The following is a 115,343-nucleotide window of genomic DNA, read 5'->3' as shown; positions in this document are numbered from 1 at the left end:
CCAAGGTACGCAGTATTTGTATGAAGGACAAATCTTCGACCGCAAAGGCGGCAAAGCCGAATTCTTTGCCTGCGACTGGGAACCGCCGATGGAAGATCTTTCCGAAGAATTCCCGTTGGTACTTTCCACCGTGCGTGAAATGGGACACTATTCCTGCCGTTCTATGACAGGTAACTGTCGCGCCCTCGCCGCCCTTGCCGACGAACCGGGATTCGTTCAAATGAACGACCAAGACGCCAAAGCACTGGGTATTAAAAACAACGACTTGGTTTGGATTGCTTCTTCACGGGGTAAAGTTATTTCCCGCGCCGATGTGAGCACCCGTACCAACAAAGGCGCTTGTTATATGACCTACCAATGGTGGATCGGTAAATGTAACGAACTCACCGCCGAACATTTGAACCCGGGTTCAAGAACGCCGGAATACAAATACAGCGCGGTGCGTATTGATAAAATTGAGGATCAAGCTTGGGCAGAGCACTATGTAGTGGCGGAATATACCAAACTGAAAAACCGCTTAAAACAAACTGCGTTAGTAGCATAAGGGTTGTTTTGATTTAACGAAAATTACAGCCGCACTTTTAAGGGAATCAAAATGATCTATCTCCCCTAAACTTAGGTTGATCTGTCCAAGTTTTGGGGAGTAGATTAAAGTGCGGTCGATTTAAAAAACGTTTTTCAAACCGACCGCACTTTTTACCTCACTAACTCCAATTATTTCTTCAGCACGTCCCGCAATACTGCACCGATGCCTACCAGGCTTCTGACGGTTTTCACGCCGGCCGCTTCGAGGGCGACAAACTTTGCATCGGCGGTGCCTTTGCCGCCGCTGATGATGGCGCCGGCGTGCCCCATGCGTTTGTCTTTCGGGGCAGTAACGCCGGCGATGTAGCTGACTACCGGCTTGGTGACGTGTTGTTTAATGAACTCCGCCGCTTCTTCTTCCGCCGAACCGCCGATTTCGCCGATCATGACAATAGCTTCTGTTTGCGGATCTTCTTGGAATAATTTAAGAATATCCACAAAGTTGGAGCCGGGAATCGGATCGCCGCCGATGCCGACACAAGTGGATTGCCCGAAACCTTCGTCGGTGGTTTGTTTGACCGCTTCATAAGTGAGCGTGCCGGAGCGGGAAACGATGCCGATTTTGCCTTTCTTGTGAATATCGCCCGGCATAATGCCGATTTTGCATTCTTCCGGTGTAATCACGCCCGGGCAGTTCGGGCCGATCATACGTACGCCGGTTTGATTTAAACGCTGTTTGACCACTAACATATCTAGCGTTGGGATCCCTTCGGTAATACACACGATTAACTGAATGCCCGCGTCGATAGCTTCTAAAATGGCGTCTTTGCAGCCCGGTGCAGGGACATAAATCACTGTTGCGGTGGCGCCGGTCGCTTCCACGGCATCCCGCACAGTATTGAACACCGGCAGCCCCAGATGGGTTGTGCCGCCCTTGCCGGGGGACACGCCACCGACTAATTTGGTGCCGTAAGCCAATGCTTGTTGGGAGTGGAATGTGCCTTGTCCTCCGGTGAAACCTTGGCAAATTACTTTGGTGTTATTATCGATTAAAATTGACATCATTCGCTCCTTATAAATTACCATTTGCCGCTTTAATGGATTCCACCGCCGCGTCCGTGAGGGTTTTCGCCGCAATAATATTCAAACCGCTGTTGGCTAAAATTTCCCGTCCTAAAGGCGCGTTGTTGCCTTCCAAACGCACCACTACCGGCACATGTACGCCCACTTGGTTCACCGCCGCCACAATGCCTTCGGCGATCAGATCGCAACGCACAATGCCGCCGAAAATATTCACCAATACGGCTTTGACGTTTTTATCGGAAAGAATGATTTTGAAGGCTTCCGCCACCCGTTCTTTGGTTGTGCCACCGCCCACATCAAGGAAATTTGCAGGCTGCCCGCCGTGCAGTTTCACAATATCCATCGTGCCCATGGCAAGCCCGGCGCCATTGACCATACAGCCGATGTTGCCGTCCAGTGCTACGTAATTCAGCTGGTGCAATTCCGCCAAGGCTTCACGCGCATCGCTTTGGGTAATATCGTGCATAGTGGCTAAATCCAGCTGGCGATATAGTGCATTACTGTCCACCACGATCTTGGCATCCAGACAAGACAGCTTGCCTTCTTTGGTTACTACAAGCGGATTAATTTCCAACAGAGATAAATCCCGCTCTACAAACATTTTCGCCAGTTGGGTGAAAATATGGGTAAATTGGTTGATTTGATCGCCCTTCAACCCCAGTTTAAACGCCAATTCGCGCCCTTGATAAGGCATTCCGCCCACCAGCGGATCCAACGCTACTTTATGCAATAATTCCGGGGTTTTCGCCGCCACCTCTTCAATATCCATACCGCCGGCGGCAGATGCCATAAAGACCACTTTTTGTGAAGCGCGATCGATCACCGCGCCCAAATATAACTCTCGGTCGATATTGACCGTTTCTTCCACATAAATAATGTTAATCGGTTGCCCATTGGCATCGGTTTGAAAGGTCACCAAACGCTGCCCCAGCCATTTATCCACAAAGGCACGCACTTCCGCTTCATTACGCACCAATTTCACGCCACCGGCTTTTCCGCGCCCACCCGCATGCACTTGGCACTTGGTAACCCAAACATCGCCCTTCAGCTGTTTGATCGCCTCTGCCGCTTCGTCTGCGGTTTTACAAGCGATGCCTCGGCATATCGGTAAATCATATTCGGCAAAAACCTGCTTACTTTGGTATTCGTGTAGATTCATACAAAATCCTCTGTTGCGTATAAATATTCTGATAAAAAGTGCGGTTGTAAAAAATATTATTTTTTGACTGTTGGCGTGAGCAAGTAAGCAAACTTACCTGCGAAGAATAAACAACGTTTTTTTCTTAAGGCGTTTTTATAAACCGAAACCGCTTGTCTTGCAAGCAAGAAACAAGCGGTTTTCTTATTAAATTTCAAGTAATAATCTTGTCGGGTCTTCCAGCAGCTCTTTTATCGTCACTAAGAAACCGACGGATTCCCGCCCGTCAATTAAGCGGTGGTCGTAACTCAATGCCAAATACATCATCGGGCGAATCACCACTTGACCGTTTAGCGCCACCGGGCGTTCTTTAATGGCGTGCATACCTAAAATGGCACTTTGCGGCGGGTTGATAATCGGAGTGGACATTAGCGAACCAAACACGCCGCCGTTGGTAATGGTGAAGTTACCGCCGGTTAAATCTTCTACTGTCAATTTGCCGTCACGCCCTTTTTCCGCCAGGGCTTTGATAGATTTTTCAATGTCCGCCATGGAAAGATTATCACAATCGCGCAATACCGGCGTCACTAAACCGCGTGGAGTCGAAACCGCAATGCTCACGTCAAAATAGTTGTGATAAATCACATCGTCGCCGTCAATGGAGGCATTCACTTCCGGATAACGTTTTAAGGCTTCCACCACGGCTTTGATATAAAAAGACATGAAGCCTAAACGCACGCCGTGTTGTTTTTCAAATTTTTCACCGTATTGTTTACGCAGGTTCATGATCGGCTGCATATCCACTTCATTGAACGTAGTCAACATCGCGGTGGTGTTTTTGGCTTCCAACAGACGTTCCGCAATACGTTTGCGTAAACGGGTCATCGGCACGCGTTTTTCACTACGTGCGGCATATGCCACGGTGCTGAGGGTATCTTCCGCCACTTGCGGTTGTGCCGCTGCAGCCGTGCGTTGGGCAAGGATCGCTTCCACATCTTCACGGGTAATTCTGCCGCCCACGCCGGTGCCTTTTACATCGGCAACATCGGAAGGCTGTAAACCGTGCTCGGCTAATAAACGGCGTACCGCAGGTCCTTGCGCATCGGTGACATGCGGTTCATCAGGCACTTCCGTGCGACGATCTTTCGGTGTCGGCTCCGCCGTTTTTTCCGTTGCAATGGCTGCCGCCGTCACCGAATCTTCCAGAGTGCCAAGCAACTGTTTGCTGACTACTGTTGCCCCTTCTTCCTGCAAAATCTGGGCAAGCACGCCGTCCGCCTGTGCCGGCACTTCAAGCACCACTTTGTCGGTCTCGATTTCCACAATCACTTCATCACGTTTCACTGCGTAGCCCGCTTTTTTGTGCCAAGTTGCCACGGTGGCATCGGCTACGGATTCGGGTAAATCGGGGACAAGAATTTCAATCGTCATAATGTTTATTCCTTTTTATGTTCGTTTAGCTAAGTCTTATATTTTGATGAAAAGTGCGGTCGGTTTTCGCCGCGTTTTTTTCGAACAAAAAACGCTGTGAAAAATCACCGCACTTTATCGCCTCATTAACGTGTTAACGCGTCTTCCACCAATTGTTTTTGTTGTTTGGTGTGCAATGATATATAGCCCACCGCTGGAGAGGCAGAGGCCGGGCGACCGGCATAGGTTAATTTCGCCCCTTCCGGAATAACCGCTTCAAAATTGTGTTTGCTGGAATACCACGCGCCTTGGTTCAGCGGTTCTTCCTGACACCACACAAAATCCGTCACATGAGCATAAGGCGCAAGCACCGCTTTCACATCATCGTGCGGGAACGGATAAAGTTGTTCGATACGGATAATCGCGACGTCTGTTTGCTCGTTTTTACGGCGTTGTTCCAACAAATCGTAATACACTTTGCCCGAACACATCACCACGCGCTTAACCTGTTTCGGATCGAGTTCATCAATTTCGCCGATGACGGTTTGGAAAGTACCGTTCACCAGTTCGTCCATCGTGGACACCGCAAGCGGGTGACGCAATAGGGATTTAGGCGAAATACCGATGAGCGGACGACGCATTTTGCGGATCGCTTGACGGCGCAACATGTGATAAACCTGCGCTGGCGTTGACGGGATACACACCTGCATATTTTGTTCCGCGCAGAGTTGCAAATAGCGTTCCAGGCGGGCGGAAGAGTGTTCCGGGCCTTGCCCTTCATAACCGTGCGGCAGCAACATCACCAAGCCGCACATTCTGCCCCATTTTTGTTCACCGGAGCTAATGAATTGGTCAATCACGATTTGCGCACCGTTGGCGAAATCACCGAACTGTGCTTCCCAGATGGTCAACGTTTTCGGATCCGTTGTGGCATAGCCGTATTCAAAGGCAAGCACACCTTCCTCGGTCAGCACGGAATCCCACACTTCAAAGCGCCCTTGGTTGGCGTGTAATTGGGTCAACAGCACATAACCGGTGCCGTCTTTTTGGTTGTGCACGACCGCATGACGATGGAAGAACGTACCGCGTCCCGCATCCTCACCGGACAAACGTACATTAGTGCCTTCATCCAACAAGGTGGCGTACGCCATGGTTTCCGCCATGCCCCAATCCAATAATTTATCGCCTTGTGCCATTTCTTTCCGATCTGCATAGATTTTTTCCACACGCGGATGCGGCTGCACGTAATCAGGATAATGGGAAACCCGTTTCGCCAAGGTTTGGAAACGATCCAACGGGAAATGGCTTTCGTATGGCGCCATCCAGTCATAATTGAGGTATTGCAACCAATCCACTTTCGCCATATCCATAGCCCGCCATTCCGGCACGACGCATTCGCCGTTATCCAGCGCATCGCGATATAAATTGGTAATTTCGGTGGCATCTTCTTCGCTGATGGTGCCTTCCTGAATTAAACGGGCAGCATAGACTTTCGGCGGTGTCGGGTGTTTTTTGATGATACCGTACATCATCGGCTGGGTGGCCAAAGGTTCGTCCGCCTCATTGTGTCCGTGACGACGATAGGAAATTAAATCAATGAAAATATCCCGTTTGAAGGCGTTGCGATATTCCACCGCCATACGCGCGGCGAAAACCACCGCTTCCGGATCGTCACCGTTCACATGAATAATCGGCGCCTGGATCATTTTCGCAATGTCGGTACAAAATTCGGTGGAACGGGTGTCATTTGGGTTGGAGGTGGTAAAACCGATTTGGTTATTAATCACGATACGAATTGTGCCGCCCACTTTGTAACCGCGCGCATTGGACATATTCAGGGTTTCCTGCACGATGCCCTGCCCTGCCACGGCGGAATCCCCATGCACGGTAACGGCAAGCACTTGGTTATGTTCCAAATCCTGTTTGCGGGTTTGTCTGGCGCGTACGGAACCGATAACCACCGGGCTGACGATTTCCAAATGGGACGGGTTAAACGCCAGGGTTAAATGCACCCGTTTGTCATCCACCGCAAAATCGGAAGAAAACCCTTGGTGATACTTCACATCACCGGTACGATTGGTTTCCGCATGTTTGCCGGCAAATTCATCGAATAATTCTGCCGGCTTCTTACCCAACACGTTCACCAACATATTCAAACGCCCTCGGTGCGCCATGCCGATAACAATGTCGTCGATGTCGTTACGTCCGGCATGACGAATGATCTCTTTCATCATCGGAATAAAGGCATCGCTACCCTCTAACGAAAAACGTTTTGCTCCCGGGAATTTTGCCCCTAAATAACGTTCTAAGCCGTCCGCTGCCGTCAGTTCTTTAAGCAAATTCACTTTTTCATCTTTTGTGAAAAGCGGCTGTTGAATCCATTTTTCCTGTTTATTTTGCAACCAGTTACGCTGTTCCATATCGTGAATATGCATAAACTCCAAGCCGATATTGCCGCAATAAGTGGCTTTCAAATCACGGGCTAAGTCGCTGAGTTTAATGGTTTCTTTGCCGTAAACGGCATAGTCAATATTGAAACTTTCGTCCAAATCGGCATCGGTTAAGCCATGTTGATGATAATCTAGCTCTGGAACGGAGGAGGTTTTCCAACGGTAGTAATTGAGAGGGTCAAGGGTGGCTTCAATATAACCACGGGAGCGATAAGCATTGATAAACTGGAGTACTTTGACTAATTTCGCACTCGCTTCGGGGTCGATAACGGCAATACTCTGCGAATGATTCTCTCGGGCTAAACGGCGGAAATAATCACGCACGATTGAATGGGGTTGCTCAAGTGCGGTGGATTTTGGCAGCGTTTTAAAAATCGCCTGCCAGCTGCTATCCACACTGCCCGGATCCTCAAGATAACTTTCATAAAGCTCTTCGATATACGCTTGATTCGCGCCACCCAACGCACTGGAGGCAAGCCATTCCTGTAAAGAATTATGCTGCATAAATACCACCTTAAAAATGAATACACTAACAAACAACGTCATGGCAACGACATAAAAAATACCGTTACATTTGAAAGGCATATTATGCCCGAGAAATTCAATTTATATTGTGATCCAAGTCAGAATTTTTACAAAAATTTAACGTATTCACGCCATAAAGTGCGGTCAAAAAAATCAGCGATTTTCAATTTCAATTTTACTAACTGATACCGCAAGGCGCAGGCAATTCACGCAATGAGGTTTGAATAAAATTCCCAACATTTTTACGGTTAGTGATTTTATTCCTGCTTCACATAAGGATTGGTTTGTTTTTCTATACCGATGGTTGTGTAAGGTCCGTGTCCCGGAACAATAATCATATCATCATCCAACCGATATAATTTTTCCCGAATAGAAGCAATAATCTCGTCATAACTGCCGCCCGGGAAATCCGTGCGCCCGATGCCGCTTTTAAATAACACATCGCCGGTAAACGCCACACGTTTTTGATGTTCGATAAAACCGATATGCCCCGGCGTGTGTCCCGGTAAATGCAGAACTTCAAAGGTAAAATCGCCGATAGTTAAAATTTCGCCTTCTTTATCCAACCAACGATCCGGCTCAAAGGTGGCGACTTCAAACAACATCCCGAATTTTTCCGATTGTTGCGGCAAGCCCTTAAACCAATAATCATCTTTGGAATTTGAACCGAGGATGGGCACATTAAACTGTTGTTTGACTTTTTCCGCCGCGCCCACATGATCCAAATGCCCATGAGTGAGTAAAATCGCCTGTAAATTCAAGCCTAATTCTTCAATTCGTTTGATTAATTTATCCGCTTCGCCGCCGGGATCAATAATTGCCGCATTTTTCTTATCATCCCAAATTAACGAACAATTTTGTTGAAATGCGGTGACGGGAATAATTTCAATATTCATAATGACCAGCCTTATTTACTCAGTAAAAAACCGCACCAAAGTGCGGTTAAAAATAACAACGTTTTTAAGCAACGGGCTAACTTCCTCTCCAGGTACGGACAGGGCCGGTATCCATGTGAATGAAGTTACTACGCGGATAGAAACCGACGCCGCCGTCATTTAACGCTTCCACCGCGTCGCGTAACTTCGCTAACGGAACGCCGTCAATGCGGAAATCAATGGCTTGACCACGGATATGATAACTATTGCTGGCGACACCGCGACTACGACGGTGCATTGCCGCATTGCTGGCAGCGGAACGATAACCGCAGATAATTTGGATTTCGGTGTTGCGTAAACCGAGGTTTTGCTGAACCCGATAAAACTTAGTAAAAAGCTGCGGGTCCATTTTATGTACTTGATTATTGCGCTTATCACGCAGTAAATGATCTAACAGTCGTAATGTCGTATTGGAAAACCCGCGACCAAGCACGAATTCCGCGCTTAATTTCTCTTGGGTATTAATGTTGCGAAAGCTCAACATACGGGGCCTTGGCGTTGAAACCACAGCTAAAACCGTATCAGGCAACAAAGTTGCACCCAATACAATTCCCCCTAAAGATAACCATTTGCGACGACTATGGTTAATATTGCTCATTATATTTTCCTGAATATGTTTAAAATCTGTTGTTTTGACTTACCTTGTGAATGTTAGTTCGAGGCTAAGGCTGAATATATTTTTTCAAAATGTCCCAGTCAATATAGCTCAGATTGGGTGCTTTGTCATAGCCATAAACATCCGGCAAGGTGTGTACTTGCTCTTTATCAACCCATGCAGTGACATAATATAAGAAAACCGGGTTATTGGATTTAACAGTTACAGACGTCGTTTTTCTGCTTTTCAGTACACTTTGTTTTCTTTCCGCCGTCCAACCCGCTTCTTTTAACAGAACTGTTGCCAATTCTTCGGATTTTTCAACACGCACACAACCGGAGCTTAAATCACGTCTTTTATTACCGAATAAGCTACGTTTTGGTGTATCGTGCAAATAAATAGCGTCGGAACTCGGCATATTAAATTTATAGTTGCCCAGTGCGCTATTGTCGCTTGGTACCTGACGCAAACGATATGGGAACTTCTTCGCCGTCATGTTTTCCCAGTCAATGGTATAAGGGTCAATGGTATTGCCTTTGCCGTCGATGATCGTATAACCATTACGATAAATGTAACTTGGATCCCGGCGCACTTTCGGAATAATGTCCTCGTTAATTAAACGGGTTGGCGCATTCCAAGGCGGATTAACCACCACATTGCTCAGACGGCTGAACATAACCGGCGTTTTGCGTTTATCGGTGCCCACAATCACGCGGGAATTCAAAACCAGTTTGCCGTCACGGTAGTAATTCAATTGATAACTCGGAATATTCACGAAAATCCCGTTATCGAATTCAGGCAGAATACGCAAACGCTGTGCGTTAATCGCTAAACGATGCAATTCATTAATACCGTTTTTGTCTAATTTGCCGTTTAGGATTAAATTTACTACCTTGGCTAACGTCTGCTTAAATAATGGATTTTCACCGGATAAGTTATTCACGAAAGCAAAAACATCATTATTTTTGACCGCACTTAGCCAGGAAGCGACTTGATTTTCGTCCGGTTTACCTGCTTTGTAGCTATTTTCCGAATATAACCATTTTTGCGCAAATTTCTTCACATTATTGACATAAAACAGATAATCTAAAAACGCATCGGTCAAGCTCACATCCTGCACAAACGCTTCTTTATCGGCAGACTGGCTTATCGCATTTAAGGCGTTAGCAGAACGCTTGGAAATGCCGCTTGCCACCATTAACGCATAATCACGCAAGAACTGTTGTTTGGCTTCTTCATCCTGCCACAGCGGCATAAAATTATTTTCCGCATAAATTTTTGCGATTAACGGTTTAAATTGCAGTTCCGTTTCACCGATGCGTTCAGCTAAACCTTGCTCCGCCAGTACTTGTTTCTCTGCTGCCAAACGTACCTCTTCGTTTTTTTTCTCGACGGCAAGACGCTCTTCTTCCGCTTTATTTTCTAAAGCCAGTTGCTGCGCCAAACCTAAATCGGTTTGTGCCTGGGCTTGCTCCGTGGCAGCCTCCGAAGGCTTCGTTTCTTCCGCAACCGCATTCCCCACACAGAACGCCATAGCTACCGTCAATGCGGTCAACTTAAAAGATTTCGTATTCATTAATCGCTGTGCCTTAATCTCTAAACTTAGCTAAAAACGACCGCACTTTTAGAAAGTGCGGTCAGAAAATGAAACGTTTACGGCTTTGCAGAGGTATCCGCGTCTTTCAGTCCGGTTTTTTCCGCATCAAATTTTACGACATCTGCAGCAATGAATTCTGCTTCTTTCAGAAAGAAATCCGGGGCTTCGTAATCTTTCGGTAAGTCATTAATGTCTTTTAACGGTTTCTTACCTTCACGTTTAAAGCGCTCATTAATATCTTTCAAACGTTTTTCGTCGTCCTTATCGTTTTCCGTTTTGCGTTTTTGATAATTCAAAGATAAGAACTTACGATCACGACGCTCGTCACGAATCTTTAAATCCTCGTTTAAAGCAATAAATTCCGGATTTTTCGCGATTCTTTCTTTGTGTTTTTTAGTCAACTCGGAAACAAAATCACGCGCCGTCATCACTTCGGAATAATTGACCGACGGAATTTTATCCCAAGGCAAGGCATTATCCTCTTTTTCTTCACCATATTCTTGCGCATCGATCACATCCGGGAATTTAATATCCGGTGCAACGCCTTTTAATTGGGTGCTTCCGCCATTAATACGATAGAATTTTTGAATGGTATATTGAATTAAGCCGAGCGGAGTTTGATCCAAGTCATACACAAAATTGAGTGAACGACTTTGTTGGACCGTGCCTTTTCCATAGGTATTTTGTCCGATAATAATGCCGCGGTTGTAATCCTGAATCGCGGCGGCAAAAATTTCCGACGCGGAAGCACTGAAACGGTTAATCATCACCAATAACGGACCGGTATATTGTTGCATATTGTCCGGATCTTCGTGTACACGAATACGTTGATAGGCGTCTCGCACTTGCACTACAGACCCATCGCTAATGAATAAGCCGCTTAAACCGACCGCTTCGGTCAACGCACCGCCACCGTTTTCCCGTAAATCCACGATTAACGCAGCGGTTTTTTTGTTCTTCATTTCTACCAATAATTTTTTCACGTCTTCCGTTAAACCGAGGTAGAAGCTTGGAATTTTAATCACGGCAACATTGATGCCGTCAACTTTTTCAACGGTTAATTTCGCCGCTTGATCTTCAATACGAATTTTATCGCGAACCAATGTCACAATACGGGATTTTCCGCCTTTTGCCGGTTCCACTTCCAAACGGACTTTAGAGCCTTTTTTCCCTTTGATTTTGTCAACGATGTCTTCCAGACGCCAACCGACAACATCCTCGATTTCGCCTTTCTCCTGACCAACACCGATAATTTTATCACCTGCTTTTAATTTTTTACTGCGTTCGGCAGGCGCTCCCGGAACTAAAGATTTAATACTGGTTTCACCATCCTCGGTTTGCAATGTGGCACCGACCCCTTCTAAAGATAAATTCATGCTTTCATTGAAACTTTTTGCCGTACGTGGGGCTAAATAACTGGTATGTGGATCAATTTCACGGGCAAAAGCGTTTAAATAGGTTTGTACCACATCATCCGCTTTAGTTTGGGTTAAGCGACGAATCGCCAAATTATAACGCTTAACTAATTTATCTTTAATTTCCGACCATTTTTTATCTTTTAATTTCAAGCTGATGATGTCGTTTTTAACGCGCGCTTCCCATAACTTATTCGCTTCTTTTTCGGTTTTCGGCCAGGCTGCTTTTTCACGATCAATTTCAATTTGATCATCATCGTTCAAATGCGGTTCTTTATCCAGCAAAGACAAGGCATAACGATAACGTTCATAACGGCGTTTCATCATTAACTCATACATATTAAAAGCAATATCTAAATTACCTGCATTCAACTCGTCATCAATTTTATTGCCATATTTAGTGAACATTTCATCAATATCGGATTGCAAAAACGTCGTACGGTTAAAATCCAACGCTTTAAGGTAACGATCAAAAATCTTTTTCGAAAATTCATCATCCAGCTGAAATCTACGGTAATGAGACTGAGTTAGGCGGGTTGTCGCACGTTTCGTGGCAAACATGTTGGATTCCGACGGCTGTAAAGAGACCAGATCACTTTGTTTTAATTTCGGTTGTACCGCGTCCGCAATATTGACATTAAGCAAAAAGGAAGTTAATACAAGTGCGGTCAGATAGCTTTTTGTTTTCATAAATTTCATTCAAACTTTCCTAATTAAAATACGGCAATAAACAAAGCTATCTGTGAAAGATAGCTTTGTTAATTAAAAGAATTTAGGCAAATAAACGATCTGCCGTGACAGTAATCACCAAACCGTTTTCCAATTCCACCCTGGCGGCATCGCCGGAAATTTCCAAAATGGTGGCGTTTTTCGCATGGTCAGCTGCTTTGACTTTTACCTGCTGACCGACCTGCAACATCGCCATATCCACGTTATTGAAATTAAAATTAGGTTTACGGGCATGCTTTTCACCTTGCTTCTGATTGCGACGGACAGAGCGTTTTTTCTCATTTTCGCCTTTTGCCGCTTTTTCCGCCGCACGTTTTTGGGCAATTAAGGCTTTAGCTTCCGCTAATTGTTGCGCGGCATGATCAGCATGTTCTTGCTCCAGTTCCCCCACCGGATTACCCTGTAAATCCACGCGCATTGCACCGGCTTTGCAGCCGTGTAGGTAACGCCAGTTTGAAGTATATTGACGCAAGGCGTGGCGGAGTTGGGTTTTGCTTACGCGCTCGTCATCTTTCAGCGCTTCGCTTAAATCCTGAAACAAACCGATTTTTAACGGTTTGGCTTCCCCCTCAATAGAAAAACATAGCGGAAATTTTTCCGCTAAATAAGCAATAATCTCTTTATTATTTGTTAACTTTTGTATTTCTGTCATTGCGAAATCCTGCATAGATTTTAATAAGTAGAAAAACTTACCATAGTTTAGCTTACTTTCAGAAAAAATGACAATTAATAATCTATCTACTGAAAAGAAATAATAAATTCCGCGAAAAATGACCGCACTTTTTCTGTCTAAGCAAGATAAATTCGTACTAAAAACGAAAAATACAGTATAAAATACGCGCTTCTTTAATATTTAGGTAACTTGATTCATGACAGCACATTCCAAGTTAAATTTGGCCGACGCTACTTTTCATCGCCTCGTTCGTTGCGGTGAATGCAATGCCGTGGTTAAAATTTCTGCATTACAACGAGGGCAACGTGCCCTTTGTCCGCGCTGCCAGAATGTGTTATATACCACCAGCCGCTGGAGTTTAAAACGCTGTTCGATTATCGCCATCTCTATTTTAATCCTGATGCCTTTCGCTTTAACTTACCCGCTTTTAAGCATAGATTTATTAGGCGAAAAAATTGACGCCTCGGTCTGGCTGGGCGTGTGGAAAATGGCGACACAAGGTTTTTCTTACACTGCATTTTTAGTGTTTCTTTGCGCCGTGTTTATGCCCATTGCCTTTGCGCTGCTGGTTATTCTGCTGCGGCTGTCACAGATCATGCACATAAAACCACGCAATTTGTTGATTTCCCTCAGTTATATTAAACCCTGGGTGATGTTTGACGTGTATTTGGTGGCATTGGGCGTGAGCATTTTCAAAGTGCAGGAGTACGCCACATTAGAACTGAATATTTACTTAATCGCTTTTATTTTTACCGCACTTTTAACCACGCTCTTGTTTATTAAAATTAACCCCGACGAAGTGTGGAACGATTTTTACCCGCAAAGCAAAGCGGTCAATAATCTCACGCATACGGAAGATTTACGTTATTGTCATTCCTGCCAATATAGCTTTATTAATCCGCTCACCGATCGCAAAGGGCGCGAAATCTGTCCGCGTTGCTATTCGCAAATTGATTTGCCAAACGCCATTAAATTACAACGCACCTGGGCGCTATTAATTGCGGGTATTATCATGCTGTTTCCGGCAAATTTATTGCCGATGTCGGTGATTTATTTAAACGGTGCGCCAAGTACGGACACCTTAATGTCGGGCGTGATCAGTTTTATTGATATGGGCAGTTACTTCATTGCTTTTGTGGTATTTACCGCCAGTATTTTCGTGCCCATTAGCAAAGTGTTGATTATGTTGTACCTGCTCACCTGCATACACTTTAAACTGAAACATTCTATTCGCTGGCAAATGCGTTTGTTGCATATCGTGCATTTCGTCGGACGCTGGTCAATGCTTGATTTATTCGTATTGGCACTGATGATGTCTTTGGTTACCCGAGGGCAGATTATCGACTTTTCTGTAGGTACAGCGGCGCTCTATTTCGGCGCGGCGGTATTTTTGACAATGATTGCAGCGGAGCAATTTGACAGCCGCTTAATTTGGGAAATCTATGACAGACAACAAGCAAAACACGCAACATCAAAATAATGAAACGGAAGTCAACGCGCAGGTGCGTCAAAACCGGCGTATTTCGCCATTTTGGTTGTTACCTTTCATCGCCCTGTGTATCAGTGCCATTTTGTTCTTCCAAATTGTGCAGGAACAGGGTATCAGCGTAAAAATCACTTTTACCAACGGTGACGGTATCGTTGCCGGCAAAACACAAATTCGCTACCAAGGTTTGCAAATCGGGGTAGTAAAGAAGGTGAATTTCACCGATGATCTGCAAAAAGTGGAAGTGGTAGCCAATATTTACCCTGAGGCCAAAACCGTCTTACGGGAAAACACCAAATTCTGGCTGGTGAAACCAAGTGCATCCCTTGCCGGGATTTCAGGCTTAGATGCATTGGTTTCAGGTAATTACATCACCTTACAACCGGGCGGGGGGGACACCGAACATGAATTCATGGCAGAAACGAAAGGCCCTATAGCACAGCTTACTCCGGGTGATTTACTGATTCATTTAATTGCCGATGATTTGGGCTCTATTTCAATCGGTGCATCTATCTATTACAAAAAGATACCCGTGGGTCGAATCTATGATTTCCATTTCACCGAAGACGGCAAAAAAGTGGAAATTGATGTGGTCATCAATAAGCCTTACGCCAAATTTGTCAAAAAAGACAGCCATTTCTGGAATATCAGCGGCATCAGCGCCAGCATTGACGTTTCCGGTTTAAACGTTAACGTAGACAGCCTTAATTCTGTGGTGCAAGGTGCTGCTGCTTTTGATTCGCCAAACAACAGCCCGGCAGCGGAAATGAACGAAAGCTACACACTTTATTCCAACCTGCAAGCGGCAAAACGCGGTATCAACATTAATGTCAACCTTCCGAACACTGTCGGTTTGGTAGCAGGGAAAACCCACGTTTATTACCAAAATACCGAAATCGGCGTGTTATCCGAATTAAGTGCGGTAGAAAATAACGATGAAATGTTAAGTGGTACGTTATTAATTGATCCGAATCTTGCCAATTTGTTCAAAGCCAACAGCAACATTGTATTGCGCGTGAAAAAACCGGGTCTGGCAGATTTAACCGATGTACAAAAACTGCTACGCGGCAAATATTTTGAGGTGTTGCCGGGCGACGGTGAAAACCGAACGGATTTCGATGTGATTAAAGAAAGCGAGTTATTACTGAAACAGCCGAACACCTTAGTGCTGAATTTAACCGCACCGGAAACTTACGGTATCAACGAAGGACAACCGTTGATTTATAACAACATTCAAATCGGCGAAATTGTGTCTCAGCAAATTGATACCGACGGCGTCAAATTCAAAGTCGCAATCGCCGGCGAGTATCGCCATTTAATTCACGGCGATACCCTATTTATCGCCGCCTCCAATTTTGAAGTGAGTTTGGGTGTTGACGGCTTACGTTTTGAAGCCGCCACACCGGAAAAATGGCTGCAAGGCGGCATTCGCGTGGTGGCGGGTAAAAATCAGGGCAAAGCAAAAGAAAGCTATACCCTTTACAGCGATTTAACCAACGCGGAAGCCGGCATTACCGAAAACCGACCGCAACCTACCATCACGCTGACCACGTCCAATTTACCAAGTATTAACAAAGGCTCATTGGTGCTTTACCGCCAATATGAAGTGGGTAAAATTTTGGATATCCGTCCGCAAACCCAACATTTTGCCGTGGATGTGTTTATTTATCCGAAATACCGCTATTTATTGACGGACAAAAGCGTCTTCTGGATGGAAAGTGCGGCGCAAATTGACATTACCCCGAAAGGCATCAGCATTCAGGCAACGCCCGTAGCACGTTCGTTAAAAGGCGCTATCAGCTTTGATAATAGCGGCGGTAAAGGCAACCATACCCTTTATCCGAACGAACTGCGCGCCAAGTCTGCAGAGCAACAAATCACCCTGACTGCCGAGGACGCCACTAACCTCAGCAAAGGCATGGCGTTACGTTATTTAGGCTTAACCATTGGTGAAATCGACAGCATTCAGCTTAATCAAAAGAGCAATAAAATCATCGCTAAAGCATTAATTAACCCGAATTACATGGCGCTAATCGCCAAAGAAGGCTCGCGCTTCAAAGTGATTTCACCGCAAATTTCCGCCGGCGGTATTGAAAATATCGACAGCTTATTGCAACCGTACATTGATGTGGAAGTGGGTTCCGGCAAAAGCAAAACACAATTTGCCTTAAGCCAATCCGTCAACAATAACATTAAATATACCAATGGGTTACCGCTTGTGCTGGAAACCAACGACGCGCTAAATATTACCGCGGGATCGCCGATTATGTATCGTGGCGTGGAAGTGGGAACCATTAAAAACTTAGAGCTGAATTCGTTGGGCGATCGGGTATTTATCAACATTCTTATCGCCCCGAAATATCAGCACCTCGTGCGCCAAAATTCCGAATTCTGGATCGCCTCCGGTTACGATTTCAACCTCGGCTGGTCCGGCGCCCAATTCAACACCGGCAGCGTACAACAGCTGTTAAAAGGCGGCATTTCCTTCTCTACGCCGTCAGGCACGGTGGTGCAAGGGCAGGTAAAAGCAAATCAGCATTTCTTATTGCAAGCCAAACGCCCGGAAAATGCACAGAAATGGAATCAAGGCGCGTTACCGGCAGCCAAAAATTAATGGAAAAAATGACCGCACTTTAAACATAACCTCTTGTGGCTACATAAAGTGCGGTCGTTTTTACAAGCGTTTTTATCATGACGCCTTAGCCGCCAGCTCGACCAGTTTGACAATCACGTTCACCGCGTTTTTCATGCCCTCCAGGGTAATCAATTCGTGTTTGCTGTGAAAATTATAGCCGCCGGTGAAAATGTTCGGGCAAGCCAATCCTTTTTCCGCCAACCAAGCGCCGTCGGTGCCGCCACGAATCAATTTATGGTTGGGGGTAACGCCGCATTGTTGCATCGCCAAATCCGCCAATTCAATGGATTGAGGGACTTTCTTCACCGTTTCGTTCATATTTTTGTAGCTGTCGGAAATCATTAACTCAATGGGTTTCGGTAAACGTTTTTCGCGATTGAATTTTTCCACCAATGCCGTGATGAATTGTTTACGCTGTTCAAAGGTATTCCATTCAAAATCACGAATCAGGTAATGCAATTCCACTTTTTCAATGTCGCCGGTAAAATGATTTAAATGGAAAAAACCTTCGCGCTGTTCGGTATTTTCCGGTGTTTCCGCCGATGAAAACGCATTTTGAAACTCACACGCCAAGGTCAGCGCATTCACCATTTTTTTCTTAGCGGCGCCGGGGTGAATATTGCGCCCGTGAAATGTGATTTTGGCGGAAGCGGCATTAAAGTTTTCGTATTCCAGCTCGCCCACCGCGCCGCCATCAATAGTGTAGGCCCAATCGCAAGGGAAATCTTCAAAAGGGAAAAACTGCATCCCTAAGCCGATTTCTTCATCGGGCGTGAAAGCGACACGGATATTACAATGGGGCAGATTTTCCGTTTTTAGGCGATAAAGTGCGGTCATAATTTCCGCTATTCCTGCTTTGTTATCCGCGCCTAATAAGGTGTTGCCGTCGGTCACAATCAGGGTTTTACCCGTTAATTGGTGCAGGAAGGAATAATACACGGGGCTGATAAACTCTTCGCCGATGCCAAGGGCGATGTCACCGCCGCGATAATTTTCAATCAATTCCGGCTGAACGTTCTTGCCGCTACATTCGGGCGAGGTGTCTAAATGAGAAATCAAACCGATGGTCGGCGAATCAGGATCCACATTGGAGGGCAAAAATGCGGTAAGCACGGCGTGCTTGCTTAATTCAATATTTTGCAAACCCAATGCGATAAGCTCCTGCTGCAAATGTTTGGCTAATGCCAGCTGCCCTGCCGTACTGGGCGAAACTTTGGCGCCGGGCTTGGATTGCGTGTCGTAACTCACATAGTTGAAAAAACGCTCCAATACGGGTTCTTGAGATAATAAATCCTGCATTATTCTTCTCCTGTTTTAAGTATTTTGCTTTCCGAAAAAATTCATTGAAAAATTGCTGTTAGTCTAGCCGTAAAATAATGACAGTTCCTTGATATATAACAAATATCCGACTTTTTATGAAAAATCACTATTAATTGCTTTTCATTATGCCCTGATCGCTATATCATTAGCGTTCATTTTTACAGTCGCCGCCTGCATTTTGTAGGTATTCGTTTCTAATTTATATCGAAAAATTCGGTACATTAGGGAGAAAACCAAAGCTAGTGGAAAATACAGTTCAAAACAAGCCAATTATCGAGCTTCGTTCCATTACTAAATCCTACGGTTCCAACACCATTATTAAAGACTTCAATTTAACCATTAATAACGGTGAATTTTTGACAATTCTCGGCCCCTCCGGCTGCGGCAAAACAACGGTATTGCGTTTGCTTGCAGGCTTGGAAGAATTAGATTCGGGCAACATCATTTTAGACGGTGAAGACATCACCAACGTGCCGGCAGAGAAACGCCACGTTAACACCGTATTCCAAAGCTACGCACTTTTTCCGCACATGACCATCTTTGAAAACGTCGCTTTCGGTTTGCGTATGCAAAAAGTGCCGGAGGCGGAAATTAAACCGCGCGTGTTAGAAGCCCTACGCATGGTGCAATTAGAAGAAATGGCGGATCGTAAGCCGACCCAGCTTTCCGGTGGCCAGCAACAACGTATTGCCATTGCCCGGGCGGTTGTAAATAAACCTAAAGTGTTATTACTCGACGAATCCCTCTCCGCGTTGGACTACAAATTGCGTAAACAAATGCAATACGAACTGAAAGTGTTGCAGCGCCAGTTAGGTATCACATTTATTTTTGTAACCCACGATCAGGAAGAAGCGATTACCATGTCCGACCGTATTGTGTTGTTACGTAAAGGTAAAATCGCACAAGACGGTTCGCCGCGTGAAATTTACGAAGAACCTGCAAACCTGTTCGTCGCACGTTTTATCGGCGAAATTAATGTGTTTGATGCCACTGTGATTGAACGTAAATCGGAAAATGTGGTGTTGGCGAACGTGGAAGGTCGCGTTTGTGATATTTATACGGACATTCCGGTGAAAAAAGATCAGCAGCTTCAAGTGTTGTTTCGTCCCGAAGATATTGTAATTAAAGAACTTGACGAGCATGAACATTCCAAAGCCATTATCGGTCATATTATCGACCGCACTTATAAAGGCATGACCTTAGAATCCACCGTGGAATTTGAACAAAACGGCAAACGCGTGCTGGTCAGCGAATTCTTTAACGAAGATGATCCTCACATGGATCACAGTATTGGTCAACGTGTAGGCATTACATGGCACGAAGGTTGGGAGGTTGTACTCAACGATGAAGATAATCAATAATAAATTCCAGAAAATTACTGTTGCGATTATCTTCAGCTGGCTAATCTTCTTCGTGCTGATCCCAAACTTATTGGTATTAGTCGTAAGTTTTTTAACCCGAGATGGTAGCAACTTTTATACCTTGCCATTTAACTTTGAAAACTACATCAACCTGTTTAATCCGCTTTATGCGCAGGTGGTGTGGAACTCATTGTATATGTCAATCATTGCCACCATTATTTGTTTACTAATCGGTTATCCGTTTGCCTTTATGGTCAGTAAAATTCACCCGAAATATCGACCGCTCTTATTGTTCCTTGTGGTGTTGCCGTTCTGGACAAACTCGCTTATTCGTATTTACGGCATGAAAGTGTTCCTCGGCGTGAAAGGCGTATTGAACACCATGTTATTGGAAATGGGTATTTTGAGTGAACCGATTCGGATTCTGAACACCGAAGTGGCGGTGATTATCGGTTTGGTGTATTTGCTTCTGCCGTTCATGATTCTGCCGCTCTACTCCGCCATTGAAAAGTTAGACGGACGCTTATTGGAAGCGGCAAAAGACTTGGGGGCAAACGCGTTCCAACGATTCTTCCGCGTGATTCTGCCGTTGACCATGCCGGGCATCGTTGCAGGCTGCTTGTTGGTATTATTGCCGGCAATGGGAATGTTTTATGTAGCGGACTTACTCGGCGGCGCGAAAGTGTTGCTTGTGGGTAACGTGATTAAGAGCGAATTCTTAATTTCCCGCAACTGGCCGTTCGGCTCCGCAATCAGTATCGGATTGACCATTTTGATGGCATTACTCATCTTCGTGTATTACCGCGCGAATAAATTATTGAACAAAAAAGTGGAGTTGGAATAATGAGCCGTTTACTACGCAATATTTTTATGTTTGTGGTATACGCTTATTTGTATATCCCGATTGTTATTTTAGTGACGAACTCTTTCAATTCAGACCGCTACGGTTTAAGTTGGAAAGGCTTCAGTTGGAACTGGTACGAGCGTTTATTTAACAACGACACCTTAATTCAGGCGGCGATTCACTCCGTTACCATAGCTTTTTTTGCAGCAACACTTGCGACCATCGTTGGCGGCTTAACGGCTATCGCGCTTTATCGTTATCGTTTCCGTGGCAAACAGGCGGTAAGCGGTATGTTGTTTATCGTGATGATGTCGCCGGATATCGTAATGGCGGTATCCTTACTCGCCTTATTTATGGTGGTGGGGATTTCCTTAGGTTTCTGGTCATTGCTTTTGGCACACGTAACTTTTTGTCTGCCTTACGTTACCGTCACCATTTTCTCCCGCTTAAACGGTTTTGACGCCAGAATGCTGGAAGCGGCGAAAGATTTGGGTGCAAGCGAAATCACCATTTTACGTAAAATCATCCTGCCGCTTGCCTTACCGGCGGTGGTGTCCGGTTGGTTGTTAAGTTTCACCATTTCACTGGATGACGTTGTGGTGTCCTCCTTTGTGAGCGGTGTCAGCTACGAAATCCTGCCGTTGCGTATCTTCTCCTTGGTGAAAACCGGAGTGACGCCGGAAGTGAATGCCCTTGCAACCATCATGATTGTGTTGTCATTATTACTAGTCATTGCCAGTCAATTTATTGGCAAGAAACACAAAGACATCTAGATATAATAATGCTTCACAAATAATTTAATAGCACATACAATACGCCTTGACGCAAAATCAAGGCGTTTTTTTATACCTGCATTTCATGCAGGTGGTTTTTTACCCCCTCTTTTACGGAGAACAAACAAAAATGAAAAAATTTGCCGGTTTATTCACCGCAAGTATGATCGCTGTTGCACTTACCGGTTGTAACGATAAAGACAACAAGCAAGCGCAAGCAACGCCGGAAGCCCCTAAAGCTGAAGCACCCGCAAATGATACCGTGTATCTTTACACTTGGACTGAATATGTACCGGATGGTCTTCTCGATGAATTCACCAAAGAAACCGGTATTAAAGTGATTGTTTCCAGTCTCGAATCCAACGAAACCATGTATGCAAAAATCAAAACCCAAGGTGCTGCCGGCGGTTATGATGTTATTGCGCCTTCCAACTACTTCGTGTCCAAAATGGCGCGCGAAGGCATGTTAAAAGAACTTGATCACAGCAAATTACCCGTCATTAAAGAATTAGACCCTGATTGGCTCGACAAACCTTACGACAAAGGCAACAAATATTCCCTTCCGCAATTATTAGGCGCTCCGGGCATTGCCTTTAACACTAACACTTACAAAGGCAGCGATTTCACCTCCTGGGGCGATTTATGGAAACCTGAATTTGCCAATAAAGTACAATTATTAGACGATGCCCGCGAAGTATTCAATATCGCGTTATTGAAAATCGGCCAGGATCCGAACACACAAGATCCGGCGATTATCAAACAGGCTTATGAAGAATTACTGAAATTACGTCCAAACGTGCTTTCTTTCAATTCCGACAACCCGGCAAACTCTTTCATTTCCGGTGAAGTGGAAGTCGGTCAATTATGGAATGGTTCCGTACGTATTGCGAAAAAAGAACAGGCACCTTTAGACATGGTGTTCCCGAAAGAAGGTCCGGTCCTTTGGGTAGATACCCTCGCGATTCCGGTTACTTCTAAAAACCCGGACGGCGCACACAAATTAATTAACTATATGTTGGGCGCAAAAGCGGCGGAAAAATTAACCTTAGCTATCGGCTATCCAACCGCTAACCTTGAAGCGAAAAAAGCCTTACCGAAAGAAATCACTGAAGATTCGGCGATTTACCCATCTGCCGACGTGCTACAAAAAAGCTACTGGCAAGATGATGTGGGCGACGCGATTCAATACTACGAGCAATATTATCAAGAGCTGAAAGCAGCGAAATAATTAGTTCCAACACAAAAAAGAGAAGCTAAAGTGCGGTTGAAAATTCATGTAAAATTTCGACCGCACTTTTTTATTGTGAAAGTGCTAAGATAAGAAAAATAATACGCAAAAAGGAGATTTTATGTCATCCCACATTTCAGACAAGATTCAAGATGCTTTAGGCAAGATAGAACATTCCGTCTTGGCACAAGATATTTGGCATATTTTGCAAGAACAAAAATACCTCGGATTTCTACCGCACTTTGCCGTGCAACACCTGTGCAACAAACATCAACTCACGCCTAAACAGCTCGTGCTGAAACTCCTGCCTATCGCTGCCTGTTATGCCACCACGCCGATTTCACATTTTAATGTGGGTGCGGTTGTACATGGCATCGGTGGCGATTTTTATTTCGGTGCCAATCAGGAATTTTGCCAAACGGACATTCAACAAACTATTCATGCGGAACAAAGTGCCATTAGCCACGCTTGGATGCGCGGTGAAAAACAACTGACCGATGTCACGGTAAACTACACTCCGTGCGGGCATTGTCGCCAGTTTATGAATGAATTGAACAGTGCGGAAACGCTGCAAATTCACTTGCCGCATAGCCAAAATAATTTGTTGCACCAGTATTTGCCCGATGCGTTCGGTCCGAAAGATTTAAATATTCAGCTGAGTTTGCTGGATCAACACGATAACCAATTATCCCTAAATAACGACAATCCGTTGGTATTGCAAGCGCTCGCCATGGCAAATCAAGCCCATGCGCCCTATTCCAATTCTTTCCACGGCATTGCCATTCAAACCCGAAATCAGCAAATTTATCACGGCAGTTATGCGGAAAATGCCGCCTTCAATCCAAGCCTGCCGGCAATGCAGGTGGCATTAAATCATCTGATTTTAAGCGGTGAGGAGGTTGAGAATATCGTTCGCGTTGTGATGGTGGAAAAATCCAATACGCTCCATTACAAAGCCATGGCGGAAGAATTGCTCGGCACATTGAGCGACGTGAAATTAGACTATTTTGCCGTATAAAGTGCGGTGGATTTTGACGACATTTTTTTAAGGGTGGATAGAAAATGTGGGTGCCAACGCACCCACAAATATTTCAGATTATTTCGCGGATTTGCCAATCACATCCAATCCGCCCATGTAAGGACGCAAGACTTCCGGTACGGTAATGGAACCGTCGGCGTTTTGGTAGTTTTCCAACACCGCCACCAAAGTACGTCCCACAGCCAAACCCGAGCCATTTAAGGTGTGCACCAAACGGGTTTTCTTGTCGCCTTTTGAACGGCAACGGGCTTGCATACGACGGGCTTGGAAATCCCACATATTGGAGCAGGAAGAAATTTCACGATAGGTGTTTTGCGCAGGCACCCACACTTCCAAATCGTAGGTTTTGCAGGAACCGAAGCCCATGTCACCGGTGCAAAGCAACACTTTACGATACGGCAAACCGAGCAATTGCAACACTTTTTCCGCATGACCGGTTAACTCTTCCAACGCCTCCATGGATTTTTCCGGTTCAACGATTTGCACCAATTCCACTTTATCAAATTGGTGCATACGAATTAAGCCGCGCGTATCACGCCCATAAGAGCCCGCCTCGGAACGGAAACACGGCGTATGTGCGGTCATTTTTAACGGTAAATTTTCCGCGTCCAAAATTTCACCACGCACCAAATTGGTCACAGGCACTTCTGCCGTCGGAATTAAGCCGTAAGTGCGTTGTACTTCGTTCGGATCTTGTCCTTCCAACGGTTTAGTGTGGAATAAATCTTCGCCGAATTTCGGCAACTGACCTGTGCCGTAAAGGGTGTCATGGCTGACCAAATAAGGCACGTAGGCTTCAGTGTAACCATGTTGTTCGGTGTGCAAATCCAACATAAATTGCGCAATGGCGCGGTGTAATTTGGCAATTTGCCCTTTCATCACCACAAAACGGGAACCGGTTAATTTCACCGCTGCGGCAAAATCCAAGCCTTGTAGATTTTCACCTAGGGTCACATGATCTTTCACTTCAAAATCGAATTTACGCGGTTCGCCCCAGCGGGACACTTCAAGATTTTCACTATCGTCTTTGCCTAACGGCACTTCATCGGCGGGAATATTCGGAATGTTTAAAGCGATGTCATTTAAAGCGTTTTGTACTTTATCTAATTCAATTTTACCCTGCTCCAATTCTTCCGCCATGTGATCTACTTCCGCCAATAAAGGGGCGATGTCTTCACCACGGGCTTTTGCCGCACCGATGGCTTTGGAACGGGCATTACGCTCCGCCTGTAAATTTTCGGTTTTAACTTGTAACGCTTTGCGTTGTTCTTCTAATTGGGTAATTTTTGCCGTATCCAACACGAAACCGCGTTTAATTTTTAATTTTTCAGCGACGTCCGCCGGATTATTGCGTAATAAATTCGGATCGATCATAAGTTGTAACCTTTATTCTATTGCTAATACCAGTTGAAAACGGTGTTTATTCTATATCGTATTAACAAAATAGACTAGCAAAAACATGGACTAAAGTGCGGTTGTTTTTATCAATGTTTTTCTTCGCCGCTAAAAATTTTTAGCCAAAAAGCTTAAGCGATTTAGTGTGCCAAACGCTGAATTCTTAATGTCAGGAATTTTGATTTATCGCAACAATCTACATAATTCTACTACTTAAGAAGTAGCCTTAATGTTAGACTAATGCCGATTTTTCAATCATAAAATGACATTAATTTCCGGAGTATCTATGGAGTTTTTATCTAACCTCAGAGAAGGCACGCAATTTGCTATTCAGCTTGCCATCGTCTTAATCTGTTTGTTCTACGGCGCGAAAAAAGGCGGTATTGCACTGGGTTTACTGGGCGGTATCGGTCTGATCGTATTGGTCTTCGGCTTTGGCATCGAACCGGGTAAACCGGCAATCGACGTTATGCTTACCATCCTCGCCGTGGTAGTCACATCCGCAACATTACAAGCCAGTGGCGGTTTGGACGTGATGTTGCAAATTGCAGAAAAACTACTGCGTAAAAATCCGAAATATGTGAGTATCCTCGCACCGTTCGTTACCTGTACCCTCACCATTCTTTGCGGTACCGGTCATGTGGTTTATACCATGCTGCCGATTATTTACGACATCGCCATCAAAAATAACATTCGTCCGGAACGTCCGATGGCGGCTAGTTCCATCGCTTCCCAAATGGGGATCATCGCGTCTCCGGTGTCCGTTGCGGTAGTGACCTTAACCGCGTTCTTGGTGAATGCACAAAATCACTTAGCCGGTTTCGACGGGTATTTGGATTTATTAAAAATCACCGTGCCATCTACGCTCTGCGGTGTGTTAGCCATCGGTATTTTCAGCTGGTTCCGTGGCAAAGATTTAGATAAAGACCAAGAGTTCCAAGAGAAGTTAAAAGATCCGGAATTCAAAAAATACGTGTACGGCGACAGCACTTCCCTACTCGACAAAAAATTACCGCAATCCAGCTGGAACGCCATGTGGATCTTCTTCGGTGCCATTCTTATCGTTGCTTTGCTGGGTTACTTTAAAGACTTGCGTCCGTCCTTTGAGAAAAGCGCACCGGCACAAGTGGTTGAAGTGGTTTCCGACAATAAAGCGGTACAAAGTTTCAACGTGAAAGAAGGCAAAATCGTTGCTATTGCAAAAGACAGCAAAGTGGCGCTTGATGTGAAAGACAGCAAAGCCAAAGCGCAAACTGCTTATGACAGTGTTGAAATTTACGACAACAAAGGCGTGTTGACACAAACTTTATCCGCACAAAATAACAATGTGGTTATCACCACCAGCGATAAAACAGACAGCATTGCCAACGCCACTATCGCGTTAAAAGATACCGCGAAGAAAAAAGTGACGTTAGGCATGGTTCACGTTATCCAAATTTTCATGTTGTTAGCCGGTTCATTAATCATCATCTTTACCAAAACCGATGCAAGCAAAATCAGTAAAAATGAAATCTTCCGTTCCGGTATGATTGCATTAGTTGCCGTCTTCGGAATCTCCTGGATGGCAGAAACCATGTTCACCGTCCATACCCCGATGATGAAAGCGGCATTAGGCGACATCGTGAAAGCCCACCCTTGGACTTACGCCGTGATGTTGTTATTAATCTCCAAATTCGTAAACTCACAAGCCGCCGCCTTGGTTGCCTTCGTGCCGTTGGCATTAAACATCGGCGTTGACCCGGCAATCATCCTTGCCTTCGCTGCCGCTTGTTACGGCTACTACATCTTACCGACCTACCCAAGTGACTTAGCAGCAATCCAATTCGACCGCTCTGGCACCACCCACATCGGTAAATTCGTTATCAACCACAGCTTTATCCTACCGGGCTTAATCGGTGTGATTACGTCCTGTATTTTCGGATATATCTTTACGGGAATGTTTGGGTATTTGTAATTGAGGTTGATTTAATCTTGTTGAATGGAAAGGTTATTTCGTTGGGAGTAGCCTTTTTATTTGCTTCGCCGATAAACTGCGGTTAAATTTTGGAGCGCTTTTTTCTGTTTATTGTTGAATTAATATCGCATTTCGCCGATGGCGACCTTCTTTCTTTTGCTTGCCCAAAAGAAAGAAGGCAAAGAAAAAGGCACCCCGGATAAGCCGCTTTTCCCTTTTTTTAAGAATTTTTCTTAACGAAAAGTTAGCAGACTCCGCCTAACGCATCGCTGGCGTAACTTTCCTAAAAAATCCTTAAAAAAATGGGCGTCTTACACGGGGATAAATAATCAACAAAAACCGACTACACTTTTATCATGCCCTAGCGGAGTGCTTTCTTTTGCCTACTTTTCTTTTCACAAGCAAAGACAAAATCCAAGGATTTTGAACGTTGGCTTTGCCAATGGTACGAAGTGCAAGCGCAGCGCAGTAAAAGTAGGTCGATGCCGAAACAAACCTATTTATATCGCTTCTTACCACTTTCCTGATCTAACCCCCGCAGCCATTCCAACTTCTCCTTAATCTTAATTTCCATGCCTCTGGTGGTCGGGAAATAGAATTGGGTGTCTTTCAGTTGTGGCGGGAAGTAGTTTTCGCCGGCAGCGTAGGCGTTAGGTTCATTGTGGGCGTAGCGGTATTCGGCGCCGAAGCCGAGGTCTTTCATGAAGCTGGTCGGGGCGTTGCGGAGATGTTCAGGGACGTCGAAATCGGCGGATTCGGTTGCCAATTTTTTGGCGGCTTTGAAAGCGAGATAAACGGCGTTGCTTTTCGGTGCGACGGCTAAATACACAATGGCTTGCGCAATAGCGCGTTCGCCTTCGGCAGCGCCGACGCGGGTGAAACAATCCCAGGCGGCAAGTGCCACCTGCATGGCGCGCGGGTCGGCGTTGCCCACATCTTCGGAAGCAATTGCCAATAATCGACGTGCCACATAAAGAGGATCCCCGCCGGCAGTGATAATGCGCGCGTACCAGTATAACGCCGCATCAGGGGCGGATCCGCGAATGGATTTGTGCAGTGCGGAAATGAAATCGTAGAAAAGGTCACCTTGTTTATCAAAACGCGCCTGCCGTTCGCCCAACACTTCCGTGAGTAAAGTGCGGTCTAAAATTTTGCCGTTTTCCGATTCGCCCGCCATGTCCACCATCATTTCCAGGCAGTTCAAAGCAAGACGGGCGTCGCCATTGACGTATTCTGCCAACAGGGACAATAAATTCTCTTGTAAATTTAACCGCACTTTACCCAAACCGGTTTCGGGGTCATCTATGGCTTGTTGTAAAACCTGTTCGATTTCCTGCGCGGAAAGCGGTTTTAGAATATAAACCCGCGCGCGGGAAAGCAACGCGTTATTGAGTTCAAAAGAGGGATTTTCCGTGGTAGCGCCGATAAAAATAATGGTGCCGTCTTCAATATGCGGCAGGAAAGCGTCTTGCTGGCTTTTGTTGAAACGATGCACTTCATCTACAAAAAAAATGGTGCGCAAACCTGCCAGTTTGTTTTGTTTGGCTTTGTCGATGGCTTCACGGATTTCTTTAATGCCGCTGGTGACGGCGGAAATGCGCTCTACTTCCACATTAATGCGATGGGCGATAATTTCCGCCAAGGTGGTTTTACCGGTGCCGGGCGGGCCCCAGAAAATCATGGAATGAACATATCCCGCTTCAATAGCTTTGCGCAACGGTTTTCCTTCGCCCAATAAATGAGACTGACCGCAATATTGCGCCAAGGTGGTGGGGCGCATTCTTGCAGCAAGCGGGCGAAAGTCATTTTCGTTGAAATCAAAGCTGAAGTTAGACATGCTCGAACCCGCTTATTTTTTCCGTTGGTCGTCCAATTCGACACCTTTCGGTACGCTGAATTTAAACAATCCGTCGTCTAAATTTTGATTGGTGATATTGCGCAGCACATATTGATTGGACTGCCCGTCTTTTTCAATGGTACTAAAGCCTTTTAATACGCCGTTTGAATCAATGCGAATATCAAATTGTTTGACGTTGCTATTCTTCGCTTTCGGGGTTAACACAAACGTGTCGTCTTTTTGTTGCACGGTATATTGCGACCAATGGCTTTTATCACCGCTGGTCAACAACACGAACGGGGTATTATTCACCGCATCTTTCACCCAGTTGGCGGTGACTTGTTCCACAAAAGGATCGTAGAACCACAGGGTTTGCCCGTCGGCAATGATTTGGGTTTCCTGTGGTGCTTTGGTGTCCATACGGAACAAATTCGGGCGTTTGATTTGCAATTTTCCGTTGCCCTGTTGCACGTTTTTACCGTTCGCCGAACTCACGGTTTGCGCGAAATCCGCACTTAACACATCTACTTTATTTAAGCGGTTTTGCAGCTCAATATCGGCATTCGCCCAAACCACAGAAGAGAGCCCGAGCAAAGAAAGTGCGGTCAGTTTTAGCAGTGTTTTTTTCATAGCGTTACCTGTATTCTATGGGTGCATTCACGTGCGCCCTGCGATTTTTTCATCAATAGACAAACAAACTGTCGTTTAATTCATATCACGGATTAATAATCCGCACTGCGCGCCAACACTTCACGTTTACCGTTTTGCACCGGCGAAACAATGCCCTGCTCTTCCAGCTGATCCATAATATTGGCGGCACGGTTAAAGCCTACTCGGAAACGGCGTTGAATCGCAGAAATAGACGTGGTGCCTGTGCTGACCACAAACTCTACCACTTCATCAAACAACCCGTCGGTTTCGCCGCCACGCTCACTTAAGCGTTCCGCACCGGCATCTTCTTCATCACCCTCTAAAATACCATCAATGTAATTCGGTTTACCGCGTGCTTTCCAATCATCTACCACGCGCACGACTTCGTCATCAGTCATAAAGGCACCGTGAATACGGACTAATTCGGTAGAACCCTGTGGGGAATACAGCATATCACCTTTACCCAATAAGGATTCCGCACCGCCTGCATCAAGAATAGTACGCGAGTCAATTTTAGTCGCCACAGTAAACGCAATTCGACTCGGTACGTTCGCTTTAATCAAACCGGTAATCACATCTACGGAAGGGCGTTGGGTTGCCAAAATTAAGTGAATCCCCACCGCACGGGCTTTTTGCGCCAAACGTGCGATAAGCTCTTCCACCTGTTTGCCTGCCACCATCATCAAATCGGCGAATTCATCCACAATCACCACAATGTAACTCAGTTTTTCTAATGGTGGCGGCAAAGTATCCATGGAATCGCCCGGCTTCCATAACGGGTTCGGAATCGGCATATTTAAGGCCTCATATTCATCAACTTTCTCGTTAAATCCTTCAATATTACGCACCCGCAAAGCAGACAATAATTGATAACGGCGCTCCATTTCGTCTACACACCAGCGCAACGCGTTTGCCGCTTTTTTCATGTCCGTGACCACTTCCGTTAAAAGATGCGGAATATCATTATAAATAGACAATTCCACCACTTTCGGGTCAATCATGATGAATTTCACTTCTTCCGGTTTAACGCGGTAAAGCAGGCTTAAAATCATGGTATTTACGCCGACGGATTTACCGGAACCCGTGGTGCCCGCCACCAATAAATGCGGCATTTTAGCAAGATCCACCACCATTGGTTTGCCGCTAATGTCTTTACCTAACGCCATGGAAAGTAAGGCTTTGGAATTGCGGAATTCATCGCTGTCCAACACATCACGCAATGGTACTATTTGACGGTGATCGTTCGGTGTTTCGATACCAATATAAGGTTTGCCCGGAATCACTTCCGCCACACGAATGGAACGGAACATCAGGGCGCGTGCCAGATCCGTATCCAATCCCGTGACTTTGGAGGCTTTCACACCCGGATCCAATTCCAATTCATAGCGTGTCACCACCGGCCCCACTAAAACATCTTTGACTTTCGCTTTCACATTGAAATTGCGCAATTGTTGTTCAATACGTTGTGAGGTTTCGACAATTTCCGCTTGGGTAATATCCTGTTCGCGGGTCGGACGATGTTCCAATAAATCCAGGCTCGGCAACGGCGTCTTCGGTTTTTCGATGTTCTTTTTATGTTGCTGAAATGCCGGATGAATCAAGGAATCGCCATACGGGCGATAATTAGCTGTCTTAGGTGCGGTTTCCGCCGTTGGTCCCTGCACAATTTGCTGATAGACGTCCTGCACGCCCATGTCTTTCGCGCGCCGTTCCATTTCCCGCAAACGTTGTTGCTCTTGCGCGGCAAATTGGCGGGCAAGTTCGCTTTGTTCAGGATCTTCCTCCGCCACGTTTACTTCCGGTTCAGCCAGTGATACGCTCGGCATGTCTTCTGACGTCGTAAATTTACTGCCAAAATCAACCGCACTTTTCTCTTCACCGAAGACATTTGTCTGTTGCCATACCGGAGTGAAATCATGTTGCGTCGACAATTCTGTCTGACCGCGCTGCATAGAAATACTCACATTCGGCAAGGTTTCCTGTTGCTCAAAATCGTATTTAACGAATTCAGGGTTTTCCGGTGCAAAAGCATTGACCTCGTTCCCATTATTCATCGGCACATAAAACATATCCTGCGCTTTTGACAAGCCGGAAATATTAATGCGATCCGCAGGATTGACCAATTCCGTAAGCTGCTCCACCGCTTCCTGCGCCGGAGTTTTCCCAATCACGATCTCTTCCGGCGGTTCTGCCATGTGCGTTTCCTCACTTTCAGTTTCGTCGGTTTTTTCCGGGTCTTCAGGCGGATTTTGCATGGTCAGCCAGCGGTAGAATTTCATTAATAGACGAATAAAAAACGCGCCCGAACAGAAAATAAAGCCCACCGCCACAAAAATCACAGCCAGTAAGGATACGCCGAATTTGCCTAAACTCGGGTATAAATTCAGGGTTAAACTACCGCCCAGCACGCCTCCCGCAAGGTAAGAGGGCGGGTTATTCAGTGAAAGTGTAGCAAGCACGGTTAAACCGCAAAGCAACAAAATGAAACCGAATGAACGCAATGCGAATTTAGTCCAAGTGAGATTTTCCACCCGCTTGGAACGAATTAAATAAATGGGGATAAAAAATAAAATGAAAGGGATCAGGTTGCCGATATAACCGAAAAATACAAAAAACAAATCCACAAACCACGCACCGAACGCACCCGCTTTGTTGATGGTTTCCGGCGCGAAGCCGGAGGTCGCCCAAGAATTGTCCAGCGGCGTATAGCCCGACCAGGCGATTATCAAATACAAACCGAAAAGTGCGGTCAATCCTAACAGCAAATGTAATAGGTAATACTTCGGCGAAAAATGTTCGGTAATATGTTTAATCATGCGCTATTTTAACTGTAAAAAATTCGTTTGTTTCACTTCTTCCATCACCACATAAGTGCGCGTGTCGTTCACCCCGGGCAGGCGCAGCAAGGTGGTCCCCAGCAATTTACGATACGCCGCCATATCCGCCACCCGTGTTTTCAATAAATAATCGAAATCACCGGAAACCAAATGGCATTCCTGAATTTCATCTAACTGCTGCACCGCCGCGTTAAATTCTTCAAACACATCGGGCTTGCCACGTACCAGCGTAATTTCCACGATCACCAACAACGGCGAATCCAATAATGCGGGATTCAGCAAAGCACGATACCCCATAATCACCCCTTGCTTCTCCAACCGTTTCACCCGTTCCAGGCAAGGTGTCGGCGATAACCCTACTTTCTTGGACAAATCAATATTGGAAATTTTTCCGTTCCGTTGCAATTCATTGAGAATTTTTATGTCAATAGCATCAAGAGCTTTGGGTAGCTTTTTTTCCATGAGGTTTTGAGTTGAGTTTGAAAATTTAGGGGAGGAGATTTTAACGTAATTTGAGGGAAAATTCAGTAATAAAGTGAGGAATGTTGTTTTGGGTCTTTGTATTTCATTGTTAAGATAGGGTTTCGCCGATGGCGAGTTCCTATTTTCGCCAAGGCGACCTTCTTTCTTTTGTTTGCCCAAAAGAAAGAAGGCAAAGAAAAGGGCACCCCGGATAAATTGCTTTTCCTCTCTTAGCATTAATTTTTTTCACGGAAAATTTCTAACTCGCTACGCTCAAACAAAAGAAATTTTCCTAAAAATTAACGCACGTTCGGGCAATTTATACGGGGACCCCGTTGGAGCGTTATTTGAAAAGTGCGGTGTATTTTAGATTTGTTTTTTAAGCTTAAAAACAAGTGGAAAATACACCACACTTTAAGTTTTGCGAAATAAAGAAAGGTTATTCGGAGAAAGAATAATTCCCCCGTTTACGGCGCCTTTCTTTTGGTTCATTCTCTTTGGCGACGCAAAGAAAAGGAACTATCGGCTGAAACCCAATTTAAAACCGATCCAACACCTCAATCGCATCACCTAACTTCCGTACCGTAAACACTTCCATATTCTCCACTTTATGTTTCGGTTTATTGCCAAAAGGCACGATGGCGCGTTTGAAGCCGTGTTTTGCAGCTTCGCTGATACGTTCCTGACCGCTTGGTACGGGGCGGATTTCGCCTGCCAAGCCCACTTCGCCGAAGATCACTAAATCCTGTGGCAGCGGGCGGTTGCGGAAGCTGGAGATGAGTGCGAGGAGTAAGGCTAAATCTGCGCCGGTTTCGGTCACTTTGACGCCGCCGACCACGTTCACGAAGACATCCTGATCCGCCATTTGCAAGCCACCGTGGCGGTGTAATACGGCAAGTAATAAGGCAAGACGGTTTTGTTCCAGCCCCACAGCGACACGGCGCGGGTTAGCGAGCATGGAATGATCCACTAAGGCTTGAATTTCCACCAACAGCGGGCGCGTGCCTTCCCATAACACCATCACGGAACTGCCGGAGGTTTGTTCGTCGCCGCGACTTAAAAAGATCGCCGACGGGTTTTTCACTTCGCGCAGCCCTTGTTCCGTCATGGCGAACACGCCTAATTCGTTCACTGCGCCGAAACGGTTTTTATGGCTGCGTAAGGTGCGAAAGCGCGAGTCCGTTTCTCCTTCCAATAATAAGGAACAGTCAATAGCGTGCTCCAACACTTTTGGCCCGGCAAGAGTACCGTCTTTGGTAACATGCCCAACCATCACAATTGCCACTTGGCGGGTTTTCGCGTAACGGGTTAAAAAAGAAGCACATTCGCGCACTTGTGCCACGCTGCCGGGGGAAGATTGAATATCCGCCAACTGCATAACCTGAATGGAGTCGATGACGATAATCTGCGGTTTGAGCTGATCCGCCAGGTTACAAATTTGCTCTACAGAAGTTTCCGACAGCATATTCAATTTTTCCGGCGGCAGGCCAAGGCGTTTGGCACGCATCGCCACTTGTTGTAAGGATTCTTCGCCGGTGACATAAAGTGCGGTCATTTTTTGCGATAAATTACACATCACCTGCAACAACAGGGTACTTTTCCCCGCCCCCGGGTGACCGCCGATGAGGATCGCACTGCCCGGTACGACACCGCCACCCAACACACGATCCAGCTCAAAAAATCCACTGCTGAAACGCGGTGTTTCCTGCAGGCTGATTTCACTTAAGGTTTGAATTTTCGCACGTGTTTCACCCGCGTAGCCGCTAAATCGATCCGCTTTATTATTTGACGTAGAAACCAACCGCACTTCGGTGATGGTGTTCCAGGCTTTACAGGCGGAACATTGCCCCTGCCAGCGGGAATATTCCGCGCCGCAGTCGTTACATACATAAGCCGTTTTTGCTTTTGCCATAATTACCCGCCGATGGTTAAAGTGATGAGGTGGAGCATACGTTGGGCGTATTGCGGCGTTTGAATCAGTTCAAGCAATTTATTCATCGCCGACGCGTTATCTTTGCTTTCGCTGTGCAGACGAATAATGTCATGAAGTTGCGCCAATATGCGATCATTTTCTTCGGTCAACGCCGTCAATACATCGTCCTGCGCATAATGCCTATTGCCTGCTAATTGCTCGTTCAATGCTGTTTCCAACAGGGATTTATTGTCTTCGTAATAATGATACAAATTGAAAAACGCTCCTACCCGTTCAACGCTTTTGATGAAATCAGAAGCAAAGAAATTTGCCCCTAACGCCAAGGTTTCTTCAATTAAAGGCTGCTCGTAAGCCAAAAGTGCGGTCACAAAATCCAACGGATTTTGAACGTTGGCTTTGCCAACGGCCTCATCAGGGCGAACAATCGAACTTGATTCGATTGTGAGTAATTTTTCCGATGTTTTTTGTGCCCGTTTTTCCGTCTGTAAAACGCCGCGCCAATGTTCGATCCAATCACTTGATTTAGCACATTTGCCCTGCACCAATTGATAACCGCGTTTGGCTTTGCTCACAGAATAAAAATGTACGCTGCCCTCATAACGGGTTAAGAAATCCATGACGAGAAGGCAAAAAATGGTGCCAATTCGCCGGATTTGATTTCAAATTCTATTTCACGGATAGGTTGCCGTTTATCGCCTGCTATCACATTGCCTTGGTCGAACGCCACTTCAATTTGGCAATTGGGCGCATATTGTACCAACCAGCTTTGGCGTTCGAAATCTGTGCTGAAAATAGGATGCAATTCATTTTTTAGATTGCCGAGCTGTAAGCCATGTTCTTCGATTAAGGCATTCAGATCAGGCTTGGCATCGGGCAACGTCACATTATACTCGGGGCGCATGTGCAACCCGCCGGAAACATTGCCGTCGGTTTTTAGCGTTAAGGTGTAATTATCCTGCTGACGGCGAACCCGCAAGCCCATTTTATGTCGGGTAAAAAACTGATCGGAGGTGTCGTAATAGGTATTGGCTAAAAAATCGCATTGTTTTTCAACCACTTTGAAATGATTCAAAATTTTGTCTAATTGTGCTACATCGACAAAATCCACCGCTAACTTTAATTCAATTTCATCCTGCATTATAAAATCCCTTAAAGATCATGAGGTTTTATCTTCTTACCTGATTTATAAGGGATTTATTATCCAATAAATAAGGGGATTTTTCGATTAAAATCGTGAATTTTTCACCAACATAATGTAATATGCGCGTGAATTATTAACCTTCCTTAAAGGAGTCACTTTTTATGGCAATGAATAATATCCTCGGATTATTTGCCCACTCCCCTTTAAAGCCTCTGCAAAAACACTCTAATAAAGTTACCGAATGTTGTGAATTATTAATCCCTTTTTTTGAAGCAACATTTAATACCGACTGGGTAAAAGCGGAGCAAATTCGTTTAGATATTTCTGCACACGAACGTCAGGCTGACGCGTTAAAACGTGAGATTCGTTTAAAATTACCGCGCGGTTTATTCATGCCTATCGATCGTACGGATTTGTTGGAATTAGTGACTCAACAAGATAAATTGGCAAACTACACCAAAGACATTGCCGGCCGTATGATTGGTCGTCAGTTAAGTATTCCGGAGGAAATGAAAAACGAATTTATGAGCTATGTACGTCGCAGTTTGGACGCTACCGAACAAGCCCATAAAGTGATTGAAGAAATGGATCAACTACTGGAAACCGGTTTCAAAGGTCGCGAATTGAATTTCGTCAATCAAATGATTAACGAACTGGATATCATTGAAGACGATACCGACCAAATACAAATTAAATTGCGAAGAATGTTATTTGATATTGAAGATCGCTTTAACCCGATTGATGTAATGTTCTTATACAAAGTCATTGAATGGGTCGGTGTACTTGCCGATCAGGCACAACGTGTCGGAGCACGCATTGAGCTGATGTTAGCACGTTCATAATTTCCATTTATCCGGGATTTTTTCAATGGAATTACTCAATCAATATGGTTCCTTATTAATCATAATTACCGCAATTTTCGGCTTTTTTATGGCCTTTGGTGTGGGAGCTAACGATGTTTCAAATGCTATGGGAACATCTGTTGGTTCAGGGGCAGTCACAGCAAAACAAGCTATTTTTATTGCAATAATTTTTGAAGCCGCCGGTGCTTATTTAGCCGGTGGTGAAGTCACAGAAACTATCAAAAGCGGCATCATCGACACCATGGAATTCGTCAATGAACCGGAAGTTTTAGTTTTCGGGATGATGGCTGCCCTCTTCGCTTCAGGGGCCTGGTTATTAATCGCTTCCAAAATGGGCTGGCCGGTGTCCACCACTCACTCCATCATCGGTGCTGTTATTGGTTTTGCGTGCGTTACGGCAGGTCCTCATTCGGTGGATTGGAGCAATATCCGAAATATTGTCGGCAGTTGGTTTGTTACACCGGTAATTGCCGGAGTGTTGGCTTACGCCATTTTTATCAGCACGCAAAAACTGATTTTTGACACAGAAAACCCGCTTAAAAACGCACAAAAATATGGCCCTTACTATATGGGTATTACTATTTTCATCTTGTGCATTGTTACCCTGACCAAAGGGTTAAAGCATGTAGGGTTAAATTTAAGCAGTCAGGAAAACTTCCTGATTTCTTTTATTATCAGCGCAGTAGCCGTTATTTACTGCTATTTCTACTTTCGTAGTAAAAAATTCAAACAAAGAATGCTCCATGGCGGTACGTTTAGCGGCGTAGAAAAGATCTTCAGTATTTTAATGCTAATGACCGCTTGTGCTATGGCATTTGCCCATGGTTCTAACGATGTTGCGAACGCTATCGGTCCGCTTTCTGCGGTGGTCGCTATTATCAAAAGTGGCGGTCAAATCGCAAACAACACTCCTCTCGCTTGGTGGATTTTACCCCTGGGCGCATCCGGTATCATGGTCGGTTTGATCGTCATGGGTTACAAAGTGATGGCAACTATCGGTACGGGCATTACCGATTTAACGCCAAGTCGTGGCTTCGCCGCCCAATTCGCCACCGCAATGACTGTGGTCGTGGCATCCGGTACAGGCTTGCCGATTTCTACGACACAAACCTTAGTGGGTGCTGTATTAGGCATCGGTTTCGCGCGTGGAATTGCGGCAATTAACCTGACCGTAATTCGCAACATCGTGGTTTCATGGGTTGTTACTCTGCCTGCCGGCGCATTGTTCTCTATTATTATTTACTATTTGCTCAAAGCAATTTTTCATTAATCAGACTAAAAGTGCAGTCATTCCTTACCGCACTTTTAATTCTTATTCACTAACTTAGGGTCTACAGTATGCAAAAAACCATTAAATACCTTCTCACACTAACCTTTCTGGGCTTAGGTATCACTACTGCACAAGCAGAAACCAAATATGTAACAGAAAACCTTTCCACCTACTTACGTAAAGGTGCAGGTGACCAATATAAAATTGCCGGTGCTATTAAATCAGGTGAACCGGTAACCGTATTGGATCAAAAAGATCGATATACTCTAATCCGCGATGGCAAAGATCGCGAGGCCTGGATTTTAAGCAGTGAGCTAAGTAATGAAGCCAGCAGCAAACTGGAAAATCCGAAATTAAAACACCAAATTCAGGAATTAAGCATGAAGCTAGGCCGTATAGACAGCGACTGGCAACAACGTACTATTGAAATGCAACGACGTGCCAAACAAGCGGAACAACAAAGTAGCGAACTCTTAGAACAAAATTCACAGCTAAAACGCGAATTGGAAATCACCAAAAACAAAAACCGCGATTTGGAAGCCATGTTAGATGCGGGCAAACGCGAAATTGCCATTCAATGGTTCATTTATGGCGGTTCCGTGCTTGGGGTCGGCTTATTAATCGGGTTGATTTTACCGTTAATCATGCCGAAACGCCGTCGTCGCGATGGTTGGGCATAATGTCCGAAAATCATTTTCAAATTTATTTGGTTGGCGGGGCTGTGCGCGATCAGCTCCTCAACCTACCTGTTCAAGATCGCGATTGGGTCATTGTAGGTGCGACGCCGGAAGCACTACTCCAACAAGGCTATCATCAAGTGGGAAAAGATTTCCCCGTTTTTTTGCACCCACAAACCAAAGAAGAATACGCACTCGCCCGCACGGAACGTAAATCCGGTGCGGGCTACACCGGCTTTATTTGCGATTTTTCTCCCGATATTAATCTGGAACAGGATTTAATCCGCCGCGATCTCACCATCAACGCCATGGCACAGGATTTGCAGGGCAATCTGTTCGACCCTTATGGCGGCGCACAGGATTTAGCCAACCGTGTGTTACGCCACGTCTCCCCCGCATTCGTTGAAGATCCCTTGCGCGTATTACGCGTGGCGCGCTTTGCCGCCCGTTATCATTATTTAGGATTCAAGATTGCCGAAGAAACCCTGCAATTAATGAAAGATCTCACTGCCCAAGGGGAGCTGCAACATTTAACCGCCGAGCGGGTATGGGCGGAAACGGAAAAAGCGTTAAACGAGAAAAATCCTGAAATTTATTTTGAAACCTTACGCCTGGTGGGCGCACTCAAGGTGTTATTTCCTGAATTGGACGCTCTATATGGCGTGCCGAACCCGGCGAAGTATCATCCGGAAATTGACAGCTTCGTGCACACTATGATGGTGTTACAACAGGCGACGTTGCTTTCTGAGCAAGTGGATTGCCACAAAAGTGCGGTGCGTTTTGCCGCCATTTGCCATGACTTGGGCAAAGCCAAAACGCCTAAACAAAGCTGGCCTCATCATCACGGTCATGAAAAGCTCGGCATGGCGCCGACCCAAAGCCTATGCAAGCGCTTAAAAGTACCCGGTTATTATCAACAACTGGCGGAACTCACCTGTGAATATCACACCCACATTCACAAAATTTTTGAATTACGCCCGGAAACTATCGTCAAACTGTTCAATACCTTTGATGTTTGGCGCAAACCGTTACGTTTCATGGAATTTTTGTTGGTGTGTTTTGCCGATACGCGCGGACGCAAAGGCTTCTCGCACATTGCGTACCCGCAACAGGAATTTACTATCGCCCTATATCGGGCGGCATTAAAAGTGGATATTCAATCCATCATCGCGGCAGGCTTTGAAAATAAAGCCATTCGCGATCAGTTAAACCGCGGACGGATTTTCGCCGTGAAGCAAAAACGCACGGAAATCCTACCGCACTTTAAACCATCGACATCAGATTGCCGCCCTCGTTGCGAACCGTAAAATAACCACCATTTTCTGGGGATAAAAATTGTTTATGAAAAAATTAAAATCCTACGTTTTACTTGTGTTAGCCGTGTTATTTTTAACCGCTTGCGTCACCGATCAGGAACGTCCGACTAACGTAAAATACATCGAAAAAACCGACCGCACTTGGCAGCAGCATTTCACCCAATTAAAACAAATTCAAGGTTATCAGGCGCTTGGGCAGTTAGGTTATATCACCAGCAAAGAACGCTTTTCCACGCGCTTCGACTGGCAATATAACAACCCACGCGATTACACCCTGCAACTGTATTCCACCATCAGCAGCGAAACCCTGCAGATTCAAATGCACGCGCAAGGCATGACCATTTCCGACAACAAAGGGCGCCAACGCTCCGCCGCCGACGCAAAAATGCTGCTACGTGAAATTATCGGCATGGATTTCCCGTTGGAACAATTCGCTTTCTGGCTGAAAGGTCAACCGGAAGATAACGCCGATTATCAAGTGGGAGAAAACCATTTGTTAGCCACCTTCAGTCGCACTATCGACGGTAAACCCTGGACGGCGGACTATTTGTCATACCATGTCAATCGCCGTCCGCCGATGCCGGAAAATATTTTGCTGAAAACGGAAGGACAAACTTTGAAAATCCGTGTAGATGAATGGCTGTTTTAATGAAAACTTATCAATTTTCCACCGCACTTTTCACGCCCGAAACCTTGCAAAGCGAACAGGGTGTACGCTTCCCCTGCCCGGCGAAGCTGAATCTTTTTTTGTACATTAACGGCAAGCGGGCGGACGGTTACCACGAATTACAAACCCTGTTTCAGTTTGTTGATTTCGGCGATTGGCTACACATCAAAGTGCGCCCGGACGGCAAGATTCGTTTAACCTCCGTCATCGCCGATTTAAAAGCAGAAGATAATTTAATTTATCGCGCGGCAAAATTGCTGCAACAGTACACCGGCTGCACGCTGGGCACCGAGTTAACCTTAGATAAAATCCTGCCGATCGGTGGCGGCGTGGGTGGCGGTTCATCCAATGCGGCAACGACATTGGTCGCCTTAAATCATTTATGGAAAACCGGCTTGAGCACCGGGCAACTTGCCGAACTGGGCTTAACCCTTGGCGCGGATGTACCGATTTTCGTGCACGGCAAAGCGGCGTTTGCGGAAGGCATAGGCGAAAAAATCACATACTGCGAACCGCCGGAAAAATGGTATCTGGTGCTCAAGCCGAATGTGTCTATTTCCACTGCCGTTGTGTTCTCTGACCCGCACTTGCCACGTAATACACCGAAAAAATCGCTGGCACAATTATTGGCGGGAAAATACGCAAACGATTGTGAAAAAGTTGTGCGAGATCATTATTCAGAGGTTGAAGAGTCACTGAACTGGTTGGTAAAATATGCACCGGCCAGATTAACCGGGACTGGTGCTTGCGTTTTTGCGGAATTTGATGATAAAAAATCTGCCCAATCAGTTCTCCAAGTCAAACCAAAAAATTGTTTTGGTTTCGTCGCAAAAGGATTAAATCATTCTCCCTTGCATGAAATGTTGAAAAACGTGCCTGATTCAACGAATTAACCAATTTATTTTACAACCTAACTCCTGAGGTCAATTTACGATGCCTGATATTAAACTCTTCGCCGGTAACGCCACACCGGAGCTCGCGAAACGCATTTCCGAAAACCTGTTCACCAAATTAGGTGATGCCACCGTGGGCCGTTTCAGCGATGGTGAAGTACAAGTCCAAATTAACGAAAACGTGCGTGGCAGCGATGTATTCATTATCCAATCCACCTGCGTACCGACTAACGATAATTTAATGGAATTATTAGTGATGGTTGACGCATTGCGCCGCGCTTCCGCCGGGCGTATTACTGCTGTCATCCCTTATTTCGGCTATGCCCGTCAGGATCGTCGGGTACGTTCCGCGCGCGTACCGATTACCGCTAAAGTGGTGGCAGACTTCCTCTCCGGTGTCGGTGTTGACCGTGTATTAACCTGTGATTTGCACGCCGAACAAATTCAAGGCTTCTTTGATGTGCCGGTAGATAATGTATTCGGTTCACCGGTATTACTTGACGATATCCGCAAAAAAACCGACCTTACCAACCCAATTGTGGTTTCCCCGGATATTGGTGGTGTGGTTCGTGCCCGTGCCGTTGCCAAATTATTGAACGACACCGACATGGCGATTATAGACAAACGCCGCCCGCGCGCTAATGTATCCAAAGTCATGCACATTATTGGCGATGTCGCGGATCGTGACTGTATCTTGGTTGACGACATGATCGACACAGGCGGCACCTTATGCAAAGCAGCGGAAGCCCTGAAAGAACGTGGTGCAAGACGGGTATTCGCCTATGCCACCCACGCCGTATTCTCAGGCTCTGCGGCAAAAAATATTGCCAGCGATGCCCTTGACGAAGTAGTCGTCACTGACACCATCCCACTTTCTCCGGAAATCCGCGTATTAGGCAAAGTCCGCACCTTAACCTTATCCGGTATGCTTGCCGAAGCTATTCGTCGCATCAGCAACGAAGAGTCCATTTCCGCAATGTTTAACGAATAATAAAAAAACACCCGTAAAAACCACCGCACTTTAAACTACAAAAGGTTTAGCAAAAACTAAACCTTTTGTTTTTATACGTTATGCCGAACTAACTGCCCGCCACATTGTTGTGCTATAATCGCGCCACATTTAATTTAACAACCCATTTTATTTTAATTTATCAGTAAAGGTGTTCCATGAAAAAATTACTTTTTGTCCTCGCTGGCATTTTAACCATCGCCGCCTGCTCCCAGCCAAAAGACATCTATTTTAACGGTTCCGAAGGTTCCCACTCCGGTTTGAAATACGACAAAAGTACTAAGACTTTTGGTGTTAATAACTAAGAGGTAAAAGTGCAGTAGAAATTTATCTGTTTTTTCTACCGCACTTTCTTTCCGCTATTCATGAATATTCATCTCTTAGAGTGAATCCGGCCTGTTCGGTATCATGCACTTGCATTTTCCGGTCCGGCTAAGTATTGATACCTCCACAGGTAAACTCACTCAAATAATCGTCATAATTTTGTGATCTTCTGCACATTTTACAAAAAATATGTAAGTATCTTGACTAAATTGTTTGCAAAGAAAAATTACTTACATTATTGTTAAATAATAGTTATCAATATGTAATATAAAAAGAGGTAATACCAATGATTATTTCGTCCGCTAACGATTATCGTGAAGCCGCACGTCGCAAAGTTCCACCTTTCATGTTTCATTATGCTGACGGTGGTTCTTATGCAGAACAAACCCTAAAACGTAATGTAAACGATCTGGAAAATATCGCGCTTAGGCAACGTGTATTAAAAGACATGTCACAACTGGACACTCAAATTGAGCTGTTTGGAGAAAAATTATCCATACCTGCAATTCTTGCGCCCGTGGGAGCGCTGGGTATGTATGCGCGCCGCGGTGAAGTACAAGCCGCTAAAGCTGCTGCAAGCAGAAATATTCCATTTACTCTTTCGACAGTTTCAATCTGCTCTATTGAAGAAGTTGCTCCAAAGATTGATCGTCCGATGTGGTTTCAGCTTTATGTGTTGAAAGACAGAGGGTTTATGCGTAATGCTCTTGAGCGGGCAAAAGCCGCCGGTTGTTCAACTTTAGTATTTACTGTTGACATGCCAACTCCCGGTGCACGTTATCGGGATATGCACTCAGGTATGAGTGGTCCTTATAAGGAAATCCGTCGTATCATTCAAGGGATAACCCATCCCTTTTGGGCATGGGATGTCGGAGTTAAAGGTAAACCTCATACATTAGGCAATGTGTCTCACTATATGGGTAAGCAAATTGGTTTAGATGACTACATTGGTTGGCTTACAGAAAACTTTGATCCCTCTATCTCGTGGAAAGATTTGGAGTGGATCCGTGAATTCTGGGATGGTCCGATGATTATTAAGGGGATCTTAGATCCAAAAGACGCTAAAGACGCCGTACTTTTCGGTGCAGATGGTATTGTGGTGTCAAATCACGGTGGTCGTCAATTAGATGGTGTGTTATCCAGTGCACGCGCCCTTCCACCGATTGCAGAAGCTGTAAAAGGTGAAATTAAAATTCTGGCAGATTCGGGTATTCGTAACGGGTTAGATATTGTCAGAATGATTGCGCTGGGGGCAGATGCCTGCATGATCGGACGCTCTTTTGTATATGCACTTGGTGCGGCAGGTCAGTTGGGCGTGGAAAATATGCTGGATATTTTCAAAAAGGAAATGCATGTTGCCATGACACTTACCAGCAATCAAAAAATTAGTGACATTACTAAAGACGCATTAGTAGATTTAAGTAAGCTATAACCTATTAATACGTAAAATATCAAACGGCGTATTTTATATACGCCGCCTTTAATTTGAGTGAAACCATAATAATCAAAAACCAAGAATTCACGCCTAAAAAATAAGCATAAAAAATCACCCTGTTAACCAAGAAAATTAACTTTTGTGGTTAAATCAGGGTTGTCAGTTTTACCATAATTTACACAGCTCATATATTCAGTACATGAGCTATTAATTTAACTAATTTAGCATCGGAGTACTCTATGGCTCTTTTCTTAAGTGTCTTTCCAATAATTCTATTAATTTATTTAATGGTTAACCGCAATGCTTTACCATCTTATATAGCGCTCCCTTGGATTGCTGCCGTGGTATTTATTATCCAACTAGTATTCTTCGGTACCGATATTACTATTGTTAGTGCAAACATCGCTTCAGCATTAGTTGCAGTACAGACACCGGTTACAGTGATCTTTGGTGCAATTTTATTTAACCGCTTTTCAGAAATCTCCGGAGCCACAAATACACTGCGCAAATGGTTAGGAAATATTAATCCTAATCCTGTTGCTCAGATTATGATTATCGGCTGGTCTTTCACTTTCATGATTGAAGGTGCCAGTGGTTTTGGTACACCAGCAGCGATTGCCGCACCTATTTTAGTAGGGCTAGGCTTTCCTGCACTAAAAGTAGCAATGTTAACGCTGGTAATGAATTCCGTACCGGTTTCTTTCGGTGCAGTGGGCACGCCAACATGGTTCGGTTTTGGTCCGTTAAATCTAACAGAAAATCAAATTCTTGAAATTGGTTCTATGTCGGCTCTAATTCATAGTATAGCGGCACTTATTATTCCACTTATTGCATTGCGCTTTATCGTCAGTAGCAAAGAAATCATCAAAAATATTCGATATATTTATCTGTCAATTTTCTCTTGTACCGTACCCTACTTTTTACTGGCGCAAGTTAATTATGAATTTCCGGCACTGGTAGGAGGCGCTATCGGTCTGTTTATTTCAATTTTTCTAGCTAATAGAGGTATTGGTTTGGAAAAAACCGAGAATGCATTAAATGGTCCTGTGGTTAATTTCCCAAATGTAGTTAAAGCGTTATTCCCTACCGGATTATTAATCATAATCTTAATCATAACCCGCCTACAGCAACTTCCATTTAAATCTATAATGAACGACACTACGTCATGGTTCAGTGTTCAGCTGGGTTCATTAGGAACTTTCGACATAAGCAGAGGGTTAATTCTCAGCTTAAAAGATATTTTCTCAACTCAAATCAGCGCAAGCTATAAATTACTCTATGTACCGGCATTACTGCCATTTATTGTCACTGTATTGATTGCAATTCCGATATTTTCTATTACTAAAACCCAAGCTAAAGATATTTTTGCCAGTAGTTTCAAACAAACAAAGAACCCATTCTTTGCGCTTGTCGGGGCATTAATCATGGTAAATCTGATGTTAGTCGGTGGCGATAATTCAATGGTAAAAATCATCGGTAAAAGTTTTGCAGAAGCAACCGGTCAGTATTGGACTATATTTTCTTCATACTTAGGGGCAGTAGGGGCTTTCTTCTCCGGTTCAAATACAGTGTCTAATCTAACTTTCGGTAGCGTACAGCTTTCTACTGCTGAACTGACCGGATTGTCCTCTACTTTGATACTTGCATTACAATCTGTAGGCGGTTCAATGGGTAATATGGTATGCATCAACAACATCGTTGCCGTTAGCTCAGTACTGAACATTAACAATGTAGAAGGCGTAATAATCAAGCGTACCGTGTTACCGATGATCATTTACGGTATTATCGCGGCCATTGTTGCCATTACAATTGTCCCTCTTATCTATTAAGGACTAGCCTAAACTTAAGGTTCCCTTAAAGCTTATAAAAGAAAAAGTGCGGTCAAAATTTACTGTGGATTTTGACCGCACTTTATTAACATTAACACCATTTCACCACAAAAATGGCGAGTTACCTCACCATTCTTTTACCTACCGCCCTACTTTATTTTTTCGCGGATTCCCCATGGGATTTCTGTTGTGACTTCATTTTGCTGCTGATTTCGCGACGTTGTTTAGACAATTCGGCATTGCGGATAACATAGTCGTCCACGCGGTTTTCGTAGTCATCGCGCATATTTTCGATAATCGTGCGCACATCACGAATTGACATATCGTCACGAATGTACTGATCTAAGTTTTGTAACAACAATACGCGTTTCTGGTTATCACGGATTTTACGATTATTATCGTCCATATCGCGCAATAGTTTATTTTTTAAGCGATACATACGCACATACTCCAAAACATCCTGAAAAGATTTATTCACATTGTCCATCAATTTGCTCCCTTGTTATAAAAAATGAATGGCGATAATGTAGCCTTTTTTGTGAATTTCGTCAAAAAATTCGCACTTTTTACAGGGGATTATTTTTCTTTCCCGCAAATTAAAAAAATTTCCGTAAAAATCATTGATTAGAAAACGGCTAGGTGATAAAACGTAACCCTCTTTTTATTTATTTTAAGGAAATAATTATATGGCGAACGTATTTAATTTCAGTGCCGGTCCGGCGATGATGCGGCAAGCGGTGTTAGAACAGGCGCAACAAGAATTACTGAACTGGCAAGGGCAAGGCACTTCGGTGATGGAAGTTAGCCACCGTGGCAAATTGTTCATGGAATTAATCACCCAATCCCAAGCGGATTTTCGTAAGCTCTATAACGTTCCTGAAAACTACCAAATCCTGTTTTTGCAAGGCGGTGCGCGCGGTCAATTCGCCGCCATTCCGATGAATTTATTACGTGAAAACGGCAAAGCCCTGTATTTAAACAGCGGTCACTGGTCTGCCACCGCCGCCAAAGAAGCCCGTTCCTTCGGCGAAATTGACGAAATCAATATTCTGGAACCGGGTGACGAATTAAAAGTAAAACCTTTAGATTTCAGCGACATCGCCGAACAATACGATTATGTGCATTACTGCCCGAACGAAACCATCAGCGGCGTAGAAATTTTTGATGTGCCGAATGTAGGCAACGGCGTGTTGGTAGGCGATTTCTCTTCCACCATTCTCTCCCGCAAAGTGGATGTCAGCAAATTCGGCTTAATTTATGCCGGTGCACAAAAAAACCTCGGTCCGGCAGGGATTACCATCGTGATCGTACGTGACGATCTCATCGGTAAGGCACGTAAAGCCACACCGTCCATTTGGAATTACGAAATTCAGAAAAACAGCGATTCCATGATCAACACCCCGCCGACTTTCGCATGGTATTTATGTGCCTTGGTATTCAAACATTTATCGGCTATCGGCGGCTTGCCGGAAATCGAAAAACGCAACCTGGCAAAAGCGAAACTGCTTTACGATTATTTGGACGGCAGCGATTTCTACCGCAATAATGTGGCGAAAGCCAACCGCTCTTTAATGAATGTCACCTTTACCACCGGCGATGATGAACTGAACGCCAAATTCATCGCCGAAGCCACCGCCGCAGGTTTACAGGCGTTAAAAGGGCACAAAGTGCTTGGCGGTATGCGCGCGTCCATTTATAACGCCATGCCGATTGAAGGCGTACAAGCATTGATTGCCTTCATGCAAAAATTCGCGGAAGAAAACGCGTAACGATCATAAAAGTGCGGTTGAAATTCATGATAAAAATCAACCGCACTTTTCTTTCATCACCACTCGGAGCAACCATGCAATATATCGATCGCGCCAATGAAGGCGTCAAAACCCTTTTGCCTTATCAAGCCGGCAAACCCATTGAAGAATTGGAACGCGAATTAGGCATTGAAAACATCATCAAACTCGCCTCTAACGAAAACCCTTTCGGCTTGCCGCCAAGTGCGAAAAAAGCCATTCAAGCGCAATTAGACAACCTCAACCTTTATCCCGATTCCAACGGATTTTATTTCAAACAGGCGGTTGCCGAGAAATTCGGTTTACAACCGGAGCAAATCACACTCGGCAACGGCTCCAACGATTTAATCGAGCTCATCGCCCACACCTTTGCCTCCGAACAAGATGAAGTGATTTATTCCCAATACGGCTTCATTGTTTACCCGCTGATCAGCCAGGCTTTGAACGCCAAGCGCGTGGAAATTCCGGCGAAAAATTATGGCAATGATTTGAAAGAATTTCTGAACGCCATCACGCCAAAAACCAAATTGATCTACATTGCCAACCCGAATAACCCGACGGGCAGCTTTGCAAATGCGACAGAGATTACCGACTTTTTAGCGCAAGTGCCACCGCAAGTGATTGTGGCATTGGACGAAGCCTATGTGGAATTTACCGAGCCGAGCGAACGGGTGGATTCTTTCGGTTTGTTGGCAAAATACCCGAACCTTATCGTGTGCCGCACCCTTTCTAAAGCCTACGGATTAGCCGGCTTGCGTATCGGTTATGCGGCTTCCTCAGTGGAAATCGCAGGGCTGTTAAATCGCGTACGTCAGCCCTTTAACTGCAACAGTCTGGCACTTGCCGCCGCCACAGCCGCCATTAAAGATGACGAATTTGTGGCAAAAGTTGCCGAAAATAACCGAATCGGTTTGCAATTGCTGCAAAACTTCTTTGACGAAAAAGGACTGCGCTATGTGCCGTCCAAGGGAAATTTCGTCATGTTGGATTTGCAACAGCCTGCCGTCCCCATTTATCAGGCGTTACTGCGTAAAGGCGTGATCGTGCGCCCGCTTGCAGGATATGGTTTGCCGAATCACTTGCGCATCAGCATCGGCTTGCCGGAAGAAAATCAACGTTTTTTAACCGCACTTAGCGAAATTTTAGGCTTATAACGGACGACTTATGCAGCAAGCAATTTCCATTACGCTCAATCCCATTGCCCGCGTTGAAGGTGCCATCAATTTGCCGGGCTCGAAAAGCCTGTCCAACCGCGCCTTATTGTTGGCGGCATTGGCGCACGGCACCACCAAAGTGACCAACCTGCTGGACAGTGACGACATCCGCCATATGCTCAACGCCTTAAAACAGCTCGGTGCGCAATATACGTTGTCTGAAGACAAATCCGTATGCGAAGTACAAGGCTTGGGTGGCGCCTTTCAGTGGCACGACGGCTTGGCATTATTTTTAGGCAATGCCGGCACCGCCATGCGCCCGTTGGCGGCAGCACTTTGTTTGGCGCGTGCAGGCGATTCCGCGCAAAATGAAGTGATTTTAACGGGTGAACCGCGCATGAAAGAACGCCCGATTCGACACTTAGTGGATGCGTTGTTACAAGCGGGCGCCGATATTCGTTATTTAGAAAATGAAGGCTACCCGCCTATCGCCATTCGTAACACGGGATTACGCGGCGGTTTAATTAAAATCGACGGTTCCATTTCATCGCAATTTTTGACCGCACTTTTAATGGCGGCGCCCCTTGCGGAGAGTGACAGCGAAATCGAAATTATCGGTGAATTGGTGTCCAAACCGTACATCGACATCACACTCAACATGATGAAAATCTTCGGCGTGAGCGTGGAAAATCAACATTACCAACGCTTCATCGTAAAAGGCAAACAATCCTATCAATCACCCGGCTCATTTTTAGTGGAAGGTGATGCTTCCTCCGCCTCTTATTTCTTAGCGGCAGGCGCCATTAAGGGCAAGGTGAAAGTGACAGGCATCGGCAAAAACAGCATTCAGGGCGATCGTCTGTTTGCCGACGTCTTAGAAAAAATGGGCGCGCACATCACTTGGGGCGAGGATTTCATTCAGGCGGAACAAGCGCCGTTACATGGCGTGGATATGGATATGAACCACATTCCCGATGCTGCCATGACCATCGCCACCACCGCCCTTTTTGCGGAAGGCGAAACCGTGATTCGTAACATTTACAACTGGCGCGTGAAAGAAACGGATCGTTTAACCGCCATGGCGACGGAACTGCGCAAAGTGGGCGCGGAGGTGGAGGAAGGCGAAGATTTTATTCGCATTCAACCGTTAAAACCGACGGAATTTAAAGCGGCAGAAATCGAAACCTACAACGATCACCGGATGGCAATGTGCTTTGCGCTCATCGCTCTTTCCGACACGCCGGTAACGATTTTGGATCCGAACTGCACGGCAAAAACCTTCCCGACCTTCTTCAAGGAATTTTTAACCATCGCGCAACAACCGACCGGCGAAGCGAACTAGCCGCACAAGGCAAATGAAAAATGCCGTAAAAACAAACCGCACTTTATGCTTCTTCACGGTTCTTTTTTCGGGCGGATTTTATGCTTCCGCTTGGTAACCTTCATCGTTTAACGTCGGGTTCTCTGCGCCCTGCTTTGCCAGTTGATCGCAAATTTCATTTTCACGATGCCCCGCGTGCCCTTTCACCCAGCGCCAATCCACCTTATGACGGGCGATCGCCTGATCTAACGCCATCCACAAATCCTGATTTTTCACCGGTTTGCCGCTACTCGCTTTCCAATGATTTTTCTTCCAGTTAAAAATCCACTGGGTGATGCCGTTTTTCATGTATTGGCTGTCACTGTATAAATGAATGTCGCAGGGCTCTTTTAGGCTGTTTAGGGCTTCCACCACCGCCAATAATTCCATGCGGTTATTAGTGGTCAAAAAAAAGCCTTTGGACAGTTTTTTTTCGTGTTGTTTGTAACGTAACAAAATGCCGATACCGCCCGCACCGGGGTTGCCGAGGCAGGATCCGTCGGTAAAAATTTCGATTTGTTTACGCATATTCACTACTAATTTATTTCAAATGAGGCGATAATACCCGAAATTTTTGCGGATAAAAAGTAGCGTTATGAGTATTCAAATTAACCCGAATCGCCAAATTGTACTGGATACGGAAACCACCGGTATGAACCAGTTAGGCGCCCATTATGAAGGTCACTGCATCATTGAAATCGGTGCGGTGGAAATGATTAACCGCCGTTATACCGGCAATAATTTTCACATTTATATTAAGCCGAATCGTCCGGTGGATCCCGATGCTATTAAGGTACACGGTATCACCGACGAAATGCTGGCGGACAAACCGGATTTCAGCCAGGTTGCCAATCAATTCATCGAATATATCAAAGGCGCCGAGTTGCTTATTCACAACGCGCCCTTCGACGTGGGCTTCATGGATTATGAATTCGCCAAGCTGAACCTGCCGATTAAAACCAACGACATTTGCCTGGTGACCGACACGCTGACCATGGCGCGCCAAATGTATCCCGGCAAGAAAAATAACTTGGATGCGCTCTGTAGCCGTTTGGGGATAGATAACAGTAAACGTACGCTACACGGCGCGTTACTGGATGCGGATATTCTGGCGGATGTATATCTTGCCATGACGGGCGGGCAAACCAGCCTGTTTGATGAAAGTGAACCGGAAATTATTCAGCACGCCGGCGAACAGCAAGTACAAAGTACGGTCGTTTTTTCACACAATTTACGCCTGCTCACCCCGACGGAAGAAGAGCTGCAAGCGCATTTGGAATATCTCAAATTAATCAATAAAAAAAGCAAGGATAATTGCCTTTGGGAGCGTCAAGCCCAGGAAGAAACCTTGCATTAATAAAATCGTTCACCGATTAAACAAGTAACCCCAAAAGAGAAAAAAAAAGTTGACGGAGTGTCCCTGCGCCATTATTATGCACCTCACCTGTGCGGAGTGGTAGTTCAGCTGGTTAGAATACCTGCCTGTCACGCAGGGGGTCGCGGGTTCGAGTCCCGTCCATTCCGCCAATTCTTTTATCTATTCTCATTCGGAGCGGTAGTTCAGCTGGTTAGAATACCTGCCTGTCACGCAGGGGGTCGCGGGTTCGAGTCCCGTCCATTCCGCCAATTCTTTTATCTATTCTCATTCGGAGCGGTAGTTCAGCTGGTTAGAATACCTGCCTGTCACGCAGGGGGTCGCGGGTTCGAGTCCCGTCCGTTCCGCCAATTTCTCTAAACGTTCACATTATTTTATTGCCTAAAATTTTATAATTCACATCCACGCCAACCTTCTTTATTAAAGATTTACTATTATCTATCCGTCCAAATAACGCAAGAATACCTTTAAAAAATTTTTAAAAGTATTATTATAAGACGCCAGAATCAGTAGAAAAGGGGAAACATTATGGCAATACATCAAATTTTGACACAACAAGCCGCAAGCATTACCGATTTAAAACGGGACCCAATGGGCATTGCGTACGCAAGCCAAGATGGTGCCGTAGCCATATTAAACCGTAACCAACCGGCCTTTTATTGCGTCACGCCTGCATTATTTGAATATTTTCAAAATCTGGTAGAAGATGCAGAATTAGGCAGAATCGCTGAAGAGCGTCTGGCGACCCTTGATCCGATTGAGGTAAGCCTTGATGACTTATAAACTCACTTTTGATAAAAGGGCTTTAAAAGAGTGGGAAAAGTTAGGTGACACCATACGCCAACAATTCAAAAATAAACTTGCGGAACGCTTAGAAAATCCGAGAGTACCCGGCGACAAATTAAAAGGTTATCAAAACCTTTATAAAATCAAACTCCGCGCAGCCGGTTATCGCTTAGTTTATGAAGTTAATGATAACCAAATTTATATTCTTGTTTTATCCGTGGGTAAACGGAATAGATTAAATGCATACAAAAATGCAGAATTCAGACAAGCCCGGTAAAACGGGCTTTTTTTAACCAATGTAAAAGGCACATTAAGTGCCTCTCTGCTTACCTCACTATCTCCCCTCTTTCGGGAACACCACCGTCAGGAACATTTTGAAATTTTCCAAGGCATACAGGGAGTGAGGAATATCGGCAGGCAGTATGATACTTTCGCCGGCATTGACTGCGTAGTCGGTTGTGTCGATAGTGATTCTGGCTTTGCCTTCCAATATTGTCACCAAAGCATCACCACGGGATTTATGGGCGCTGATTTCCTCGCCTTTCGGCAGACAAAACATGGTTAAGCCCACGGCAGGGTTTTGTGAAAATGTTTTGCTGATAACTTGTCCGTCTTGATATGCTAGAAGATCATTCAATTTAAGAACGGTGGCTTTTTCAATGTTTTTTAACATATTTTTGCTCCTTTTAAATCGTCAAATCAAACTGCTTGTCGCTCAATAAATAGGCGACAAGCCGATTATACCCCTACAACAAATGCAATTCATTATCATCTGAATATTTATTGGTTTACATCAAAAAAACATCGCCAAAAACCACCGCACTTTAGAGAAAAATACGCTCCCCGTCGCCAAAAGTGCGGTCGTTTTTGCATTTAAAAATAAATCCTTGATCCCGCTCACAATATCACCACAAGATGCTTTTCTTATTTTGAGCGTCTTTTTACAATGAAAGCGTTTTTAAAACATTAAAAACACCATTCACATTTACTTCAGATATCACAAGGGTCTTATTATGAAAATCTTAACTTGGCCTGTGGTTGCAGTTGCTGCACTTGGTATCGTTGCTCCACTTCTAACCTACAATGGCAATCCCGGCAATATGGGCTTCTGCGCAGCCTGTTTCTTGCGCGACACAGCGGGCGCACTCGGTCTGCATCGCGCCACACCGTTACAATATTTACGCCCCGAACTTATCGGTTTGGTATTGGGCGCATTCTCCATGGCACTTTGCGGACTTTGCTTCTCGCTCGGTGGCGGTTGCCCGGGCAAAAAATTGGTGAACATCGGCGAAGGCAATAATGACGCCGCCCTCTTTGTATTAGGAATGGTGTTAGGTGCTACCGCCGCGCATAATTTTGCGCTCGCTGCTTCCCCTGCCGGCGTGACACAATTTACGCCTTATGTATTCGTCATCGGTTTTGTGGTCTGCCTTTATATCGGACTGACGAATAAATCCAAGATTTAACCTTTACCGAAATTTCCACGCCCGCAAACCAAGCGGGCGTTTTGCGTTAAAAAACACCGAAAAAACCCACCGCACTTTTCCTTTACAAAAACCAAAATCCGCCTAAAATAGCCGTCCTTACGATTTGCCTTGGGCAAATTCCTGACTTGAAATCAGACAAAGAGACTTTTATGACAACCCCATTTAAACCTGAATTACTTTCTCCTGCCGGCTCGTTGAAAAATATGCGCTATGCCTTTGCTTACGGTGCAGATGCGGTTTATGCCGGTCAGCCACGTTACAGCCTGCGCGTGCGCAACAACGAGTTCAATCACGCCAATTTAAAAATCGGCATTGATGAAGCTCACGCCCTCGGCAAAAAATTCTATGTGGTGGTGAACATCGCGCCACATAATTCCAAGCTCAAAACCTTTATCAAAGATTTACAACCGGTCATCGACATGGGGCCGGATGCGTTAATTATGTCCGATCCGGGCTTGATCATGCTGGTACGCGAAAACTTCCCCAACATTGACATTCACCTTTCCGTGCAAGCCAACGCGGTAAACTGGGCGACGGTGAAATTCTGGAAACAAATGGGCTTAACCCGCGTGATTTTATCCCGCGAGCTTTCCCTTGATGAAATCGCCGAAATCCGCCAGCACGTGCCGGATATTGAACTTGAAATTTTCGTTCACGGCGCACTTTGCATGGCGTATTCCGGTCGTTGTCTGCTTTCCGGCTATATCAACAAACGCGACCCGAACCAAGGCACCTGTACCAACGCTTGCCGTTGGGAATATAAAATGGAAGAAGGCAAAGTGGATGACGTCGGCAACATCGTGCCGAAAATCGATCCGCGCCAACAAATTGAAGTGAAAAACGTCGCCCCGACGTTGGGCGAAGGCACCGTGACCGACAAAGTGTTCCTTTACACCGAAGCACAAAATCCCGACGAGCAAATGACCGCCTTTGAAGACGAGCACGGTACTTATTTCATGAACTCCAAAGATTTACGCGCCGTGCAACATGTGGAAAAATTGACCGCACTTGGCGTGCATTCCTTAAAAATTGAGGGGCGCACCAAATCCTTCTATTACTGCGCCCGTACTGCGCAAGTTTACCGCAAAGCGATCGACGATGCGGCTGCCGGCAAACCATTCGACGAAAGCCTGATGGATACGTTGGAATCTTTGGCGCACCGTGGCTACACCGAAGGCTTTCTGCGCCGCCACACCCATGATGAATACCAAAACTACGAATACGGCTATTCCATTTCCGAACGTCAACAATTCGTCGGTGAATTCACCGGCAAACGTAACGAACAAGGCATGGCGGAAGTGGCGGTGAAAAATAAATTCCTGCTTGGCGACGAAGTGGAAATAATGACACCGCAAGGCAATATCGTCTTCAAAATCAATAAAATGCTTAATCGCAAAAACGTCGAAGTAGATGCCGCATTAGGCGACGGACATTTTGTCTTCTTAGACGTGCCGCAAGACATCAACTTGGATTACGCGCTGTTAATGCGAAACCTGGTCAACACCAACACACGCAACCCTCACGAAAAGAAAAGTTAATATTTTGTTAAAATCATGTTGCAATATTAATTTGGGTCTATATAATACGCACATACCCTAGAAAAATATAACTCAAAATACATTATTCAGCCCTTCCCCCTTGAAAGGGCTTTTTTTCGTCTTGTAGAAAGTAGAATTGAGTAAAAAATACCTTTAAGTATGCTCACAATTACCTGCTATTTGTATTGCTAACAGAAACCAGCGCAATTTCTTTTTAATAGATTATTCATTCCCCTTGAGATCCTCCCCAATCCGCACTAGACTACCGCCCTCTTTTTTAAACCAAATATTCCATTATGCGTGTTGCCGATTTTTATTTTGATTTACCTGATGAGTTGATTGCCCGTTATCCGAAAACGGAGCGGACAGCCAGCCGATTGTTACAACTGGATGGTGAAAACGGGGAAATTTTTCACCGCACTTTTAGTGATGTGTTGGATCTGATTAACCCCGGCGATTTGATGATCTTCAATAATACCCGTGTGATTCCTGCACGGATGTTCGGGCGTAAAAGCAGTGGCGGGAAAATAGAGGTGTTGGTGGAGCGGGTGTTAAGCGAATCCCGTTTTTTAGCTCATGTTCGCGCCTCCAAAGCACCGAAGGAAGGCGCGGAATTGATCTTAGGCGAGGATAAACTGGGAGAAGGTCACGGCGTAAACGCCGTCATGGTGGGGCGTCAAGGCAGTTTGTTTGAGATCGAAATAGCCGAAAAACAGACCGCACTTTTTGATGTATTGCAGAAAATCGGGCACATGCCGTTGCCGCCGTATATCGATCGCCCCGATGAAGAAGCGGATCAGGAACGCTACCAAACCGTGTATAACAAAGTGCCCGGCGCGGTTGCCGCCCCAACGGCAGGGCTACATTTTGACGATGAATTGTTGACGAAACTCAAAGCCAAAGGGGTAAATTTTACCTTTGTTACGCTACACGTTGGGGCGGGAACATTTCAGCCGGTTCGCGTGGAAAATATTGAAGATCACGTGATGCACGCGGAATATGTGGAAGTGCCGCAAGAAGTGTGTGATGCCATTTTGGCGACCCAAAAAGCCGGTAAACGGGTGATTGCGGTAGGGACAACCTCCGTGCGTTCCATTGAAAGTGCGGCATTGGCAGCGGAAGAGAAGAAAAGTGCGGTGCTTATTGAGCCTTATTTTTCCGATACGTCCATTTTTATTTATCCGGGCAAATCGTTCCGCGTGGTGGATTGCCTGATTACCAATTTCCATTTGCCGGAAAGCACGTTAATTATGTTGGTTTCCGCCTTTGCGGGTTTTTCCTATACGATGAATGCCTATAAAAGTGCGGTAGAAAATCGCTATCGTTTTTTCAGTTACGGCGATGCAATGTTTATCAGTAAAAATCCTGATGTGAAGGGATTGAAATAACGGGTCTCAGAAAAAATAAAGATGGGCTGTCCCACCTTTATTTTTATACCCAACCGTTTTGTCTGAATTCTTTGAGGACTTTAACAAAACGTTGCATTTCTTCCGGCGTTCCTAAGGTTAAACGGCTCCAGCTTTGAATCGGTAAAAATTCACGTCCGACCAAAATGCTATTTTCTTTCATACGCTCCTGGTAGGTTTGGACATCCCCTTTAATTTCATGAAAAATAAAGTTGCCGTTAGACGGTGCAAATTTTAAACCCAGTTCTCGCAATGCGTTTTGCACGATTTTACGGGAGGCTTCGTTGCTTTGTAAGCTCAGTTGGGAGAAAGTTTTGTCTTTCAAGGAAGCAAGCGCGGCAACAGCACCGGCAATGTTGATATTGTCAATGGACATGAATTTATCCACTTCTTCCACCACATCGGAATTCGCCAGCATATACCCCACGCGATAACCTGCCATGGCATAAAATTTAGAGAAAGTGCGGGTGACGGCAACATTTTTAAAACCCTGTTTAATCAGCTTAACGCCACTTTCAAAAGCAGGATCCTGTACATATTCGGCGTAGGCTTCATCCAGTAAAAAGAAATAATTTTCCGGCGCTTTTTTAATCCAACGGAATAACTCTTTTGCCGGCGTAACGGTTGAAGTTGGATTATTCGGGTTACACAAATAGAAAATACTCACGCCACTAAACTGCTCGGCGGTTTCTTGTAATTTTGCCAAATCAAATTGGAAATCTTTAGTCAGCGGCACCTTAACAACCGGCACATTCATGGCTTGCGCATATAATTCGGCATAATTAAACGTCGGATCCGGCACCACCAGCTGAACCGTCTGTTTCGCCTGTCTGGCTTTAAATACCTGTGACTGAATAATTCCACGAATATTTTCAGAGGATCCATTCCCCAAGGAAACGAAATTATCTTCCAGATTATATTTTTCAGCTAATTGACGGATTAATTCACTACGATGCTCATCGGGATAACGGGAACCAATCCCAATGCTATTAATAATCGCCTGTTTTGCTTTTTCCGACATACCCAATGAATTTTCATTGAAATTCAAATGTAGAATACCGGAACCACTACCTCTGCCTTTCTTTTTTGCTATCAACCCCGGCGCAATAGTCATCCCGATAACTGCGGCGCCGGTTAATTTCAGAAGTTTTCTCCGTTGCATAAAGCTCTACCTTTATGAATAATCACATTTAAAATATAAGTATAAATATTAATACGATAAATATCTTTTTCAAGAAAAACCTTGGGCTATGCCAAAAATTGAAACTTATTAAGCGCCGAAAGAAGGCGGTGTTTGACTTATTTTCGGGCAAGTCATAAAATAAAAAACAAGGAATGGCGATAACCATTCCTTGCGGCATCAATTACTATGAGCCAGTGCTACTTTTCAATAACAGGCAAAGTAGAATAATGATGACCAATTTAATAAAAAATTTAATCATATTTTTATCCTTATGATTATAACAAGGATCTACTAATCTAGCCCAACAGCGGCAACTGGCGGACTATCATTAGTAGAGTCCGCCTCTGCTCGTAAGAGCATTGCGAAAAATTATAGCATGAAGCCTGTATATTTAAACAGGCTTTTTTATTAACCAAAAATCTTCGAACTGTTTATTCGTTGAGGAAATTTAATGAAGTATGAATTAGACAAAACCAGCGGCAATGCCCGTCGTGGTCGCTTGGTATTTGAACGCCCGCAAGGCACCTTTACCGTTGAAACGCCGGCATTTATGCCCGTAGGCACTTATGGCACAGTGAAAGGCATGACGCCGGAAGAAGTGCGCACCACCGGTGCGGAAATTTTGCTCGGTAATACCTTCCATTTGTGGTTGCGCCCGGGGCAGGAAGTCATGCGCAAGCACGGTGATTTACACGATTTTATGCAATGGCATCGTCCGATTTTGACGGATTCCGGCGGTTTCCAAGTGTTCAGTTTGGGCAAGTTACGCAAAATCACTGAAGAAGGCGTGAAATTTCAAAACCCGATTAATGGCGAACGTATTTTCTTATCGCCGGAAAAATCCATGGAAATTCAATATGATTTAGGTTCCGACATCGTGATGATTTTCGATGAATGTACGCCCTACCCCGCCACGTTTAATTATGCCAAGCAATCCATGGAAATGTCCCTGCGCTGGGCGCAACGCAGCCGCGCTCGTTTTGACGAATTAGGCAACAAAAACGCGCTGTTCGGCATTATCCAAGGCGGAACCTTTGAAGAATTGCGCAAAGTTTCACTGGAAGGCTTAATCAATATCGGCTTTGACGGCTATGCGGTGGGCGGTTTAGCCGTGGGCGAGCCAAAAGAAGATATGCACCGCATTTTGGAGTACATCTGCCCGCAGATTCCCGCCGACAAACCGCGCTATTTAATGGGTGTAGGAAAACCGGAAGATTTAGTGGAAGGCGTACGTCGCGGCATTGATATGTTCGATTGCGTGATGCCAACCCGCAATGCGCGTAATGGGCATTTATTCGTCACCGACGGCATCGTTAAAATCCGTAATGCCAAATACAAAGACGACACCAGCCCGCCGGATCCGCACTGTGACTGTTACACCTGCAAACACTATACCAAAGCCTATTTGTATCACCTGGACAAATGTGGCGAAATTCTTGGTGCACGCCTTAATACCATCCACAATTTGCGTTATTACCAACGCTTAATGGCAGAAATTCGCCAGGCGATCGAAGCGGATCGTTTTGATGATTTCGTGGTGGAATTTTATGCCAGAATCGGCAAACCTGTTCCGCCGTTGCAATTAGCAGAAGCAAATCAGTAATCCGAAAAGTGCGGTCATTTTAAAAAACGTTTTTTAAATCGACCGCACTTTTCTCAACGACAGAAACAACCACATCTTTTTTCTACCGGATCTGAAGAAGCTTAAAAATCATCAAATCTGCTAAATAAACAAATTTGCTCAATGCACAAAATCGTAGTCTTTTTTCACGGTATGCTTACAATATCATTTTCACATTCCAACAGATTTGTGGTATTTTAGGCGACGGTTTTTTTATCAGTTACGGACGCTTCACGGCGTCTTTATATTTTCATTAACTAAAAGGAAATTGGAATGGAAACGCAACAAGGCAGCCCAATGTCAATGTTATTTATTTTCGTCATATTCGGATTGATTTTCTATTTCATGATTTATCGTCCGCAGGCAAAAAGAAATAAAGAACATAAAAAACTTATGTCTGAATTAGCCAAAGGCACTGAAGTGCTTACCGCCGGCGGTATTATCGGTAAAATCACCAAAATGGTTGAAAACAGTGACAACATTGTTATCGCATTAAACGACAGTACCGAAGTGACCATCAACCGCAATTACATTGCCGCGGTATTACCGAAAGGTACAATCAAAACCCTTTAATCTTACATTCCTCAAGGGAACAGGAAATCTATGTTAAATCGTTACCCTTTATGGAAGAATCTAATGGTGATCTTCGTGGTCGCCATTGGTATTTTATATGCTCTTCCAAATCTTTACGGTGAAGATCCTGCCGTACAAATTTCAGGAACTCGCGGTCAGGAAGCCAATTCTGCTGTACTTAGCGATGTTCAATCCGTGCTTAAAGATAATAATCTGACAACCAAATCCATCGTATTGGAAAGCGGCTCGATTTTAGTGCGTTTTAACAATACGGATACACAATTACTCGCCAAAGACAAAATTACCGAAAAATTAGGCACCAACTATTCCGTCGCGTTAAACCTTGCACCGGCAACCCCGAAATGGCTAAGTAGCATTGGCGGTAACCCGATGAAATGGGGTCTGGACTTACGTGGTGGCGTGCGCTTCCTGATGGAGGTGGACATGAATTCCGCACTGTCCAAACGTCAGGAACAGTTGCAGGATTCTTTGCGTACCGAACTGCGCAAAGAAAAATATCAATACAGCGCCATTAAATCCATTGATAATTTCAGCACCGGCGTAACCTTAACCAATTCTGAACAACTTTCTGACGTACAACGCTACTTACGCAAACAGCACCCGAATCTAGATGTTAGTGTCACATCCGAGAACACCTTGTCCCTAGGCTTATCTGATTCCGTATTGAATGAAGCCCGTGAGAGCGCTATTGAGCAAAACCTGAGTATTTTACGTAAACGTGTTACCGAATTGGGCGTCGCCGAAGCCGTTATTCAGCGTCAAGGGGCGGAACGCATTGTGGTTGAATTACCGGGGGTACAAGACACTGCCCGTGCGAAAGAAATTCTCGGTGCAACGGCTACCCTTGAATTTCGTATAGTTAATGCAAGCGCTAATTTAGAAGCGGCAGCGCGTGGTATGGTGCCTTCCGATTCCGAAGTCAAATACGACAGAAACAATCGTCCTGTAGTGTTATATAAACGCGCAGTACTCGGTGGCGAGCACATTACCAATGCCAGCTCCGGTGTCGATCAAAACACGTCGTTGCCGCAAGTGAGCGTGACCTTGGATAGCGAGGGCGGCGAAATCATGTCACAAACCACCCGTTTAAACCTGAAAAAACCGATGGCGACCTTATATGTAGAATATAAAGACAGCGGTAAAAAAGACGAAAACGGTAAAACCATTTTACAAAAACACGAAGAAGTCATTAACGTCGCGACTATTCAAGGTCGTTTCGGCAGTCAATTCCAAATTACCGGTATCGACTCCCCGGCAGAAGCACAAAACCTTGCCGTGCTACTCCGTTCCGGTGCGTTAATTGCGCCAATTCAAATTGTGGAAGAACGTACCATCGGTCCGTCTCTCGGGGCACAAAATGTAGAACAAGGCTTACAGGCCAGCTTCTGGGGCTTAATGATCGTGGTGGCATTTATTGTTATTTACTACCGTAAATTCGGCATCATCGCCAATATTGCTTTAATCGCCAATATCGTTTTATTGGTCGGTTTAATATCGTTATTGCCAGGCGCCACGCTCACCATGCCGGGCATTGCCGGTATCGTATTGGCAGTAGGGATGTCGGTGGATGCGAACGTATTGATTTTCGAGCGAATTAAAGAAGAAATCCGCAACGGTCGTCCAATCCAGCAAGCCATTAATGAAGGTTATAGCGGCGCATTCAGTTCCATCTTCGATGCCAACTTAACCACGATTTTAACCGCAGTCGCCCTCTACGCGGTGGGTACCGGTCCGATTAAAGGTTTCGCAATCACCCTATCTTTAGGTATTGCCATCTCAATGTTTACCGCAATCACCGGAACACGGGCAATCGTGAATTTCTTATACGGCGGCAAACGAATTGATAAATTATCAATTTAATGGTGAGGAACATATTGTGAATTTAGAAAACAGAAGTCAGTCAATTCGAGAAATTCAAGGCATTAAACTCCCTTTCCGTTTAGTTGAGTTTATGAAATACCGCATGTGGGGTTATCTTGCATCGGTGATCATCATTGCCGTTTCCCTGTTCTTTGTATTTACCAAAAGCTTCAACTGGGGTCTGGATTTTACCGGGGGTGTGGTGGTGGACACCCACTTTTCTCAACCGGCAGATTTGGAAAAAATCCGTTCTACTCTGGTCCAAAACGGGATTGAAAGTCCATTGGTACAAACCACCGGTGGTGTGCGTGATGTGATGATTCGCCTGCCCGCGACGGATAACGCACAAATCGGTGATAATGTTAAGAGAATGCTAAGTACGTTAGATAGCGATATTCAGATTCGCTCTACTGAGTTTGTTGGTCCGAATGTTGGAGAAGAACTGACTCAAGGCGCCATTTATGCCACGTTAACAACTCTTATCATGTTGTTACTTTATGTCGGTATACGTTTTGAATGGCGCTTAGCTGTTGGCGGCGTACTTTCCCTTGCGCACGATGTGATTGTTACCTTAGGTGCTTTCTCCTACTTGCAAATTGAAATGGATTTAACCTTTATCGCAGCGATTCTTTCCGTGGTGGGCTATTCCCTCAATGACAGTATCGTGGTATTCGATCGTGTGCGTGAGAACTTCCGTAAAATCAGACGGATTGCTTCTATCGACATTATTAACATTTCATTAACACAAACTCTCTCCCGAACTATTATGACTTCAGTGACGACGTTAATTGTGGTGATCGCCCTTTTTGTCTTCGGCGGCCCGACAATCCATAGTTTCTCGTTGGCCCTCTTAATAGGTATCGGATTCGGGACATACTCTTCTATCTTCGTTGCGATTGCTATTGCATATGACTTAGGTCTTGACCGTGAACACATGGTGCAACCCAAAGTGAACAAAGATGATATTGATGAGCTGCCTTAGTCAATAACAAAAGTGCGGTTAAAATTCATAGTGAATTTCGACCGCACTTTTTACTTTCAAATTTTTCAATAGAATAAGACGGAGAATCAGGAGTAATATCTAATAAATTCTCAGATGAAAGTGCAGTTATTTCAATTAATTATGTTAATTTTCACAAAGTAATATAACTGCTAATCTAATACCGTCCCTAAAATTATAATTATATTTTAAAGGAGCAGTATGAATTTTAAATTTAAAAAATCTCAAAAAAGTGACAAACGCAACCCTACACTACTCTTTTTGACCACTTTGATCTGCACGTCACAAAGTATCGATGCTGCCCCTCAAACTACGGTTCTACCGGACATAGTAGTTACCGGGCAAAGTAAAACTTCATATGAGGATGAACTGGAAAGCTATCTAAAATCCGGTTCGTACTCATATCTCAATGATACAAAAATTCAACGTTTTCGCGGCTCATCAGTAGGTGATTTTTTAAGCGGAATTCCGGGCGTTATGGTCGGCAACAAACGAAACAGCGGCGCTATAACCCCTATAATTAGAGGTATAGCCAACGAAAACAGAATTCCTGTTTTGATCGATGATTCGCTTCAGTCTATCCCTTCGTGGCAAGGCTATGCAGGTTCAAGTACCCGAACATATCTGGATCCTGATCTTATCTCGCGCGTAGAAATAGAAAAAGGCCCGTCACTCAAAGCAGATGCTACCGGCGCCACAGGTGGTGTAGTGAGAATGAATACCGTAGGCTACAAAGACATAATCCCCGAAAATAAGAACTGGGGACTTCGCTTGCGGTTCGGTACGATGTCTAATACTACAGACAAACCGCCTCTTTATACACGCGGCGGATACCGCACTAAATGGATAGACGAATGTCGTACCAACCGTTCGGGTAAATGTCCGAAGCAAACCTACAACCCCAACGCGAAATACGCATCCAAAAATCCTTTTCAGAATTTAGGCAAAAGCTACAACTACTCGCTCGCATTTTCTAAAAAGTGGGAAAACGCCGACATTGTGTTGGCCTACGCCAAAAAGAAGCAGGGCAATTATTTCGTCGGACGCCATGGCGCCGTACCAGTGATAGAAGATATCGAATATAAAAATGAAGATGATTTTGAAGTACACAGAGACCCTACGAGAAAGGACAGATTCGGCAGACCTCTTGTGACTGAAGAAGATGTTAGGATCGGTAGGCTGAGATTTAAAGAGCAAAACGGTTATACCTACTTTCGTGGTGGCGAGGAAGTACTAAATACCAGCCAGGATAATAAGTCCTATCTGGCTAAGTTTAACACTTACAACGACACGCATGCTTTAAATTTGACCTACCGCGGCTATAGAAGCAAATTCGGCGAGCTGATGCCGTCCATTACGAGCTTTCGTGGAGACGGTGCGCTGCAGGGAGAAGGCACGGAAGTAAAGACCGATAGCTACAGCGCAAAATATATCTTCGATCCGACAAATCCATTTATCAAGCTAACTTTAAGCGGATATTACACTAAAAGTGACACTTCTAGCTTTACACCTTTCATCGAGGATCTGGTTGATTTCAGCTCTCGCCACGCGCACTTTACAATCTCCGAGCAGAAGGGACTAAATTTAAGCAACACCAGTGTAGCGCAAATTTTCGATAGACCACTAACGATAAACTACGGCATAAGTTACTCGCGCGAAAGAATTCATCCGCCTAAAGATATGGCTGCTAGAGTACGCGCAAAAGGCTATCCTGACAATGCTGTAGCACCGTTTTACATCAGAAACGCAAAGCGCAAAGAAAAAAGTGCCTTCATTTCGCTTAACTATCCAATCACGAACTGGCTTAAAATAGATCTAGGTCTGCGACACATCCGCACCGCAATTCATGATTTTCAGCCCAGAGTCGAAGATAAATTCGTACGCAAAAATATGCCCGATCCGAAGAATTCCGTCTGTGAACCGGTGCGCAACAACCCGTTTCAAAAAAGATGCCGGATTTATTCTTGGCCGCAACCTCCAAGCGTTAAGGCCACATCACCAATCGCGATGTTTACCTTCGAACCACATGAGAACGCGCAAATTTACATAAAATATGCCGAGGCTGTACGCTCAGCGAGTTTGTTTCAAGCATCACGCGGATTTAGCACACAAATAGTCGATTATCAAACCTACAAGTTAAAGCCTGAGAGACAAAAGAACTGGGAAATTGGCACAAATCTATTATTTGATGATATAGGCGGTGGAGATAATTTTTTAGGTTTTAAATTTGCTTATTTTAATAACTTCACGAAAGATTATCTCACCAGAACGAGTACGCAAGGCAGACTACAAACCGTCAATATTAGATCTGCCCTTTTTCGTGGGTATGAGACTTCGGCATATTTTGATATGAGAAGCTTCTATACACAGATAGGTATGACACACTATCTAAAAACGAAATTTTGCCGTAGGGACGATCAAGTCGGACGAATAAGAGATACACCGCAGTGCTTTGAGGGCGGTATCAGCGGAAGCAATCTCGCCAATACGTTGCCTCCTAAAACAACGATAACGACTACAGTCGGATTTAGATTCTGGGATGATAAACTTGAACTGGGTGCGCGCCACAATTACTACTCAAAACGCATAGTTTCGATATTTTCGCCAAACAATAATACCGGGGAGACAAATTCTGCCGAATGGAAGCCATATGCAATAGTCGATCTTTTCGCAAATTATAAAATTTCAAAGGATCTAACAATATCTGCAACGCTGGATAATCTAACTAACAGATATTATTTAGACGCGAACAATATGGGATTAAATCCTGCACCGGGCAGAACCTTGAGGTTAAACCTGGATTATAAATTTGGGTCTATATTTGATTAGCCTTAAATGCCACACTAGTGTTATAAGGTTATTAATTAATGCGTTTATGTCCTCAAAGTTAAATCTAAGTTTATATTCTTTCAAAAAATAACGGAAAAGATTTTTTATCGATTCCGTTATATTTCTCAATTTCTTTGGTTTGCAATGCGTTACCTTTATTTTTATATGACCAGCATAACCGCGCCAATCCAATCAACCCCAAATAAATAACGGTAGTCAAAGCAGTTTGTTTTTTGACCCAGATCAAACATTTCAGCTAATCACCAAAAAATGTGATTAAGATCACTTGTGCATACAATATAATTCTAAGTAGTTATATTTTAATTTTTAAACTTTAGGAGAAAACATTATGAGTAATGTTGAAAATGCAGTAAGTCCTGCACAAGCAGAAGTGAATGCTCTGGTTGAAAAAGGTTTGGTTGCGCTGGAAGAATTCCGCCAATTAAACCAAGAGCAGGTGAACTACATTGTGGCGAAAGCCTCTGTGGCGGCGCTGGATCAACATGGTGTGCTGGCAATGCACGCTTATGAAGAAACCGGGCGTGGCGTATTTGAGGATAAAGCGACCAAAAATTTATTCGCCTGTGAATATGTCGTGAACAATATGCGGCATTTAAAAACCGTCGGCGTAATAAGTGAAAATGATGAAACAGGCATCACCGAAATCGCCGATCCTGTGGGCGTCATCTGTGGGATCACCCCGACAACCAACCCGACATCCACCGCCATTTTCAAGTCCCTCATTGCGCTAAAAACCCGTAACCCAATCATTTTTGCCTTCCATCCCTCCGCCCAACAATCTTCCGCGCACGCCGCCCGCATTGTGTATGAAGCTGCTATTGCCGCCGGTGCGCCGAAAAATTGTATTCAATGGATCGAAAAACCATCTATGGAAGGCACATCCGCATTAATGAAACACCCGGGCATCGCCACCATCCTTGCCACCGGCGGGAACGCCATGGTAGAAGCTGCTTATTCCTGCGGCAAACCGGCATTGGGCGTCGGTGCAGGTAACGTGCCGGCTTATGTGGAAAAATCCGCCAACTTAAAACAAGCAGTGCACGACATCGTGATGTCTAAATCCTTCGATAACGGCATGGTGTGCGCCTCCGAACAGGCGGCCATCGTCGATGAAGAAATCTATAACGATTTTGTAAAAGAAATGCTTTCTTACGGCGTTTATATGGTGAACAAGAAAGAAAAAGCCATGCTGGAAGAATTCATGTTCGGCACAAAAGCCAACAGCAAGAACTGTGGCGGCGCGAAACTGAATGCCAATGTGGTGGGTAAACCTGCCGCCTGGATTGCGGAACAGGCGGGCTTCAAAGTGCCACCGCGAACCAATATTCTGCTTGCCGAATGTAAAGAAGTGGGCGAAAAAGAGCCGCTAACCCGTGAAAAACTTTCTCCGGTACTGGCTTTAATTAAATCTACCTCCCGTGAAGACGGTCTTGAAAAAGCGGAACAAATGGTGGAATTCCATGGTTTGGGTCACTCCGCCGCCATTCACACCTCCGATGCGGAGCTTGCCAAAGAATTTGGTAAACGGGTGAAAGCCATTCGCGTTATCTGGAACTCGCCTTCCACCTTCGGCGGTATCGGTGATGTGTATAACGCCTTCCTGCCTTCCCTCACGTTAGGTTGTGGTTCTTATGGTAAAAATTCCGTGGGCAACAACGTAAGTGCGGTCAATTTAATTAACATTAAACGAGTAGGCAGACGGAGAAACAATATGCAATGGTTTAAAGTGCCGTCAAAAATCTATTTTGAACGGGATTCAATTCAATATCTTCAATCCATGGGCGGCATGGAACGCGTGGTCATCGTCACCGACCGTACCATGGTGGACTTAGGTTTCGTAGAAAAAATCGCCCACCAAATTACGGCTCGTGGCAATCACGTAACCTACCAATTATTTGCCGATGTAGAACCGGATCCGTCCATTGAAACCGTACGCCGTGGTACGGAGTTAATCCGTAACTACAAACCGGATACCATTATCGCTCTGGGTGGTGGTTCGGCAATGGATGCGGCAAAAGTGATGTGGTTATTCTATGAACAACCAGAAGTGGATTTCCGCGATTTGGTACAGAAATTCATGGATATACGTAAACGCGCGTTTAAATTCCCGCAACTAGGTCGTAAAGCCAGATTTATCGGTATTCCGACAACATCCGGTACCGGTTCTGAAGTGACACCGTTTGCGGTTATCACCGAAGGTAATAAAAAGTACCCGATTGCCGACTACTCGCTTACCCCGACCGTCGCCATTGTGGATCCGGCATTAGTGATCACTGTACCGGCACATGTCGCCGCCGACACCGGCTTGGACGTATTAACCCACGCCACCGAAGCTTATGTATCCATTCTTGCCAGCGACTTCACCGATGGTCTTGCCTTGCAAGCCATTAAACTGGTGTTTGAGTTCCTGGAAAAATCTGTGACCGAAAAAGATCAGGAAGCGCGCGAAAGAATGCATAACGCCTCCACCATGGCAGGTATGGCATTCGCCAATGCGTTTTTAGGGATGAACCACTCCCTTGCCCACAAAATCGGCGGTCGCTTCCATACACCACACGGACGCACCAACGCGATTTTAATGCCGCACGTGATTCGTTATAACGGTACCTGCCCGGAAAAAACCGCTACGTGGCCGAAATATAATTACTACAAAGCAGATGTAAAATACCAAGACATCGCCCGTATGCTCGGCTTGCCTTGCAGCACACCGGAAGAAGGCGTGCGTTCTTACGCACAAGCCTGCTACGATTTAGCTGTGCGTTGTGGCATTAAGATGTCTTTCAAAGAACAAGGCTTGGATGAAAAAGCGTGGATGGATGCCCGTCGTGATGTGGCACTGCTCGCCTTTGAAGACCAATGTTCCCCGGCAAACCCTCGTTTACCGATGGTTACCGATATGGAAGACATCCTCACCCGCGCTTATTTTGGTTATGATCCAAAGGATTATTAATTCACCGTTGTGAGTTCCACAAAAAAGCCTAGAAATATTTTCTAGGCTTTTCTTTTTTCCAGTAAAAGTGCGGTCAAAAAAATTATCCTTTTTTACGACGTTTTAAGGTATCAAGTAATACGGCGACAACGATAATCGCCCCTTTAACAATTTGTTGCCAATAAGGGTCAACGCCGAGCATATTTAATCCTTTATTGGTTGTACCGATAATCAATGCGCCGATAACGCACATTGGGATCGTACCGAAACCACCACTTAAGGAAACCCCGCCGATAACGGCTGCCACAATGGCATCAAGCTCCCACGCCAAGCCATAAGACGGGTTACCTGCATAAGTACGCGCCGCCAACAATGCGCCGGCTAAACCGGATAGCGCTCCGCCAAGGATATAAACCCAGATTAAAGTTCGATTGGTGTTAATACCACAAATTTTAGCTGCATTTAAGTTTCCGCCAACAGCATAAACATGGCGACCGAATGTTGAACGGCTGAGTAAAATATGGCTGACGATCACAATTAAAATGTATAACAGTACCAATCCCGGCAACCCTAAAATATTGACATCGGCAATCCAGGTAAAGGCTTCGGAAGAAGCGTCAATCGGACGACCATCAGAATAAAGTTGCGCTGCACCACGTGCAATAATCATCATCCCCAATGTGGCGATAAACGGCGGAATGCTGCCAATTGCCGTAAGCCCACCGTTAATTAACCCCAATCCGGCACCAATTAAAATAGACACTGCAAAAGCCAGTAATGCGGCAGAAAAAGTATCGCCGCCCGTTACCACTGACGCGGAAACTACAGCAGTTAATGCGACCACTGAGCCTGATGACAAATCAATACCGGTAGTAATAATGATAAATGTCACCCCAATGGCAATAATACCGAACATAGAGACTTGTTCAACAATACTCCACACTGTTCTTGCTGAGAAAAAACCATCAATTGAAACAGATAAGCCCAAAAAGAGAAGAATTAAAATTAGGACCATTCCATAAGCATTGATAATTTTCTTCAATGTCACGTTTTCCATAATAAACCTCTCATTTTCTAATTAAAAACCGACCCTGATAAATAAAAAAATTAGCCTGAAGCCAATTCAAGAATGCGTTCTTGTGTCAGATCCGTATGAGGAATAATACCCACTTGATATCCTTCATGCATTTCCGATGTGCGCGTCACCGATGAGCTTAAACAATGGACGAAAGGCATGGGCATTCCGCACGTTTATGAAGACTACAAACACATTCTGCAGGATCCTGAAATTGATGCTGTGTTGGTTTGTTCTTCCACCAACACCCACGCACCGATTTCCATTGAAGCCGCTCGTGCCGGCAAACACATTTTCTGTGAAAAACCGGTGGACGCCGATGTGAATCGAATTAAAGAAGTCTTAGCCGAAGTGGAAAAAGCGGGCGTGAAATTCCAGGTAGGATTCAACCGTCGTTTTGACCACAACTTTAAAGCTATCAAGACCCGCGTGGAAAACGGCGACATCGGTGAACCGCACTTAATCCGCGTTACCTCACGCGACCCTGACGCACCGCCGATTGAATACGTTAAAGTATCCGGCGGGATGTTCTTTGACATGACCATTCACGATTTCGACATGATCCGTTATTTATCCGGCAGCGAAGTGGTGGAAGTGTACGCGGCGGGCGGCGTGCTGGTGAATCCTGAAATCGGCAAAGCCGGCGATATTGACATCGCCGTCATCACCTTAAAACTGGCGAATGGCGCAATCGGTGTGATCGACAACAGCCGCAAAGCGGTTTACGGCTACGACCAACGGGCGGAAGTGTTCGGCTCGAAAGGCGTGATACAAACCCGCAATGATACCGATTCCACCGCCGTGTATTCCTGTGAAGCGGGCGTGATTGCCGAAAAACCGAAATATTTCTTCCTAGAACGCTATATGCAATCTTTCGCCGATGAAATGGCGTGCTTTGTGGATTCCGTAGTAAACGACAAACCGACTTTAGTCAACGGCAACGACGGCTTGCAACCTGTGCTGATCGCGTTGGCGGCAAAACGTTCTCTTGATGAAGGACGCCCGGTGAAACTGGCGGAAATCGCCTAAAGCATTTTCTGATGCTAAAAAAGACCTGAAACCGATTCAGGTCTTTTGTTTTTCGGTGATTAGAAAACACTTGAATTTTTGACCGCACTTTTGCCCCTAAAACCTACAACGGGCTTTCCACTTGCAGGCGTTCGCAAATATCGGTAATGGTGAGAATGAGGCTGGAGCGGATAACTTTTTCTTTACGCTGACGTTTAATTTGGTAAAGCAAAGAATCCTGATTTTCGGTTTCAGGCGGAAAATCAAGGAGCTGTTTATCTTCCAATAAATGTAAATGGCGGGCGAAATCCAAAATAATATCATCGGAAAAATCATAGTCTTTTTCGTCGTTATTTAAGGTTTCCTTTAACCCGATAAAATGAAGAATGTCGGCAAACACCGGCTGTTCCACAATGCCTAAACCCAGCAGCACTTTTAAGCGAATGCTTAAATCGGAAAGCGGGCCGGAGGTTTCAAACAGGGAATCCACCACGGATTTCACGACGAAATCCGTTTTACGAAAAACACGGTTAATCAATTCATCTACAGCTTCATCAAAAATCACAACGGAGACGGTGATGAAACCGCGGAGAGACATTGCGCCATTTAATTTTTCATAAGCCTGATCAATCGACATCTGAAAATCCTTTTAAAAACCCATTGTCTTAAATTTCACAAAACAGCGAGGGCGAATATTCATTCGCCCTACTTCGCTTAAATCGCCTGATAAGCCTCTACGATACGTTCAATCACGGCATCGTCCTGCAACTCGGCATATTTACGCACGGTTTCTGCGACGCCGTTTTCGGCAAGCGATTCCGCCAATTCCAAGGCTTGCGGATCCTGTTCGTTGCGATACGCTAAGGCAGCGGCAATGGCATTGACCAAATGCTGATTCGGCAAGCCGTATTCCAATGTGCCGCGCAACGGTTTGATTAAGCGGTCGTTATAGCTTAATTTGCGCAAAGGCTCGCGCCCCACACGATCCACGTCATCCACCAGGAACGGGTTCGCAAAGCGTTTTAAGATTTTTTCAATATACGCCGCGTGCGCCTGCGGAGCAAAACCGTAACGTTTAATCAGCACCGCGCCGCTTTCCTGCATGGTAGCTTTCACGTCCGCTTTAATGGCTTCGTCTTCAATGCTTTCTTTTACGAAGCGATAGCCTTTTAGCTTGCCTAAGTAAGACGTGGTGGCGTGTCCGGTGTTCAGGGTGAACAATTTGCGTTCCACAAATGCCATCAGATTATCGGTTTTTTCCATGCCGCGAATTGCCGGGATTTGCCCTTTAAACTGAGTTTCATCTACGATCCATTCGCTGAATTCTTCCACGGTAACCAATAAAGGATCGCTTTCATCCGCTTGCACCGGCGGCACGATACGATCCACGGCAGAATCCACGAAACCGACCAATTCTTCCGCTTTGGCTTTTTGTTCCGGCGTTAAGTGGGCGAAAACCTGCTCTTTTAAGAAAGTTGTGCCGCGCACCATATTTTCGCAAGCGATAATATTTAACGGCGTGTTGTTACCGGCGGCAAAACGGGCTACCAAGCCTTTTGCAATTGTGCCGGCGATAATTTTCAGCACATTCGGTCCTACGGCGGTGGTGACTAAATCCACCGTTTTGAATAACTCAATCACGGCATTTTCATCTTTAAAATTAATACCGGTAACGTTAGTGACTTCTTCCACCGTATTCACACTGTCGCCGACGATTTTGACATGATAGGACTGTTGCGTTTTCAGCAGGTCAATCACCTTATCATTCACATCGGCAAAAATCACTTCAACACCGCTGTCCGCCAACAATTTTCCGATAAATCCGCGACCGATATTGCCCGCACCGAAATGTAATGCTTTCATGTTATTTATCCTTTAAGTAAGGCGACATACCGCATTGCCTGTCGCCTGTAAAAACACGTTTAAAACCAACCGCACTTTTAGGCTTTGAGTAGCGCCAACACTTTTTCTACGTCATTGGTGGTGGTTAATAATTCAATGGCTTCGTCGCTGTCCAAGGCGTTGGTAATCGCCGATACCACTTGAATATGCTCATTATTTTTCGCCGCAATCCCCACCACTAATTTGGCAATGCCGTCCTCTTCGCCGGTGAAGCGCACGCCTTCCGGATATTGACACACCACGATACCGGTTTTCAGCACCGCATCTTTCGCTTCAATAGTACCATGCGGCACGGCAACGCCTTCGCCAAGATAAGTGGATACCAGTTTTTCACGCTCAAACATGGCATCGACATAACTCGGTTCAACAAAACCCGCTTTGACTAATTGCTCACCGGCAAAACGAATGGCATCTTCTTTGTTATCGGCTTTTAAGCCTAAGAAAATTTGTTCCGGCGTTAACGTGAATTTCGTACCGTTCACTTCCACCACATCTTCTTGCGCCTGTGCCGCTTCCGGTTTCGGTTGCGCCGTTAATTGCTCTTTCAAATCCTGCACCAAGCTGTCGTAGAATTTGTTATCCAGGAAGTTGGTTAAGGATAAGTGCATGGCGTTCGGCACTTGTTTTTTCGCACGCAAGGTTAAATCCTGGTGAGTGATGACCAAACGAGCATCCTCCGGCAAATCGTTAATCGCTACGTTAGTGACATCCAACGGCAAGCCCGCGTCTTTCACTTTTTTGCGTAACATACTCGCGCCCATGGCACTGGAACCCATGCCCGCATCGCAAGACACATAGATTTTGGTTAAGCCTTTATAATCGGTCACTACACCTTGATTGAGGTTACCGGATTTCATGGCTTTAGACGCCGCTTGCATTTCTTCCAAATTGGTAGATTCTTCTTTTTGGATTTTCAGGAAGAAGGCGGACAAGGTGAAGGAAACCGCACAAGCCACTACTACGGAACTGATCACGCCCACTAAGGATGCTTTCGGTGTCATAAGCAACACCGCAATGATGGATCCCGGAGATGCCGGTGACACTAAGCCTGCATTAAATAAAGTCAACGTAAACACGCCGGACATCCCGCCGGCAATGACGGCAAGCAACAAGCGCGGATTCATTAACACATAAGGGAAATAGATTTCGTGAATACCGCCGAGGAAGTGAATCACCGCCGCACCGCCTGCGGTTTGTTTGGCAGATCCTTTACCGAAGAAAATATAGGCTAACAGCACACCCAAGCCCGGGCCCGGATTCGCTTCGATTAAGAAGAAAATAGACTGACCGAATTCTTGTGATTGTTGAATACCCAGCGGTGAGAAAATACCGTGGTTAATGGCGTTGTTTAAGAATAAGATCTTCGCCGGTTCAACGAAAATGGAGGTTAATGGCAACAAGTTGTTATCAACCAACACTTCTACGCCTGCCGCCAACACTTCGGTTAAGGATTTCACCACCGGACCGACCACAAAGAAGAACAAAATCGCCAGAATCATCCCGATAATGCCGGAAGAGAAGTTGTTGACCAACATCTCAAAACCGCTTTTGATTTTACCGTGCGCCCATTTATCAAAGGATTTAATCGCCCAACCGCCTGTCGGACCGGCAATCATCGCCCCCAAGAACATCGGAATATCAGTCCCGATAATCACCCCTGCCGTGGTAATCGCACCGACTACCGCGCCACGATCGCCGCCGATTAATTTACCGCCCGTATAACCGATTAATAACGGCAGTAAATACGTAATCATCGGGCCGACTAGTTTGGCCAAGGTTTCATTTGGCAACCAACCGGTCGGGATAAATAATGCCGTAATAAAACCCCAGGCAATAAACGCGCCGATATTCGGCATCACCATATTAGATAAAAAGCGTCCGAAGCTTTGAATCTTCACTTTTGCATTTGCTGATAACATAATTGTCTCCGTCACAGGTTTAAAGTGCGGTCAAAATAGCACAAGGAAATTTTTGTCAGAAACTTTTTTCGGCGTAAATGTGAACTGCATCACAATATTTTTTAACCAACAATTTTTAAAAATGTGATAAAGATCACAGTTTTTAATTCAAGAAGACAATTATGTGATTTAGATCACATTTTAATCCCAATAAAGCAGGATAAAAAACACCGGGTAAATCCACCGCACTTTTGCACTAAAAAACTACAACAGGCTTTTGGCTTGCAGACGTTAGCAAAGATTGGTAATGCGCTTTCAATTATAAATCCATCATCAAGTCACAGTTTTATACTGTTCTAACCAAATCTATTTTCAATTTAGACTTTTGATGCATTGTGGAAAACCGGAATGTTATATTCTATCTTTTATAATTAACGTTCTCTTAAACTTTTATCAATAGATTCTTCTAATGGGCTAAGTAGATAGCTTATAACGCTTCTCATGCCTGTCTTAATTTCTGCAGTAATTTCCATCCCTGCGGAAAGTGGGATTTCTTTTTCTTCGGCAGAAAGTGTTTTTTTATCCAGTTCAATAATCGTATTAAATACAAGTCCAAGCTTTGGATGTTCAATCGCATCTAAAGTAATATTTTTCACTTTTCCCGTTAAATAACCATAACGGGTATAGGGGAAGGCTTCGACCTTAATTACAACCTCTTGCCCTTCTTTCACAAAACCAATATCTTTATTTTGAATAAGTGCGGTGACTTCAAGGGAATCTTCTTCCGGCACAACTACCATTAATGTTTCAGCCGTAGTAACAACGCCATCTATTGTGTGAACTTTTAATTGTTGTACAGTACCTGATACAGGAGCTCGAATTTCAGAGACTTGCTGGCGTTGATTGTTTTTGTCTAGTTCGAATGTCAATAAATTCACATTATCCGTCGCCTGTTTTAGCTTGTCTAAAATATCATTTTTGAACAATTGTGTGACTAATTCCTGCTCTTCCTTGGCCAATAAAACTTCGTTTTCAACTTGCATTAAACTCGCCTTATATACCTCAAGCTCATTGATTGCATCCTGATATTTATTCTCTTCATCTAAAACTGTATGTTTTGCAATAGCATGTTCCTTATATAAGGCTCTAAAATCATCCAATCGGACTTGCTCTGTATTAATCAGACCTTCATATTTTTTTATTCGTGCCAAATAACTGAGTTTTTCCGCTTCTTTTTTATTAAGATTCAAGGTTTTCTGATGGCGTTGTTTTTGCCAAGTAGAGAATTGTTCTTCAATCAGTAAAGTCACTCTTTTTTGATCGTTTTCCGTCATAAAAGGCAAATCAATTTTAGAAAAATCTAATATTGGTAATTGATCTTTTTCAACAGCTTCCAATAAAGATTTATAACGAAATTCCTCCAGTTTAGCCTGAGAAAGCGATGTCTTCGTTTTTAACGTATCCGCTTCGGCACCAAGTGCGGTCAGTTTTAACAATAGTTCACCCTTTTTCACGTATTCGCCCTCTTTCACAAAAATATCTTTAACCAATGAGTTTTCAATCGGTTTAATTTCTTTGCTTCTCCCGCTTAGTGCGAATTTTCCTGAAGCCGTTGCGATAATTTCCACATTGCTAAAAATAGAAACAATAATCGCTAAAGTTAAAAAGAGCATAATGGAATAAGACACGAATCGTGGTGCATTTGATACAGGTGTTTCAATTAATTCCAAATGCGCGGGCAGAAATTCATTTTCATCTTTTTCTCTAACCGGAGAATCAAGCTGTTTACGAATTTTCCAAGTTTCATTCCACACGTTTTTATAACGGGAAAGCACATCATACAATGCCAAAAGCCAAGTTTTCATTATCGTTCGTTCCTTTAATTTACTTGTAATTGGTGTAAATAAGAGTAAAAACCTTTTTCATCTTTCAGTAATTCTTGATGCTTGCCTTGTTCGATGATTTCACCTTTGTCCATCACAATAATGCGATCAGCATTTTTTACAGTAGAAAGGCGGTGAGCAATGATAAGCACAGTACGATTTTGGCAAATTTTATGCATATTATGCATAATGATATTTTCAGATTCGTAATCAAGTGCACTGGTTGCTTCATCAAAAATCAAAATCCTTGGGTTATTGACTAGTGCCCTTGCTATCGCGATCCGTTGACGTTGTCCTCCGGACAGACCGGCTCCCTGTTCCCCCACAACCGTGTTATAACCTTCTCTTAATTCAGAAATAAAATCATGCGCTCCCGCAAGTTTTGCCGCGGCAATAACCTTTTCCATTGGCATTCCCGGATTGGTTAACGCAATATTCTCTCTGATACTTCGATTAAGCAACACATTATCTTGCAAGACGACACCGACTTGCCGGCGCAACCAGTTTGGATCGGCTAGCGCCAAATCGTGACCGTCAATTAAGACCTGCCCCTGCTCCGGAATATAAAAACGTTGGATGAGTTTAGTAAGCGTACTTTTTCCCGAACCTGAACGACCAACAATACCAATCACTTCTCCCTGGCTGATATCTAAGTTAATATTGTTTAAAATCATAGGGGAATCCGGTTTATAGCGGAACTTAATATTTCTAAAACTAATCTCACCCTGGATTTCTGGTAATGATACTGAGGCGGTATTATTCTCTGTAGGCGAATTAAGCACGTCACCTAAGCGAGTAACAGAAATACCGACCTGTTGGAAATCTTGCCAGATCTGGGCTAAACGAATCACAGGGCTAATAATTTGCCCCGCAAGCATATTAAATGCAATTAGCTGACCAATACTTAAATCACCGGAAATAACTAAATGTGCGCCAAGCCATAGGTTGATCACCATAACGGCTTTCTGGATCAGTTGGATACCTTGCTGTCCGATCGTTGCAAGTACAGTCACTTTAAAACTCGCAGCAACATAACTCGCTAACTGTTTATCCCAAATGTTAGTCATTTGAGGAGAAATAGCCATCGCTTTAATTGTATTAATGGCAGTCACTGATTCAACAAGAAAAGACTGATTGTCGGCATTTCTTGCGAACTTATCATCAAGCCGTCTCCTAAGAATAGGACTAATAAAAACAGACCAAATGACATAACAAGGTAAAGAACCGAGTACAACTAATGTTAATTTTGGGCTGTAATACCACATAACGGCGAAGAAAATAAAAGAGAATAACAAGTCTAAAATAGAGGTAAGTGCCTGCCCTGTTAAGAAATTCCGAATTTGATCTAATTCACGAACACGAGCCACCGTATCCCCAACCCGACGAGCTTCAAAATAAGAAATCGGTAAAGCTAATAAGTGACGAAAAAGTCTTGCTCCCAGTTCGACATCAATACGACTTGTGCTATGAGCAAACACATAGGTTCTCAGCCCCCCCAAGACTATTTCAAATAAGACTACAATAGCAAGAGCCACTGTAATCACATTCAATGTTGAAAATCCACGGTGAACCAAGACCTTATCCATCACGACTTGAAAAAATAGCGGTGTAATCAGTGCAAAAATTTGCAAAAATATAGAAACGATTAACGTTTCTATAAAAATTCTGCGGTATTTAATTACAGCAGGAATAAACCAGGTAAAATCGAATTTTGCTAAATTTCCTACAATAGATGCGCGTGACGCAACTAAAATCACCTTGCTTTGATAACGTTCTTCAAATTCATTTTTGTCTAAAACAATAGGATTTTTTTGCATTAGATCAAAAATGAGGTAACGATCGGTTTCTTGATCTATTTTCAATAAAATAAAGTGGTCACCATCATCACGCCAAGCCAATACCGGTAAATGTAAAAAAGGTAATCTATCAATTGTTTTGTTCGTAGTTCTTACTTTTAATCCAAGTGATCTTGCTGCAAGCAACCATTTAGTTTGGTTCAGCCCATGCCCATCTATATCAAATTTATGTTTTATTTCTTCAGGGTTAATTGAAATATTATGATATTGAGCCAGTACTTCCAATGCCTGAAGGGCAAGATTAGTATTTTTCTGTGAGTCCATTACATATCCTGAAAAACAGTGATTCCACACATACAAATATGCGGAATCACTAAAAAGCCAATAACTCATTAAGCAGTAGTTGCTAACGAATTTGCGTAAGAGTTAAAGTTATTATTGGTCTGCAATGGCGAAGCGGATAACGCTTTACCGGATGAACCAAAACCACTGGTTGCTGAAATCATACGACTAATATCATTTGACAAACCAGACTTTTGTGTAAGCATACTTGACGAACGAGAAGAAGACATAAGGCTACTTGACTTACCTTTATTCTTAATAAGCCCGGCAAGCTCTTGAGGTGAAATTGTCTTTTTATTCCCACTTTTATCAAGAAGATTATCAATGTCTTGCGAAGTAATCCGCTCCCCATCTTTACCGATAATTTCTTCAACTTTATTATTGAGTGATTTGTCGACTTTACCTCGCTGTAACTCAAATTGTCTCTTAAGTCGTGCACGATCCTTTTCAGGTGCGTATTCAAGAAGTTTTCTTTGATACTCATTTAACCCCGCCGACGAATTAGGTTTATTAAACCATCCTTTAAATGTTACTGCTGTTCTATTATTTGTTTTCAATAGTAGATCATTGCCGTTACGTTCAAATGACACCTCTTTGAGGTTGATATTTGCTAATGATAATTTATCTTTATCACCGCTATGTTCCGTAATAGTGTGGTGGCCATATTCCTTACGGTAAACATAAATATCATTTCCTTCTCCACCGGCAAGTTGATCATCACCTTTTCCGCCATCAAGCAAGTCATCTCCTTGGTTTCCAAATAATTTATCATTGCCACTTCCACCTCTTAGAATATCGGAACCATTCCCCCCTTCTAAATGGTCGTCGCCTTCACCACCGTCTAGATAGTTGTTACCATATTCACCAAAGAGCCTGTCATTGCCGGCGCCACCATAAAGTTTGTCGTTGCCTTTTCCTCCATGGATCTCATCATTACCATTATCTCCATATAAGCGGTCATCACCATCATAACCATAAATCACATCATCACCATCGTGACCATGGAAAACATCATTAAATCTAGAACCATAAAAATGATCCCGTAATTTACTGCCGATAATTTCCTCTACTGAGTTTAATTCATCATGAGCTTTAAAGCCCTTATTCGTATAATAGTAATCTAATTTATAGTTACGATATTCAAGTAGATCGGTAACCTTTCCTCGTTTAGTTTCTTGCTTTGATACGGTTTCCTGCAAGACTTGAGTACCGCTAAGATCTCTTTCAACCTTATATTGTCCGGCTTTAGTAGCATTACGACCGTCGATTGTTAATGCACCGGTGCGACCTTTACTATAGTCCACCACATCATAACCGTCTCCAGCATTAACTATTGTTGAACCGGATCCGACAAAAACATAATCATCTTTAGCACCCAAATTAGCAATTAATCTTGCTTCTAGAACTTTATTATCACGTGTAACGGCATGTTGAATTAAGTTAGAAAAATCATATACACCATTAGAATTAGGAACACCTTTTACCTTCCAATCGGTACGTCCTTTTACTTTTAATTCAGTAATAAATTCATATTTACCTGACTGACGTGTTTTCCGTTCTTCCTTACCTGCGGTTAACAACGGATTTAAAAAAGTTAGAGTGGTAGAACCTTTTATACCCGAAAGATCAATATTACCTTTGATTGGATCTAAAATCTGTTTAGTGAATTTATCGCTATGCTTTGCAAGCTCCTCACCCTTTTTCAAATAATCCACATAAGCTTTACCACTTTGAATACGATCTCCATTACGAGTGATACCTGCTAATTCACCAATGCGCTGATCCCAACCTTGTTGAGTGATAGATAATATATTTTCGGTTTTATATTTTTCACGTAACTCATTAAATAATTTTAGTGAATCTTCCAAGAAGGCAGAATGACGGGCATCATAGCCATTTTCAAAGTAATTCTTACCGTACTTATTCTCCCATGCTTTAATTTTATCGGCGAGCTGATTCGCGATATGTTCAAAAACGGCTTGTTTAGAAGCATCAAGAATTCCTGAAATTAAGCTGGTAATCGCACTCACTAACAAACCGATTGGCGCACCAACTAAAGAACCGGCGGAGGCTGCACCAACCCCTGCTGCAATAGCACTTAATACAGTGTTAATCGTTGTAATCGCAGCATCTGCGATCCCTGTATTTTTGTAGAATTGACCAAGTAAACTATCGCCGTTATAACCAAATTTCTTAAAGCGTTTCGAGTATTCCTCAAGCATTCTCGCACGATCAAATTGTTTCGCAATACCTAGGAAAGACAAAGGGCTGATTGCCAAGCTGACCACAGAGGCAATTAACCCTGCGACAGGTCCCGTAGTAGAAAGCCCCGCTGCAGCACGTTGAGCAATCAAGTATTGTGTGATCGCTTTACCGATGTTACCTAGCACTTTATTTGTCAATTCAGCTGCAGCCGCTGCTTTCGTTGCAGTATCAGCATCTTTATTTGCAAGTAATAGAGCCGCTGATATAGCCGACAATACACCGGATAATGCACCTAAACCTTTTCCAAGATTACCTAACTTAGGTAAATTCTTTAATTTATCTCCAAAACTACCAAAATGTTTTACTTGTCCTAGTGCTTCACCTAACTTATTAAGTTGTTTAGAAAAAGTATCTACATTATTTGTAATGCTAGAAATAGTACCAATCAATTCATTAATCAGGTTAAGACTGGCTTTTGCTAGCTGTACATCTGTTACATTTTTACCATTTTGACGGGCTTTAATTAAGGCATCTAAATCCATGCCCGAAAATGCGGTGTTCAAAAACGCTTGTAACGTACCAAGAACACTCTGAACCTTATCTATCGCTTTTGTCAAATTTCCAGTACTACCCACAGAATTACTTAAATGTTTATTACCTTGAATCCATTTATCTAATTCCGGAGCAAATAAAGTTAAACCTCGTTCGGTAAGACCAAGTAATTTTTTCCCAGTATTTAAAATACCATTAGTTAATGCCGGGCCGTCTTTCCCTTCATGATATACTTCAATCCCTAACTTCTGTGCTGCTTTTATAAGCGCAGTAAGACCATTTCCTTTTTTGTAATTCTTAGGGATATATAAAGTTAATTTCTTACCTGTCTTCCCTAATTTATCTAACGCCTTTTGCAATTGTTCTTTTGCAGCATCAATATTTTCCTTAGCTCTATCTGCAACTGAATTTGCAAACTGTGCAGCTTGCTGTTTTGTATTTAGCAGTGTAGTAGTTGCCATAATCTATTCTCCTTAATTAATAGATATAACTTCAGATTTGTTTTTTAATTCATTGATTAACTCAAAATGATATTGTTGAAAGATTTTATTAGCTAATTGTTTATCGACTTTACCTCCATGGAATTCAGTAATTTTGCCCTCTGACGAACCTTTATAAACACGAATTGATCTGAATAAATCATAGGGAAATGATTTACGCATATGTTTATAAAGCACATAATTGTGACCAAATGGCGCAATCCAATCAATAAACCATTTACGATCACCGGAATTCCAATCGTCATAAACAAGAGATGATACATCTTCAAGATATTTTATCTCATTCTCAAGGCTTAAATTTGCCCAGCTACAAAAAGCAATAGGAACCCCATCTCTCATTAATAATGTATATTGCCCATATTGAATTGCAGGCAGTACATTAATAGCAAGTAATGATAAAGACCAATTTCTATGCAAAGGAGAATTTGCCCATAACCAAGCCACATACCCTAACACTTCAAAATTATTATTTTTCTCCATATTAAATCTCCTTGTTAATAATTTATTTTGAATAAGATAACCAAACCACAATATACAAAATAACTTACACGATCGCATGACAGAAAATGCCAAACTCATTACGAAATCAAATAGACTATGATTTAATTATTATTGTTAAACAATAAATAGAAATATAACTTATTTAACCTTATATTACAGGAATATATTCAAGCTTTATTATTTTGCATAATAAACCTATTTAATTTAAATGAGTGATTCGTAGTTGGGTAAAAATAAAGTCGGCTTCAGATTATTTCTTATATATTTTTAAATTTACAATGAAAACCGGGATTTGATCTTCATAGCTATATAGCAGCTAGCCCCATGGCAACGGTAGAAGGGTAATTTTAAATTCAGTTAATCGTCTGCGTAATAAGCAAGAGAGGTAGAGGGGGAAGTATTTACTTTTTTTAGGTTTAGGGCGATGTCTACAATATTGTGTAATCTGTGACAGTATAAGAAGGTTGGTAAAATTAGATTTAAAGTGGATAACTATGGCACTTGCGACAAGTAAAGCACTATTTCTTAAAGTGAGGGAAACTTCTTGTTTAGCTGCTTCACCTTCCAGCATGCCATCATTAAAAGTACTTTGGTATTTCCAAATAGTTTTTTCGCCGAGAATGCCAACGATTTGTGCTAATCTTACCGTTATTTTACTAACCTTTTGTACAAAATTCTGAACAAGTTTCCAGTATTCATAGAGTAAAACTTCATTACTTGGGAACTGAATAAAACGGAGATAAAATGGAGCATATTCTGTACCGGACATACTCGTTTTCCTTTTTCTTAGGGTTAATACTTAAGATAACCTTTGACCGGATAAATTACCTAGTTTTGGTTAATTTTGGAGACTAATTTACTCCGGATTCTTTAATAGTCAATAGAAAAAATTATTTAATTTCATAAAATTATTAGTTTTTTGATAATACTTTATCTATGCAATTCCGTATTGTATTAATACGCAAAAATTAGACTGAGAAAATACTGTTATCAGGTTTTGATCTGTAAGATTTTGACTGACATATTTCTCAAAAAGAAAAAGCGGCAATTTTCATTACCGCTTTGTTTTTTTCATTTGATTAAAATTACGCGTAAACCGGAAGACGTTTACAAATTGCCAAGACTTTGTCTTTGGTGTCGGCAATCACTTGGGCTTCGTTATCTTTGCCGATGGCGTCTAATACGTCACACATCCAGCCGGCAAGTTCTTTCACGTCCGCTTCGTTGAAACCGCGACGGGTGACGGAAGGCGTGCCCACACGGATACCGGAAGTGATGAACGGTTTTTGTGGGTCGTTCGGTACGGAATTTTTATTTACCGTGATGTTGGCTTTGCCTAATGCGGCATCGGCGGCTTTACCGGTTAATCCGTGGCTGACTAAATCCACTAAGAACAAGTGGTTTTCAGTGCCATTGGAAACGACTTTATAACCGCGTTGTTTGAACACTTCCACCATGGCTTTGGCGTTTTTCAACACATTTTGTTGATACACTTTGTATTCCGGCTCCAAGGCTTCTTTGAAGCACACCGCTTTCGCCGCGATAATGTGCACCAACGGACCGCCCTGACCAGCCGGGAAAACGGCGCTGTTGAGTTTTTTATAGACTTCTTCATCACCACAAGAAGAAAGAATCAAACCACCACGCGGACCGCCTAAGGTTTTGTGGGTAGTAGTGGTCACCACATGAGCGTACGGCAATGGATTCGGGTAAATACCCGCAGCGATTAAACCCGCAACGTGCGCCATATCCACGAATAAATACGCGCCCACTTCATCGGCGATTTCACGCATTTTTTTCCAATCCACCACTTGAGAATACGCGGAGAATCCGCCCACGATCATTTTCGGTTTCACGTCATGGGCTTGTTTGCGTAACGCATCATAGTCGATTAACCCTTCGTCGGTAATGCCGTATTGTTCCGCGTGATAAATCTTGCCGGAGAAACTCACGGACGCACCGTGGGTTAAGTGACCGCCGTGCGCTAAGCTCATGCCTAAAATGGTATCGCCCGGATTGAGTAACGCCATATAAACTGCCGCATTGGCTTGCGAGCCGGAGTGCGGTTGCACATTCACATAATCGGCGCCGAATAATTCTTTCGTACGATCAATGGCGAGCTGTTCCACAATGTCCGCGTATTCACAACCGCCATAATAACGCTTGCCCGGGTAGCCTTCCGCATATTTGTTGGTGAATTGGGAACCTTGCGCTTGCATGACGCGCGGGCTGGCATAGTTTTCAGAAGCGATTAATTCGATATGTTCTTCCTGGCGGCGGTTTTCATTTTGAATAGCTTGCCATAACACGGGATCGTAATCGGCGATGTTCATACTTTTTTTAAACATGGTGTTCTCCTCTTAGTAGTGAATTGGAACTGCGGTCTATTGTACTCAATTTCGCAATAAAATCTTAATAACGCCGGATGTGTTTTTTTTCATTCTAATTATGAAAATTTTTCACTCGGCAGTATTTGTCGGTGTTATTGGCGAACGCAAGCTGTGGTGTAGCTTTTTTGTGCTGTTTTTTGCGTTAAAGTCATCATATCTCTGCCAAGCTCCATATCGCGTGTCAGTGAGCTAATCACAAAATTAATCGTGTTCGATTTATTCACGCGCTTACTGTATTTCTTAAACAAATTTTCTTCATAAAGTTTATATCTGGAATCCTTTTTAATGGCGTCCAAAGCCTCTTCCGTATGCCTACGTTGTACCCAATTAGTGGTAAACGTATAGGTCAATTTGTGATCAAGTTCACTTAGCTGCCATGTTCCCGTGCCCGTGATTTCATACACAAAAAATGGCTTATCAATAGGTTCAATAATGGTGCGGTTATTCACCAACGTGCCATCCCGATTTAAGCGCAGATTATTTACGGTTGTTAAATTGTGTTCAGGGTAAATACTGGTACATTGCCATTCCCCGCTCACTTTGCGTTGGGTAATTTTACCATTGTCTATTAAATCCGTGAGCGTACAGCCGCTCAAAAAAGACAGGGTTAATCCGAGTAAAAATAATTTTTTCATTTGCATCTCCTCTAAAAGTGCGGTGCATTTTTTCAGTGTTTTTTTATTCCTAATAGGGAATGTCCAAAATACGACAAGGATTTTTTATTGTAATCCATGTAATACGCTTATTTCTGAGTAAGTGCGGAAAAGAATTTACACCAAGTGCGGTCGTCTTACAAAGCGTTTTTCATTATCAGAAAAGTACCAACCTGTTTGCAGATTCGCGCTTTAATGGAACAAATCTAAATTACATTTTTAGCATTTGAAGGGGCGTGGAAAGACTGAAGAAAATAAAGAAAGCAGCATACCGGGCCATTTAATCAATTCGGCGTGGACCTTATTCATCGTGCCGCAACCGAAAATAATCTGATATTGTCCTGCTACGGCAAACTGCACTTTTACACCCTCAATGTTGTCAATGCCTTGTCAACTTTGCTTTTGTTATTCAGAACAACGCGCCAACGCATGGCGCAGTGGGTAGCTGTCACAATATTTTCTTTGTCGCCAAGTTTTTCAATAACCTGTTGGGCGATTTTAAGAAGATTCATATTATTCGCCGGAAGTGTCTTAAATAATAAGTAGAATTCTAACTAAAAGGCTTCGCTAAGCCAGCGGAATTTCGTGCACACTTAACTCATCTGCGCACTGAATATACCTTAAACTTGTTATTTCTCGCCAGGACGTCATGACTGCCGAAATGTTGATTCAGCCAGTCGGCGTAAGGCAGAAACGCATTTGCCACGATGCGCAGCTCACCGCCCGGTTTCAAATGCCATTTTGCCTGTTTTATCAGTTCGTTAACGGCGGTGTAAGCGGTGTCAATGCCGTCATGAAACGGCGGGTTGGAAATGATCAGATCGAATTTGCCGTCAACATGGGAAAACACATCACTGGCAACCACTGTTCCCTGTAGCCGATTTTCCTGTAAAGTGCGCTTTGCGGAAGCCAACGCCAAGGCATGAATATCTGTCATGATTAATCGGGTGTTCGGGTTGTGCCGTTGAATATAACTGCCGATCACTCCCGCGCCGCAGCCCACGTCCAACACCTCGCCTGCGATGTTTTTTAGCGTAGAAAGCAATAATGCCGTGCCGCCATCCAGTTCGGCGGCGCTGAATACGCCGGGCAACGCATAGATAGTTAAATCGGCAATTTGTGGCGATTGATAGGATTTCCAGAAAGTTTTCAGTTCAAAGTGCGGTGGATTTTTTAACTGAAAATGATACAGACTGCAACGGCGGGCGGAGTCGATTTTGTGAATATCGCCGTAATCGGCAAGCATTTTTTCGGCGGAACGCACACCACTACGATTTTCGCCCACCAGTAAAACTTCCTGCCCGGCGGTGCATTGTGAGAGAAGCTGCATGAGCTGGAAATGGCATTCCTGTTTATTCTTCGTCCAATAAAACAGGATCACATCGGCGCTGCCATGAAATTCAAGGGAAAAATCCACCGCACTTTGTGGCGTTTGGTGTTGTCGGTTGGCGTAGTCAAAATACCAGCTCCATGTGCGGGCGTTGAATCCCTGACGCTGTAAATCGGCAAGAAAATCATCGTTCGCCGCCCCGGTGAGCAGCAGAGACTTCCCGCTTAAAAAATCCAAATGCCGTTCCAACACTTCGCTTTCTGCACAAATCACGCTATTAATCCTATGGCTTATTGGTTAAAATGGGCGCTCATTATACTGGATTGAATTGATTTTAGATATGCAAGAAACGCGCCGACACACTTCCCGCCGAGATTTATTATTGCAGCAAATGGGCATCAGCCAATGGCAATTGGTGCGCCCTGAAGCCTTAAAAGGCGCGATTAATATCGCCGTGCCCGAATCGGTTCGTTTGGTTATCGTGAGCCACCAAAATCTGTTGCAACAACCCATCATACAGGATCTGTTGCGCGGTCTCACACTTGATAGCACGCAAGTGCTGAATATCACCTTTGAGCAGCTTGCCTATTTGCAAGTCAACCACACCGTCAATTATTGGCTACTCCATAAAAACGCCGACGAAATCCACCGCACTTTAAGCGGGCTGCAACAGCCGTTGAATGTCTGGCAATCCGTCGATCTCGCCGCGTTTAAACATGATCCGCAGGCGAAACGCCAACTCTGGCGGCAAATTCAGCAATCCGCACCGATAAAGTAAGGATTCGCCGTGATACACATTTCTCCTATTGAACCCTCGGATTTTGATCGTCTTTATCTCATTGAGCAGGCGGCACACGCGGTGCCTTGGAGCTTAGGCACACTGAAAAATAATCAGGGCGAACGTTACCTCAATTTGAAAATCGGCGAAGAAAGCCGAATCGACGGCTTTGCCATTTGCCAAACGGTGTTGGATGAAGCCACGCTGTTTAATATCGCCGTGAATCCGCAACAGCAGGGATTGGGGCTGGGGCGCCGCTTATTAAGCGAGCTGATGACACAATTAAAACAAAAAAGCATTCTGACCTTGTGGCTAGAAGTGCGCGAATCCAATAAAAAAGCCCAAGCGCTGTATGATTCGCTGGGCTTTAATCAGGTGGATATTCGCAAAAATTATTATCCCACCCCCGACGGCAAACGGGAAAATGCCGTGGTGATGGCGGCGTATTTATAGGCTATTTTTCCCTTTTGATAGCTTGCAACATCGGCGCAAACCAAGCGTTTACCTGCCGATTGATCCAATTCAAATCCAATTCCTGCGTTTGCACCAGTACGCGCCGCCAATATAAATCGCCAGGCGAACGCTCATCGCTCATAGCGATTTTATTTAACAGGGAAAAACACTTGTCAATATCCACCGCACTTTCATCGGCAATCAACTTCAAATACGCTTCAAGGTTTGTGGTCGGAACCAGCTGTAATTGCGTCCGCCCCGCCAAATAACTTTCCACATAAATTTGCAGTTGGGCAACGGCGTCCTGTTGAGGCAACACATTAAACCGCACGCGCTGATCTTTCCCCTGGAAAAGCGATTCCGTCGGCTGTTCCTGCGTGGCGCACAACAATAAGTGATAAAGCCAAGCTTCAATACGATCTTTATCTTTTACCGTCGCCATGCGCCAAGTAGCGCGCTGTAAATTTTCACCGTATAAATGGGAAATGTTGCCCGACAACGTCATGTCACCCTCTTGGGTCGGCACGGTGAATTGCACAAAACGGCTTTGCGGAGTTTGGCTTACATAATCGGCGATCTTGCCTTTGAATTCCGCCACATCCGCCAGCAACTGATTGGCATAAATGGCGGAGAACTCCCCGCGCGGCAACACGCCTTTGACTTTCAGACGCGCAAAAAACGCGTCGGTTTGCTGCTCGTCCGCTTCCACCAAATCCGCATGAATGGCGTATTTTTCCAAGGCATTATCCAAGGCGAAATTTTCGCTGTCGGCAATGCTTTCTTCCTGTTCGGAGAAATTCACGCCAAGGCGTTTTTCAAAGAAAAATTTCACCGGATTTTTCACAAACGCCACCAAGCGGGAAAACTCAATTTCATTTTCCGGCTCCGCATCCGCCATCATCGGCTGAATAAAATCCTGCAAGGTTTGATTTACCTGCGAATTTGCCAAAGGTAGCCACTGTTGCGCGAAAGATTGCATAAAAGTGCAGTCGTTTTTTTCAAAGTTTTTACGACTGAACGCGGTCATGCCATGTTGTTGAACCAGTCGTTCGCGCCACTTGAGATTTCCCACTGAGATATTTTCCGCCGGCAGATTTTCCACGATGTAATCCAGCAACTGACTCACCAGCACTGATGGCTCCCGTTCCTGATTATCGGCGATGGAACGCCCGATGTAGCTGATGTACAAATAATCCTGCGCCGACAGCAAGGCTTCAAGGAACAAATAACGATCGTCATCGCGACGGGCACGATCGCCTTTTAAGCGGTGATATTGCATTAAATCGAAACTGTTCGGCGCTTGTTGGCGCGGGTATTCGCCGTCGTTCATACCGAGCAGGCAAACCACTTTGAACGGAATGGAGCGCATCGGCAGCAATGTACAAAAATTCACTCTGCCGGCGAGGAAGCGGTAATGGTTCGGATTTTCCTCCAACGCATTATTCATGACATCCGCCACCACATCCACGCCCAACGCGTCGCTAAAATGCACCTCCGCTAACTGTTCGGCAAATTGTCGGATCACCTCTTTAATATAAAACAGGGTTTCGTCGGTTTCCGCCGTGGCGGCGAAGAATTTATCGGTGAGCGCCAGTAAATGCTGTTGCCATTGTTCAACGGAATAACGGTTTTGCAGCGTTTGGAACCAGTCAAATAACGCCGCTAAAAATGCCGACAATTGCCCCGCCAGCTGCCCTTTTAAGCCGAAACTGTTATCCAGCCCGAGGCTGTCTTGCCAAATGCCGTTTTCTTCACGCAAGGCATAGCCCAACAACATTCGCTCCAAGCCCGCCTGCCATGAATTGTAGTTACTTTCCGCCTCATCATTTTTTGCCAAGCCGAAACGCACGCCGGCATTTTTCACCCAATCGCGAATTTGCGCCAAATCCTGCAATTCAATATTAAAGCGTTGGCGAATTGCCGGCACATCAAGCAATGCCAGCACGTCTTCTGCACTAAACGTGCTTTCTTGCAGCTGCAATAAGGTCAGAAAACCGGCGATAATCACATTATTCTCCGATAACTTATTATCGGAAATAGAAAACGGAATAGCGGTCTGCAGCGTTACATTTTGCCCGAACACGGCGCGGATATAGGGCGTGTATTTATCAATATCCGCCACCATCACGATAATGTCTTTCGGAGTTAAATCGGGTTCCTGTTGCAACAAATGCAGCAGGTAATCCTGCAACACTTCCACTTCGCGCATCAAGCTGTGGCAGGAATGGAAGGTTAAAGTGCGGTCATTTTCCCGATAGTTTAACGGCGTGGTGCCGTTCGGCGTTAAATGCAAAATACGGTGTTGGATTTGGCTTAATAAATTGTGCGGCGTGATTTCCACATAGGCGGAAATATCATTGGGTTCCAGCTGCGCCAATAAGTAGGCAAAATCCCGTCCCGGCTTACCCCAAGATGCCAATAAGGGATTGCCCACCTGTAATTTTTCCTGCGCATAAGTCAGCTCCCAATGTTGCTGCGCCTGCGTAGCCTGTTCCACCGATAATAAGGGCTTGTCAGCCTGATTAAAATAATCGGTGCAAGTACGCAACGCCAGTTTTTCCACGAATTTCGGATCAACGATGTCGCCCCAATATTCCTCGCAGGGATTATTAAAAAACAAGTGCACATCGCAATATTGGCTGATCGCCTGAAAAATTTCCAAATAGGCTTTCGGCAAGGCGGGAATGCCGAAAATAAACAGGCGTTCCGGTAAAAAGTGCGGTCGATTTTCACGGAGTTTTTCTAGCAGCAGTTGGTGCAAATGGGCGCGGTGTTGTACCAAATCCAGCCCGGTATCCGCTTTCACCGCCCGCACCAACGCGCGCCACAAAATGCCTTGCCATGCGATATTTTGCGTAATCTGCGCCAGTAAACGTTCATTATTTAGACTTAATTGGCTCTCGATTTGTCGGCGAATGTCGTCGTCTTGCTGATGTTCCCAGACGCTAATCCAGTCCGGACGATAAACCAAATATTGGTCGAATAAATCGGCGATTTTCCCGGCAAGTTGATAAAGTTTAAATTGCTCCGATTGGGCGGAATAGGCTAAGTAATGACGCAAAGGGCGCAGCGCATCCTGTTGTAAATATTGAGGAATCAAACGAACCAAACGCCACATCATGGCATTTTTGTTAAATTGATTACTTTGCGCTACATCGAGCAGGTTTTCCGCATAAAGTTGCCAGATAAAACTGGCGGGCATAGGAAAGGCGAAGTTCGCCGCAATACCTTTTTGTCCGGCAATTTGCAGTTGCAGCCATTGCGCCATGCCCGGGCTTTGCACCAACGCGATTTCCGGCTGTAATGGGTTGTTCAGCGGTTGACGTTGAATTAATTCAACTAAAATGTCTTTTTGCACCTCAAGTTGATTGGAATGATAAACAGTAAACACGCCGCCTCCGGAAATTTGCCCTAACATAAGTGGGGCTATTATAAACTAATTTCACCGCGAGGATATTTTACCGACACCTGATTTTGCGAACAAATCACCTGAAAACGAATTTGATTTTGCTGCACCTGTGATTCACAAGGCAACCCGAGAAAACGGCGTTGATGCTGATTTTCGGCAATTTGGATGGCTTGAAAACGCTGATAAATTTCCACCGCACTTTTTCGTTGCACATTGCCCCATTGGTTAAACGTGAGAAAAATCCCGCTGAATAGACTTAATGTAACCAATAAAGACAACAGGCTCATGCCTTTGTAATTAATTTTCCGTAACCGCGAAATCATACCAACTGTTCTCCGCCAAACGCCATCGGCTGTACTGTTGCACGATGTGCGCAACGGTGCTTTTGGAATAAGTGACTTTAATATCCTCATCCAAGGTTAGTTTCCCTTTCGTGATCACACTCCCGCTGATTTTGCCTTTTCCCCGAATATGTAAATCACCCTCCGCCACAATCACCGCATTCACATTCTTATCAAGCGTCCATTCCGTTTCGTCGGCGTTAAACCAATATAAGGAAGGCGGTTGCTTCCTTACGGAATTTTTGGGCGGCCCGGAGAGTTGCTCACGAAAAATCATCAGCCCGCTTTCAGCAATAAATTGCGCTAACAAGCCTTCATGCAGATTTCTCACCGGTGATTTTTGAAATAATTTATCACGTTGGCACCAAATATGATGTCGAATGCCATCGGGAAAGGGCGTTCCTTCCAAAGAAAACTGTACTAAAAACACATCACCGTTTTCATCGATCGGCACCTGTTCACATCGTTCCCGTTGTGTGGATTGACTTAATGACAATAATTTAACCTGTTGTTCAACATAAAGATTTCGCTGACCGGCAATGGCTGAATACAGGCGCAATAAATCATCATTAAATAGCATGGTTAACAGCAAAAATGCACTGAGCAATAATAACAGGCTCATCGTCATCATACCGCGGTGAAGCCGTTTCATTCTTTGGCTCCGTTTAATAAAGGCACGATCATGGAGGTTTCATATTCGATCTGTTTATGTCGTTTAAAACGTCCACTGAGGCGAATTTTAATCCCCTTTTGTTCCGACAGCCAATCAAAACTCAACTGCGAAATTTCATATTCTTTCTCGTCCAGTAAATCTGCCCAACCACCGTAATGGCACGCGGATTGTTGCGTATATTCTTCATCATTGACACAAGCACTCAAAGATTGGTTATCCTTTAATTTCAAACTGCCCACATTAAAGAACGAAAACAAAGTACGCTGCTGATTGGCTTGTAGCACAAAACAAGTGGTAGAAGCCGTATTCCGAATACCACTTAAACGGGTAAACTCCAAAGGATAATAACGCTTGCTCACCAACACAGTTTCAGCAAAAGCGGGATAATAAAAATGGGCGGAAACATTTTGCGGGCAAGCAACAGGATTTAGGCAATCGCACAAATGGCTATTTTTAATTTGCGCTGTCAAACACCAGCGCTTTCCTACAGGATCACGATTTGCCAATAACAACCAGATGTCCGTAGAATTTTCCACGCGCGCCTGAATTTGACGAAGAAAGACATAAAGTTTTTGTTGTTCTTTTTGCAGAATAGTTTGTTGCGAATGCTGTTGCCATGCCGGCAAAGCCAGTGTCAGTAACAGGCTGATAATAAATAATGCTATTAACATTTCCAACAAAGTGAATCCCTTTTGCATAAACGTTCCTTTTTTTGACCGCACTTTAAAGGAATAAAGCATGGAGAAAAATAAACGAAAGGCAATTTTGCGAGCAGGATCGCAAAGTGAAATCATTTGATGGGTATTTTTGGATAACGATGGAGAAAATTACGTTCGATTGAGACGCAAAAAATAGCTGAAAGGTTATAGTGTAAGAGATTATAGACCGAGGTATAAAGATTTTAGTTGGTGGGTCGTATAGGATTCGAACCTATGACCAATGGATTAAGAGTCCACTGCTCTACCAGACTAAGCTAACGACCCATTATTCGGATATGTTATTTAAAAATGGTGGGTCGTGAAGGATTCGAACCTTCGACCAACGGATTAAAAGTCCGCTGCTCTACCGACTGAGCTAACGACCCATTATTTGGGATATATTGTTTAAAAGTGGTGGGTCGTGAAGGATTCGAACCTTCGACCAACGGATTAAAAGTCCGCTGCTCTACCGGCTGAGCTAACGACCCGTTAACATCTAACAACGAGGGCTTATAATACTGATTTCAGTTTAATAATCAATAAAAAATTTTGTTTTTTTATTGATTTGTTTGAATACCATCAAAGATATGTATTTCAAACAAAATAAAGTGCGGTCAGTTTTTTTATCATTTTTCTACTAATTAGGCGAATTGATACCAACAAAAAACCGGGCTTATACCCGGTTTTTATACGTTCCAGCAAAATTAGTATGCTAATACTGCACGACGGTTTTTAGCATAAGCAGATTCGTCATGACCTAATACTGCCGGTTTTTCTTCACCGTAAGAAACGGTGGATATTTGACCTGCTTTTACACCTTTAGCAGTTAAAAAGTTTTGTACTGCACGTGCACGGCGTTCACCTAATGCCATATTATATTCCGGTGTACCACGCTCGTCGGTGTTACCTTCAACACGCACGCTTGTTGCAGGTGTTGCATTTAAGTATGCTGCATGAGCATCTAAGATTTGAGTGTATTCACCTTCAATATCATATTTATCAAAGCCGAAATACACGGTGTTGTAGCGTTGTTGTAAATCTTGAACGGAATAGCCACCAAATGTTTGACCATTATTGCTACCACTACCGCTTTCGTTTTTGTTGGATGATCCACACGCCGCTAACACAGCCACAGAACCAGCAACTAACAATGCTTTCGTAAATTTATTCATTGATTTCTCCTTGTTTATTTAGTTAAGTATGGTGACCAAGCCGGAAATTTAACTTGTCCATCATTCCCAGGTAAACGTGCCTTAAAGCGACCGTCAGTGGATACTAATTGTAGCACCTTTCCTAAGCCTTGGGTAGAACTATAAATAACCATGATACCGTTTGGTGAAATACTCGGACTTTCATCCAAGAAGGTGGAACTTAACACCTCAGAACTGCCTGACGTCAAATCTTTTTTAACGATATTATTGTTTACATCAACCATAACTAATAAATTACCATCTGAACTGATTTGACCGCTACCGCGCCCACCGATAAGAGAAGCACCACCGCCGGATGCACTCATACGATAAACTTGAGGCGAGCCACCTCTATCAGAAGTGAACACGATGGACTGACCATCAGGCGACCATGACGGTTCGGTATTATTACCCGCACCGCTGGTTAACTGAGAAACCTGTCCACTGCCCAAATTAGTCACATAAATATTTAACACACCGTCCTTTGAAGACGCAAATGCAAGTCTGGAACCATCCGGTGAAAATGCCGGTGCGCCGTTATGTCCCGGGAAAGAAGCAACCACTTTACGCGCCATAGAAACAAGATCCTGTAAGACAACCTGTGCTTTCTTATTTTCAAAGGTTACATAAGCGAGTTTTTTACCGTCCGGTGACCATGCCGGTGACATAAACGGTTGAGAACTTCTATTCACGATAAATTGATTAAAACCGTCATAATCTGCCACGCGCACTTCATAAGGCTGGGAACCGCCATTTTTCTGCACGACATAAGCAATACGGGTTCTGAACGCACCACGAATACCGGTGAGTTTTTCAAATGTCTCATCACTTATCGTATGTGCACCATAACGCAACCATTTTTGCATTACCGTATATTGATTTTGTGACAAAATTGAACCAACGCTGCCCATGGTATCAACCAATTGGTAAGCAATATCAAAACCACCATTGGAAGGAGTAACTTGTCCAACAATAACGGCTTCAATGCCTAATGCCGACCAAGCTTCCGGATTAACTTCCGATGCCGAAGTCGGCTGTTGCGGCATCTTGCTTTCCGGCAACGGATTAAATTTACCGCTATTACGCAAGTCTGCGGAAATAATCTCAGCGATATTTGCCGGCGCACTACCAGGTCCATTCCATTTAAATGGCACGACAGCAATAGGGCGGGCAGAATCCATGACTTCATCAATCACGATTCGCACCTCTGCTCGGGCTACCATGGCAAACCCTAACAGCATAATAAATAAGCCAAAAATTCGAATAACTACTTTCATTTTTTCTCCTATTGTTTAAAAGTGCGGTGAAAATCTACCGCACTTTTCTTGGGTCAAAGGTTACAATGGACCTTTTAAATATTTCATATTCTTCCGGCGTAGGCGGTTCGTTCATTTTTCTGGTTTGACCAATAGCATTTAAAGCCGCCCCACATAAATCATTTGGCCCGGAGACCTTTTGGTAAGATAAAATAGTGCCATCACTAGAAAGCTCAATTCTAATATCACAGACCTTACCAAAAAAACGACTATCACCACGAAAATATGGCTTCACAGATTTATAGATAATACCTGCATACCTCGAACCCGCCTTACCGCCATCGCCTGCGCCCGCTGAAGCACCTGAACCCTGGCTGCCTTGTTTATTTATGTTACTACCTTGCAAAGCACTGCCGCCGCCCACATCACCGCCATTAAAAAAATCATCTAATGCATTTTGATCAGCTCGACGTTGCGCATCCGCTTTCGCTTTGGCTTCCGCATCTGCCTTAGCCTTGGCGTCAGCTTTCGCTTTAGCATCGGCCTTAGCTTTTGCTTCTGCGTCAGCTTTCGCTTTAGCATCCGCTTTGGCTTTTGCATCAGCTTCCGCCTTCGCTTTAGCCTGCGCCTCTGCTTTTGCCTTAGCTTCCGCCTCTGCTTTGGCTTTTGCCTCTTGTTTTGCTTTCTCGTCTGCCTGCACTTTGGCTTTTGCTTCTTCTTCCGCTTGTTTTGCAGCATCTGCTAAACGTTTTGCCTCAGCTTCAGCTTTGAGCTTAGCGGCTTCAGCAGCCTGTTTGGCTTTCGCCTCTTCTGCCTGTTTTTGCTTTTCCAAGGCTTCTAAGCGGGCTTTTTCTTCCTGTTGCTTTTTCTGTTCAGCCAAGAACCTTTGTCTTTCCAGCTCTTTTTGCTGTTCCAGTTCTTTCTGACGGGCAATTTCCTGTTGACGTTGTTGCTCTTTTAACACTTCCCGTTGTTTTTCTTCTTCCCGTTTCTGCTCTTCACGTTTTTGGTCTTCAAGGGCTTGTTTCTTTTGTCTGTCCGCCTGACCTTTTTTCTGTTGTTGAATTCGCCCCCATTCCTGCGCTGCCGAGCCCGTATCAACCATCACGGCGCCGATAACTTCACCGTTATCGCCTTCACCGCCGCCCATAATGTCAATATTATGGTAGAGCGAGCTTAAAATTAACAATCCGAACAACGCTAAGTGCATTATGATGGAAATCACAACTGCATCAACATCACCTTTTTGTCGCTTATTCTGCACAATGTTACCTATTTAATTAAATTGGGTTTGTCATTAAACCAACGGATTTGATGCCGGCAAGATGAAGCAAATTGAGTGCTTTAATGACCTCTTCATAAGGTACTTCTTTGGCACCGCCGACTAAGAACATTGTATTGTTATCTTTATCAAATTCTTGTTTTGATAGTTGGGTAACCATCTCTTCGGTAAGATTTTCCGTACGGGTGCCGCCGATTGAAATGGCGTACTGACCGATTCCCGACACTTCTAAAATCACCGGTGTTTTGTCTTCCGTAGAAACATTTTGACTTTGAACCGCATCCGGCAGTTCAACTTCTACGCTTTGACTAATAATTGGCGCAGTAGCCATAAAAATTAAAACCAATACTAAAAGCACGTCCAAAAACGGAACAATATTGATTTCGGATTTTATATCACGGCGCTGGCGACGATAGGACATATCAACCTTCTAAATCTGGAATCTAAAAACGCTTAAAATAATGACCGCACTTTTAGCATAAAGTGCGGTAAGAATTTTCGGTAAATTAATTGTGATGGTTTTTACCAAACACTTGACGGTGCAAAATGGTGGTAAATTCATCGATGAAATTGCCGTAATTTTGCTCAAGTTTATTCACACGTAAACTCAAACGGTTATATGCCATTACTGCAGGAATCGCAGCAAACAAACCGATAGCCGTTGCAATCAATGCTTCCGCAATGCCCGGTGCTACCATCTGTAAGGTGGCTTGTTTTGCGCCACTTAAGGACAGAAATGCGTGCATAATCCCCCAAACCGTACCGAATAAGCCGATATACGGGCTGATGGAAGCCACCGTTGCCAAAAACGGTACGCGGGTTTCCAGATCTTCAATTTCACGATTCATGGATAAATTCATAGCACGGGTGCTGCCTTGGATAATGGCTTCAGGCGCATCCGGATTAGCTTGTTTTAAGCGGGAAAATTCTTTAAATCCTACATAAAAAATCTGTTCGCTGCCGGTTAACCCATCGCGACGGTTAGATAAACCTTCATAAAGTTTATTTAAATCTTCGCCGGACCAAAAACGATCTTCAAATGCCATGGATTCTTTCAACGCTTTGGTTAATACACGGCTACGCTGAATGATGATAGCCCAAGAGGTAATTGAGAAAATGATTAAGATTAAGATAACGAGCTGAACTACGATACTCGCTTTTAGAAATAAATCTAAAAAGTTTAACTCTGCTGCCATTACATACTCCGAAAACAACTGGTTAATTGTTACTTGATTAACATTGTCTTGATTTTCTGCGGAATTGCCACCGGTTTCATCTTACCAAGATCAACATAGGCTACCTTGACGGTAGCCCGACATAAAAGGACATCATCCCGCTTAATCGTTTGAGAAAAAATAATTGAAGCGCCTTTTAGCTCGGTTACAGCAGTTTCCACTTGTAACAAATCGTCTAATCTCGCCGCAACACAATAATCAATGTTCATTGATTTAACGACGAAAGCGCCTTTATTCTCATTTAACAACGTTTGTTGGGAAAAATTAAATTCTCTTAAACATTCTGTTCTTGCACGCTCCAAAAAATGTAAATAGCGTGCGTGATAAACTACGCCACCGGCATCGGTATCTTCATAATAAACACGGGCGGAATAGTAAAAAGCTTTTTGCTCCAATCTTTCTTCCTTACCTTACGGGAATTTAGAACACAGGAAGCCGATTATTCTAGAGTGCCTAAAAATGATTGGCAAGCTTGAAATTATACTTATTCCAAATATTAATGTGTTGACTTTAATTATGCAGGAGCGCACCGATCCCCGCAATATAACCAATCCAAGGCATGAAAATCACACGCCATAAGCTTAGCCGAATTTCAAATCCAATGCCGTGAATCCATAGGACTATCGTTCCCCAAATCAAACCAAAAACGTAATAAAATTCGACCGCTCTTAGTTGTGTGGCAAATTGATTGACATTGAAAAAGAAAAATATCGTGAGTATTAGAGCTAAAATAAATGAAAGGGTTCGAAACGAACCCTTATTTACTGATTGGTACAATGAGTTAATCATTCAATTACTCGTCAAATTTACCTGTCTTTTCAATACTAATGGTCACAACCACACTTAGCATAATGGCTAACAAAACACCAAATACCCAGATAACATAGAACATAATCTTTCTCCTTAATATAGTGAGTTTTTGTTTTCTTCAATGAAACTGCTATCAATGCGACCAAACATTTTGTAATAGGCCCAAATGGTATAAGAAAGCAGAATCACCACAAAAATTAATGACAAGAAGAACATTAATGTTAAGGTTAATTTACTTGAAGTAGCATCCCACATTAATAAACTCATTTCCGGATGAGAAATGGATGGCATCACAAATGGGAACATAGCAATTGCAGCGGTTAAAATCACACCGGCCATGGTTAATGATGAGAACAAGAAGGCAAAACCACAACGATTTGCTTTCGAGAATATTGCGTTAAGCAATGCTCCCCCTACAGCCAATACCGGGAATAACCATAAAATCGGCATTTCTTTATAGTTGTTAAACCAGGCACCGGCTTGTACTGCCACTTCTTTACCAATCGGATTGGAAGGCGCGTTGTGATCAATCACACTGGTGACAACAAAACCATCTTTGAAAGATAACCATACACCTGCCAACACAAAGGCGATTAATGTCACGGTTGCACCCACCTGAGAAATCACGCAAGCGCGTGCACGCAATTCTGACGTGGTTTTCATTTGCAGCCAGTTCGCACCATGGGTGGTTAACATTGCCAAACTGATTACACCACAAAGCAATGCAAACGGATTTAACAACCCAAAGAATGTACCGGTGTATTGCACCTGTTGTAACTCATTGAATTCAAACGGAACACCCTGTAATAAGTTACCAAATGCTACACCGAATACCAAGGACGGAACAAATCCACCGATAAACAACCCCCAATCCCATGCCTTACGCCAGGTTGGATTATCAATTTTGGCACGATATTCAAAACCGACAGGACGGAAAAATAAGGCGGCTAACACTAAAATCATCGCAATAAAGAAACCAGAGAATGAGGTTGCATAGACTAACGGCCATGCAGCAAACATTGCTCCACCGGCAGTTAGCAACCAAACTTGGTTACCATCCCAGTGCGGCGCGATAGTATTAATCATAATACGCTTTTCAACTTCTTTTTTACCGGTAAAAGGTAATAGGCTTAAAACGCCCATATCAAAACCATCGGTAACGGCAAATCCAATAAGCAATACGCAAACTAGGATCCACCATACAAAACGTAGAAATTCATAATCAAACATAGTTAAGCTCCTGCCTATTTAGAGGATTGTTCGAAATAATAACGGCCGGTTTTTAATGCACTTGGACCTAATCTTCCGTATTTAAACGTTAAGTACATTTCTACGACGAGGAATAAGGTATATAACGCACAAATCAAACCGATAGAGAACCACAAATCACCCGGCGCAAGCTTGGAAGCAGAAACACCTACCGGCAATACTTCATAAATCGCCCAAGGTTGACGACCATATTCCGCCAAAAACCAACCGCACTCAATACCAATCCACGGCAGTGGCAACCCCCACAATAATGCTTTTAATAATAACGGACGACTGCCTACGGTTTTACGAACATTTTGTACAAAGGCAAGCAGCATTAGCAGTAAAATCGCACCACCGGTAGCCATCATCACACGGAAAGACCAGAATGTCGGTGCTACTTTAGGAATTGTATCTGCTGCTGCCTGTTTAATTTGTTCTTCAGTAGCATCAACCACGTTATCGGTATAACGTTTTAACAATAAGCCGAAACCTAAATCTTTTTGTACTTTATCAAATTTCGCTTTTGTTTCTTCACTTGCCTGACCATTTGCCTTTTTCTCCTCTCTCAGTTGTTGCAATAAGGCATAGGCCTGGATACCACTACGCACACGTTCAAGATTACGTTCTTGCAAATCGATCAAACCACTGAATTGTTTGTCAAATGAACGGGTAACAATAACCCCTGCTATATATGGAATTTGCAAGGAGAAATCATTTTTCTGCTCTGCTTGATTTGGAACAATAATCATATTCCAGGCTGCCGGAGCCGGCTGGGTATGCCATTCGCCTTCCATTGCAGCCAACTTAGTCGGCTGTGCGTAGCCGATTTCATAACCGGATTCGTCCCCCATGATTAACAAGGAAACCACAGAGATAATACCGAAAGTAGAAGCAACAGAGAACGAACGTTTGGCAAAACCAATATCGCGACCTTTCAGTAAATAGTAAGAGCTGATTGCTAATACAAAGAATGCAGCGGAAACATAACCGGCGGATAAAGTGTGTAAGAATTTACTTTGCGCAATCGGATTCAACCACAAATCCATGAAACTGGTCATTTCCATCCGCATGGTTTCAAAGTTAAATTCGGAACCGACCGGAGATTGCATCCAGCCGTTTGCCACTAGAATCCACATGGCGGAAAGATTTGAACCGAACGCAACACAGTAAGTTGCCAAAAGGTGTTTACCTTTACTTAAACGATCCCATCCAAAAAAGAAAAGGCCGACAAAAGTAGATTCCAAGAAAAAGGCTAACAACGCTTCAATGGCAAGAGGTGCGCCGAAAATATCTCCCACATAATGAGAATAATATGACCAGTTAGTGCCGAATTCAAATTCCATTGTAACGCCGGTGGTTACGCCCAGCGCAAAGTTAATACCAAATAACTTACCCCAGAATTTGGTCATATCTTTATAAACTTCTTTATTTGTGACGACATAAAGTGTTTCCATGATAGCCAACAGAAAAGTCATCCCTAACGTTAATGGCACAAATATGAAGTGATATAATGCAGTCAAAGCAAACTGCAGTCTTGAGAGTTCAACAACGTCTAACATCTCGACTCCTTGTAAATGCTACAAGTCCTTAAATTATGATTACTTCGTAATCACCCCAGAAACTCAAAAATCTTTGAATCTTTAATTTAGGATTACCTTATTATAATGACTGCCACTTGCAGTTGTCGGAGTCGATTATTACATAGATAATCCAAACAGGTGGCATATTCTACTATTAAACGTAAGGATAAAAAATAGAAAATTATGCCAAGCTGATCACATTTTTAGATATAAATCAAAAATAATCAAACATAGGTGTTTTTTACTATTTTGCTCAAGATCAAATTATAAATTTCAATAACATCTTTGCAACACAAAGCATAGCGCCCTTGACCCGGTATGATTCAGTTCTAACAGTTGAGATTAAAAACTAGACATCACACATAAATTCTGATAACTTCTCGCTCAGTTTTATTGATTTCTTCCAACTTAACAAACGTAGGTCTCTCAGATGACAAACAAAATAACCGGAATTCTAACCGCACTTTGCATGGCAATCACTGTCAACAACGTTGCAAATGCTGCTCAAAACGATAAAAAAGCAGTAGAAATGCCAAAGCAGTGCAAAGATTTATTTAGTGAAGCCGAAAATTTAATTGCCGAAGCGGAAAGACAGCCCGGTACACATACCCAAGTAAATAAAATCAGGAGTAAGTTAAATCAAAGCAAAAAGCAAATCTTGGAAATGGAATTGGCAACACAAATCAAAAGTTGTAATGTGGCATTAGCTAAACTCACCAGCATGAAACAACAGCAACAGTAATCTACCCCATTCACGCTAAAGGCTTATTGGAATCCAATAAGCCTTCTTTTCGTTTAATCTTCGCGAGTAATTTTCTCAATACCAAAATGGCGATATGTGGTGAGTGTAGCAATTCGCCCCCTTGAGGTTCGCTGTAAAAAACCCTGTTGAATTAAGTATGGTTCCAATACGTCTTCAATGGTATCCCGCTCTTCCCCAATTGCCGCCGCCAAATTATCCAAACCGACCGGACCACCGTCAAAGCGCTCCAAAACTGCCGTAAGCAATTTTCTGTCTAAGTAGTCAAACCCCGCATCATCAATATCCAGCATGGATAGCGCTGCTTTAGCAATCTCTTCACTAATCATGCCATTGTTACGCACATCAGCATAATCACGCACCCGACGTAATAACCGATTGGCAATCCGTGGCGTGCCGCGAGAACGGCGGGCGATTTCATAAGCTGCTGTATCGTTAATTTTAAGCTGTAAACAGACCGCACTTCTGGACACAATAGAAGTTAAATCCGACACGGAATAAAATTCCAAACGCTGCACAATACCAAAACGATCGCGCAACGGAGAGGTTAAAGAGCCCGCACGGGTGGTTGCACCGATAAGCGTAAAAGGAGGTAAATCCAATTTAATAGAACGCGCTGCCGGCCCTTCGCCAATCATAATATCAAGCTGATAATCTTCCATTGCCGGATAAAGCACTTCTTCAATCGCCGGAGAAAGACGATGAATTTCATCAATAAACAACACATCATGAGGCTCCAGATTGGTCAACATTGCCGCCAAATCCCCCGCTTTTTCCAGCACGGGGCCTGACGTAGTGCGAATATTTACGCCCATTTCATTGGCAACAATATTTGCCAAGGTGGTTTTTCCCAAACCCGGCGGGCCAAAAATCAGCAAATGATCCAACGCATCCTGACGCAATTTTGCCGCCTTGATGAAAATCTCCATTTGCTCGCATACCTGCGGTTGCCCCACATAATCCGCCAGCAATTTCGGGCGAATGGCACGATCGATAACATCCTCGTCTAATTTTGCCGTCGCACTGATAATTCTGTCTGCTTCAATCATTTTCATTATCCGAATTATAATGCCGCTTTCAGAGCTTCACGAATGATCTGTTCGCTGGAAAGTTCAGGTTTGGAAACTTTCTTCACCATTTTTTCCGCGTCTAACGGTTTATAACCTAATGCCACGAGCGCCGCTACCGCTTCGTTGGACGGTTCAACCGTCGCCGATATTTCCGTACTAAAACGAGGTAAATGATCCGCCTGCACGAAGAAGTCGTTTGTTTTTACTTCTTTAAATTTACCTTTTAACTCCACCAATAACCGTTCGGCGGTTTTCTTGCCGATACCGGGAATTTTTACCAAACGGGAGAGTTCCTCGCGTTCAATAGCATAAGCAAATTCATCTACCGACATGGCCGATAAAATTGCCAGCGCCAATTTGGGCCCGACACCATTGGTTTTTATCAGTTCGCGGAATAAAGTGCGGTCGGCTTTTTGAGCAAATCCAAACAACAAATGGGCATCCTCACGTACCACCAGATGAGTAAATAAACAAGTTTGTTTGCCTACTTCCGGCAAGTTATAAAAACTTGTCATCGGCAGCAGTAGCTCATAGCCGATACCTTGCACATCCAACAAAATTTCCGGCGGCTGTTTTTCCATTAAAATACCGGTGAGATGACCAATCATAAGAATCCTAGTGATGAATAAAAAATTGTGCGTAGCATAAAATAAAACTGGATATTTATCCAGTTAAATTTTTAAGTGAAAGCGTCCTCGGCTGTATCGAGTGCGTAAAAGTGCGGTCAGTTTTTCCTGCGTTTCGTTTTGACCGGCCGAACTTGCCACATGGAAAGAATGCTGTATGGAATGGGCATGCGTAATGGCGATCGCCAAGGCATCTGCCGCATCGGCTTGCGGTTTATCGGAAAGTTTAAGAATGCGGGTGACCATCTCCTGCACTTGAACTTTATCCGCAGAACCGATACCGACCACCGTTTGCTTGATTAAGCGTGCCGCATATTCAAATACCGGCAAATTATGATTCACCGCCGCCACAATTGCCGTACCGCGGGCTTGTCCCAGTTTTAATGCCGAATCGGCATTTTTCGCCATAAAAACTTGCTCAATGGCAAACATATCAGGCTGAAATTGCGTGATAATTTCCGTTACACTGGCATAAATACGCTTTAAGCGCGTAGGCAAATCTTCTACTTGGGTGCGAATTGCGCCGCTGCCAAGATATTCCAAATGCCGTCCGTTTTGCCGAATCACACCATAACCGGTGACACGGGAACCGGGGTCAATGCCTAAAATAATGCTCATGAACTCATAAACAAACGGGTAGAAATCCTCTACCCGTTTTACCTCAAATTAAAAACTATTGGTTAGCTCTTGCTGTGGCTTTTGCATTGACTTTACAATTTTTAGCCAAGATTCTATCCACTTTCTTACCGCGTTGAGTCAACATTACGCCATCGGTTGCTGTTGCCGTATTTAATGAAAACCCGCTGTCAACGCTCCAGATGTATTTGTCGGAAATAAATGAAGGGAAATCTTTATCGACGTTACTCACCGGAAGAGATTCCGCAATCACCTTTTTGCGCATCACAACTTTCGCTTCAGTGGCTTCTTGGTTTTCAAATTGGTAAGTCACGGTAACGGTTCTTTTGTTACAAGAATAAACCACAGTTTTCTCCGATTTAACCGGTTGTGGTTCTTTCTTAGAAGCAGAACACGCGGACAGTACCGCAATGACTGCAACAGCAGATAATGTTTTTACTAATTTCATATATATGCTCCTTATAGCATTGCTGCGATTTCATCACTAATTTCACCGTTATGATATACGTTTTGTACATCATCACAGTCTTCTAACATATCGATTAAACGTAGTAGCTTCGGCGCAGTTTCTGCATCCAAATCTACTGTAGTGGAAGGAATCATTGTCACTTCCGCGTTTTCAACGTTAAACCCTGCCGCTTCAATGGCATCACGTACAGAACCCAAATCTTCCCAAGCGGTATAAATTTCGAAGGAACCGTCTTCTTGTGGCTGAACATCGTCTGCGCCGCCTTCAATTGCTGCTTCCATCAAAGCGTCTTCATCCGCCTGATTCACTAAAATCAAGCCTTTTTTACTAAACAAATAGCCCACGGAACCCTCGGTGCCTAAGTTACCGCCACATTTGGTAAAACTCGGGCGCACTTGGGAAATAGTGCGATTGGCGTTATCGCTTAAACATTCCACCATCACTGCCGCACCGCCCGGACCGTAACCTTCATACACGCGGGTTTCCATGTTGGTATCATCGCCACCGCCGACGCCGCGCTCAATCGCACGGTTAATGGTATCACGGGTCATATTATTGCTTAATGCTTTATCTACCGCCGCACGCAGACGCGGGTTAGAACTAACATCACCGCCACCGATTTTAGCGGCAGTCACCAATTCACGAATTAATTTGGTAAAAATTTTCCCGCGCTGAGCATCTTGTGCCGCTTTACGGTGTTTAATATTTGCCCACTTACTATGGCCTGCCATTTTGTATTCCTTCTCAATTTATTTAAATTCGGCTTATTTCAATAAATATTTTTTTATTGCTTCCGCATTATTCGGCGACTTTGTCATTTCAGCAGCTTGTTCGGCAGGTACCCATTGAAACGCTAAATGTTCCGTTAATTTAGGGGTAAATTCCTGCTCAACCGCCAATAAAAACCAATGTTCGCGACAATGGGTGATATTCGGTGCGTATTTATAGCGGAAATGCGGGAAAATTTCAAACGCTATGCTTTCGTTGCAATCAAAAAGTGCGGTTGTTTTTGACGGCGTTTTTAACCCGATTTCTTCCCATAACTCACGAATTGCGGCTTGTCGCGGTGTTTCATTTTCTTCCAGAGATCCCGTTACAGACTGCCAGAAATCAGGATCATCGCAGCGTTGCAGCATTAATACCCTGCCACTATTTTGGGCGGAGATCACAACCAGAACCGACTCATTACTTTTGTATTTCAATATGGTCATTCGTGTTATTGGAAATGAATGGCATAATACCTTGCCTTTAAAAAACTTTCAAAAAAATTACCGCACTTTACGGTAATAAAGTGCAGTAATCTTCTACCTTGTTTTTTAACTTAGCCAGCCTGCTTGTTGAGCGATGAATAACGCAGCGAATGCGGTTAAATAGAATAATCCAATAAAAGACAACCACAATAACCCGCCTTTCACGCTGTGCTTAGACTTCTTGGTTAAGGATAAATTTAGCCAGGCAAAAACCGGGGCAGAAACAAACGAGGCGATCATTGCGAATTTGAGCATCGGACCCACAGCGTTATTAAAACAGAAAATAATCACCAAACCGGATAACGCCGCCAAAACCATGGAAATGTTTAAGGTTCTGACCGAACACTCATGTTTACCGAGCAATAAACGCAAAGATTCCACGTTAGTGCGGGAATAACCGTCAATCACGGTGATAGTTGTGCCGAACATGCACATAAAGGCGATCACTGCGATCAGTAAACGCGCCCATTCACCGATGGTGCTTGCATACATATTAATAAGTTGTGCAATATATTTTCCGCCGACCATTTCAACGGTTTCAGGCAAACCAAATTGCACTAAGGCGCCTAGTGCCAGGAACACCACCGCTAAAATCGCCGTGCCGATATACCCCACGTTAAAGTCAAACAAACCGTCCTGATAAGACACTTTGGTCAAACGACGTTTAGCAACCACCCACATGGAATTAATCGCCGAGATTTCAATCGGGGCAGGCATCCAGCCCATGAGTGCAACTAAGAATGCTAATTTGCTCAATTCCCATGGCGAAGGCGCAACAAAATCTGCCGGTGCGACGCCTTGCATTCCGTTACGCATAACGGCAATCACCACTGCACTCACCGTCGTGACGGTTAAAGCAATCATGATGATTTTTGATAATCTGTCTAAAAGACGATATTTACCTAACAATAGAATCCCTGTTGTAATAACAATGACTAATGAACTTAACACCGGCATTGGCAAAGGGATTGGTGTAATAAATATCAGAATCGCAGCAGTTAATAACCCCACCGCTGCCGTATTAACGACTGTTGCAAAGACATTTAAAATAAGAAATAACCACAAATAGAAACGCCCTTTTTGGCGATACCCTTCCAACAAGGTATTGCCCGTATCCAAGATATATTGCACACCAAATCGGAAAAAAGGATATTTGAATAAATTAACCAGGATAACAATGCTCACCAACTCCCAACCATAAATTGCACCGGCTTGGGTTGAAGCGATAATATGCGAACCACCGACAGCAGCTGACGCCATGACAATGCCCGGACCTAAGGCAGAAAATTTACTCGCCCAAGTGGATTTTTCTACCAGATTTGAAACTTCACTCATAAAATATCCTCTTATAAATTGACCATAAAAATGCAATGGAAACCATTTATAATAGAATTTAACAATTGAGTAAAGAAAATAAAATTCTACCTCAGAGAAAATAGCAGAATAAAACTCTGATTATTTAATAATTTCAGGAAATAATATTAAGATAAAAAATAAATAACCGGCAATAATACCAAAAAATCGATTTATCTCAGAGAATAAAATTTTTCTGATGAAAAAAGTGCGGTCAAAAACGCCGATGTTTTTTACCGCACTTTTATGTATGCCAACGCACCCTGCCCCACTTTCTTTACAAAAAACCAATCAGCAGAAGCGTGATATAAACAAATTTACCGATTTATATAGGGTGTAGTAACATTTCTCGATAAGTTTGTTCTATATTAAATCACCCCTCCGCTTTATTGGTCTTTACCACTTGAATGCTTAATTCCGACAACGCCTGCGGATTTGCCACACTTGGCGCTTCCGTCATTAAGCACGCCGCTGCAGTGGTTTTCGGGAAGGCGATCACGTCGCGAATGTTTTCCGTGCCGGTTAATAACATAGTCAAACGGTCTAAACCGAACGCAAGACCGGCATGCGGTGGTGTGCCGAATTTTAACGCATCTAATAAGAAGCCGAATTTTTCGCGTTGTTGTTCTTCGTCAATACCGAGAATGCGGAACACGGTTTGTTGCATTTTCGGATCAAAAATACGCACGGAACCGCCACCCACTTCATAACCATTGATGACCATATCGTAAGCATTGGCGACCGCACTTGTCGGATCCGCTTCTAATTGTTCAGGTGTGAAATCTTTTGGCGAGGTGAATGGGTGGTGCATTGCCGCCAAGCAGCCTTCATCATCACGTTCAAACATGGGAAAATCAATAACCCAAAGCGGTTGCCATTCATCTAAACGGGTTAAACCGAGATCGCGTCCTAATTTCAAACGTAACGCGCCCATTGAATCTGTGGCGGTTTGCCATTTGTCGGCACCGAAGAATAAAATATCGCCAGTTTGCGCGCCCACGCGTTCAAACAAGGCTTTTAGCACGTCTTCATTTAAGAATTTTGCAATAGGGCTTTGGACGCCTTCAAGACCGGCGTTTACGTCATTCACTTTTAACCAAGCCAAGCCTTTAGCACCATAAATGCCGACAAATTGGGTATATTCATCAATTTGTTTACGGGTGATTTCATTCCCCTGCGGCACACGAATTAAGGTGACACGACCATTCGGGTCATTTGCCGGACCTTGGAATATCTTGAAATCTACGTTTTTGACAATATCTGCCACGTCCACCAGTTCTAACGGATTGCGCAAATCCGGTTTATCGGAACCAAAACGGCGCATCGCTTCTTGCCAGGTTATCACCGGGAATTTACCCAAATCGACACCTAAAGTATGCTGCCATAAACCGTGCACCATACGTTCCATGATTTCACGTACCTCCGGCGCGGTTAAGAACGAAGTTTCCACATCAATCTGCGTGAATTCCGGCTGACGATCCGCGCGTAAATCTTCATCGCGGAAGCATTTCACGATTTGATAATAACGATCAAAACCGGACATCATCAAAAGCTGTTTGAAAAGCTGCGGTGATTGCGGAAGCGCGTAGAATTTGCCTTTATGCACACGGCTTGGCACAAGATAGTCGCGTGCGCCTTCCGGGGTGGCTTTAGTGAGCATCGGCGTTTCAATATCCAAGAAACCGTTGTCGTCCATAAAGCGGCGCACAAAACCAGTGATTTTCGCGCGGGTTTTCAAATGCTGCGCCATTTCAGGGCGACGTAAATCCAAATAACGATATTTTAGGCGTTGTTCTTCAGTATTGTTTTGGTTGAAATCGAGCGGTAACACATCGGAAGCATTGTAAATTTTCAACACTTTTGCCAACACTTCCACTTCACCGGTCGCCATATTTTTGTTGATTTGATTATCCGGACGGGCAATGACTTCGCCTTGAATTTGAATACAAAATTCGTTACGCAAACCCGCAGCGGCGGTTAAGGCTTTTTGATATTTCGGATCAAAACACACTTGCACGATGCCTTCACGATCGCGCATATCAATAAAAATTAAACCGCCTAAATCACGGCGACGATGAACCCATCCGCTTAAGGTTATCTCTTGGCCAATATTGGTACGATTTAACGCACCGCAATAATGTGAACGCATCATTTTTATACCTCATTTTGATAAATCTATGTAGTATGCGAAAAAATATAGTAACTTAAAATACCTATCAATAAAAATTATATTTCTTATTACAAGAGATATTATACTATAGTCATTATCAGCTTCTTACATGAGTTGTACTCATAGAACGATAAAATAAACATAACCCTTTGTTATCACAAGACATATCACTTAAAAAGGATAGCCTTTATGTTACTTATTAACATTTTCTTTGCGTTAGCTCTATTATTACGATTTTATACTTTATCTATTTCAATCAGAAATGAAAAAAATTTACTAAAAAAAGGCGCCATACAATATGGAAAGAAAAATTCAATTGCCTTATCAGTAGTACATATTTTATTCTATCTTTCATGTATTACTGAAGCCAATTACAATCAAGTTATTTTTAATAAAGAATCTCAGATTGGATTAATAATCTTGATTTTCTCTCTTATAATGCTGTTTTACGTAATCTATCAACTAAAAGAAATTTGGACTGTAAAAGTTTACATCTTGCCTAATCATAAGATAAATACTTCATTTATATTCAAATATTTTAGACATCCTAATTATTTTCTGAATATCATTCCCGAATTAATTGGTTTAAGCTTACTATGCCAAGCTAAACTAACTGCCATGTTTATATTACCTTTATACATGATCATCTTAGCTATCCGTATTATGCAAGAAGAAAAGGCGATGAAATGCTTGTTTAAAGAAAATCATAATATCTAAATCTATACATTCTATATCTAGAACACCATAAAATAGTTATTTTTAAATCATGTAATTTTTTATTTACTCTCATGAACAAAGACACCATTTTCTCCGTCCCTATTGAAAAATTGGGTGATTTTACTTTCGATGAAAGTGTTGCGGAAGTTTTCCCCGACATGATCCAACGCTCCGTGCCGGGCTACTCCAACATCATCACCGCTATCGGTATGATTGCCGAACGCTTTGTCAGTGCCGACAGTAACGTTTACGATCTGGGCTGCTCCCGTGGCGCAGCAACCTTATCCGCCCGTCGTCATATTCAATGCAAAAATGTGAAAATCATCGGTGTGGATAATTCCCAACCGATGGTGGAACGCTGTCGTCAGCATATCGCCGCCTATCACAGCAACATCCCGGTGGAAATTTTATGTGATGACATTCGTCATATTGGGATCAAAAACGCATCCATGGTGATTTTAAATTTCACCCTGCAATTTTTACTGCCGCAGGATCGCATTGCGTTACTGGAGAAAATTTATCAAGGATTAAATCCCAATGGCGTGTTGGTGCTATCGGAAAAATTCCGTTTTGAAGATGGGAAAATTGACGAATTGCTGATCGACCTGCACCACCAATTCAAACGTGCCAACGGCTACAGTGAATTAGAAGTGAGCCAGAAACGCACTGCCTTGGAAAAGGTTATGCGTACGGACAGTATTGAAACCCATAAAGTGCGGTTAAAAAATGTGGGATTTTCCCATGTGGAACTGTGGTTCCAGTGCTTTAATTTCGGTTCGATGATCGCCATCAAATAATGCGTTCTTCCAAGAGAAAAGTGCGGTGGATTTAAAAAACATTTTCGGTATTATGTAGCAGTTGCACAAAGTCCGAAAATTGACTAAAACCGCATTCCAAATTAAGTGCCTTTCCGAGATGATCTTGCGAAAGGCATTTATTTTTCCTGAAATTCTACGCAATTTTTCACTTAAATTCTCTATTTTCTGTTGTTTAGGCGTAACGAATCCGCTCGACCGTCATTTAGGTAAGCTAGTTATCCTTTTCTATTTAAATCTGATGAAATGTCTCTAAATATTTTGAAAGCTACGCTGCTAACAGCATTTCATCGTACTTCATTTGTTCTTCTAGTCGCTTGAAGTAGTTTTGTGAAATTTCTTCGGGGGCAAAGGCTTCCATTCCGATTAACTCACCTTGACGGTGATTCCCTTGCCAGTATTGGTTCATCTTGCTTCCAGTAAGGAAATGTAGGCTTAAAATAATGGTTCGTTGGCAAATTGTAGTCATTCTTGGTGGGATTTTTCCCTTTTAAGAATGATGGTTCAATATATATTTAACCTGATTTTTAGTCAAATAAAAAGCAACCCATTTATGAGTTGCTTTAATTAGAACTAGAGTTTATCACACAATTTGTGTAACACAGATATTTTAAATAAACTTGATATTTAGTTCTGTATATTGAATAAATTAAAGCTTTTTATAAATAAAATCCCATCTAAGTAGTTAAATTCCCTAATTCTTTAGCCACCTCTTGGATCTGAGCAACAGCTTGCCACTTTTTATCCATTGCATTTTTAATCTTATTAGATATTTCTAAGATTTTTTCTTTATCATTGTGAATAGGCAGTAAAAGCTCTTTCCAACGGTCTGCAATATTAGGTAGTGTCGTTTCAATAAGTATTTTATTTTTAGCTTGTTCCTGTGTTATCAAATGACTTAATAAATATAGTAAGTAATACGGAGTAATACCATATTTATTATTTGGATCAATTCTCAGAACAAGAATTTCACGCGTTAAAAGAACTTCTGTATCAAATGGAGATACCATTGCTACACTTCCAATACGATAGCTTCCTCTTCTTACATATAAAATATCGCACTCTTTTAATGCTTTTTTCGGGGAAAAAATTTCTTGATATGTATTATACGGAATCCTTGATGTTGGATCTTTATAAACTTCCCAATTTACAATATCTTTAACTCTTATATACGGTACATCTCCTTTGCCTTTATTCTCCGACTCTGGTGAGCCGTGTCCATCAAAAAAATGGATTGCTTTTGAAGATATAAGCTCCTGAATTGAAATTAGTGAAGCTCCAGACTTGCTAGCTGTTATCCTTAATTCTTTTGTTTTTTCCTGCCAATAATAGCGTGGTACATAGACTTTAGTGTTACTAACAAGATTTGAATCTACTAAAAAAGAATATTTTTTATTTGAAAGATCATTATTTGATAATGATGATGTCCAATTTTCTTTTATTGAATTTTGTTTTAAATCGTAAATTTCTTTATTAATAGATTCAATATCATCCCATAATATACTTGTTGATTTATTTTGGTCATAATCCCATCTAAATATCTCTTTACCCTGATGATCATGCCCCATTTCTTCAGCAACACACATTAGAATCTTTTCTTGTTGTTTTCTATTTTTTTCTAAAAAAACAACAACGCATTTTGCATTGTTATGTGGTCTAAATGTATTATGTGGCAAATCTATTAAACAAAAAATGTTATGCTTCGCCATAAATTCCATTACATATTGGGATCTTGGAGCATGAAAATATGTCTCAGGAATAATTATCCCCATTCTACCTCCATCAGTAAGCAAATCTAAACATCGTTCAATAAAAAGTATTTGAGGAGGCATTTCTGAATTGGATTTATTAGTCTCAATATATTTATCACCATCTTTCTTCCACTTCTTAGCAAGTTTATATTGGGCTAATTTTTCTTTTCCTGTGATCTTGATATCCTTACCAAAAGGAGGATTGGCTAATAAACAATTAAAAGAATTTATATGAATACTTTGTTGTGTTTTTGTATCCCAATGAGTAGGCAATTCAAGACTATCTTCACAAAAAATACCACCTTTACCATCACCTAAAATAGCCATATAAGCTTTTGATACTTTGGCTAGTAAAGAATCTTTTTCTATTCCATGAATTAAACTCATAGCTGCTTTTTGTTTTTCTTCTTGTAAAGCCAAATTATTCCATTTTAAGCGTTGCGCATCTTTGTCCCAAATAGCCCAAATATGACGTAATGATTCAACAATAAAACCACCAGAGCCACAAGCAGGGTCAATAATTTTCTCATCCACACCTTGATTAAGAATATTTACCATTAGTTTTATTACATTTCTTGGTGTAAAAAATTGCCCTTGAGGACCTTTCAAGGCATATCCAATGAAAGTTTCAAATGCATCTGCAATCGCATCTCGCTCCGCATCAATTAAACAATAATTTTGAAGTTGTCCAACTACATAGTATAGTGAGTGGTCATCTAAATTAATCTTATCATTAATATCGATAACTTCTTTGTATTTTGTCTTTACTGCACAAAATAGTTCATTAATTCTATTTGATACGTCTTCCTCTGCTTCATTAACTCCTGCTCTAAATTTAACAACATCATCAGGAGAGGTAAATTTTTCATCATAAATTTTAGCAAATATAATATTGATGAGTTGCTTTGCTAGTTCTTCATCTCTAGTAGTACCTACTGCATTACCAGCTAAATGATTTCTTAATGTGCTAAAAATAGATTTTAGATTATGTGGAACAATTAAATCTTTTCTTTTGTATAATCCAATATCTTCAATACGCTCCCCATTCTTAGGTATATTAGGAATCTTCTTAAATGAAAGTCCATTTTCAGTTACTATTTTTTGTAAATAAATTGGAGTATCAGAGCCATTGTACCAAACACCTAGTTCAGCGGAAGACAATGTTAAATAATCTTTTAATTGAGAAAGCCCATCTCTTTCATTTGATTTTTTACATTCAACAACGATATATAGTTCATTTTCTTTCTTTTCTGATGTCTTAAATACAGCAATATCAACAGGAAAGCTACCACTTGTATCAGAAGGAGATTTTTTTACAAAAAACTGTGGGCGAGTGATAATTTGACTTTTAAGATATTTATAGTCATTTACTAGAATTTGAGAAAACGGTTGAGTGGCTTGCACTTCTTCAGGTGTACTTCTAACATAGTTGCCTGATATATAATCAAGTATATACCCAGATCTTGTTTCTATTTCATCTGTAAATATAATTTGGCTGTTGGCTGTTGGCTGTTGGCTGTTGGCTGTTGGCTGTTGGCTGTTGGCTGTTGG

94 protein-coding genes, 6 tRNA genes and 5 pseudogenes (1 of these 105 running past the window's edge) are annotated in these 115,343 nt (G+C 43.6%); 43 read left to right on the top strand and 62 right to left on the bottom strand.

The annotated features are described in order from the left end of the window. A protein-coding gene (fdhF, locus tag A3CS_RS0102595) for a formate dehydrogenase subunit alpha (RefSeq protein ID WP_080630343.1) crosses the window boundary here: on the top strand, positions 1-544 show its end. It extends 1,610 nt beyond the left edge of the window; 544 of the gene's 2,154 nt are visible here — the last part of the coding sequence; its start codon lies off the left edge, out of view; the stop codon is at positions 542-544. Positions 545-714: 170 nt separating this feature from the next. Here fdhF and sucD read toward each other — a convergent pair whose 3' ends face one another. The 9 genes from sucD to proQ all read right to left on the bottom strand — a co-directional run bounded on the left by sucD (position 715) and on the right by proQ (position 13,054). Next, on the bottom strand, positions 715-1,587 hold the full coding sequence (gene sucD / locus A3CS_RS0102590) for a succinate--CoA ligase subunit alpha (protein ID WP_019518210.1): 873 nt from the start codon (positions 1,585-1,587) through the stop codon (positions 715-717). Between the two features lie 10 nt (positions 1,588-1,597). Next, on the bottom strand, positions 1,598-2,767 hold the full coding sequence (gene sucC, locus A3CS_RS0102585; protein WP_005547356.1) for an ADP-forming succinate--CoA ligase subunit beta: 1,170 nt from the start codon (positions 2,765-2,767) through the stop codon (positions 1,598-1,600). A 186-nt stretch (positions 2,768-2,953) separates the two neighbouring features. After that, positions 2,954-4,177 carry a 2-oxoglutarate dehydrogenase complex dihydrolipoyllysine-residue succinyltransferase gene (gene odhB / locus A3CS_RS0102580; RefSeq protein ID WP_005547357.1) on the bottom strand — a complete coding sequence of 408 codons (1,224 nt, stop codon included), beginning with the start codon at positions 4,175-4,177 and terminating at the stop codon, positions 2,954-2,956. 125 nt (positions 4,178-4,302) lie between these two features. Beyond that, complete coding sequence (gene sucA / locus A3CS_RS0102570) at positions 4,303-7,110, bottom strand: 2-oxoglutarate dehydrogenase E1 component (RefSeq protein ID WP_005573992.1); 2,808 nt, start codon at positions 7,108-7,110, stop codon at positions 4,303-4,305. A gap of 278 nt (positions 7,111-7,388) precedes the next feature. After that, positions 7,389-8,027 (bottom strand): MBL fold metallo-hydrolase, encoded by a 639-nt coding sequence (locus tag A3CS_RS0102565; protein ID WP_005573990.1) that lies wholly within the window; start codon positions 8,025-8,027, stop codon positions 7,389-7,391. Between the two features lie 76 nt (positions 8,028-8,103). Further along, on the bottom strand, positions 8,104-8,664 hold the full coding sequence (locus tag A3CS_RS0102560; protein WP_005547363.1) for a YcbK family protein: 561 nt from the start codon (positions 8,662-8,664) through the stop codon (positions 8,104-8,106). A 64-nt stretch (positions 8,665-8,728) separates the two neighbouring features. Next, a complete protein-coding gene (locus A3CS_RS0102555) occupies positions 8,729-10,237 on the bottom strand; it encodes a L,D-transpeptidase family protein (protein WP_012821079.1) in 1,509 nt (502 codons plus the stop codon). 77 nt (positions 10,238-10,314) lie between these two features. After that, complete coding sequence (gene prc / locus A3CS_RS0102550) at positions 10,315-12,372, bottom strand: carboxy terminal-processing peptidase (protein WP_005588507.1); 2,058 nt, start codon at positions 12,370-12,372, stop codon at positions 10,315-10,317. 73 nt (positions 12,373-12,445) lie between these two features. Continuing rightward, the gene (proQ, locus tag A3CS_RS0102545; RefSeq protein ID WP_005547369.1) at positions 12,446-13,054 is read right to left on the bottom strand and encodes an RNA chaperone ProQ; all 609 of its coding nucleotides are present in this window, start codon (positions 13,052-13,054) and stop codon (positions 12,446-12,448) included. A 217-nt stretch (positions 13,055-13,271) separates the two neighbouring features. Between proQ and A3CS_RS0102540 the strand changes: the two genes are divergently transcribed. Both A3CS_RS0102540 and A3CS_RS0102535 read left to right on the top strand, forming a co-directional pair. After that, complete coding sequence (locus A3CS_RS0102540) at positions 13,272-14,555, top strand: paraquat-inducible protein A (RefSeq protein ID WP_005547370.1); 1,284 nt, start codon at positions 13,272-13,274, stop codon at positions 14,553-14,555. After that, the gene (locus A3CS_RS0102535; protein WP_005547372.1) at positions 14,518-17,175 is read left to right on the top strand and encodes a PqiB family protein; all 2,658 of its coding nucleotides are present in this window, start codon (positions 14,518-14,520) and stop codon (positions 17,173-17,175) included. The genes A3CS_RS0102540 and A3CS_RS0102535 overlap by 38 nt, the downstream gene beginning before the upstream one ends. Before the next feature lie 75 nt (positions 17,176-17,250). Here the strand turns inward: A3CS_RS0102535 and pepT are convergent, their stop codons facing one another. Next, positions 17,251-18,495, bottom strand: a complete 1,245-nt coding sequence (gene pepT / locus A3CS_RS0102530; protein WP_019518208.1) for a peptidase T — start codon at positions 18,493-18,495, stop codon at positions 17,251-17,253. Positions 18,496-18,758: 263 nt separating this feature from the next. Here pepT and potA point away from each other — a divergent pair, with 263 nt between their 5' ends. The 5 genes from potA (at position 18,759) to cdd (ending at position 23,740) form a co-directional block, all read left to right on the top strand. Continuing rightward, on the top strand, positions 18,759-19,877 hold the full coding sequence (gene potA / locus A3CS_RS0102525; RefSeq protein WP_005547376.1) for a spermidine/putrescine ABC transporter ATP-binding protein PotA: 1,119 nt from the start codon (positions 18,759-18,761) through the stop codon (positions 19,875-19,877). After that, positions 19,861-20,721: a spermidine/putrescine ABC transporter permease PotB gene (gene potB, locus A3CS_RS0102520; protein ID WP_005547379.1), complete on the top strand. Its 861-nt coding sequence runs from the start codon at positions 19,861-19,863 to the stop codon at positions 20,719-20,721. The genes potA and potB overlap by 17 nt, the downstream gene beginning before the upstream one ends. Beyond that, positions 20,721-21,494, top strand: coding sequence for a spermidine/putrescine ABC transporter permease PotC (potC, locus tag A3CS_RS0102515; RefSeq protein WP_005542482.1), 774 nt, complete (start codon positions 20,721-20,723; stop codon positions 21,492-21,494). The genes potB and potC overlap by 1 nt, the downstream gene beginning before the upstream one ends. A gap of 130 nt (positions 21,495-21,624) precedes the next feature. After that, a complete protein-coding gene (locus A3CS_RS0102510) occupies positions 21,625-22,722 on the top strand; it encodes an extracellular solute-binding protein (protein WP_005573972.1) in 1,098 nt (365 codons plus the stop codon). A gap of 121 nt (positions 22,723-22,843) precedes the next feature. Further along, the gene (gene cdd / locus A3CS_RS0102505; RefSeq protein ID WP_019518206.1) at positions 22,844-23,740 is read left to right on the top strand and encodes a cytidine deaminase; all 897 of its coding nucleotides are present in this window, start codon (positions 22,844-22,846) and stop codon (positions 23,738-23,740) included. Between the two features lie 78 nt (positions 23,741-23,818). On the opposite strand, the gene serS is transcribed toward cdd, so the two are convergent. Then, complete coding sequence (gene serS / locus A3CS_RS0102500; protein WP_019518205.1) at positions 23,819-25,135, bottom strand: serine--tRNA ligase; 1,317 nt, start codon at positions 25,133-25,135, stop codon at positions 23,819-23,821. A gap of 307 nt (positions 25,136-25,442) precedes the next feature. Here serS and A3CS_RS0102495 point away from each other — a divergent pair, with 307 nt between their 5' ends. Next, on the top strand, positions 25,443-27,110 hold the full coding sequence (locus A3CS_RS0102495) for an anaerobic C4-dicarboxylate transporter (protein WP_005545716.1): 1,668 nt from the start codon (positions 25,443-25,445) through the stop codon (positions 27,108-27,110). A gap of 496 nt (positions 27,111-27,606) precedes the next feature. On the opposite strand, the gene A3CS_RS0102485 is transcribed toward A3CS_RS0102495, so the two are convergent. The 6 genes and pseudogenes from A3CS_RS0102485 to A3CS_RS1000000112440 all read right to left on the bottom strand — a co-directional run bounded on the left by A3CS_RS0102485 (position 27,607) and on the right by A3CS_RS1000000112440 (position 35,968). After that, positions 27,607-28,947 carry a replication-associated recombination protein A gene (locus tag A3CS_RS0102485; RefSeq protein ID WP_019518203.1) on the bottom strand — a complete coding sequence of 447 codons (1,341 nt, stop codon included), beginning with the start codon at positions 28,945-28,947 and terminating at the stop codon, positions 27,607-27,609. Positions 28,948-28,959: 12 nt separating this feature from the next. Further along, positions 28,960-29,577 (bottom strand): outer membrane lipoprotein chaperone LolA, encoded by a 618-nt coding sequence (gene lolA, locus A3CS_RS0102480; protein WP_005540265.1) that lies wholly within the window; start codon positions 29,575-29,577, stop codon positions 28,960-28,962. 92 nt (positions 29,578-29,669) lie between these two features. Beyond that, positions 29,670-32,414 carry a DNA translocase FtsK gene (locus A3CS_RS0102475; RefSeq protein ID WP_005568319.1) on the bottom strand — a complete coding sequence of 915 codons (2,745 nt, stop codon included), beginning with the start codon at positions 32,412-32,414 and terminating at the stop codon, positions 29,670-29,672. 3 nt (positions 32,415-32,417) lie between these two features. Further along, positions 32,418-32,897 (bottom strand): leucine-responsive transcriptional regulator Lrp, encoded by a 480-nt coding sequence (lrp, locus tag A3CS_RS0102470; RefSeq protein ID WP_005540269.1) that lies wholly within the window; start codon positions 32,895-32,897, stop codon positions 32,418-32,420. A 538-nt stretch (positions 32,898-33,435) separates the two neighbouring features. Continuing rightward, positions 33,436-34,809, bottom strand: a complete 1,374-nt coding sequence (gene radA, locus A3CS_RS0102465; protein WP_005545693.1) for a DNA repair protein RadA — start codon at positions 34,807-34,809, stop codon at positions 33,436-33,438. 2 nt (positions 34,810-34,811) lie between these two features. Next, positions 34,812-35,968: pseudogene (locus tag A3CS_RS1000000112440) on the bottom strand (CYTH domain-containing protein). A 164-nt stretch (positions 35,969-36,132) separates the two neighbouring features. On the opposite strand from A3CS_RS1000000112440, the gene A3CS_RS0102455 reads away from it, so the two are divergent. The 10 genes from A3CS_RS0102455 (at position 36,133) to A3CS_RS0102410 (ending at position 46,254) form a co-directional block, all read left to right on the top strand. Beyond that, positions 36,133-36,813 carry a TIGR00153 family protein gene (locus tag A3CS_RS0102455; RefSeq protein WP_005539264.1) on the top strand — a complete coding sequence of 227 codons (681 nt, stop codon included), beginning with the start codon at positions 36,133-36,135 and terminating at the stop codon, positions 36,811-36,813. A 25-nt stretch (positions 36,814-36,838) separates the two neighbouring features. Continuing rightward, positions 36,839-38,104, top strand: coding sequence for an inorganic phosphate transporter (locus A3CS_RS0102450; protein ID WP_005539270.1), 1,266 nt, complete (start codon positions 36,839-36,841; stop codon positions 38,102-38,104). A gap of 68 nt (positions 38,105-38,172) precedes the next feature. Next, entirely contained in the window at positions 38,173-38,784 is a 612-nt protein-coding gene (locus A3CS_RS0102445) for a TIGR04211 family SH3 domain-containing protein (protein ID WP_005545687.1), read from the top strand. Continuing rightward, complete coding sequence (locus A3CS_RS0102440) at positions 38,784-40,088, top strand: multifunctional CCA addition/repair protein (RefSeq protein WP_012821087.1); 1,305 nt, start codon at positions 38,784-38,786, stop codon at positions 40,086-40,088. Before A3CS_RS0102445 ends, A3CS_RS0102440 begins: the two co-directional genes overlap by 1 nt. A 34-nt stretch (positions 40,089-40,122) precedes the next feature. Then, positions 40,123-40,746: a lipoprotein insertase outer membrane protein LolB gene (gene lolB, locus A3CS_RS0102435; protein ID WP_005545677.1), complete on the top strand. Its 624-nt coding sequence runs from the start codon at positions 40,123-40,125 to the stop codon at positions 40,744-40,746. Next, positions 40,746-41,657 (top strand): 4-(cytidine 5'-diphospho)-2-C-methyl-D-erythritol kinase, encoded by a 912-nt coding sequence (ispE, locus tag A3CS_RS0102430; RefSeq protein WP_005545675.1) that lies wholly within the window; start codon positions 40,746-40,748, stop codon positions 41,655-41,657. The genes lolB and ispE overlap by 1 nt, the downstream gene beginning before the upstream one ends. A gap of 40 nt (positions 41,658-41,697) precedes the next feature. Then, positions 41,698-42,648 carry a ribose-phosphate pyrophosphokinase gene (locus A3CS_RS0102425; protein ID WP_005545673.1) on the top strand — a complete coding sequence of 317 codons (951 nt, stop codon included), beginning with the start codon at positions 41,698-41,700 and terminating at the stop codon, positions 42,646-42,648. Between the two features lie 176 nt (positions 42,649-42,824). Continuing rightward, entirely contained in the window at positions 42,825-42,971 is a 147-nt protein-coding gene (locus A3CS_RS1000000112000; RefSeq protein WP_005540118.1) for a hypothetical protein, read from the top strand. A 305-nt stretch (positions 42,972-43,276) separates the two neighbouring features. Continuing rightward, positions 43,277-44,422, top strand: coding sequence for an FMN-dependent L-lactate dehydrogenase LldD (gene lldD, locus A3CS_RS0102415; RefSeq protein ID WP_005545672.1), 1,146 nt, complete (start codon positions 43,277-43,279; stop codon positions 44,420-44,422). A gap of 242 nt (positions 44,423-44,664) precedes the next feature. Then, positions 44,665-46,254: an L-lactate permease gene (locus A3CS_RS0102410; RefSeq protein ID WP_005540114.1), complete on the top strand. Its 1,590-nt coding sequence runs from the start codon at positions 44,665-44,667 to the stop codon at positions 46,252-46,254. A gap of 154 nt (positions 46,255-46,408) precedes the next feature. On the opposite strand, the gene A3CS_RS0102405 is transcribed toward A3CS_RS0102410, so the two are convergent. Then, on the bottom strand, positions 46,409-46,741 hold the full coding sequence (locus A3CS_RS0102405) for a DUF496 family protein (RefSeq protein ID WP_005540112.1): 333 nt from the start codon (positions 46,739-46,741) through the stop codon (positions 46,409-46,411). A 199-nt stretch (positions 46,742-46,940) separates the two neighbouring features. Here A3CS_RS0102405 and serC point away from each other — a divergent pair, with 199 nt between their 5' ends. From serC to aroA, 3 genes are all read left to right on the top strand, one after another. Continuing rightward, positions 46,941-48,023: a 3-phosphoserine/phosphohydroxythreonine transaminase gene (serC, locus tag A3CS_RS0102395; RefSeq protein WP_019518202.1), complete on the top strand. Its 1,083-nt coding sequence runs from the start codon at positions 46,941-46,943 to the stop codon at positions 48,021-48,023. A gap of 74 nt (positions 48,024-48,097) precedes the next feature. Next, on the top strand, positions 48,098-49,195 hold the full coding sequence (gene hisC / locus A3CS_RS0102390; protein ID WP_005573948.1) for a histidinol-phosphate transaminase: 1,098 nt from the start codon (positions 48,098-48,100) through the stop codon (positions 49,193-49,195). Positions 49,196-49,205: 10 nt separating this feature from the next. Beyond that, the gene (aroA, locus tag A3CS_RS0102385) at positions 49,206-50,537 is read left to right on the top strand and encodes a 3-phosphoshikimate 1-carboxyvinyltransferase (protein WP_005545667.1); all 1,332 of its coding nucleotides are present in this window, start codon (positions 49,206-49,208) and stop codon (positions 50,535-50,537) included. 78 nt (positions 50,538-50,615) lie between these two features. Here aroA and rnhA read toward each other — a convergent pair whose 3' ends face one another. Then, complete coding sequence (rnhA, locus tag A3CS_RS0102380; protein WP_005545666.1) at positions 50,616-51,083, bottom strand: ribonuclease HI; 468 nt, start codon at positions 51,081-51,083, stop codon at positions 50,616-50,618. A gap of 67 nt (positions 51,084-51,150) precedes the next feature. On the opposite strand from rnhA, the gene dnaQ reads away from it, so the two are divergent. The 6 genes from dnaQ (at position 51,151) to A3CS_RS0102350 (ending at position 52,993) form a co-directional block, all read left to right on the top strand. Continuing rightward, the gene (gene dnaQ / locus A3CS_RS0102375; RefSeq protein WP_005545665.1) at positions 51,151-51,912 is read left to right on the top strand and encodes a DNA polymerase III subunit epsilon; all 762 of its coding nucleotides are present in this window, start codon (positions 51,151-51,153) and stop codon (positions 51,910-51,912) included. Between the two features lie 93 nt (positions 51,913-52,005). Further along, positions 52,006-52,082, top strand: a tRNA-Asp gene (locus A3CS_RS0102370). Positions 52,083-52,104: 22 nt separating this feature from the next. Continuing rightward, a tRNA-Asp gene (locus tag A3CS_RS0102365) sits at positions 52,105-52,181 on the top strand. Between the two features lie 22 nt (positions 52,182-52,203). Beyond that, positions 52,204-52,280, top strand: a tRNA-Asp gene (locus A3CS_RS0102360). A 178-nt stretch (positions 52,281-52,458) separates the two neighbouring features. After that, a complete protein-coding gene (locus A3CS_RS0102355) occupies positions 52,459-52,713 on the top strand; it encodes a type II toxin-antitoxin system Phd/YefM family antitoxin (RefSeq protein WP_005545663.1) in 255 nt (84 codons plus the stop codon). Then, positions 52,703-52,993, top strand: coding sequence for a type II toxin-antitoxin system RelE family toxin (locus A3CS_RS0102350; protein WP_005545660.1), 291 nt, complete (start codon positions 52,703-52,705; stop codon positions 52,991-52,993). Before A3CS_RS0102355 ends, A3CS_RS0102350 begins: the two co-directional genes overlap by 11 nt. Before the next feature lie 57 nt (positions 52,994-53,050). Here A3CS_RS0102350 and A3CS_RS0102345 read toward each other — a convergent pair whose 3' ends face one another. Continuing rightward, positions 53,051-53,389, bottom strand: a complete 339-nt coding sequence (locus A3CS_RS0102345) for a cupin domain-containing protein (RefSeq protein ID WP_012821089.1) — start codon at positions 53,387-53,389, stop codon at positions 53,051-53,053. A 340-nt stretch (positions 53,390-53,729) separates the two neighbouring features. Here A3CS_RS0102345 and A3CS_RS0102340 point away from each other — a divergent pair, with 340 nt between their 5' ends. From A3CS_RS0102340 to queA, 3 genes are all read left to right on the top strand, one after another. Beyond that, positions 53,730-54,182 (top strand): YeeE/YedE thiosulfate transporter family protein, encoded by a 453-nt coding sequence (locus A3CS_RS0102340; protein ID WP_005540084.1) that lies wholly within the window; start codon positions 53,730-53,732, stop codon positions 54,180-54,182. 170 nt (positions 54,183-54,352) lie between these two features. After that, positions 54,353-55,741, top strand: coding sequence for a prephenate-dependent tRNA uridine(34) hydroxylase TrhP (gene trhP, locus A3CS_RS0102335; RefSeq protein WP_005540081.1), 1,389 nt, complete (start codon positions 54,353-54,355; stop codon positions 55,739-55,741). 296 nt (positions 55,742-56,037) lie between these two features. Next, a complete protein-coding gene (gene queA / locus A3CS_RS0102330) occupies positions 56,038-57,129 on the top strand; it encodes a tRNA preQ1(34) S-adenosylmethionine ribosyltransferase-isomerase QueA (RefSeq protein WP_005545654.1) in 1,092 nt (363 codons plus the stop codon). Positions 57,130-57,172: 43 nt separating this feature from the next. Here queA and A3CS_RS0102325 read toward each other — a convergent pair whose 3' ends face one another. Then, entirely contained in the window at positions 57,173-58,309 is a 1,137-nt protein-coding gene (locus tag A3CS_RS0102325) for a pyridoxal phosphate-dependent aminotransferase (protein ID WP_019518201.1), read from the bottom strand. A 472-nt stretch (positions 58,310-58,781) separates the two neighbouring features. On the opposite strand from A3CS_RS0102325, the gene tgt reads away from it, so the two are divergent. The 6 genes from tgt to adhE all read left to right on the top strand — a co-directional run bounded on the left by tgt (position 58,782) and on the right by adhE (position 69,205). Then, positions 58,782-59,933 (top strand): tRNA guanosine(34) transglycosylase Tgt, encoded by a 1,152-nt coding sequence (gene tgt, locus A3CS_RS0102320; protein ID WP_005545649.1) that lies wholly within the window; start codon positions 58,782-58,784, stop codon positions 59,931-59,933. Positions 59,934-60,224: 291 nt separating this feature from the next. Then, positions 60,225-60,524, top strand: coding sequence for a preprotein translocase subunit YajC (yajC, locus tag A3CS_RS0102315; RefSeq protein ID WP_005540052.1), 300 nt, complete (start codon positions 60,225-60,227; stop codon positions 60,522-60,524). 30 nt (positions 60,525-60,554) lie between these two features. Beyond that, entirely contained in the window at positions 60,555-62,405 is a 1,851-nt protein-coding gene (gene secD / locus A3CS_RS0102310) for a protein translocase subunit SecD (protein WP_019518200.1), read from the top strand. 16 nt (positions 62,406-62,421) lie between these two features. After that, positions 62,422-63,387, top strand: coding sequence for a protein translocase subunit SecF (gene secF, locus A3CS_RS0102305; protein ID WP_005545643.1), 966 nt, complete (start codon positions 62,422-62,424; stop codon positions 63,385-63,387). A 219-nt stretch (positions 63,388-63,606) separates the two neighbouring features. Further along, positions 63,607-66,234: a TonB-dependent receptor domain-containing protein gene (locus A3CS_RS0102300; RefSeq protein ID WP_005588604.1), complete on the top strand. Its 2,628-nt coding sequence runs from the start codon at positions 63,607-63,609 to the stop codon at positions 66,232-66,234. A gap of 349 nt (positions 66,235-66,583) precedes the next feature. Beyond that, positions 66,584-69,205 carry a bifunctional acetaldehyde-CoA/alcohol dehydrogenase gene (gene adhE, locus A3CS_RS0102290; RefSeq protein ID WP_005545638.1) on the top strand — a complete coding sequence of 874 codons (2,622 nt, stop codon included), beginning with the start codon at positions 66,584-66,586 and terminating at the stop codon, positions 69,203-69,205. A gap of 82 nt (positions 69,206-69,287) precedes the next feature. Here adhE and A3CS_RS0102285 read toward each other — a convergent pair whose 3' ends face one another. Together A3CS_RS0102285 and A3CS_RS1000000112435 are read right to left on the bottom strand one after the other, a co-directional pair. After that, positions 69,288-70,241: an ABC transporter permease gene (locus tag A3CS_RS0102285; protein WP_019518198.1), complete on the bottom strand. Its 954-nt coding sequence runs from the start codon at positions 70,239-70,241 to the stop codon at positions 69,288-69,290. A 50-nt stretch (positions 70,242-70,291) separates the two neighbouring features. Continuing rightward, positions 70,292-70,378 (bottom strand): annotated as a pseudogene (locus tag A3CS_RS1000000112435) (ATP-binding cassette domain-containing protein); the annotation flags it as partial. Here A3CS_RS1000000112435 and iolG point away from each other — a divergent pair. After that, a pseudogene (gene iolG / locus A3CS_RS0102275) lies at positions 70,371-71,288 on the top strand (inositol 2-dehydrogenase); the annotation flags it as partial. The pseudogenes A3CS_RS1000000112435 and iolG sit on opposite strands and share 8 nt — an antisense overlap. Before the next feature lie 103 nt (positions 71,289-71,391). Here iolG and A3CS_RS0102270 read toward each other — a convergent pair. The 12 genes and pseudogenes from A3CS_RS0102270 to rsmC form a co-directional block, all read right to left on the bottom strand. Next, entirely contained in the window at positions 71,392-71,904 is a 513-nt protein-coding gene (locus tag A3CS_RS0102270) for an MltR family transcriptional regulator (protein ID WP_005537910.1), read from the bottom strand. Positions 71,905-71,981: 77 nt separating this feature from the next. Then, positions 71,982-73,130: a mannitol-1-phosphate 5-dehydrogenase gene (locus A3CS_RS0102265; protein WP_005537916.1), complete on the bottom strand. Its 1,149-nt coding sequence runs from the start codon at positions 73,128-73,130 to the stop codon at positions 71,982-71,984. Between the two features lie 77 nt (positions 73,131-73,207). Further along, positions 73,208-75,088, bottom strand: a complete 1,881-nt coding sequence (locus tag A3CS_RS0102260) for a PTS mannitol transporter subunit IICBA (protein WP_005545617.1) — start codon at positions 75,086-75,088, stop codon at positions 73,208-73,210. Between the two features lie 410 nt (positions 75,089-75,498). After that, on the bottom strand, positions 75,499-76,932 hold the full coding sequence (locus A3CS_RS0102255) for an HlyD family type I secretion periplasmic adaptor subunit (protein WP_005545615.1): 1,434 nt from the start codon (positions 76,930-76,932) through the stop codon (positions 75,499-75,501). Between the two features lie 14 nt (positions 76,933-76,946). Beyond that, positions 76,947-79,070, bottom strand: coding sequence for a type I secretion system permease/ATPase (locus A3CS_RS0102250; RefSeq protein ID WP_005588600.1), 2,124 nt, complete (start codon positions 79,068-79,070; stop codon positions 76,947-76,949). Between the two features lie 68 nt (positions 79,071-79,138). Then, the gene (gene ltxA / locus A3CS_RS0102245) at positions 79,139-82,306 is read right to left on the bottom strand and encodes an RTX family leukotoxin LtxA (protein WP_005537925.1); all 3,168 of its coding nucleotides are present in this window, start codon (positions 82,304-82,306) and stop codon (positions 79,139-79,141) included. Positions 82,307-82,318: 12 nt separating this feature from the next. Further along, complete coding sequence (locus tag A3CS_RS0102240) at positions 82,319-82,825, bottom strand: toxin-activating lysine-acyltransferase (protein ID WP_005545611.1); 507 nt, start codon at positions 82,823-82,825, stop codon at positions 82,319-82,321. 337 nt (positions 82,826-83,162) lie between these two features. Continuing rightward, a complete protein-coding gene (locus tag A3CS_RS0102235) occupies positions 83,163-83,615 on the bottom strand; it encodes a serine hydroxymethyltransferase (protein WP_005537927.1) in 453 nt (150 codons plus the stop codon). 316 nt (positions 83,616-83,931) lie between these two features. Continuing rightward, on the bottom strand, positions 83,932-85,194 hold the full coding sequence (gene glyA, locus A3CS_RS0102230; protein WP_005545609.1) for a serine hydroxymethyltransferase: 1,263 nt from the start codon (positions 85,192-85,194) through the stop codon (positions 83,932-83,934). A 134-nt stretch (positions 85,195-85,328) separates the two neighbouring features. Then, positions 85,329-85,871, bottom strand: a complete 543-nt coding sequence (locus tag A3CS_RS0102225) for a hypothetical protein (protein WP_005537932.1) — start codon at positions 85,869-85,871, stop codon at positions 85,329-85,331. Positions 85,872-86,156: 285 nt separating this feature from the next. After that, positions 86,157-86,401: pseudogene (locus A3CS_RS1000000111310) on the bottom strand (PTS transporter subunit EIIB); the annotation flags it as partial. A gap of 86 nt (positions 86,402-86,487) precedes the next feature. Continuing rightward, positions 86,488-87,492: a 16S rRNA (guanine(1207)-N(2))-methyltransferase RsmC gene (gene rsmC / locus A3CS_RS0102215; RefSeq protein WP_005537939.1), complete on the bottom strand. Its 1,005-nt coding sequence runs from the start codon at positions 87,490-87,492 to the stop codon at positions 86,488-86,490. Between the two features lie 67 nt (positions 87,493-87,559). Here rsmC and A3CS_RS0102210 point away from each other — a divergent pair, with 67 nt between their 5' ends. Next, positions 87,560-87,997, top strand: a complete 438-nt coding sequence (locus tag A3CS_RS0102210) for a DNA polymerase III subunit psi (RefSeq protein WP_005564385.1) — start codon at positions 87,560-87,562, stop codon at positions 87,995-87,997. Positions 87,998-88,006: 9 nt separating this feature from the next. Further along, positions 88,007-88,450 (top strand): ribosomal protein S18-alanine N-acetyltransferase, encoded by a 444-nt coding sequence (rimI, locus tag A3CS_RS0102205; RefSeq protein ID WP_005537944.1) that lies wholly within the window; start codon positions 88,007-88,009, stop codon positions 88,448-88,450. A gap of 1 nt (position 88,451) precedes the next feature. On the opposite strand, the gene recC is transcribed toward rimI, so the two are convergent. From recC to A3CS_RS0102120, 17 genes are all read right to left on the bottom strand, one after another. Then, positions 88,452-91,868 (bottom strand): exodeoxyribonuclease V subunit gamma, encoded by a 3,417-nt coding sequence (recC, locus tag A3CS_RS0102200; protein WP_019518196.1) that lies wholly within the window; start codon positions 91,866-91,868, stop codon positions 88,452-88,454. Positions 91,869-91,879: 11 nt separating this feature from the next. Further along, on the bottom strand, positions 91,880-92,182 hold the full coding sequence (locus A3CS_RS0102195; protein WP_005545595.1) for a DUF5374 domain-containing protein: 303 nt from the start codon (positions 92,180-92,182) through the stop codon (positions 91,880-91,882). Next, a complete protein-coding gene (locus A3CS_RS0102190; RefSeq protein WP_005545593.1) occupies positions 92,157-92,852 on the bottom strand; it encodes a DUF2572 family protein in 696 nt (231 codons plus the stop codon). Before A3CS_RS0102190 ends, A3CS_RS0102195 begins: the two co-directional genes overlap by 26 nt. After that, positions 92,849-93,571, bottom strand: a complete 723-nt coding sequence (locus tag A3CS_RS01000000110790; RefSeq protein WP_019518195.1) for a type II secretion system protein — start codon at positions 93,569-93,571, stop codon at positions 92,849-92,851. The genes A3CS_RS0102190 and A3CS_RS01000000110790 overlap by 4 nt, the downstream gene beginning before the upstream one ends. 208 nt (positions 93,572-93,779) lie before the next feature. Further along, positions 93,780-93,856 (bottom strand) — tRNA-Lys (locus tag A3CS_RS0102180). Between the two features lie 25 nt (positions 93,857-93,881). Then, positions 93,882-93,957: transfer RNA gene (locus A3CS_RS0102175), tRNA-Lys, on the bottom strand. A 26-nt stretch (positions 93,958-93,983) separates the two neighbouring features. Continuing rightward, positions 93,984-94,059, bottom strand: a tRNA-Lys gene (locus A3CS_RS0102170). 216 nt (positions 94,060-94,275) lie between these two features. Further along, positions 94,276-94,743 carry a peptidoglycan-associated lipoprotein Pal gene (gene pal / locus A3CS_RS0102165; RefSeq protein WP_005544510.1) on the bottom strand — a complete coding sequence of 156 codons (468 nt, stop codon included), beginning with the start codon at positions 94,741-94,743 and terminating at the stop codon, positions 94,276-94,278. A 14-nt stretch (positions 94,744-94,757) separates the two neighbouring features. Further along, positions 94,758-96,038 (bottom strand): Tol-Pal system beta propeller repeat protein TolB, encoded by a 1,281-nt coding sequence (gene tolB / locus A3CS_RS0102160; protein ID WP_005545588.1) that lies wholly within the window; start codon positions 96,036-96,038, stop codon positions 94,758-94,760. 34 nt (positions 96,039-96,072) lie between these two features. After that, positions 96,073-97,281, bottom strand: coding sequence for a cell envelope integrity protein TolA (gene tolA / locus A3CS_RS0102155; protein WP_005545586.1), 1,209 nt, complete (start codon positions 97,279-97,281; stop codon positions 96,073-96,075). 16 nt (positions 97,282-97,297) lie between these two features. Next, positions 97,298-97,720 carry a colicin uptake protein TolR gene (tolR, locus tag A3CS_RS0102150; protein WP_005545585.1) on the bottom strand — a complete coding sequence of 141 codons (423 nt, stop codon included), beginning with the start codon at positions 97,718-97,720 and terminating at the stop codon, positions 97,298-97,300. 85 nt (positions 97,721-97,805) lie between these two features. Further along, positions 97,806-98,495, bottom strand: a complete 690-nt coding sequence (tolQ, locus tag A3CS_RS0102145; protein WP_005545584.1) for a protein TolQ — start codon at positions 98,493-98,495, stop codon at positions 97,806-97,808. A 29-nt stretch (positions 98,496-98,524) separates the two neighbouring features. After that, positions 98,525-98,929 (bottom strand): tol-pal system-associated acyl-CoA thioesterase, encoded by a 405-nt coding sequence (gene ybgC / locus A3CS_RS0102140; protein ID WP_005545583.1) that lies wholly within the window; start codon positions 98,927-98,929, stop codon positions 98,525-98,527. Positions 98,930-99,044: 115 nt separating this feature from the next. Beyond that, positions 99,045-99,323 (bottom strand): cyd operon protein YbgE, encoded by a 279-nt coding sequence (ybgE, locus tag A3CS_RS0102135; protein WP_005587199.1) that lies wholly within the window; start codon positions 99,321-99,323, stop codon positions 99,045-99,047. Positions 99,324-99,327: 4 nt separating this feature from the next. Further along, positions 99,328-99,426 carry a cytochrome bd oxidase small subunit, CydX/CbdX family gene (locus tag A3CS_RS1000000111305; protein ID WP_019518193.1) on the bottom strand — a complete coding sequence of 33 codons (99 nt, stop codon included), beginning with the start codon at positions 99,424-99,426 and terminating at the stop codon, positions 99,328-99,330. 11 nt (positions 99,427-99,437) lie between these two features. Then, positions 99,438-100,574: a cytochrome d ubiquinol oxidase subunit II gene (gene cydB / locus A3CS_RS0102125; RefSeq protein ID WP_005542295.1), complete on the bottom strand. Its 1,137-nt coding sequence runs from the start codon at positions 100,572-100,574 to the stop codon at positions 99,438-99,440. Positions 100,575-100,588: 14 nt separating this feature from the next. Beyond that, positions 100,589-102,154 (bottom strand): cytochrome ubiquinol oxidase subunit I, encoded by a 1,566-nt coding sequence (locus tag A3CS_RS0102120; RefSeq protein ID WP_005545579.1) that lies wholly within the window; start codon positions 102,152-102,154, stop codon positions 100,589-100,591. A 451-nt stretch (positions 102,155-102,605) separates the two neighbouring features. Between A3CS_RS0102120 and A3CS_RS0102115 the strand changes: the two genes are divergently transcribed. Further along, positions 102,606-102,917: a DUF5339 domain-containing protein gene (locus A3CS_RS0102115; RefSeq protein WP_005542297.1), complete on the top strand. Its 312-nt coding sequence runs from the start codon at positions 102,606-102,608 to the stop codon at positions 102,915-102,917. A gap of 53 nt (positions 102,918-102,970) precedes the next feature. Here the strand turns inward: A3CS_RS0102115 and ruvB are convergent, their stop codons facing one another. From ruvB to aspS, 8 genes are all read right to left on the bottom strand, one after another. Continuing rightward, on the bottom strand, positions 102,971-103,984 hold the full coding sequence (ruvB, locus tag A3CS_RS0102110; protein WP_005545577.1) for a Holliday junction branch migration DNA helicase RuvB: 1,014 nt from the start codon (positions 103,982-103,984) through the stop codon (positions 102,971-102,973). 14 nt (positions 103,985-103,998) lie between these two features. Then, positions 103,999-104,613: a Holliday junction branch migration protein RuvA gene (gene ruvA / locus A3CS_RS0102105; RefSeq protein WP_005545575.1), complete on the bottom strand. Its 615-nt coding sequence runs from the start codon at positions 104,611-104,613 to the stop codon at positions 103,999-104,001. Between the two features lie 63 nt (positions 104,614-104,676). After that, positions 104,677-105,249: a crossover junction endodeoxyribonuclease RuvC gene (gene ruvC / locus A3CS_RS0102100; protein WP_005545573.1), complete on the bottom strand. Its 573-nt coding sequence runs from the start codon at positions 105,247-105,249 to the stop codon at positions 104,677-104,679. A 55-nt stretch (positions 105,250-105,304) separates the two neighbouring features. Continuing rightward, complete coding sequence (locus A3CS_RS0102095) at positions 105,305-105,715, bottom strand: hypothetical protein (protein WP_005545571.1); 411 nt, start codon at positions 105,713-105,715, stop codon at positions 105,305-105,307. An 11-nt stretch (positions 105,716-105,726) separates the two neighbouring features. Continuing rightward, positions 105,727-106,467 (bottom strand): YebC/PmpR family DNA-binding transcriptional regulator, encoded by a 741-nt coding sequence (locus A3CS_RS0102090; RefSeq protein ID WP_005567678.1) that lies wholly within the window; start codon positions 106,465-106,467, stop codon positions 105,727-105,729. Between the two features lie 33 nt (positions 106,468-106,500). Further along, a complete protein-coding gene (nudB, locus tag A3CS_RS0102085; RefSeq protein WP_005542305.1) occupies positions 106,501-106,947 on the bottom strand; it encodes a dihydroneopterin triphosphate diphosphatase in 447 nt (148 codons plus the stop codon). Between the two features lie 105 nt (positions 106,948-107,052). Continuing rightward, entirely contained in the window at positions 107,053-108,321 is a 1,269-nt protein-coding gene (locus A3CS_RS0102080) for an NRAMP family divalent metal transporter (protein WP_005545562.1), read from the bottom strand. Positions 108,322-108,712: 391 nt separating this feature from the next. After that, positions 108,713-110,491, bottom strand: coding sequence for an aspartate--tRNA ligase (gene aspS / locus A3CS_RS0102075; protein ID WP_005545558.1), 1,779 nt, complete (start codon positions 110,489-110,491; stop codon positions 108,713-108,715). Between the two features lie 207 nt (positions 110,492-110,698). Here aspS and A3CS_RS0102070 point away from each other — a divergent pair, with 207 nt between their 5' ends. Then, on the top strand, positions 110,699-111,226 hold the full coding sequence (locus tag A3CS_RS0102070; protein ID WP_005539902.1) for an isoprenylcysteine carboxyl methyltransferase family protein: 528 nt from the start codon (positions 110,699-110,701) through the stop codon (positions 111,224-111,226). Positions 111,227-111,297: 71 nt separating this feature from the next. Then, positions 111,298-112,023, top strand: a complete 726-nt coding sequence (gene cmoA / locus A3CS_RS0102065; protein ID WP_005545556.1) for a carboxy-S-adenosyl-L-methionine synthase CmoA — start codon at positions 111,298-111,300, stop codon at positions 112,021-112,023. 286 nt (positions 112,024-112,309) lie between these two features. Here cmoA and A3CS_RS0102060 read toward each other — a convergent pair. Both A3CS_RS0102060 and A3CS_RS0102055 read right to left on the bottom strand, forming a co-directional pair. After that, a pseudogene (locus A3CS_RS0102060) lies at positions 112,310-112,441 on the bottom strand (IS1595 family transposase); the annotation flags it as partial. 277 nt (positions 112,442-112,718) lie between these two features. Beyond that, positions 112,719-115,343 (bottom strand): N-6 DNA methylase (locus A3CS_RS0102055; protein WP_019518192.1); only part of this gene is annotated, 2,625 nt, incomplete at its 5' end.

Source organism: Aggregatibacter actinomycetemcomitans DSM 8324, assembly GCF_000372365.1.
GTDB classification, from domain to species: Bacteria; Pseudomonadota; Gammaproteobacteria; order Enterobacterales; family Pasteurellaceae; genus Aggregatibacter; species Aggregatibacter actinomycetemcomitans.
The sequence above is the reverse complement of the archived record's forward strand: the minus strand, read 5'-3'. Positions and strand labels throughout refer to the sequence as shown.

Coding starts and splice junctions, on each gene's coding strand:
- sucD (WP_019518210.1), bottom strand. CDS start 1,587: ATGTCAATTTTAATCGATAATAACACCAAAGTAATTTGCCAAGGTTTC.
- sucC (WP_005547356.1), bottom strand. CDS start 2,767: ATGAATCTACACGAATACCAAAGTAAGCAGGTTTTTGCCGAATATGAT.
- odhB (WP_005547357.1), bottom strand. CDS start 4,177: ATGACGATTGAAATTCTTGTCCCCGATTTACCCGAATCCGTAGCCGAT.
- sucA (WP_005573992.1), bottom strand. CDS start 7,110: ATGCAGCATAATTCTTTACAGGAATGGCTTGCCTCCAGTGCGTTGGGT.
- A3CS_RS0102565 (WP_005573990.1), bottom strand. CDS start 8,027: ATGAATATTGAAATTATTCCCGTCACCGCATTTCAACAAAATTGTTCG.
- A3CS_RS0102560 (WP_005547363.1), bottom strand. CDS start 8,664: ATGAGCAATATTAACCATAGTCGTCGCAAATGGTTATCTTTAGGGGGA.
- A3CS_RS0102555 (WP_012821079.1), bottom strand. CDS start 10,237: ATGAATACGAAATCTTTTAAGTTGACCGCATTGACGGTAGCTATGGCG.
- prc (WP_005588507.1), bottom strand. CDS start 12,372: ATGAAATTTATGAAAACAAAAAGCTATCTGACCGCACTTGTATTAACT.
- proQ (WP_005547369.1), bottom strand. CDS start 13,054: ATGACAGAAATACAAAAGTTAACAAATAATAAAGAGATTATTGCTTAT.
- A3CS_RS0102540 (WP_005547370.1), top strand. CDS start 13,272: ATGACAGCACATTCCAAGTTAAATTTGGCCGACGCTACTTTTCATCGC.
- A3CS_RS0102535 (WP_005547372.1), top strand. CDS start 14,518: ATGACAGACAACAAGCAAAACACGCAACATCAAAATAATGAAACGGAA.
- pepT (WP_019518208.1), bottom strand. CDS start 18,495: ATGCAGGATTTATTATCTCAAGAACCCGTATTGGAGCGTTTTTTCAAC.
- potB (WP_005547379.1), top strand. CDS start 19,861: ATGAAGATAATCAATAATAAATTCCAGAAAATTACTGTTGCGATTATC.
- potC (WP_005542482.1), top strand. CDS start 20,721: ATGAGCCGTTTACTACGCAATATTTTTATGTTTGTGGTATACGCTTAT.
- A3CS_RS0102510 (WP_005573972.1), top strand. CDS start 21,625: ATGAAAAAATTTGCCGGTTTATTCACCGCAAGTATGATCGCTGTTGCA.
- cdd (WP_019518206.1), top strand. CDS start 22,844: ATGTCATCCCACATTTCAGACAAGATTCAAGATGCTTTAGGCAAGATA.
- serS (WP_019518205.1), bottom strand. CDS start 25,135: ATGATCGATCCGAATTTATTACGCAATAATCCGGCGGACGTCGCTGAA.
- A3CS_RS0102495 (WP_005545716.1), top strand. CDS start 25,443: ATGGAGTTTTTATCTAACCTCAGAGAAGGCACGCAATTTGCTATTCAG.
- A3CS_RS0102485 (WP_019518203.1), bottom strand. CDS start 28,947: ATGTCTAACTTCAGCTTTGATTTCAACGAAAATGACTTTCGCCCGCTT.
- lolA (WP_005540265.1), bottom strand. CDS start 29,577: ATGAAAAAAACACTGCTAAAACTGACCGCACTTTCTTTGCTCGGGCTC.
- A3CS_RS0102475 (WP_005568319.1), bottom strand. CDS start 32,414: ATGATTAAACATATTACCGAACATTTTTCGCCGAAGTATTACCTATTA.
- lrp (WP_005540269.1), bottom strand. CDS start 32,897: ATGGAAAAAAAGCTACCCAAAGCTCTTGATGCTATTGACATAAAAATT.
- radA (WP_005545693.1), bottom strand. CDS start 34,809: ATGGCAAAAGCAAAAACGGCTTATGTATGTAACGACTGCGGCGCGGAA.
- A3CS_RS0102455 (WP_005539264.1), top strand. CDS start 36,133: ATGGCAATGAATAATATCCTCGGATTATTTGCCCACTCCCCTTTAAAG.
- A3CS_RS0102450 (WP_005539270.1), top strand. CDS start 36,839: ATGGAATTACTCAATCAATATGGTTCCTTATTAATCATAATTACCGCA.
- A3CS_RS0102445 (WP_005545687.1), top strand. CDS start 38,173: ATGCAAAAAACCATTAAATACCTTCTCACACTAACCTTTCTGGGCTTA.
- A3CS_RS0102440 (WP_012821087.1), top strand. CDS start 38,784: ATGTCCGAAAATCATTTTCAAATTTATTTGGTTGGCGGGGCTGTGCGC.
- lolB (WP_005545677.1), top strand. CDS start 40,123: ATGAAAAAATTAAAATCCTACGTTTTACTTGTGTTAGCCGTGTTATTT.
- ispE (WP_005545675.1), top strand. CDS start 40,746: ATGAAAACTTATCAATTTTCCACCGCACTTTTCACGCCCGAAACCTTG.
- A3CS_RS0102425 (WP_005545673.1), top strand. CDS start 41,698: ATGCCTGATATTAAACTCTTCGCCGGTAACGCCACACCGGAGCTCGCG.
- A3CS_RS1000000112000 (WP_005540118.1), top strand. CDS start 42,825: ATGAAAAAATTACTTTTTGTCCTCGCTGGCATTTTAACCATCGCCGCC.
- lldD (WP_005545672.1), top strand. CDS start 43,277: ATGATTATTTCGTCCGCTAACGATTATCGTGAAGCCGCACGTCGCAAA.
- A3CS_RS0102410 (WP_005540114.1), top strand. CDS start 44,665: ATGGCTCTTTTCTTAAGTGTCTTTCCAATAATTCTATTAATTTATTTA.
- A3CS_RS0102405 (WP_005540112.1), bottom strand. CDS start 46,741: ATGGACAATGTGAATAAATCTTTTCAGGATGTTTTGGAGTATGTGCGT.
- serC (WP_019518202.1), top strand. CDS start 46,941: ATGGCGAACGTATTTAATTTCAGTGCCGGTCCGGCGATGATGCGGCAA.
- hisC (WP_005573948.1), top strand. CDS start 48,098: ATGCAATATATCGATCGCGCCAATGAAGGCGTCAAAACCCTTTTGCCT.
- aroA (WP_005545667.1), top strand. CDS start 49,206: ATGCAGCAAGCAATTTCCATTACGCTCAATCCCATTGCCCGCGTTGAA.
- rnhA (WP_005545666.1), bottom strand. CDS start 51,083: ATGCGTAAACAAATCGAAATTTTTACCGACGGATCCTGCCTCGGCAAC.
- dnaQ (WP_005545665.1), top strand. CDS start 51,151: ATGAGTATTCAAATTAACCCGAATCGCCAAATTGTACTGGATACGGAA.
- A3CS_RS0102355 (WP_005545663.1), top strand. CDS start 52,459: ATGGCAATACATCAAATTTTGACACAACAAGCCGCAAGCATTACCGAT.
- A3CS_RS0102350 (WP_005545660.1), top strand. CDS start 52,703: ATGACTTATAAACTCACTTTTGATAAAAGGGCTTTAAAAGAGTGGGAA.
- A3CS_RS0102345 (WP_012821089.1), bottom strand. CDS start 53,389: ATGTTAAAAAACATTGAAAAAGCCACCGTTCTTAAATTGAATGATCTT.
- A3CS_RS0102340 (WP_005540084.1), top strand. CDS start 53,730: ATGAAAATCTTAACTTGGCCTGTGGTTGCAGTTGCTGCACTTGGTATC.
- trhP (WP_005540081.1), top strand. CDS start 54,353: ATGACAACCCCATTTAAACCTGAATTACTTTCTCCTGCCGGCTCGTTG.
- queA (WP_005545654.1), top strand. CDS start 56,038: ATGCGTGTTGCCGATTTTTATTTTGATTTACCTGATGAGTTGATTGCC.
- A3CS_RS0102325 (WP_019518201.1), bottom strand. CDS start 58,309: ATGCAACGGAGAAAACTTCTGAAATTAACCGGCGCCGCAGTTATCGGG.
- tgt (WP_005545649.1), top strand. CDS start 58,782: ATGAAGTATGAATTAGACAAAACCAGCGGCAATGCCCGTCGTGGTCGC.
- yajC (WP_005540052.1), top strand. CDS start 60,225: ATGGAAACGCAACAAGGCAGCCCAATGTCAATGTTATTTATTTTCGTC.
- secD (WP_019518200.1), top strand. CDS start 60,555: ATGTTAAATCGTTACCCTTTATGGAAGAATCTAATGGTGATCTTCGTG.
- A3CS_RS0102300 (WP_005588604.1), top strand. CDS start 63,607: ATGAATTTTAAATTTAAAAAATCTCAAAAAAGTGACAAACGCAACCCT.
- adhE (WP_005545638.1), top strand. CDS start 66,584: ATGAGTAATGTTGAAAATGCAGTAAGTCCTGCACAAGCAGAAGTGAAT.
- A3CS_RS0102285 (WP_019518198.1), bottom strand. CDS start 70,241: ATGGAAAACGTGACATTGAAGAAAATTATCAATGCTTATGGAATGGTC.
- A3CS_RS0102270 (WP_005537910.1), bottom strand. CDS start 71,904: ATGTCGATTGATCAGGCTTATGAAAAATTAAATGGCGCAATGTCTCTC.
- A3CS_RS0102265 (WP_005537916.1), bottom strand. CDS start 73,130: ATGAAAGCATTACATTTCGGTGCGGGCAATATCGGTCGCGGATTTATC.
- A3CS_RS0102260 (WP_005545617.1), bottom strand. CDS start 75,088: ATGTTATCAGCAAATGCAAAAGTGAAGATTCAAAGCTTCGGACGCTTT.
- A3CS_RS0102255 (WP_005545615.1), bottom strand. CDS start 76,932: ATGAAAACTTGGCTTTTGGCATTGTATGATGTGCTTTCCCGTTATAAA.
- A3CS_RS0102250 (WP_005588600.1), bottom strand. CDS start 79,070: ATGGACTCACAGAAAAATACTAATCTTGCCCTTCAGGCATTGGAAGTA.
- ltxA (WP_005537925.1), bottom strand. CDS start 82,306: ATGGCAACTACTACACTGCTAAATACAAAACAGCAAGCTGCACAGTTT.
- A3CS_RS0102240 (WP_005545611.1), bottom strand. CDS start 82,825: ATGGAGAAAAATAATAATTTTGAAGTGTTAGGGTATGTGGCTTGGTTA.
- A3CS_RS0102235 (WP_005537927.1), bottom strand. CDS start 83,615: ATGTCCGGTACAGAATATGCTCCATTTTATCTCCGTTTTATTCAGTTC.
- glyA (WP_005545609.1), bottom strand. CDS start 85,194: ATGTTTAAAAAAAGTATGAACATCGCCGATTACGATCCCGTGTTATGG.
- A3CS_RS0102225 (WP_005537932.1), bottom strand. CDS start 85,871: ATGAAAAAATTATTTTTACTCGGATTAACCCTGTCTTTTTTGAGCGGC.
- A3CS_RS0102210 (WP_005564385.1), top strand. CDS start 87,560: ATGCAAGAAACGCGCCGACACACTTCCCGCCGAGATTTATTATTGCAG.
- recC (WP_019518196.1), bottom strand. CDS start 91,868: ATGTTAGGGCAAATTTCCGGAGGCGGCGTGTTTACTGTTTATCATTCC.
- A3CS_RS0102195 (WP_005545595.1), bottom strand. CDS start 92,182: ATGATTTCGCGGTTACGGAAAATTAATTACAAAGGCATGAGCCTGTTG.
- A3CS_RS0102190 (WP_005545593.1), bottom strand. CDS start 92,852: ATGAAACGGCTTCACCGCGGTATGATGACGATGAGCCTGTTATTATTG.
- A3CS_RS01000000110790 (WP_019518195.1), bottom strand. CDS start 93,571: ATGCAAAAGGGATTCACTTTGTTGGAAATGTTAATAGCATTATTTATT.
- pal (WP_005544510.1), bottom strand. CDS start 94,743: ATGAATAAATTTACGAAAGCATTGTTAGTTGCTGGTTCTGTGGCTGTG.
- tolB (WP_005545588.1), bottom strand. CDS start 96,038: ATGAAAGTAGTTATTCGAATTTTTGGCTTATTTATTATGCTGTTAGGG.
- tolR (WP_005545585.1), bottom strand. CDS start 97,720: ATGTCCTATCGTCGCCAGCGCCGTGATATAAAATCCGAAATCAATATT.
- tolQ (WP_005545584.1), bottom strand. CDS start 98,495: ATGGCAGCAGAGTTAAACTTTTTAGATTTATTTCTAAAAGCGAGTATC.
- ybgE (WP_005587199.1), bottom strand. CDS start 99,323: ATGATTAACTCATTGTACCAATCAGTAAATAAGGGTTCGTTTCGAACC.
- A3CS_RS1000000111305 (WP_019518193.1), bottom strand. CDS start 99,426: ATGTTCTATGTTATCTGGGTATTTGGTGTTTTGTTAGCCATTATGCTA.
- cydB (WP_005542295.1), bottom strand. CDS start 100,574: ATGTTTGATTATGAATTTCTACGTTTTGTATGGTGGATCCTAGTTTGC.
- A3CS_RS0102120 (WP_005545579.1), bottom strand. CDS start 102,154: ATGTTAGACGTTGTTGAACTCTCAAGACTGCAGTTTGCTTTGACTGCA.
- A3CS_RS0102115 (WP_005542297.1), top strand. CDS start 102,606: ATGACAAACAAAATAACCGGAATTCTAACCGCACTTTGCATGGCAATC.
- ruvB (WP_005545577.1), bottom strand. CDS start 103,984: ATGATTGAAGCAGACAGAATTATCAGTGCGACGGCAAAATTAGACGAG.
- ruvA (WP_005545575.1), bottom strand. CDS start 104,613: ATGATTGGTCATCTCACCGGTATTTTAATGGAAAAACAGCCGCCGGAA.
- ruvC (WP_005545573.1), bottom strand. CDS start 105,249: ATGAGCATTATTTTAGGCATTGACCCCGGTTCCCGTGTCACCGGTTAT.
- A3CS_RS0102095 (WP_005545571.1), bottom strand. CDS start 105,715: ATGAAATTAGTAAAAACATTATCTGCTGTTGCAGTCATTGCGGTACTG.
- A3CS_RS0102090 (WP_005567678.1), bottom strand. CDS start 106,467: ATGGCAGGCCATAGTAAGTGGGCAAATATTAAACACCGTAAAGCGGCA.
- nudB (WP_005542305.1), bottom strand. CDS start 106,947: ATGACCATATTGAAATACAAAAGTAATGAGTCGGTTCTGGTTGTGATC.
- A3CS_RS0102080 (WP_005545562.1), bottom strand. CDS start 108,321: ATGAGTGAAGTTTCAAATCTGGTAGAAAAATCCACTTGGGCGAGTAAA.
- aspS (WP_005545558.1), bottom strand. CDS start 110,491: ATGATGCGTTCACATTATTGCGGTGCGTTAAATCGTACCAATATTGGC.
- A3CS_RS0102070 (WP_005539902.1), top strand. CDS start 110,699: ATGTTACTTATTAACATTTTCTTTGCGTTAGCTCTATTATTACGATTT.
- cmoA (WP_005545556.1), top strand. CDS start 111,298: ATGAACAAAGACACCATTTTCTCCGTCCCTATTGAAAAATTGGGTGAT.